The organism is Pantoea sp. PSNIH1 (genome assembly GCF_007680655.1).
In the GTDB taxonomy this organism is placed as follows: Bacteria; Pseudomonadota; Gammaproteobacteria; order Enterobacterales; family Enterobacteriaceae; genus Pantoea; species Pantoea eucrina.
In genome coordinates this window covers 282,174-397,516 of record NZ_VEIP01000004.1, presented here as the reverse complement: position 1 = coordinate 397,516, position 115,343 = coordinate 282,174, and the positions used below count along the sequence as shown (strand labels likewise).

96 protein-coding genes and 2 pseudogenes (1 of these 98 only partly in view) are annotated in these 115,343 nt (G+C 53.6%); 44 read left to right on the top strand and 54 right to left on the bottom strand.

All coding sequences use genetic code 11. From position 1 onward, the window contains the following. Positions 1-34: 34 nt before the first annotated feature. Positions 35-2,158 (top strand): TonB-dependent siderophore receptor, encoded by a 2,124-nt coding sequence (locus FS690_RS13290; protein ID WP_145339762.1) that lies wholly within the window; start codon positions 35-37, stop codon positions 2,156-2,158. Further along, positions 2,148-3,275: an ABC transporter substrate-binding protein gene (locus FS690_RS13285; protein ID WP_040113862.1), complete on the top strand. Its 1,128-nt coding sequence runs from the start codon at positions 2,148-2,150 to the stop codon at positions 3,273-3,275. The genes FS690_RS13290 and FS690_RS13285 overlap by 11 nt, the downstream gene beginning before the upstream one ends. A gap of 64 nt (positions 3,276-3,339) precedes the next feature. Here FS690_RS13285 and FS690_RS13280 read toward each other — a convergent pair whose 3' ends face one another. Further along, on the bottom strand, positions 3,340-3,825 hold the full coding sequence (locus FS690_RS13280) for a DUF1641 domain-containing protein (protein ID WP_145339761.1): 486 nt from the start codon (positions 3,823-3,825) through the stop codon (positions 3,340-3,342). Then, complete coding sequence (gene fdhF, locus FS690_RS13275) at positions 3,825-6,797, bottom strand: formate dehydrogenase subunit alpha (RefSeq protein WP_094110888.1); 2,973 nt, start codon at positions 6,795-6,797, stop codon at positions 3,825-3,827. Before fdhF ends, FS690_RS13280 begins: the two co-directional genes overlap by 1 nt. A gap of 303 nt (positions 6,798-7,100) precedes the next feature. Between fdhF and FS690_RS13270 the strand changes: the two genes are divergently transcribed. Both FS690_RS13270 and FS690_RS13265 read left to right on the top strand, forming a co-directional pair. Continuing rightward, a complete protein-coding gene (locus FS690_RS13270) occupies positions 7,101-7,994 on the top strand; it encodes an SDR family oxidoreductase (protein ID WP_145339760.1) in 894 nt (297 codons plus the stop codon). Between the two features lie 76 nt (positions 7,995-8,070). Then, positions 8,071-9,885 (top strand): glycoside hydrolase family 15 protein, encoded by a 1,815-nt coding sequence (locus FS690_RS13265; protein ID WP_071668298.1) that lies wholly within the window; start codon positions 8,071-8,073, stop codon positions 9,883-9,885. Between the two features lie 55 nt (positions 9,886-9,940). Here the strand turns inward: FS690_RS13265 and FS690_RS13260 are convergent, their stop codons facing one another. Further along, positions 9,941-10,573: a serine-tRNA(Ala) deacylase AlaX gene (locus FS690_RS13260; RefSeq protein WP_040113851.1), complete on the bottom strand. Its 633-nt coding sequence runs from the start codon at positions 10,571-10,573 to the stop codon at positions 9,941-9,943. Positions 10,574-10,686: 113 nt separating this feature from the next. Beyond that, the gene (locus FS690_RS13255) at positions 10,687-11,394 is read right to left on the bottom strand and encodes an OBAP family protein (RefSeq protein WP_108569743.1); all 708 of its coding nucleotides are present in this window, start codon (positions 11,392-11,394) and stop codon (positions 10,687-10,689) included. A 236-nt stretch (positions 11,395-11,630) separates the two neighbouring features. On the opposite strand from FS690_RS13255, the gene FS690_RS13250 reads away from it, so the two are divergent. The 3 genes from FS690_RS13250 to FS690_RS13240 all read left to right on the top strand — a co-directional run bounded on the left by FS690_RS13250 (position 11,631) and on the right by FS690_RS13240 (position 15,747). Beyond that, positions 11,631-12,521: an oxidoreductase gene (locus FS690_RS13250; RefSeq protein ID WP_145339759.1), complete on the top strand. Its 891-nt coding sequence runs from the start codon at positions 11,631-11,633 to the stop codon at positions 12,519-12,521. Positions 12,522-12,895: 374 nt separating this feature from the next. Further along, positions 12,896-14,329 carry a glycine betaine/L-proline transporter ProP gene (gene proP / locus FS690_RS13245; protein WP_071668296.1) on the top strand — a complete coding sequence of 478 codons (1,434 nt, stop codon included), beginning with the start codon at positions 12,896-12,898 and terminating at the stop codon, positions 14,327-14,329. Positions 14,330-14,469: 140 nt separating this feature from the next. Further along, positions 14,470-15,747 (top strand): MFS transporter, encoded by a 1,278-nt coding sequence (locus FS690_RS13240; protein WP_113655245.1) that lies wholly within the window; start codon positions 14,470-14,472, stop codon positions 15,745-15,747. Positions 15,748-15,862: 115 nt separating this feature from the next. Here FS690_RS13240 and FS690_RS13235 read toward each other — a convergent pair whose 3' ends face one another. Beyond that, entirely contained in the window at positions 15,863-16,072 is a 210-nt protein-coding gene (locus tag FS690_RS13235) for a CsbD family protein (protein ID WP_065647325.1), read from the bottom strand. 325 nt (positions 16,073-16,397) lie between these two features. Here FS690_RS13235 and treZ point away from each other — a divergent pair, with 325 nt between their 5' ends. From treZ to FS690_RS13210, 5 genes are all read left to right on the top strand, one after another. Beyond that, on the top strand, positions 16,398-18,182 hold the full coding sequence (treZ, locus tag FS690_RS13230; RefSeq protein ID WP_145339758.1) for a malto-oligosyltrehalose trehalohydrolase: 1,785 nt from the start codon (positions 16,398-16,400) through the stop codon (positions 18,180-18,182). Next, a complete protein-coding gene (gene treY, locus FS690_RS13225; protein WP_145339757.1) occupies positions 18,179-20,674 on the top strand; it encodes a malto-oligosyltrehalose synthase in 2,496 nt (831 codons plus the stop codon). Before treZ ends, treY begins: the two co-directional genes overlap by 4 nt. 60 nt (positions 20,675-20,734) lie before the next feature. Continuing rightward, on the top strand, positions 20,735-22,810 hold the full coding sequence (gene glgX, locus FS690_RS13220) for a glycogen debranching protein GlgX (RefSeq protein WP_104085693.1): 2,076 nt from the start codon (positions 20,735-20,737) through the stop codon (positions 22,808-22,810). Between the two features lie 175 nt (positions 22,811-22,985). After that, entirely contained in the window at positions 22,986-24,593 is a 1,608-nt protein-coding gene (locus FS690_RS13215; protein ID WP_145339756.1) for a methyl-accepting chemotaxis protein, read from the top strand. A 415-nt stretch (positions 24,594-25,008) separates the two neighbouring features. Next, the gene (locus FS690_RS13210; protein ID WP_145339755.1) at positions 25,009-25,353 is read left to right on the top strand and encodes a hypothetical protein; all 345 of its coding nucleotides are present in this window, start codon (positions 25,009-25,011) and stop codon (positions 25,351-25,353) included. 34 nt (positions 25,354-25,387) lie between these two features. Here the strand turns inward: FS690_RS13210 and FS690_RS13205 are convergent, their stop codons facing one another. Next, positions 25,388-25,594 carry a type II toxin-antitoxin system MqsA family antitoxin gene (locus FS690_RS13205; protein WP_071668291.1) on the bottom strand — a complete coding sequence of 69 codons (207 nt, stop codon included), beginning with the start codon at positions 25,592-25,594 and terminating at the stop codon, positions 25,388-25,390. 317 nt (positions 25,595-25,911) lie between these two features. On the opposite strand from FS690_RS13205, the gene FS690_RS13200 reads away from it, so the two are divergent. Then, positions 25,912-26,520, top strand: coding sequence for an NAD(P)-dependent oxidoreductase (locus FS690_RS13200; RefSeq protein ID WP_071668290.1), 609 nt, complete (start codon positions 25,912-25,914; stop codon positions 26,518-26,520). Between the two features lie 23 nt (positions 26,521-26,543). Here FS690_RS13200 and FS690_RS13195 read toward each other — a convergent pair whose 3' ends face one another. Then, positions 26,544-27,425 (bottom strand): LysR family transcriptional regulator, encoded by an 882-nt coding sequence (locus tag FS690_RS13195; protein WP_104085696.1) that lies wholly within the window; start codon positions 27,423-27,425, stop codon positions 26,544-26,546. A 137-nt stretch (positions 27,426-27,562) separates the two neighbouring features. Between FS690_RS13195 and FS690_RS13190 the strand changes: the two genes are divergently transcribed. Next, on the top strand, positions 27,563-28,039 hold the full coding sequence (locus tag FS690_RS13190) for a glutathione peroxidase (protein WP_145339754.1): 477 nt from the start codon (positions 27,563-27,565) through the stop codon (positions 28,037-28,039). A 106-nt stretch (positions 28,040-28,145) separates the two neighbouring features. Here FS690_RS13190 and fhuE (FS690_RS13185) read toward each other — a convergent pair whose 3' ends face one another. Next, entirely contained in the window at positions 28,146-30,302 is a 2,157-nt protein-coding gene (gene fhuE, locus FS690_RS13185; protein WP_145339774.1) for a ferric-rhodotorulic acid/ferric-coprogen receptor FhuE, read from the bottom strand. Between the two features lie 369 nt (positions 30,303-30,671). After that, positions 30,672-31,412, bottom strand: coding sequence for a sulfite exporter TauE/SafE family protein (locus FS690_RS13180; RefSeq protein WP_145339753.1), 741 nt, complete (start codon positions 31,410-31,412; stop codon positions 30,672-30,674). Between the two features lie 112 nt (positions 31,413-31,524). Between FS690_RS13180 and FS690_RS13175 the strand changes: the two genes are divergently transcribed. Further along, the gene (locus FS690_RS13175; RefSeq protein ID WP_108569754.1) at positions 31,525-32,415 is read left to right on the top strand and encodes a LysR family transcriptional regulator; all 891 of its coding nucleotides are present in this window, start codon (positions 31,525-31,527) and stop codon (positions 32,413-32,415) included. 162 nt (positions 32,416-32,577) lie between these two features. On the opposite strand, the gene FS690_RS13170 is transcribed toward FS690_RS13175, so the two are convergent. The 3 genes from FS690_RS13170 to FS690_RS13160 all read right to left on the bottom strand — a co-directional run bounded on the left by FS690_RS13170 (position 32,578) and on the right by FS690_RS13160 (position 34,358). Further along, positions 32,578-33,039, bottom strand: coding sequence for a DUF421 domain-containing protein (locus FS690_RS13170; RefSeq protein WP_145339752.1), 462 nt, complete (start codon positions 33,037-33,039; stop codon positions 32,578-32,580). Between the two features lie 12 nt (positions 33,040-33,051). Further along, entirely contained in the window at positions 33,052-33,561 is a 510-nt protein-coding gene (locus tag FS690_RS13165) for a hypothetical protein (protein WP_145339751.1), read from the bottom strand. Between the two features lie 194 nt (positions 33,562-33,755). Continuing rightward, positions 33,756-34,358, bottom strand: coding sequence for a TetR/AcrR family transcriptional regulator (locus FS690_RS13160; RefSeq protein WP_255471499.1), 603 nt, complete (start codon positions 34,356-34,358; stop codon positions 33,756-33,758). A gap of 148 nt (positions 34,359-34,506) precedes the next feature. Between FS690_RS13160 and FS690_RS13155 the strand changes: the two genes are divergently transcribed. Then, positions 34,507-35,370 (top strand): oxidoreductase, encoded by an 864-nt coding sequence (locus FS690_RS13155; RefSeq protein ID WP_222126075.1) that lies wholly within the window; start codon positions 34,507-34,509, stop codon positions 35,368-35,370. A gap of 57 nt (positions 35,371-35,427) precedes the next feature. Here the strand turns inward: FS690_RS13155 and FS690_RS13150 are convergent, their stop codons facing one another. After that, complete coding sequence (locus FS690_RS13150) at positions 35,428-36,660, bottom strand: MFS transporter (RefSeq protein ID WP_108569885.1); 1,233 nt, start codon at positions 36,658-36,660, stop codon at positions 35,428-35,430. A 133-nt stretch (positions 36,661-36,793) separates the two neighbouring features. Here FS690_RS13150 and FS690_RS13145 point away from each other — a divergent pair, with 133 nt between their 5' ends. Continuing rightward, positions 36,794-37,567 carry a helix-turn-helix domain-containing protein gene (locus FS690_RS13145; protein WP_145339749.1) on the top strand — a complete coding sequence of 258 codons (774 nt, stop codon included), beginning with the start codon at positions 36,794-36,796 and terminating at the stop codon, positions 37,565-37,567. A gap of 37 nt (positions 37,568-37,604) precedes the next feature. Here the strand turns inward: FS690_RS13145 and FS690_RS13140 are convergent, their stop codons facing one another. Beyond that, on the bottom strand, positions 37,605-38,534 hold the full coding sequence (locus tag FS690_RS13140) for a LysR family transcriptional regulator (RefSeq protein WP_104085703.1): 930 nt from the start codon (positions 38,532-38,534) through the stop codon (positions 37,605-37,607). A gap of 66 nt (positions 38,535-38,600) precedes the next feature. On the opposite strand from FS690_RS13140, the gene FS690_RS13135 reads away from it, so the two are divergent. Next, complete coding sequence (locus FS690_RS13135; RefSeq protein WP_145339748.1) at positions 38,601-39,218, top strand: LysE family translocator; 618 nt, start codon at positions 38,601-38,603, stop codon at positions 39,216-39,218. Positions 39,219-39,371: 153 nt separating this feature from the next. Here the strand turns inward: FS690_RS13135 and FS690_RS13130 are convergent, their stop codons facing one another. The 5 genes and pseudogenes from FS690_RS13130 to FS690_RS13110 all read right to left on the bottom strand — a co-directional run bounded on the left by FS690_RS13130 (position 39,372) and on the right by FS690_RS13110 (position 44,444). Further along, the gene (locus tag FS690_RS13130; RefSeq protein WP_247648264.1) at positions 39,372-39,623 is read right to left on the bottom strand and encodes an NIPSNAP family protein; all 252 of its coding nucleotides are present in this window, start codon (positions 39,621-39,623) and stop codon (positions 39,372-39,374) included. A gap of 305 nt (positions 39,624-39,928) precedes the next feature. Then, positions 39,929-40,267, bottom strand: a pseudogene (locus FS690_RS18540) (cupin domain-containing protein); the annotation flags it as partial. Between the two features lie 763 nt (positions 40,268-41,030). Beyond that, positions 41,031-41,912 carry a permease gene (locus FS690_RS13120; protein WP_108569758.1) on the bottom strand — a complete coding sequence of 294 codons (882 nt, stop codon included), beginning with the start codon at positions 41,910-41,912 and terminating at the stop codon, positions 41,031-41,033. Further along, a complete protein-coding gene (locus FS690_RS13115; RefSeq protein WP_108569759.1) occupies positions 41,909-43,357 on the bottom strand; it encodes an FAD/NAD(P)-binding protein in 1,449 nt (482 codons plus the stop codon). The genes FS690_RS13120 and FS690_RS13115 overlap by 4 nt, the downstream gene beginning before the upstream one ends. A gap of 241 nt (positions 43,358-43,598) precedes the next feature. Then, the gene (locus FS690_RS13110) at positions 43,599-44,444 is read right to left on the bottom strand and encodes an MBL fold metallo-hydrolase (RefSeq protein WP_071668282.1); all 846 of its coding nucleotides are present in this window, start codon (positions 44,442-44,444) and stop codon (positions 43,599-43,601) included. 154 nt (positions 44,445-44,598) lie between these two features. On the opposite strand from FS690_RS13110, the gene FS690_RS13105 reads away from it, so the two are divergent. Next, positions 44,599-45,489, top strand: coding sequence for a LysR substrate-binding domain-containing protein (locus tag FS690_RS13105; protein ID WP_065647631.1), 891 nt, complete (start codon positions 44,599-44,601; stop codon positions 45,487-45,489). 189 nt (positions 45,490-45,678) lie between these two features. On the opposite strand, the gene arsC is transcribed toward FS690_RS13105, so the two are convergent. From arsC to FS690_RS13090, 3 genes are all read right to left on the bottom strand, one after another. Next, positions 45,679-46,107: a glutaredoxin-dependent arsenate reductase gene (gene arsC / locus FS690_RS13100; protein WP_104085709.1), complete on the bottom strand. Its 429-nt coding sequence runs from the start codon at positions 46,105-46,107 to the stop codon at positions 45,679-45,681. Positions 46,108-46,154: 47 nt separating this feature from the next. After that, a complete protein-coding gene (locus FS690_RS13095; RefSeq protein ID WP_145339747.1) occupies positions 46,155-47,438 on the bottom strand; it encodes an arsenic transporter in 1,284 nt (427 codons plus the stop codon). Positions 47,439-47,520: 82 nt separating this feature from the next. Continuing rightward, positions 47,521-47,874: a metalloregulator ArsR/SmtB family transcription factor gene (locus tag FS690_RS13090; protein ID WP_065647628.1), complete on the bottom strand. Its 354-nt coding sequence runs from the start codon at positions 47,872-47,874 to the stop codon at positions 47,521-47,523. A 482-nt stretch (positions 47,875-48,356) separates the two neighbouring features. Between FS690_RS13090 and FS690_RS13085 the strand changes: the two genes are divergently transcribed. The 4 genes from FS690_RS13085 to FS690_RS13065 all read left to right on the top strand — a co-directional run bounded on the left by FS690_RS13085 (position 48,357) and on the right by FS690_RS13065 (position 53,237). Further along, entirely contained in the window at positions 48,357-49,835 is a 1,479-nt protein-coding gene (locus tag FS690_RS13085) for a SulP family inorganic anion transporter (protein WP_186368991.1), read from the top strand. An 18-nt stretch (positions 49,836-49,853) separates the two neighbouring features. Then, entirely contained in the window at positions 49,854-50,681 is an 828-nt protein-coding gene (locus FS690_RS13080) for a universal stress protein (RefSeq protein ID WP_104085711.1), read from the top strand. 109 nt (positions 50,682-50,790) lie between these two features. After that, on the top strand, positions 50,791-52,008 hold the full coding sequence (locus FS690_RS13075) for an MFS transporter (RefSeq protein ID WP_145339746.1): 1,218 nt from the start codon (positions 50,791-50,793) through the stop codon (positions 52,006-52,008). A 326-nt stretch (positions 52,009-52,334) separates the two neighbouring features. Next, complete coding sequence (locus FS690_RS13065) at positions 52,335-53,237, top strand: alpha/beta hydrolase (RefSeq protein ID WP_145339745.1); 903 nt, start codon at positions 52,335-52,337, stop codon at positions 53,235-53,237. 197 nt (positions 53,238-53,434) lie between these two features. Here FS690_RS13065 and FS690_RS13060 read toward each other — a convergent pair whose 3' ends face one another. The 4 genes from FS690_RS13060 to FS690_RS13045 all read right to left on the bottom strand — a co-directional run bounded on the left by FS690_RS13060 (position 53,435) and on the right by FS690_RS13045 (position 56,398). Then, positions 53,435-54,337, bottom strand: coding sequence for a pyridoxal-phosphate dependent enzyme (locus FS690_RS13060; protein WP_145339744.1), 903 nt, complete (start codon positions 54,335-54,337; stop codon positions 53,435-53,437). Between the two features lie 258 nt (positions 54,338-54,595). Next, the gene (locus FS690_RS13055; RefSeq protein ID WP_145339743.1) at positions 54,596-55,210 is read right to left on the bottom strand and encodes a LysE family translocator; all 615 of its coding nucleotides are present in this window, start codon (positions 55,208-55,210) and stop codon (positions 54,596-54,598) included. Positions 55,211-55,305: 95 nt separating this feature from the next. Further along, positions 55,306-56,097, bottom strand: coding sequence for an AraC family transcriptional regulator (locus FS690_RS13050; RefSeq protein ID WP_145339742.1), 792 nt, complete (start codon positions 56,095-56,097; stop codon positions 55,306-55,308). Positions 56,098-56,101: 4 nt separating this feature from the next. Then, positions 56,102-56,398 (bottom strand): chorismate mutase, encoded by a 297-nt coding sequence (locus FS690_RS13045; RefSeq protein WP_145339741.1) that lies wholly within the window; start codon positions 56,396-56,398, stop codon positions 56,102-56,104. A gap of 341 nt (positions 56,399-56,739) precedes the next feature. Between FS690_RS13045 and FS690_RS13040 the strand changes: the two genes are divergently transcribed. Next, positions 56,740-57,030, top strand: coding sequence for a hypothetical protein (locus tag FS690_RS13040; RefSeq protein WP_145339740.1), 291 nt, complete (start codon positions 56,740-56,742; stop codon positions 57,028-57,030). 105 nt (positions 57,031-57,135) lie between these two features. On the opposite strand, the gene FS690_RS13035 is transcribed toward FS690_RS13040, so the two are convergent. Beyond that, positions 57,136-57,573, bottom strand: a complete 438-nt coding sequence (locus FS690_RS13035) for a VOC family protein (protein WP_108569767.1) — start codon at positions 57,571-57,573, stop codon at positions 57,136-57,138. A gap of 570 nt (positions 57,574-58,143) precedes the next feature. Beyond that, positions 58,144-58,701, bottom strand: coding sequence for a histidine phosphatase family protein (locus FS690_RS13030; protein ID WP_255471498.1), 558 nt, complete (start codon positions 58,699-58,701; stop codon positions 58,144-58,146). Between the two features lie 633 nt (positions 58,702-59,334). Here FS690_RS13030 and FS690_RS13025 point away from each other — a divergent pair. The 6 genes from FS690_RS13025 to FS690_RS13000 all read left to right on the top strand — a co-directional run bounded on the left by FS690_RS13025 (position 59,335) and on the right by FS690_RS13000 (position 66,303). Continuing rightward, entirely contained in the window at positions 59,335-60,321 is a 987-nt protein-coding gene (locus FS690_RS13025) for an autoinducer 2 ABC transporter substrate-binding protein (RefSeq protein WP_065647618.1), read from the top strand. A 255-nt stretch (positions 60,322-60,576) separates the two neighbouring features. Then, positions 60,577-62,091 carry a sugar ABC transporter ATP-binding protein gene (locus tag FS690_RS13020; protein ID WP_370512309.1) on the top strand — a complete coding sequence of 505 codons (1,515 nt, stop codon included), beginning with the start codon at positions 60,577-60,579 and terminating at the stop codon, positions 62,089-62,091. After that, the gene (locus FS690_RS13015; RefSeq protein ID WP_071668181.1) at positions 62,084-63,073 is read left to right on the top strand and encodes an ABC transporter permease; all 990 of its coding nucleotides are present in this window, start codon (positions 62,084-62,086) and stop codon (positions 63,071-63,073) included. Before FS690_RS13020 ends, FS690_RS13015 begins: the two co-directional genes overlap by 8 nt. Position 63,074: 1 nt before the next feature. After that, positions 63,075-64,028, top strand: coding sequence for an ABC transporter permease (locus tag FS690_RS13010; protein WP_071668180.1), 954 nt, complete (start codon positions 63,075-63,077; stop codon positions 64,026-64,028). Positions 64,029-64,057: 29 nt separating this feature from the next. Next, positions 64,058-65,698: an FGGY-family carbohydrate kinase gene (locus FS690_RS13005; RefSeq protein ID WP_071668179.1), complete on the top strand. Its 1,641-nt coding sequence runs from the start codon at positions 64,058-64,060 to the stop codon at positions 65,696-65,698. Then, positions 65,695-66,303, top strand: coding sequence for an SIS domain-containing protein (locus tag FS690_RS13000; protein WP_071668178.1), 609 nt, complete (start codon positions 65,695-65,697; stop codon positions 66,301-66,303). Before FS690_RS13005 ends, FS690_RS13000 begins: the two co-directional genes overlap by 4 nt. 202 nt (positions 66,304-66,505) lie before the next feature. On the opposite strand, the gene FS690_RS12995 is transcribed toward FS690_RS13000, so the two are convergent. Further along, positions 66,506-67,084 carry a DUF4142 domain-containing protein gene (locus tag FS690_RS12995; RefSeq protein WP_071668176.1) on the bottom strand — a complete coding sequence of 193 codons (579 nt, stop codon included), beginning with the start codon at positions 67,082-67,084 and terminating at the stop codon, positions 66,506-66,508. 430 nt (positions 67,085-67,514) lie between these two features. Continuing rightward, positions 67,515-68,609, bottom strand: coding sequence for an NADH:flavin oxidoreductase (locus tag FS690_RS12990; RefSeq protein WP_104085724.1), 1,095 nt, complete (start codon positions 68,607-68,609; stop codon positions 67,515-67,517). Between the two features lie 102 nt (positions 68,610-68,711). On the opposite strand from FS690_RS12990, the gene FS690_RS12985 reads away from it, so the two are divergent. Further along, on the top strand, positions 68,712-69,596 hold the full coding sequence (locus tag FS690_RS12985) for a LysR family transcriptional regulator (protein ID WP_145339738.1): 885 nt from the start codon (positions 68,712-68,714) through the stop codon (positions 69,594-69,596). 435 nt (positions 69,597-70,031) lie between these two features. Beyond that, positions 70,032-70,832 (top strand): sugar phosphate isomerase/epimerase, encoded by an 801-nt coding sequence (locus FS690_RS12980; RefSeq protein WP_233207436.1) that lies wholly within the window; start codon positions 70,032-70,034, stop codon positions 70,830-70,832. 6 nt (positions 70,833-70,838) lie between these two features. Here FS690_RS12980 and FS690_RS12975 read toward each other — a convergent pair whose 3' ends face one another. The 5 genes from FS690_RS12975 to zigA form a co-directional block, all read right to left on the bottom strand. Then, on the bottom strand, positions 70,839-71,819 hold the full coding sequence (locus FS690_RS12975) for a LacI family DNA-binding transcriptional regulator (protein ID WP_071668173.1): 981 nt from the start codon (positions 71,817-71,819) through the stop codon (positions 70,839-70,841). A 97-nt stretch (positions 71,820-71,916) separates the two neighbouring features. Continuing rightward, a complete protein-coding gene (locus FS690_RS12970) occupies positions 71,917-73,068 on the bottom strand; it encodes a Gfo/Idh/MocA family protein (protein WP_145339737.1) in 1,152 nt (383 codons plus the stop codon). A 12-nt stretch (positions 73,069-73,080) separates the two neighbouring features. Further along, entirely contained in the window at positions 73,081-74,136 is a 1,056-nt protein-coding gene (locus FS690_RS12965) for a sugar phosphate isomerase/epimerase (RefSeq protein WP_071668171.1), read from the bottom strand. Between the two features lie 16 nt (positions 74,137-74,152). After that, positions 74,153-75,391, bottom strand: a complete 1,239-nt coding sequence (locus FS690_RS12960; protein ID WP_145339736.1) for an MFS transporter — start codon at positions 75,389-75,391, stop codon at positions 74,153-74,155. A gap of 335 nt (positions 75,392-75,726) precedes the next feature. Further along, entirely contained in the window at positions 75,727-76,947 is a 1,221-nt protein-coding gene (zigA, locus tag FS690_RS12955; protein ID WP_145339735.1) for a zinc metallochaperone GTPase ZigA, read from the bottom strand. Positions 76,948-77,266: 319 nt separating this feature from the next. On the opposite strand from zigA, the gene FS690_RS12950 reads away from it, so the two are divergent. From FS690_RS12950 to FS690_RS12935, 4 genes are all read left to right on the top strand, one after another. Continuing rightward, a complete protein-coding gene (locus FS690_RS12950) occupies positions 77,267-78,253 on the top strand; it encodes an ABC transporter substrate-binding protein (protein ID WP_370512308.1) in 987 nt (328 codons plus the stop codon). After that, positions 78,243-79,277, top strand: coding sequence for an iron ABC transporter permease (locus tag FS690_RS12945; RefSeq protein ID WP_083429487.1), 1,035 nt, complete (start codon positions 78,243-78,245; stop codon positions 79,275-79,277). Before FS690_RS12950 ends, FS690_RS12945 begins: the two co-directional genes overlap by 11 nt. After that, entirely contained in the window at positions 79,274-80,029 is a 756-nt protein-coding gene (locus FS690_RS12940) for an ABC transporter ATP-binding protein (protein ID WP_094110827.1), read from the top strand. Before FS690_RS12945 ends, FS690_RS12940 begins: the two co-directional genes overlap by 4 nt. Positions 80,030-80,119: 90 nt before the next feature. Further along, positions 80,120-80,296, top strand: coding sequence for a DUF1289 domain-containing protein (locus FS690_RS12935; RefSeq protein WP_094110826.1), 177 nt, complete (start codon positions 80,120-80,122; stop codon positions 80,294-80,296). A 192-nt stretch (positions 80,297-80,488) separates the two neighbouring features. Here FS690_RS12935 and FS690_RS12930 read toward each other — a convergent pair whose 3' ends face one another. From FS690_RS12930 to FS690_RS12915, 4 genes are read right to left on the bottom strand one after another with little or no spacing between them, the layout of a single operon-like run. Further along, on the bottom strand, positions 80,489-81,430 hold the full coding sequence (locus FS690_RS12930) for a sugar phosphate isomerase/epimerase (RefSeq protein WP_071668165.1): 942 nt from the start codon (positions 81,428-81,430) through the stop codon (positions 80,489-80,491). A 27-nt stretch (positions 81,431-81,457) separates the two neighbouring features. After that, positions 81,458-81,886: a PTS sugar transporter subunit IIA gene (locus FS690_RS12925; protein ID WP_145339733.1), complete on the bottom strand. Its 429-nt coding sequence runs from the start codon at positions 81,884-81,886 to the stop codon at positions 81,458-81,460. A gap of 36 nt (positions 81,887-81,922) precedes the next feature. Next, positions 81,923-82,933 carry a Gfo/Idh/MocA family protein gene (locus FS690_RS12920; protein ID WP_145339732.1) on the bottom strand — a complete coding sequence of 337 codons (1,011 nt, stop codon included), beginning with the start codon at positions 82,931-82,933 and terminating at the stop codon, positions 81,923-81,925. A gap of 25 nt (positions 82,934-82,958) precedes the next feature. Beyond that, on the bottom strand, positions 82,959-84,368 hold the full coding sequence (locus tag FS690_RS12915; RefSeq protein ID WP_145339731.1) for a sugar porter family MFS transporter: 1,410 nt from the start codon (positions 84,366-84,368) through the stop codon (positions 82,959-82,961). Between the two features lie 663 nt (positions 84,369-85,031). Here FS690_RS12915 and FS690_RS12910 point away from each other — a divergent pair. Both FS690_RS12910 and FS690_RS12905 read left to right on the top strand, forming a co-directional pair. Beyond that, the gene (locus FS690_RS12910; RefSeq protein WP_145339730.1) at positions 85,032-85,901 is read left to right on the top strand and encodes a helix-turn-helix domain-containing protein; all 870 of its coding nucleotides are present in this window, start codon (positions 85,032-85,034) and stop codon (positions 85,899-85,901) included. Positions 85,902-86,018: 117 nt separating this feature from the next. Continuing rightward, positions 86,019-86,903, top strand: a complete 885-nt coding sequence (locus FS690_RS12905) for a sugar phosphate isomerase/epimerase (protein ID WP_255471497.1) — start codon at positions 86,019-86,021, stop codon at positions 86,901-86,903. Between the two features lie 95 nt (positions 86,904-86,998). Here FS690_RS12905 and FS690_RS12900 read toward each other — a convergent pair whose 3' ends face one another. From FS690_RS12900 to FS690_RS12855, 10 genes are all read right to left on the bottom strand, one after another. After that, positions 86,999-87,556 (bottom strand): histidine phosphatase family protein, encoded by a 558-nt coding sequence (locus tag FS690_RS12900; protein WP_233207438.1) that lies wholly within the window; start codon positions 87,554-87,556, stop codon positions 86,999-87,001. Between the two features lie 232 nt (positions 87,557-87,788). Beyond that, positions 87,789-88,127 carry a cupin domain-containing protein gene (locus tag FS690_RS12895; protein ID WP_145339729.1) on the bottom strand — a complete coding sequence of 113 codons (339 nt, stop codon included), beginning with the start codon at positions 88,125-88,127 and terminating at the stop codon, positions 87,789-87,791. Between the two features lie 173 nt (positions 88,128-88,300). Further along, positions 88,301-88,576 (bottom strand): putative quinol monooxygenase, encoded by a 276-nt coding sequence (locus FS690_RS12890; RefSeq protein ID WP_071668157.1) that lies wholly within the window; start codon positions 88,574-88,576, stop codon positions 88,301-88,303. Positions 88,577-88,815: 239 nt separating this feature from the next. Beyond that, positions 88,816-91,905 carry an efflux RND transporter permease subunit gene (locus tag FS690_RS12885; protein WP_145339728.1) on the bottom strand — a complete coding sequence of 1,030 codons (3,090 nt, stop codon included), beginning with the start codon at positions 91,903-91,905 and terminating at the stop codon, positions 88,816-88,818. Next, positions 91,898-93,013, bottom strand: coding sequence for an efflux RND transporter periplasmic adaptor subunit (locus FS690_RS12880; protein WP_145339727.1), 1,116 nt, complete (start codon positions 93,011-93,013; stop codon positions 91,898-91,900). Before FS690_RS12880 ends, FS690_RS12885 begins: the two co-directional genes overlap by 8 nt. Before the next feature lie 74 nt (positions 93,014-93,087). Beyond that, positions 93,088-93,702, bottom strand: a complete 615-nt coding sequence (locus FS690_RS12875; RefSeq protein WP_071668154.1) for a TetR/AcrR family transcriptional regulator — start codon at positions 93,700-93,702, stop codon at positions 93,088-93,090. A 337-nt stretch (positions 93,703-94,039) separates the two neighbouring features. Then, a complete protein-coding gene (locus tag FS690_RS12870) occupies positions 94,040-94,957 on the bottom strand; it encodes a substrate-binding domain-containing protein (protein WP_071668153.1) in 918 nt (305 codons plus the stop codon). Positions 94,958-95,038: 81 nt separating this feature from the next. Beyond that, on the bottom strand, positions 95,039-95,818 hold the full coding sequence (locus FS690_RS12865; RefSeq protein WP_145339726.1) for a TIM barrel protein: 780 nt from the start codon (positions 95,816-95,818) through the stop codon (positions 95,039-95,041). After that, positions 95,818-96,831, bottom strand: a complete 1,014-nt coding sequence (locus tag FS690_RS12860) for a Gfo/Idh/MocA family oxidoreductase (protein ID WP_071668152.1) — start codon at positions 96,829-96,831, stop codon at positions 95,818-95,820. The genes FS690_RS12865 and FS690_RS12860 overlap by 1 nt, the downstream gene beginning before the upstream one ends. 12 nt (positions 96,832-96,843) lie before the next feature. Continuing rightward, positions 96,844-98,292: a sugar porter family MFS transporter gene (locus FS690_RS12855; RefSeq protein ID WP_071668151.1), complete on the bottom strand. Its 1,449-nt coding sequence runs from the start codon at positions 98,290-98,292 to the stop codon at positions 96,844-96,846. Positions 98,293-98,473: 181 nt separating this feature from the next. Between FS690_RS12855 and FS690_RS12850 the strand changes: the two genes are divergently transcribed. The 5 genes and pseudogenes from FS690_RS12850 (at position 98,474) to FS690_RS12830 (ending at position 103,000) form a co-directional block, all read left to right on the top strand. Further along, positions 98,474-100,441: a sigma-54-dependent Fis family transcriptional regulator gene (locus FS690_RS12850; protein WP_145339725.1), complete on the top strand. Its 1,968-nt coding sequence runs from the start codon at positions 98,474-98,476 to the stop codon at positions 100,439-100,441. A 48-nt stretch (positions 100,442-100,489) separates the two neighbouring features. Continuing rightward, positions 100,490-100,906: pseudogene (locus FS690_RS12845) on the top strand (LysR family transcriptional regulator); the annotation flags it as partial. 70 nt (positions 100,907-100,976) lie between these two features. Then, positions 100,977-101,720 (top strand): hypothetical protein, encoded by a 744-nt coding sequence (locus FS690_RS12840; protein WP_108569785.1) that lies wholly within the window; start codon positions 100,977-100,979, stop codon positions 101,718-101,720. 164 nt (positions 101,721-101,884) lie between these two features. Beyond that, positions 101,885-102,421, top strand: coding sequence for a GNAT family N-acetyltransferase (locus tag FS690_RS12835; RefSeq protein ID WP_145339723.1), 537 nt, complete (start codon positions 101,885-101,887; stop codon positions 102,419-102,421). Between the two features lie 312 nt (positions 102,422-102,733). Then, positions 102,734-103,000 carry a hypothetical protein gene (locus FS690_RS12830; RefSeq protein WP_145339722.1) on the top strand — a complete coding sequence of 89 codons (267 nt, stop codon included), beginning with the start codon at positions 102,734-102,736 and terminating at the stop codon, positions 102,998-103,000. 200 nt (positions 103,001-103,200) lie between these two features. Here the strand turns inward: FS690_RS12830 and FS690_RS12825 are convergent, their stop codons facing one another. From FS690_RS12825 to FS690_RS12815, 3 genes are all read right to left on the bottom strand, one after another. Further along, on the bottom strand, positions 103,201-103,674 hold the full coding sequence (locus tag FS690_RS12825) for a hypothetical protein (RefSeq protein ID WP_094110818.1): 474 nt from the start codon (positions 103,672-103,674) through the stop codon (positions 103,201-103,203). A gap of 268 nt (positions 103,675-103,942) precedes the next feature. After that, positions 103,943-106,105, bottom strand: a complete 2,163-nt coding sequence (fhuE, locus tag FS690_RS12820; protein ID WP_145339721.1) for a ferric-rhodotorulic acid/ferric-coprogen receptor FhuE — start codon at positions 106,103-106,105, stop codon at positions 103,943-103,945. A 344-nt stretch (positions 106,106-106,449) separates the two neighbouring features. After that, positions 106,450-106,716 carry a YdgH/BhsA/McbA-like domain containing protein gene (locus FS690_RS12815; protein ID WP_071668142.1) on the bottom strand — a complete coding sequence of 89 codons (267 nt, stop codon included), beginning with the start codon at positions 106,714-106,716 and terminating at the stop codon, positions 106,450-106,452. A 621-nt stretch (positions 106,717-107,337) separates the two neighbouring features. Between FS690_RS12815 and FS690_RS12810 the strand changes: the two genes are divergently transcribed. Then, on the top strand, positions 107,338-107,958 hold the full coding sequence (locus tag FS690_RS12810) for a LysE family translocator (RefSeq protein WP_071668141.1): 621 nt from the start codon (positions 107,338-107,340) through the stop codon (positions 107,956-107,958). A gap of 68 nt (positions 107,959-108,026) precedes the next feature. Here FS690_RS12810 and FS690_RS12805 read toward each other — a convergent pair whose 3' ends face one another. Then, the gene (locus FS690_RS12805) at positions 108,027-113,897 is read right to left on the bottom strand and encodes an autotransporter outer membrane beta-barrel domain-containing protein (RefSeq protein ID WP_255471495.1); all 5,871 of its coding nucleotides are present in this window, start codon (positions 113,895-113,897) and stop codon (positions 108,027-108,029) included. A 585-nt stretch (positions 113,898-114,482) separates the two neighbouring features. Further along, positions 114,483-115,343 carry the 3' portion of a sensor domain-containing diguanylate cyclase gene (locus tag FS690_RS12800; protein ID WP_145339719.1) on the bottom strand. It continues 390 nt past the right edge of the window, so the window shows 861 of its 1,251 coding nt (coding positions 391-1,251); its start codon lies beyond the right edge, outside the window; it ends in the stop codon at positions 114,483-114,485.

Here is a 115,343-nt window from a genome sequence, read left to right as displayed (position 1 = left end):
GACGGAACACTCCGTCTTTACCAGGTTTGCTGACATGCTTATTTCCTCTACTTTTGTGCCAAAGGCGTTACGCCCTGCGTTATATGTTGCGCTGCAGGGGCTTATCCCTGTCTCCGTTACGGCCAATGCCGCAGAGCAGGAAACCACGCTCACGGTTCAGGCTGATAGTGAAACCGCGTCCGGTTATAGCGCCGGCAGCAGCACCGTCAGCAGCAAACTGCCCGTTGCGCGGCTTGATGAGATCCAGTCAGTCAGCATTGTAACGCCGCAACAGCTGGAGGATTACCAGGTCAGTCGCCTGACGGAGGCGATGCGCTTTGTCAGCGGCGTAAGCGAAGGTAATACGCTGGCAGGCACGGAAGATGGCTTTGTGCGCCGCGGGTTTGGCGGCAACAGCGACGGTTCGATCTATCGCGATGGCATACGCAGCAGTCAGGGCCTCAATGTCAACGCAGCAACGGAGCGGGTTGAAGTACTGAAAGGATCCGCTTCACTGCTCTACGGCATCCAGAATCCGGGCGGCGTCATCAATATCATCAGCAAAAAACCGCTTTATGAATGGCGTACCGCGCTGAGCGGCCGGACCGCCAGCAGCGGCGGCGGCAGCGGTACGTTCGATATCACCGGACCACTGGATAACGGTTTTGCTTTCCGGCTGGTCGCAGAGCAGCAGAACCAGGATTACTGGCGCAATTTTGGTCGTGATAAACACCGGCTCATCGCACCCTCGCTGCAGTGGTATGGCGAGAAAGCCAGCTTTCTGCTGAGTTACGAAGATTACCAGTATGATATTCCTTACGATCGCGGTACGGCGTTTATCCATAACCGCCCGGTTGATATCGGCTACAAAGATCGGCTGGATGATAAAGCTGGCCACGCCTGGGGCCATAATAAAACGCTGAATACCCACTACGACTGGCAGTTTAGTGACGACTGGAGCACGCGTGTGACGCTGGGCTGGAACCAGCGCCAGTATGATAATAATGAAGTGCGCGTTACCGCCATCGATCCGGACAGCGGGGTTGTGACGCGTCGCGCTGACGCCAATCGCGGTTTTAATCATCAGACAAAATATATCGCCTGGGATCTGACCGGTACGCAGCAGCTTGCCGGCATGACGCACACGCTGGTGGCGGGCACCGATTATGAGATGAATCAGACCTTGCGGGCGCGGCAGTATCAGGGCAAAGCAAATCGCGGGTTTACGCTTGCCGAACCGCATTACGATCTGCTTGCGCCGGTCATGGATGCCACTACCGAGCGCCGCGCAAATGCGCGGCTGCTGAACCGCATTCACAGCCGCTCGCTTTACGCCAAAGATAGCGTAGCGATTAACGATCGCTGGACCCTGGTGGCAGGCGGCCGCTATCAGCATTATGAACAGCGCGCCTCAAAGGGAGCCGACCCAATCGTGCCGACGCTGGAGAGCAGCGGCAACAAATTTTTGCCGCAGGCAGGCGCGATCTACAAACTGACACCGGATATCTCGCTCTACACCAGCGTCAGCAAATCGTTCACCCCCTCAACCGAGGTGGATGATGCGGGACGGGTGGGCAAACCTGAACAGGGCACCAGCTGGGAAGCGGGCAGCAAGTGGCAAATCACGCCGACGCTGTTTGCCAGCCTGGCGCTTTACCGCATTGATGAGCGCGATATGTCACTCAGCATCAATGGCACCACGCGCACTATCAACCGGGCGCGATCCACAGGCGCTGAAGCGGAGCTTAACGGGGAAGTGGCTGCCGGCTGGGAGATCAGCTCCAGTTACAGCTATGATATAGCGGAGATCGCTGACGATGGCGTAAACAGGGCCAATAACGGCAACCGGCTGCAGAACGCTCCCCGTCACGCCGGTTCACTTTGGCTCACCCACACGCTGGCGCTGCCCGGCATTCCGGGTGATTTCCGCATCGGGGGGGGTGCCCGCTATGTCGGTTCACGCGCGGGCGATCCGGAGAACAGCTTTACCCTGCCTGACTATACGGTAGCCGACACCTTTATTGCCTGGAACAGTACCCTTTCCGGGCATAAAACCCGGCTTCAGCTGAACCTGAATAATCTGTTTGATAAACACTACTACACCTCCAGCGGTGGCAACCTGCGCGTACGCGAAGGCGAGACCCGCAATCTGGTGGCGGAGGCGAGCATTGCGTTCTGATTCACTCTTTTTCGCCAGCCTGCTGCTGTTAGCCTGGCTGCTGCTCAGCCCGCTGGCGCAGGCAAAAACGCTCACCGATATTGACGGTCATTTGGTGACAATACCCGATCGCCCGCAGCGCATTGTGCTTGGCGAAAGCCGTATGCTCTATACGCTGGCGCTGCTGGCGCCTGAAAATCCGCTGCAGCACATTGTGGGCTGGCCACGCGATCTGCAGAAATATGATGCGCAGATGTGGCGCAGCTTTGCGCGACGTTTTCCGCAAATAGAGGCGGTTCCGTCACTTGGCAGCGGTGGCCCGGCGGCGATCAACCCGGAACAGGTTATTGCGCTGCGCCCCGACGTCGTCATTTTACCCAGTCTGGCACGCTATGATGATGCTGACGCGCGTCTGCTTGCGGTACTGCAGGCGGCACACATTCCGGTCGTGAAGATCGACCTGCGCGTTCAGCTGCTGAAGAATACCCGGCGCAGCGTGGAGATCCTGGGTGATGTGATTAATCAGCAGGCGCGGGCAGCCGCATTTAACCGGTTTTACGCCGCCCATATGCGGGTCATTGAGGAGCGGCTTGCTGATTTTCACGGTGCGCGCCCTGAAGTGCTGCTGCACCTGCATCTGGGACGCCGCAATGAGTGCTGCGTGACGGCAATCAACGGCAGTCTGGGCGAGCTTCTGCGCCTGGCCGGAGGCGACAACATCGCCGCCCGTACCCGGCAGGGTGTGTTTGCCCGCCTGAGTGAAGAGAGCGTGATTGCCGCGCAGCCTGACTACTACTTTGCTACCGGTTTTAGCGACAATCAGAGCAGTGGCCGGCTGAAGCTCGGACCGGAGATCGCGCCTGATGTTGCACTGCAGAGTTTTCAGCAGCTGACCGGACAGCAGAAAGGGCTGCGCGGGCTGAAGGCGCTGCATAACGGTCAGGCGGGCGCGCTGTGGATGAATTTTTATCTCAGCCCGTGGCACGTCGTTGCAGCAGAATTTATGGCTAAAACGCTCTATCCGCAGCGTTTCGCTGACGTCGATCCTCAGCAGACGCTGGAAACGCTGTTTCGCGATTTTTTACGCATGCCGCTGCAGGGAACCTGGTTTATGCGTATACCCGCTGACCAGCCGTAACTCAGCGGGTATGCCCGCGATCGGCATAGACCGATTGCGGGCAATCAGCAGCACCCACTCCTGACTATTCACGGGTCGGCTTACCGCTGTAGCGGGTAATCGGGGTCTCCTCCTCTTTCTGCATCTCGCGCGAAAAAACTTCCAGCGCCGACAGCAGCGGACGCACACCCTGCCACAGGTCTTCATCATTAAGCAGTTTCATTACCCCTCTGATGCCGGGCGCAGCTTTCTCCTGCTGAACAGACTCGCTCGCTGGCTTCATCGCGACCAGCGCATTGCGCAGCGCCAGCAGTACATGATTAAACCGCTCGGGCGGAATAGTGCTCAGCATCATAAACAGCAGCGAAATGTTCTGGATGGCGTTCTGAGTACCGGGGCGATTCAGCCCGCCGGCAAGAATTTTACCAATGTCGTTGTTCGCTTTAACCACGTCATTGGCGAGACGCAGAAAGCCGTGCTGATGCAGATTCTCCAGCAGCGTATTGAGTGACTCCTGCGCGGTGGGTTCAGTGCGCGCAGGTTCAGGCTGGTAGTCCAGCGGTTCGGCCATTAGCTTTTCTCCGGGTGCGAAACATGTTCAGGGGGCAAACGGTACTCCGGCTGCTGCCATTTCACCTCAACCGGCAGGTGATCCAGCGGCGTGCGCTGACCGTGACGGAAGTTATGCAACGGCAGCGGATGCGGCTGAGGCTGACGCGCCAGTTTACGCAGGCTGACGGCAATCTCTTTGTAAGCCGGCGTGTTCACATCCGGGTCGTGGTGGTTACCGGTCAGACCATTGACGCCGGGTTTGCCATAGTGAATCGGGATAAACAGCACGTTCCCTGCGGCACGATCGGTCACCACCACCGGCACCTCCAGCGCGCCGCGCCGCGAGCGGATTTCAACCCAGTCACCCTCCTGCAGCTGACGCGCTTCCGCCAGCTGCGGCGAGATCTCCACAAACCAGTTGGGTGACAGCGACATGATGCGTCCGCCCTGCCCGGTCTGGTTTGTGGACTGGAAATGCTCCAGCATGCGGCCATTATTCAGCAGCAGATCGTACTCTGCGTCCGGCTGCTCTTCTGGCGGCTGCCACTCAAGCGCATAGAGACGCGCTTTACCATCCGGAAACGCAAATGCGTCGGTATAGAGCAGCGGCGTACTGCTGCCATCTGCTTTCACCGGCCAGAGCTGTGACTGCCAGCCTACCAGCTGTTCATAGCTCACACCGGCAAACAGATCCGCAATGCCCGCCGCCTCCGCCATGATGGCGCCGGGGTTTGGATAGCGCCAGTGATGCCCGAGACGCGCGGCGAGATCGGTCAGAATCTGCCAGTCAGGCCGGCTCTCACCCAGTGGAGCAAACGCCGGGGAGAAGTGCTGTATACGGCGCTCGGTATTGACGAATGTGCCCTCTTTTTCCAGGCTCGGACAGCCGGGCAGCACCACGTCGGCGTAGCGCGCGGTTTTGCTCATGAAAATGTCCTGCACCACCATAAAATCGAGCTGGCTGAACGCTTCATCCACTTTGGTGGAGTTAGCGTCTGAAAAGGCGGTATCTTCGCCGATGATGTACATTGCGCGCAGCTGCTTATCGTGGGCGTGCTCAATCATCAGGAAGTTATCCAGCCCCTCTTCATCAGAGAGCGCTTCCGGCGCAACCTGCCAGGCACGCGCCCACTTCTCGCGAACCGCATCATCCGTTACGCTTTCATAGCCGGGGTAAACATTGCTCAGGCAGCCAAAGTCGCTGGCCCCCTGCACATTGTTATGGCCGCGCATCGGATAGCCACCAGTGCCGGGGCGACCATAGTTGCCGGTCACCAGCAGCAGGTTAGAGAGTGCCGTGCTGGCATCGGCACCGTGGCTGTGCTGCGTGATACCCATCGCCCAGAGAATACAGGCGCTGTTTGCCTGGCCGATCATCTCCGCTGCCTCGGTGAGTGCCTCCACGCTCAGACCGGTTACTTCACTCGCCATCTCAAGCGTAAACGGCGCGAGCGAGGCACGGTAGGCGTCAACATCATTAACGCGCTCAGCCAGAAACGCGTCGTCTGCATAGTGATGATCGAACATATATTTCGCCATCGCAGAGGCCCAGACCATATCGGTACCGGGCCGGATACGCAGATAGCAGTCGGCGCGCTCCGCCATTTCATGCTTACGCGGATCCACGACCAGCAGTTTCTGCCCGTGATGTTTATGGCTCTGTTTGATGTGCGAGGCGAATACCGGATGGTTTTCTGCAAGATTACTGCCCACGGTGATAATCAGATCGGTCTGCTGCAGATCGCGCAGCGTGCCGGCATCGCCGCCATAACCCACGGTGCGGAACAGCCCCTGGGTAGCCGGGTTCTGACAATAGCGTGAAGAGTTATCGACATTGTTGGTACCAAAAATCAGGCGCGCGATCTTTTGCGTCAGATAGGCCTCTTCATTACTGGCTTTACTGGAGCCAATAAATCCAATTGCTGCGCCGCCGTGCTGATGCGCTACGGCACGCAGCCCTTCCGCCACCCGGTTCAGCGCCTCTTCCCAGCTGGCAGGCCGGAATGCTCCGTTTTCCCGGATAAGCGGCGTGGTCAGGCGATTCGGGCTGTTAACAAAATCCCAGCCAAACTTGCCTTTTACGCAGGTGGAGATGCCGTTTACCGGCGCCTCAGCGACCGGCTGCACCTTCAGGATATGGCGATCGCGCGTCCAGACCTCAAAGCTGCAGCCAACGCCGCAGTAGGTGCAGACCGTTTTGGTTTTTTTAATTTCTGTTTTGCGCAAAGCATCATCAATCAGTGAGATGCCGGTTATCGGCTCCATGCCGATGCTCTTCTCCATTTTTTTAATGGCATCAATAAACGGCCGCTTTAAATCCTCATCCATGCGGGTAAACGGACCGGCATCGGGCTGCATGGTTTTTTCTAAAAGCGCGTTACACGGGCAAACCGTGACGCAGTGACCGCAGCTGACGCAGCTCGATCCGGCAATCTCCGTCCCGCCATCCCACAATACGCGCGGATGTTCTGCGCTGTAGTCAATTGAGAGTGTCTCATTGACTTCTATGTTCTGACACGCCTCAACGCAGCGTCCGCAGAGAATGCACTGGTCGGGATCATAGGTATAAAACGGATTGCTGTGATCTTTCGTGTAGGGTTTACGTTCATAGGGATAGAACTGAATCGGCATGTGCATATCGGCTACCGCATTATGCAGCGTACAGTCGCCGGTATTGTGCTCACACACCGTGCAGTAAAGTTCATGGCGATTCAGAATACGGTCCATACCTTCCTGCTGTGCAGCAGCCAGGTCGGCGCCTTCACTGACCACCTGCAAGCCTTCATAAGTCCGCAGGGTACAGCCACGCACCTGCTCTCCGTCAGCCCTGACCCAGCAGACATCGCAGCTTTGCAGCGGCGGCAACGCCGGGTGGTAGCAGACGTGCGGCAGTTTTTTTCCCTGCTGCTGCAGAAAATCGATCAGCGGTTGATCCGCTGCGCCACTCAGCCGTTCCCCGTTATAAATAATGGTACAGAGTGCTTCGCTCATTTTCGCCTCGTTGACGACAGTGCTCATTATGTTTATCCCGGTAAAACGCCGGGAATTTATTAAAGTTATTCAATGAGCTTAGAGCTAATTTTCTGCTCTGCAATGTTGCCGACTCGCTTATTTTCTAAATGTGGACTAAGAGGGGATAAATAATCATTGCGTTAGTGAAATTGTAAGGAAAAATAACTTCCCGCACTGCATGGATATTGCACAAATAAAATTCATTCGTAATTTTTTTACGTGACAAATATCACATCTCTGCCAGGCTTATTTTCTACACGTTCACTGTACAAGGAGCCCGTTATGAATTCGTTCACTAACAAAACGCTAATCGCTAATGAATATTCGCAGCCGCCGTTTAACACGCCGTCGCAGGATTTCCCCGGCTTAGCCAGTAAAATGGATCCGCGTCCCGATCACGGTGAAACAAGCTATCGCGGTTCAGGCCGCCTGACCGGACGTAAAGCGCTAATCACCGGCGGCGATTCAGGTATCGGCCGCGCCGTGGCTATCGCTTACGCTCGTGAAGGCGCAGACGTTGCCATCAACTATCTGCCTGCTGAAGAGTCAGATGCGCAGGAAGTGGTTAAGCTGATTGAAGCTGAAGGACGTAAAGCCGTCGCTATTCCGGGTGATATCCGTTCCGAATCGTTTTGCCAGCAGCTGGTTAAAGAAGCCGCTGAAAAACTCGATGGCCTGGATATTCTGGTTAATAATGCCGGACGTCAGCAGTTTAATGAATCTATTCGCACGCTCTCGACGGAAGATTTTGACGCAACGTTTAAGACCAACGTCTATGCGATGTTCTGGATCACTAAAGCCGCGCTGGAATATCTGCCAGAGGGCGCCTCTATTATAAATACCTCTTCCGTTCAGGCTTATGAGCCAAGCGCTATTCTGCTGGATTATGCGCAGACCAAAGCCTCAATTGCCGCCTTTACTAAAGCGCTGGCTAAACAGCTGGCGGAACAGAAGATCCGCGTTAACGCTGTGGCACCGGGCCCATACTGGACGCCACTTCAGGCGTGCGGTGGTCAGCCGGAAGAGAAACTGCAGCAGTTTGGTTCCGGTGCACCGATGGGCCGTCCGGGCCAGCCGGTGGAAATCGCGCCGCTCTATGTCACCTTTGCTGAAAACCTGAACGGCTTTACTTCCGGCCAGGTATGGTGCTCAGACGGCGGTACCGGCACGCTGTAATAGCACATTCTGCCCGATATCAGCGTGGCTGCCCCTGTGGCAGCCACGCTGTCGTTTCAGCTGACAGGGAAGCATGATGAATAACCAGATTTTGCAGTCGCCGATGCGCGAGAAAGGGTTTGCGCGCCTTGGAGATTACGCTGCCATTGGGGAAGGCCGTTCCGTTGCGCTTATCGCACCGGATGGGGCTATTGACTGGTGGTGTGCACCTAATCTCGACTCCGCCCCGCTGTTTGACCGCCTGCTCGATCCGGAGATTGGCGGGTTTTTCCAGATTGTACCCGCAGCCCCCTTCCGCACCGAACGCGCTTATCGCGCTGACAGTAACGTGCTGGAAACCACCTTTATCACCGCAGAGGGTTCAGTCCTGCTGACTGAATCATTAAACAGCACGCTGGCCGGTCGTCTGCCGTGGAGTGAGCTGGCGCGGCGCGTTGAAGGGATCGAGGGCCACGTTGAGCTGACGCTGACGTTACGCTTTGGTACGCTGGCTGAGACCTGCTCGCCGTGGCGGGACTGCACTGAACAGGGCGATGTTTATCATATTGCCGATCTGATGGCGATGCTGCGCACCAGTGACGCGTGGCATATTACGCAGCGGGACGATGAACGTATCGCTGCCACGCTCAAAACCTCGCCCGGCAGTCACGCGCTGGTTGCTCTGCTGGTCACCGAGCGCGAACCGCTGGCGGTGCCGGATTTAAGCGCTATCGATACCCGTATTGAAACCAGCCACACCGCCTGGTGCGACTGGACGCGCAGCCTGAGTTATCAGGGGCGCTATGAAAAGCACGTGCGGCGTTCAGCGCTGTCGCTGAAATTTCTCTGGTACTCTCCTACCGGCGCGCTGGCGGCGGCGGCCACAACTTCCCTGCCGGAAGGTATCGGCGGCGAAAAAAATTATGACTATCGCTATGCGTGGGTACGCGACGCCTGCCTGATTATTAAATCGTTTGTGTTTCTGGGCGCGCTGGAAGATTGTAAGGCTGCTTTCTCATGGCTGTCGAAAACGATTATTCGTCACGGCACCGCGCTGCGCGCCTGTTATACGCTCGAAGGGGATGAAGTCCCGGCTGAATCTTATCCGCCGCTGCGGGGGTACCACCATTCACAGCCGGTACGCATCGGCAATAATGCGCGCGATCAGCTCCAGCTCAGTATGTATGGCGACATGCTCGCCACCGCCGATTTGTTTATACAGGCTGGTCACATTCTCGATCTCTCTACCTCGCGCATGCTGGGTGAGCTGGCGAATCATTGCGCTGATTCATGGCGTCAGCAGGATTGCGGGATCTGGGAGCTGCCCGATCAGCATCACTATACGCATTCCAAGATGGCCTGCTGGCTGGCGCTGGATCGCGCCGTGGCGCTGGCAGAGGCGAAACATATTGAGCCGACCTGGCTTGAGCGCTGGCAGCGCGAACGCGATCGCATCAGCGAGTGGGTGGAGGCGCACTGCTGGAGCGAGGCCAGACAGGCTTATCTCTTCTACCCGGACAGCGAAGATAAACTGGATGCGGCGCTGGCGCTGATGCACCGTTACGGCAACCAGGTGAATCCTGAGCGCATGCGCGCGACCTATCGCGCTATCCGTCAGGATCTGGGACACAACAGCGCAATGGTTTATCGCTACTCCGGTGTGGAACAGGAGGAGAGTACCTTTATTGCCTGCTCTTTCTGGCTGGTGGAAGCGCTGGCCGCGCTGGGTGATATTCCACAGGCAGAGCAGGCGATGGAAGAGATCCTCGACAAACTTTGTCAGCGTGGCAACGTTGAAACCTTTAATGAGATGTTCGATGTCCGCACCGATGAGTGGCGCGGTAACATGCCGCAGGGGCTGAGCCATCTGGCGCTGATTTGCGCGGCGCAGTCGCTGACGGATCACGGCTGAGAAAAGGCTAACGCCGCAGGCATGAGGGCGGGAACGGAGTCCCCCCTGATGCCGCTTAGTGGCTCAGGCTATACTGTACCGTGAGCTCACCCTTCTTTTCTTTTACTTTGCCAATCACAATGTCACCGATCTCCCCGGTGCTGAGCACATGCGTGCCGCCGCAGGCATAGGGGGTCAGTTCACCCCAGCTCACCATACGTTTTCCCGCCTCTTCACCCAGCACGCGGGGATAGTTGCCCGCCACCAGCGCTGCAGCCCGCTGCATCAGCGCCTCTGCCGTAACCGGCTGAGTCTGATCCAGCGCGGTAAAAACAATGCGACCTTCCCCTGGCCGGTGGTTGGCTTTATATCCACGCCAGCCAAATGACTCTCCGGCATAAGCGATCAAATGACCCGCGGAGTGGTAACGCGAGTGCAGCTCGCGCAGCTCGCCATCCACCACCAGCTCCACCTCGCCTGGTTCAACCGGCCGATCGGTATAGTGTGCGACATCGTCGCCCTCCTGCAGCGCCTGCAGCATCGCCGCGCCGGCAAGGGTTCCGCGATCGGAGGGCTGTCCGCCACCCTGCGGATGAAACAGCGTTTCACTGAGTATGAGACGAAAGCGGCCATCATCCTGCGGTTCACAGCGTAATACCCGGGTGGTAAGCGTCAGCTGGTCGCTGGTGAAATAACGTTTGAGCGTCATAATACGTCTGGTTCCTTACGGCAGAGAAAAACGATCTCTCTTTTTAACCTGGTTCGGGGGCGGCAGGCGAAAAAAATCCGCAGGGCGAACGCTGCGGATAGATTTTGTGGCGATCAGTGCGCCTGATGTACGCGCTGGCAGTTATCAGCGCCTGCGGCCACCGGATGCGCGTCGAGATCGGCACGCGCCGCACGAATTTTCTGCGTGTCGACGCCAAAGCGCTGGTCGCGATCGCGCAGCAGCGCCGGGTTCATCTCTCCGTCGGCGGTAAAGCCCATCATCAGCGCTGGCTCGCCCAGCGGCAGGGTTTTGTCGCGGTCAGTATGCCAGGTGTGCCAGGTTTTTCCGTAGGTATTGACGATTTTGCCCATCAGCGCATGTTCAGCGGCGTCCGGAATGCCCGGCGCAATCAGAGAGCCTGATTTCACTTCATAGCGGTGGCTGTGCCAGTACTTCTTCTCGCCCGCCGGGAGCTGCTTAAACAGCCGCTCGCTGATGATATATTCAACGCCCATCAGCTTGGCATCTTTTTTATTGCCGTCGAAGATCACTGCCTGCATCACATCATCGTTGAGAATGGTGACATAGTGATGCGCTTCCATCTGTCCCTGTTTATCACCACAGTAGTAGTGGAATCCATCCAGATAGGTGTTAATGGCATCAATCGGCGGGCGCGACTGCAGTGCGGCCGCGCCGCTCTCCAGCAGCGCGGTTTTACCCGCCACGGGCGCACCGGGAGCGTTGACCGGTGACGCACTGTTATTCGCGCCGCATCCTGACAGCAACAATACGGTGAATCCACTCAATATAAGATTACGCATAGAGCATCCTTTTATTCTTTGAGTCATAAACATAGTTAATATGAATCAGGATGCCAGCGCAGCGGTGGAAACAATTACGTTACTGATTGTCCGATAAAAAAAGGCGACCGCCATAGAGAATTATTCAAAAACCTGTTTTATTACGCTTCAGGCGGCCAACTACGCGAACGTGAATAATACTTAGCACTTCCCTCTTCTGTTATCAGCAGAATATCAGCCTGAACCGGAGTCTTTATATGTCAGATTACTCCTCTGTCGCACTGCTCGGCCCTGGCGCTATCGGCACCACCGTTGCAGCTGCCCTGTATGAAGCCGGGCGCCCGCCGCTGCTCTGTGGCCGTACGCCCCATGCATGCCTGAGGCTGCGTCATGACGACGGCGAAATCCGGGTGCCGGGTCCGGTGCTGACCGATCCTGTCGCTATCCGTCATGCGGTTACGCTACTGTTTGTTGCGGTCAAAACCACTCAGGTGGCGCAGTGTGCAGGCTGGCTGCGGGCATTATGCAATGAGAATACCGTGGTGTGCGCGCTGCAAAACGGCATTGAACAGCAGACGCAGCTGCAGCCGCTGGTGAATGGCGCGCAAATTATTCCTTCGGTGGTCTGGTTTCCGGCTCAGCGCGAAGCGGACGCCTCTGTCTGGCTGCGCGCCCGGCCGCGGCTGACGCTGCCCGATACGCCAGGCGCAGCACGCATCGTTGCTGCTCTGGCGGGCACGCGCTGCAGCACCGATCTCAGCGCTGATTTTCACTCTGTGGCATGGCGCAAGCTGTTACAGAATGCGGTAGCGGGCCTGATGGTGCTGGCAAATCGCCGGGCAGGCATGTTTAACCGGAGAGATATTGCTGAACTGGCGCTGGCTTATCTCAGTGAAGCACTTAACGTGGCGCGCGCCTGTGGGGCAACTCTAAGTGACAACGTCACAAAAGAAATAGTGGCAGGGTTGCAGAGCGCACCAGCCGATCTGAGCACCTCTATTCTCGCTGACCGGCAGGCGGGTCGACCGCTGGAGTGGCAGTGCCGCAACGGGGTTATACAGCGGTTTGGCCGGGAAAAAGGCGTTCCCACTCCGCTGAGTGACGTAATTGTGCCGCTGCTGGCCGCAGCAAGCGAAGGACCGGGCTGATTTACCTGCGCACTGACAGGAATTGACATTGTGAACCCTGGCGGCGATTTTTTATACTCTGGTATATCACAGAGTGATAATGGTCGTTTACGATATATCTGCCTGAGTATTTTCCGTGTCCAGCATAATATTGCGTTAATGCGCCGAATATTCCGTATCAACATGATAAGCTGTTATCCCGCCGTCGCGCTTTTTGACAGTTATTTACTTCAGCGCTACGCTTATTGCCAGTGATATACATCACAAAGTTGCGTAAAGAAAAATTATCTCCTAAGGTGTTCGCCTTTCGGCCTCTTATAGCTTTCTTTTCCACCCTGCAATAACCGGCTGCGAAAGCTATAAGATCGCTTTTATTTCATTGTCAAAGGAAGCCTATGAGCACTGAAACAGTAAATAAACCCGATCTGACCGTTGATGATATTACCGTCATCGACAATAAACTTTTAAAACGCGCCGTCGGCGCAGCTGCTCTTGGTAATACCATGGAGTGGTTCGATTTTGGCGTATACAGCTATCTGGCCGTGATTATTGGTCAGGTCTTCTTCCCCGATGCCAGTAATACCGCGCAGCTTATCGCTTCATTTGGTACCTTTGCCGCCGCGTTCCTCGTGCGTCCGATTGGCGGTATGGTGTTCGGACCGCTGGGCGATCGCTTTGGCCGTCAGAAAGTCCTCGCTTTTACCATGGTAATGATGTCCATCGGCACCTTCTGTATTGGTCTTATCCCGAGCTATGCCAGTATCGGCATTGCGGCGCCGATTCTGCTGCTGGTAGCCCGTCTGGTTCAGGGCTTCTCAACCGGCGGCGAATATGGCGGTGCAGCAACCTTTATTGCCGAGTATTCAACCGATAAGCGCCGCGGTTTTATGGGCAGCTTCCTGGAATTTGGCACGCTGGCGGGCTATCTGCTGGGTGCCAGCCTGGTAACCGGGATGATTGCGTACCTGCCGCATGATGAGATGATGTCGTGGGGCTGGCGTATTCCGTTCTTTCTCGCGGCACCACTCGGTCTGTTTGGTCTCTATATTCGCCTGAAGCTGGAAGAGACGCCGGCATTTAAAGACCATATGGATCAGCGTGAAGAGATGGAGCATAACAAGCCGCCGCTGACGCTGTGGCAGATGCTGCGTACCCAGAGCAAACCGCTGCTGAAGTGTATCGGGCTGGTGCTGCTGTTCAACGTCTCCAACTATATGCTGACCGCATATATGCCAAGCTACCTTACCGGGATCCTCGGCCTGAGCGAACTCTCCGGTCTGCTGCTGGTGATGGTGGTGATGTTTATCATGATGCCACTGACGCTGATGTGGGGCTACTTTACCGATCGTCTCGGCCGCAAGCCGGTTATCGGCTTTGGCGCGCTGGGCCTGATTGTGCTGGCTATCCCTGCGTTTATGCTGCTGGGTACCGGTAATATGTACTGGGTTTTTGCCGGACTGGCGATTCTTGGTCTGCTGCATACCTGCTTCAGCGGCACCATGCCTGCCACCCTGCCGGCACTGTTTGTCACCGATATCCGTTATAGCGCGCTGGCGATTGGCTTCAACCTTTCGGTCTCACTGTTTGGTGGCACCACGCCGTTAATCACAGCCTGGCTGGTGGATACCACGCACAACAAAATGATGCCTGCTTACTACATGATGGGCGCCGGAGTTATTGGCCTGCTGACGGTGCTGACGCTGAGCGAAACGGCGCGTAAACCACTGAAGGGGTCATCGCCTGCGGTCGCCACCCGTGCGGAAGCGCATCGCCTGATTGATAAACTGCGCCGGCAGCGCAAACACAAAAAGCAGCAAAAACCTGCCTGATACGCTGTCACGCTGGCCACCTTCGGGTGGCCTTTTTTTTGCCTGCAATTGCGTGCGCCTCACAGACACCGCATTGAAATCTATGCCTTAATGCCGCTTTACAGCTCTCTTCTCTACGCTTCTGTCTATAAGGATAGGCTATGCCTGCTCAGATGATGCCAGCGCATCGACGTATTATCGTCGCCGGTTCGGTTGGCAATTTTATCGAATGGTATGAATTTGCCGTTTATGGCTTTATGGCCCCGATTATTGCCAGGCACTTTTTCCAGCTGCCGGATGAGCGTGCCGGCACCAGTATCATCCTGACCTGGGCCGCCTTCGCCGTGGCGTTCTTTTTCCGTCCGCTCGGCGCGATTATTTTTGGCCGGCTGGGCGATCGTCACGGACGTAAACCGGTGCTTATCGGCGTACTGATCATGATGACGCTGGTGACGGCTGCTATCGGGCTGGTGCCGGACTATGCGGCTATCGGTCTTGCCGCGCCGTTAATGCTGACGCTGTTGCGTATTCTGCAGGGCCTGTTTGCCGGTGGCGAGTATGGCGGCGCGGTGTCGCTGATGACGGAAGCCGCCCCGCCAGGCAAACGGGGCCTGTATGGTGCGTGGCAGTCGCTAACGGTGGCGTGCGGCCTGCTGGCCGGTGCGGCGACCGTCGCGCTGATCCCGCTGCTTATCGGTGAAGAGGCGATGTTCGCCTGGGGATGGCGACTGCCGTTTTTGCTGGCGCTGCCGCTGGGAGGCGCTGCACTCTGGCTGCGGGCCGGGCTGGATGAGTCGCCGCAGTTTAACGCTGCGCGGCAGGCTCCGGCGCCGGAACGCGCTTCTTTCACCGCCACATTGCGCGCCATTGCGCTTGCCATCAGCCGCCTGATGGTCTGGTCAGCGGCGGGCTACACCTATCTGGTGATTATGCCAACCTATCTGCAAACCACGCTGCATACCGGCTTTAATCAGGCGCTGCTGATTGCCGTGATCTCAAACCTCGGTTTTGCCGCCACTATTCTGCCCGCCGGCTGGCTGAGCGATCGCATCGGCAGGCGTACCATTATGCTGGTTGCCACCTTTATGCTGCTGATCTTCGCCCTTCCGCTGCTTGGGGTGTTGCAAAATCCCGCTTCCGGGCTGTTAACGAAAGCGCTGGTGGTCTTTGTGGCTGGTGCGCTGGTCGGCATGCTGGCAGGCCCGGGACCCGCCATGCTGGCAGAGATGTTTCCCACGCGGGTGCGGTACACCGGCCTGGGTTTCGCCTATGCCCTCTCAAACGCGTTATTTTCCGGCTGCGCCGGGCTGATTATTTCAGGGCTGATCAAACAGACCGGAAATCCGGATATTCCGGCGTGGTACGTGATGATTACCGCACTGATTAGTTTTGTCGCGCTGCTGAGTTTAAATAAAGACGACCATAAGCGGCCATTATAATAACGGCTAACGAGTGCCGGCGCAGAAATAGCAGCGGAAGAGAAATAAACGTAGCGGGAAAAGGCGATGTGCTGAAACAAAATATCCCGGCACGAACGTGCCGGGAAGCTGAGAATTACCAGTGATACTTGTTGCTATCTTCCCAGTCTTTCAGCTCTTTTTCTGCCTGGTCTTTACCGTAGCCGTAGCGTTCCTGAATGCGGCCCAGCAGCTGATCGCGTTTGCCGTCGGCAACGTCCATATCGTCGTCAGTCAGCTGACCCCATTTCTCTTTCACTTTTCCTTTGAACTGCTTCCAGTTTCCACTGATGCGATCTTCGTTCATAAGTGCTCTCCTGTTTGACGGTGAAAGCCGTCTGGCTTTATTGGCGCATCGCTTACATGCGTAACCATAACCGTAGCCTATGACGGCAAAAAATAAATGTTTTGCCGCACAAATCGGAAAATTTACTTCTGCAACGACTTTACGGCGCGCCCGGACTTATATTTCTAAATATAGGCTATGATTTTCAGGGTACTCAGCACTTTACCTGAGACCTTTCTTCATTACCGGGGTGATTAGTCTTTTATTTCATAGAGTAAATGATTTCGGGAATGCAAATCGCTTGATGTCGTCCATTGCCCCGCGCGGGGCTTAACGAGGCAATAGAATGGAATCCACAACGTTGGAAAAATCCTGGGGTGCTGAAATCCTGGCTGACGGCACCGTGCGTTTTCGTCTCTGGGCACCGGGTCAGCAGCAGGTAGCCCTGCGCCTGAACGGTACCGATTATCCTATGCAGGCGGAAAAAGATGGCTGGTTTACCCTGTCACAGTCAGGGGTGACGCCAGGTGCAGAATATCACTACGTGCTGGCCGATGGCAGCGTGGTGCCTGACCCGGCTTCGCGGGCGCAAAAAGCAGAGGTTAACGGTCCGTCACTGGTCATCGATCCGCAAAGCTACCGCTGGCAGCAGACCGAGTGGCGCGGACGTCCATGGCAGGAGACGGTGGTGTATGAGCTGCATATCGGAACCTTTACGCCTGAAGGGACCTTTCGTGCAGCTATTGAAAAACTGCCGCAGCTGGCTGAGCTGGGTATCACCATGATTGAGGTGCTGCCGGTGTCGCAGTTTGGCGGTAATCGCGGCTGGGGCTATGACGGCGTCCTGCTCTATGCGCCACACACCGCTTACGGCAGCCCGGATGATTTCAAAGCGTTTGTTGACGCGGCGCATGCGCTTAACCTCTCCGTGGTGCTGGACATTGTGCTGAATCACTTCGGTCCTGAAGGCAACTATCTGCCGCTGCTGGCCCCGCAGTTTTTCCATGAAGAGCGCCAGACCCCCTGGGGGGCTGGTATCGCCTACGATGTGGATGCGGCCCGCCGCTACATCTCTGAGGCGCCGCTCTACTGGCTGAAAGAGTATCGCCTCGACGGCCTGCGTTTTGACGCTATCGATCAGATTGAAGACAGCTCAGATAAACATGTGCTGATTGAAATTGCAGAGCGCATTCGTCATGAAATCCCGGACCGTCCGGCACACCTCACCACGGAAGATTCACGTAACGTAATCTTCCTGCATCCGCGCGATGAACAGGGCAATACTCCGCTCTTCAGCGGAGAGTGGAACGACGACTTCCATAACGCTATTCATGTGCTGGCAACCGGTGAAACTCACGCCTACTACCAGGATTTTGCCGATGCGCCGGAGAAAAAAGTGGCGCGCATTCTGACCGAGGGATTTGCCTATCAGGGTGAGGTCTCGGCCCAGAGCGGTGAGACGCGCGGCGTGCCGAGTGCAGGCCAGCCCCCGGTGGCGTTTGTTGATTTTATTCAGAATCACGATCAGGTGGGCAACCGGGCTCAGGGCGATCGCCTGATCACGCTGGCCGGAGAGGCGCGCACCAAAGTGCTCTACTCGGCTCTGCTGCTGTCACCGCATATCCCGCTGCTGTTTATGGGCGAAGAGTACGGTGAAACTAATCCGTTTCTGTTTTTTACCGACTTTCACGGCGATCTGGCGAAGGCGGTGCGTGAAGGACGTGCACGCGAGTTTACCGGCCATGCCGGACATGACGATGAGGTGCCGGATCCCAACGCGGAAGAGACATTCCAACGTTCAAAGCTCGACTGGGCGAAGACGACCAGCAGCGAGGGCAAAGCCTGGCTGGCGCTGACGCGCACGCTGCTGTCGCTGCGTCAGCAGCATCTGGTTCCGCTGCTGGCGACGGCCGGGGGTCACAGCGGTCAGGTACTGGCAACCGGTGATGGCTACGTCGCCGTGCAGTGGCGCTTCCCGCAGGGCACGCTCTCTATGGCTTTTAATCTGGGCAATACCGCTCAGGCACTTCCTGATATGCCAGGCGAAACGCTGTTTGCCTGGCCGCAGGAGCAACATGAACTCGCGCAGAACGCCATTATTGTCCGTCTGGCACCAGGAGCAGCAGCATGACTATCCCGACCTCCACTTATCGCATTCAGTTTCGCAACGGCATGACCTTTGATCGTGCCACGGAACTGGTGCCTTACCTGCAGAAGCTGGGTATCAGCCATCTGTATGCTTCACCCATTTTTACCGCGACGAAAGAGTCAACGCACGGCTACGACGTCACCGATGCCAATGAAATCGATCCGGCTATCGGCGGCAGAGCGGGCTTTGATCGACTGAGCGCAGCGCTGCAGGCCGCCGGCATGGAGCTGATCCTGGATATTGTGCCAAATCATATGGCGGCTTCACTGGAGAATGCCTGGTGGCGTGATGTGATTGAGCATGGACAGGAGAGCCAGTATGCGCGCTATTTTGATATCGACTGGTCGCGCAGGCTGACGCTGCCGTTTCTCGGTGACGATTTCGATCGCGCAGTGGAAAAAGGTGAGATCACGATTAAAGCCGATCCGCAGAGCGGTAAACCGGCGCTGGCGTATTTCGACAGCTACTATCCGCTGACGCCTGCGAGCTGGCAGGGACGTGAAGCAGAACTGCTGGCGCTGACGGACCCCGACGCCATTGTTCAGCTGCACGATGAGCAGCCGTGGCAGCTTATGAACTGGCGTGAAGCGCGTAGCGCACTCTCCTATCGCCGCTTTTTTGAGATCACCGGGCTGGCAGGGGTACGCGTCGAAGATCCGGTGGTCTTTGAGGATTCGCACCGTCTTATCCTGTCGCTGGTGCGCAGCGGCGCGGTCAGCGGCCTGCGTGTCGATCACGTTGATGGACTTGCCGATCCGCAGGGTTATCTGCAGCAGCTCCGCACGGCGGCCGGTGAAGGGTGTTACATCACCGTAGAGAAAATCCTCGCCGATGGTGAACAGCTGCCGGAAGAGTGGCCCGTCTCCGGTACAACCGGCTATGAGTTTATTGCGGCGCTCTCACATGTGCTGATTGACGATACAAAAATCGACACGCTGCGTCTCGCCTATGAGTCAGCCACGCGTGAGCGTAATGATGTGGAAGCGGGCCTGCGCGCGGCGCGTGAGCTGATGGTAGACCGTAATTTTGCCGGCGAATTCAGCCGGCTGCTCTCGCTGGCAACGGATGCTGCCGGACTGGAGCACCGCAATTTTGGTGAGGCGGAGCTGCACGTGGCGCTGCGCGAGCTGCTGATTGCCTTCCCGGTCTATCGCACTTATGGTCAGGCAGCGGGTATGCCGCTGGCGGGCGAGGAGCGTCTGCTCAGCGTGCTTGAGAGCGTAAAACATAGCGCGTCCCCTGCTGCCCTGAGCTTCCTGCAGGCATTGCTGCTGGGTGCAGTCAGTGATGAGGGTGAAGCGCTGGCGGCGGAGTTCCGCGCCCGTTTCCAGCAGCTGACCGGACCGCTGATGGCGAAATCGGTTGAAGATACGCTGTTTTTCCGCAATCACGTGGCGCTTGCGATTAATGAAGTGGGTGCAGAGCCGCTGCCGCACGCGTTCTCACTGGCACATTTCCATCAGGAGATGCAGACCCGTCTTCAGCACCAGCCTGACGCTATCTCCAGCACCTCCACGCACGATACCAAACGCGGAGAGGATGCGCGCGCACGGCTCTATACCCTGAGCGAAGCGCCGGATGAGTGGGCAGAGAACGTGACGCGCTGGCAGCAGCTTAATCAGGAGCGCGTACAGGAGCTGGCAGACGGCCCCGCGCCGGAACCCGCCGTTGAGTGGATGCTCTATCAGGCGCTGGCTGGCGTCTGGCCTGCCACGCTGCAGCCGGACGATCGCACCGGACTGGACGCGCTGTGCGAACGCTTTATTCCGTTTGTGGAAAAGGCGCTGCGCGAAGCGAAGCTGCGCACCGACTGGGCAGAGAGTAACGAAGCCTATGAAAATGCGGTACTGGATTACGTGCGTCATCTGTTCTCTGCGGAGAACGTGGCGTTTCTCACTGATTTTTCCCAGGCGCTGCAGCCGTTTATTCGCGCCGGACTGGTGAACAGCTTTACCCAGACGGTGATCAAACTCACCGCACCCGGCGTGCCTGATATCTATCAGGGCTGTGAAGCGCTCGATTTCAGCCTGGTCGATCCGGACAACCGCCGCGAACCCGATTTTGCAACTCTGGTCAGCCAGCTTGATGCTGACGCCTTCCCTGACTTTACCAGTCAGCAGGGCTGGCTGAGCGGCAGCCTGAAACAGCAGATGGTTATGCGCCTGCTTCATCTGCGCCGCGACCACGCTGCGCTCTTTCGTTTTGGCGACTATCAGGCGCTGGACGCCAGCGGTGAACATGCAGAAAAAGTGGTGGCCTATGCCCGTCAGTCTGAAACAGGTGCACTGATTGTGATTGCTCCGCGCCTGATCTTTGCTGATGCCCAGTGGGCAGACGTCTCGGTTGCGCTGAGTGAAACGCTTGCGCACCGCAAGTGGCTAAACGTTCTGAATGGAGAAACCTACGCTATCACCGACAGCATCGCGCTGGAAAACCTGAACTACAGCGCACCGCTGGTCCTGCTCAGCAGCTAACCCTGACTGATGGAACTGAAGTTATGCCTGCATATCTGTTCACTGAATGGAGAGGATTAAATGTCAAACGGTAAGCCTGTTGAGATTACGGCTGGTACAGGGTATCAGCTCGGCGCTAACTTTGATGGGGAAGGCGTTAACTTCGCCCTTTTCTCCGCACACGCTGAGCGGGTTGAACTCTGCCTGTATGATCCGAGCGGTCAGCATGAGATTGCCCGCTTTGATCTGCCGGAATATACGCATGAAGTATGGCACGGCTATGTGCCCGGCCTGCAGCCGGGTGCGCTGTATGGCTATCGCGTGCACGGACCTTATGATCCGGAAAACGGTCATCGCTTTAACCCGAATAAACTGCTGATCGACCCGTATGCGCGGGAACTGCAGGGCGATATCGACTGGAACGAAGCGCATTTTGCTTACGAACTGTTGCATGAAGATAAAGATCTGACGTTTGACAGCCGCGACAGCGGTCCGTTTACGCCTAAATGCCGGGTGGTAAACCCGAATGAGTTTGACTGGCAGGATCAGAACCGGCCTTCCATTCCCTGGTCTCAGACGCTGATCTATGAAACCCACGTTAAGGGCTTCACACAGCTCAACCCGCTAATCCCGGAAAACATGCGCGGCACCTACGATGGCATGGGTAATAAAGCCACGGTGGATTACATCAAAAGCCTGGGTATCACGTCAGTAGAACTGCTGCCGGTACACTGGTTCCCGGACGATCAGCATCTGCTGGACAGAGGCCTGAAAAACTTCTGGGGCTACAATTCGCTGGCGTTTTTTGCACCCGCTACACGTTATTTTGGTCCGCGCGGCATTCAGGGCTTTCGCGATATGGTGCGCAGCTTCCATGATGCCGGCATCGAAGTGATCCTCGATGTGGTCTACAACCATACCGCTGAAGGTAACGAGCTTGGCCCGACGCTCTCCTTTAAGGGTATCGATAACTTCTCTTACTATCGCACCCTGCCGGACCAGCATCGTTACTATATCAATGACACCGGTACCGGAAACACGGTAAATACCTCGCATCCGCGGGTACTGCAGCTGGTGACTGATTCGCTGCGCTACTGGGCAGAATCGATGCATATTGATGGCTTCCGCTTCGATCTCGGCACCATCCTCGGCCGTGAGCCGGAGGGCTTCGATCAGCGCGGCGGTTTCTTTGACGCAGTGACGCAGGATCCGGTGCTCTCTAAACTCAAGCTGATTGGTGAGCCGTGGGATATCGGCCCTGGCGGCTATCAGGTTGGTGGCTTCCCGCCGGGCTGGGCGGAGTGGAACGATAAATATCGCGATACGGTGCGTGAATACTGGAAAGGTGACAACGTCTCGACGGACTTCGCTGCGCGCCTGCTCGGTTCCGGCGATCTCTACGATCAGCGCGGTCGTCGTCCGTGGGCCAGCGTCAACTTTATTACCGCCCATGACGGGTTCACGCTGAATGACCTGGTTTCCTACAACGAGAAACACAACGACGATAACGGCGAGGATAACAACGACGGTCATAACGATAACCGCTCATATAACTACGGTGCTGAAGGCGCAACCGAAGATGAGGGAATTATCGCCGTGCGCGAACGTCAGAAACGCAACTTCCTCGCCACGCTGCTCTTCTCCCACGGTACGCCGATGCTGCTGGCGGGCGATGAGTTTGGTCGCAGCCAGATGGGCAATAACAATGGCTACTGTCAGGATAGTGATATCTCCTGGCTCCACTGGGAAAACCTGCCGCCGTCGGCTGACGCGCTGCGTGAATTTACCAAACGCGTCATTGCCCTGCGTGCTAAACAGCCGCTGCTGCGCCGCGAAAGCTGGCGCGACGGCATGGACATCAAATGGTTTAACGCCGGCGGTGGTTTCCAGCAGTCGGAGCAGTGGGAAGAAGGCTCCACGCTGGGCGTCTATATTGGCCGTCCCGATCTGCAGCCGGAAGAGGGCATCTGGCACGACGTGCTGATGCTGTTTAACCCGTTTGAAGGCAATGTGCCGTTCCGCATTCCGCAGTTTGGTGAAGGCGGCTGGGTGCTGGAGCTGACCACGTCAGAGACCGCCAATGAAGGCCTGGTCATCACTCAGGAGCAGGATTTCGAACTGGAAGGGCGCAGCCTGGCGCTGTTCCGCCGTCCGTAACCCATCCCCCGCGGAGCCGATCGCCGGCTCCGCATTTTTACCCGCCTGATGCGCTAACTGTTAACGCCGTCACGAAAAAATCCTTAACTATTTTATCCTGCTGCCGATGAACCTCCATCGACCCTGCTTTTTGTGTGCCTTTACGCCGGGGTGTAACGCTATTAAGGATAATAATATGACCATCTCGCAACGCCTGCTGCTCACGTTTTCTATGCTGTTCGGCGCGATTATTCTGCAGGCTCTTCTGGCTATCTCCCTGCTCTCAGGCTTTCAGGAGCGCTTTGAATTCGTGCAGGACAATGCCATTCCTTCGATAAAAGATCTCAGTGAGCTGGTGGATCAGAGCAATCAGCTGGCGCTGCTGCTCTATAAGCATCAGTCTCAGCCTGATGAGCGCGCGCTCCCGGCAGTGGAAAGTGATATTCATCAACAGCTCGGGCTGCTGAAAACGCAAACCGATTATTATCTCGCGCATGAGATATCGAGCGAGGAGGATAAGCGCCTTACTGAAGTCGCCTACGCCAGCCTGCAACGCGTTAACGACCACCTTCCGGCATTTCTCAGCGCCTCCCGTCAGCATCAAAACGCGGTCAGTCTGGCGTTGATTGAGGGCGAACAGGGGATCGGCGCCGCTATCCGGGAGCTTATCCGCGGCTATCAGCAGCAGCTGGAACTGAACATCACTATCAGCAATACGCTGCGCGCTGCCAACCGCGCGACATTCCATAATGTCCTGTGGGCCACCATCGCCGGCGTGGTCGCGACGGTCGTTGTTTTTGGTATCTTCGCGACCCTGACAGTGCTGCGCATTCGTCGCAGCCTGAGCCACGCCGGTCAGGTCATGCTGCGCGCCAGTGATAATCTCGATCTGACTCTGAATGCTGACGCTACGCGCCGCGATGAGGTGGGTAATATGGCTCAGGCATTCAACACGCTGATAGGTAACGTGGCCACCTCGCTCTCGGCGGTGCAGCACGCGTCCCGTTCGGTCAGCGGAGCAGCGGCAGAAATCAGCGCCGGTAATCAGGATCTCTCGGCACGTTCAGAAGAGCAGGCGGCTTCGCTGGAGCAGACCGCTGCCAGCATGACCGAGCTGGGCGAAACCGTACGCCAGACGGCTGATAATACCCGTCAGGCCAGCAGTCTGGCAGAACATGCCAGTACGCTGTCGGAACAGAGTAGCCAGTCACTCACTACCCTGCTCACCACCATGGGTGATATCCGCAGCAGCTCACGCAGCGTCACCGAGATTGTCTCGCTGATAGAAGGGATCGCTTTTCAGACCAATATTCTGGCGCTGAACGCTGCTGTCGAAGCCGCTCGCGCCGGCGAACACGGCAAAGGCTTTGCCGTTGTTGCCGGTGAAGTGCGGAACCTGTCGCAGCGTTCAACGTCTGCGGCACGGGAAATTAAAGTGCTGATTGAAAACGCACATCGCCTGACTGAAGCCGGGGCCGCACAGGCCAGCCACGTCAGCCAGAATATGCAGATAATGAATGATGCCATTCATCAGGTCAGCGCTCTGATGGGCGAGATTGCCGCCGCCGCCGTTGAGCAGAGTCAGGGCATAATGCAGGTTCAGCAGGCCGTCAATCAGATGGATGACGTAACGCAGCAGAACGCCGCGCTGGTGGAGCAGGCTTCTGCCGCCTCGCAGTCCCTGCAGGATCAGGCAGAGATGCTCAGCCAGCTGGCGGCGAAATTTATTCTCACCGCCGAGCCTGAAACCGCCACGGCAGCGACCGGCGACTCAGCCGTAGCACCGGCGTTCGCCTTTTCATAATACGGGAGCAAACCGGCGCAACCGTTTCTGCAGCGATCGGATGCGCGCCCTGTTCATCTCCTCTGGCGCCTGCCCGCGACGACGGGCAAAGAATAATCTTAAAGTTAGCTTAAGACTAAGACTGTAATCTGTTGAGTGCGCACTGCACATGCGATGCACGCGCGTACGAAGATGGTAATTTCTGGAATAATTTGCCCGCCCTGCGCGGGTTTTTTTTAAGTCAAATTTGCACTAATCCCCGATAAAGCCACCACGCTTCGCTTTTTATCAGTACCACTCTAATATGAAGGCGGCGATAACGTTTGTGATCATCACGCCCGCACGCTTTTTTTGCCTGCAAAAACAGTACCTTTACGCACCGGAGAGATAGCCTATGCTGGCTGCACAATAAAATTCCACGTTAGAGGGATCTGTTATGTTTGCTGCGTCCGTACCCTGCACCAAAGAAGTCATGCCGTTGTATCATGAGATCATTGATACCGTTAATCTGAACGGCGTACGCTGCCACATCATCTATAACAGCGTGGCACCCAGCGTCAGCGTAACAGTGGCGGAGGTAAGCGAAATGCAGCATCGGGTGCTGGCTGTGCTAGAGCTGGAGCGCGTGAATGGGATTAATACTCTGCTGCGCATCAAATCATTTAGTACGGCGTCTGAACAGAAGCTGGCTGGCACTATCGTAATTGAACCCTGCGGCCTGGCTGCAGCCCTCTATAAAGCGCTGACAATAAAAAAGCATATTACGCTGACAGGATTGTAAGGCATGAAGCGCCCGCAGCGTGCGGGCTCTTCTGTCACTTTGTATCAGCTGCCGCAGCTTCCAGCGCATTAACCTTTTCCAGATATGAATCAGCCTCAGCCTTATCCATAATCACCTGGGCGCAGGCCATGCAATGGCTGCCTTTAACATCGGGTACGATGTCATCAGGATTACCTGTATTGAGCGGTACATCTCGCGTGTCGTAAACAAAAGCTTCTGAGCCACATGCCGGACATTTCATGCTATTTCTCCCTTTTTAAACCGGTGAAACAATCATAGCTGACAGACCTCAACCCGGCTGGCAACGGCTGACCAAATTATGCGGCGTCAGCATCACTATCCTGAGACATCGTCACCAGATTCGATAATTTCAGATATTTCACACTCTCGTTTAATCGCCCGCAACGCCCTGCCCCGGGTTAAGCGTAAACAGGTGATTCGCTCATGTTATGCAACAGTTTGTCTCCTGGAGTGCTGTTTATCACTTTGCAGCGTACAGATAGAGTGTGTGTTATCAGCAGCGGCCTCAGAGGCCCGATAACACTCAGGAGCAGCAAAATGAAAATTGCATTGATTGGCGCATCCGGACAGGCGGGTTCCCGCATTCTTCACGAACTGACTGCACGCGGCCATACCGTAACGGCTATTGCGCGCAATGCGGATAAGATTTCGCCAGCTGAAGGCGTTATTCCGGCCGCGGGTGATATCAACGATCCGCAGGCGCTGGCAGAGGTGCTGGCCGGGCACGATGCCGTGATCAGCTCAGTACACTTCAGCGCCAGCGATCCTGATAAACTGGTCGACGCGGTAAAAGCGTCAGGTGTAAAACGCTATTACGTTGTTGGCGGCGCAGGCAGCCTGGAAGTTGCGCCAGGCGTAAAAGTGATCGATACCCCCACCTTCCCGGAAATGTACAAAACGGAAGCTGAGGCGGGCGTGCGCTTTCTGGAAAAACTGCGTGCGCAGCATGACCTTACCTGGACCTTTCTTTCGCCATCCGCCCTGTTCACGGCGGGCGAACGCACCGGTAAATTTCGCCTGGGGAAAGATACGCTGCTGACCAATGAGCAGGGTAGCAGCATTTCGTTTGAAGATTACGCCATTGCGATGGCTGATGAGATTGAAACCCCGGCGCACGCTAACCAGCGCTTTACCGTGGGTTATTAATGGTCGAAGCGCAGAGACGCACCTCAGGGCAGCCTGAGGTGCCTGACCAGATAGTCGATCAATACGCGCTGCGCCTGCGGCATCTTTTTCTGCGTGAGATAGACTGCACTGACCGCCAGCCGATCGGGTTCATATTCCGGCAGCAGCCTGACTAACCTGCCCGCTGCGATCTCCTCCTGCACGGCAAACAGCGGGAGCACAGCCATTCCGCCCCCCATTTTTACCGCTTTCAGCAAAATCGCTGCTTCATTGGTGCTGATACTGCCTGTTACGGGCAGGTCGATGACTTCATTTTCATGATGAAACCGCCACGCATGACCAAAACAGCTATAGGTCAGACAGTTATGATCCTGCAGCTCGCGCAGGCTGCCGGGGGTGCCCTGTTTATCCAGATAGGCTTTGCTGGCGCACAGCACTGAGGAGCAGTATCCAAGGTGACGCGCGTAAAGCGCCGGGGCGAGTGTGGCGGCGATGCGGATAGCCAGATCGATCCCCTCTTCTGCCAGATCAAGCGACCTGCCTGTAACCTGCAGATTAACCTCTATTTCCGGGTAGATTTGCAGAAAATCGATCAGCATGCCCGTCAGGCAGCACTCGGCCAGCAGGGCGTCAGCGGTGACTTTCAGTTTACCTCTCGGTACGGCAGTGATCCCCGGCCCCATCGCGGTAAGTCCGTCGACGAGCGTCCTGATCTCCTGACACAGCAGCAGTGCCTGCTCGCCGGCGACGGTCAGGCTGAGTTTGCGTGTCGTGCGGTGCAGCAGACGCGAACCTGTCCACTCCTCCATCAGCGCAATGTAGCGTGATGCCATAGCCCGCGACAGGCCCAGATGCTCTGCCGCCGCCGTTATGCTGCCTCGCTTTGCCGTCTCTGCAAAGACGATAAGCGCTGTGATCCTGTCCATTCACTCACCTCGTGCAACAATGCACCTGAAGTATGCCTGTTTTACTGTTGCGGCGTCTGATTATCATTAACAGCGGTAAACCCTGCAGGATGTTGATGATATCATCGCAGAATCTGTTGAGATCTGAGGCCACCCGCATGACCGTTTTTTACCAATTCTCCGCAACGCGCCTGCAGGGTGAGCCGGTTTCAATGTCTGACTACGCCGGTAAGCTGGTTCTGGTGGTGAATACCGCCAGCCACTGCGGGTTTACGCGCCAGTATGCGGGCCTTGAAGCGCTCTGGCAGAAGTACGCGGCACAGGGGCTGGTGATACTCGGTTTCCCCTGCAACCAGTTTGGCAAGCAGGAGCCCGGCACTGCCAGTGAGATTGCGCAGACGTGCCATATTAACTACGGGGTAAGCTTCCCGATGTTTGAAAAAACCGAGGTTAACGGAGCCGCAGCACATCCGCTGTTTGATTATCTTAAGACGGAATTACCTGGCCTCGCGGGCGGGCGAATCAAGTGGAACTTTACGAAGTTTCTCGTCGGACGCGACGGCCAGCCGTTAAGACGTTTTGCCCCCATCACCTCACCGGAAAAGATGGAGCCGGCGATCGTTGCGGCTTTGTGACATCACGCGGCGGGTACGCAGCATCTCATCAGCAGCAGGCGGAGCGCATGACGCCTGAGACAGGCGTGATGATGCGAAAAGCTGGCCCCGGCAGGGCCAGCCGAAATCAGAAGCTGTAATTAAAGCTGACTGAATAATTTGCTGGCTCGTTGAACGCCACACCGCCCGCCGGGTTGGTGTTGTATTCACGATCGAACAGGTTTTTAACGTTACCCTGCACAGAGAGTTCACGGGTAACCTGATAGCGTGCAAACAGGTTGACCAGCGGATAGCTTCCCTGATAGACACGCTCAGTCTCGCCGGCAGGATTAATCGCTTCCTTATAGGTACGATTCTGCCAGTTAATTCCCCCGCCGACGGTCAGGTCAGACAGCATTGGCAGAGTGTAGCTGGTGAACAGCTTCAGGCTTGTCTGCGGCATATAGGGATTAGTGCGATCGCCGTCCGCATCCTTAGCCACATAGCGTGTGGCACCAAACGTTAACTTCAGGTTGTCTGTGACCGCACCATTGATCTCAAAGTCCACGCCGCGGCTGACCACGCCTTTGGACGATTTATAGGCGTTTTCACTACTATTGTTTACGTATCTGTTGCTCTGTACCTGTCCGAGATTCTCCTGCTCAATACGGAACACCGACAGGCTCGCCGTAATATCGCCGTTATCCCAGTCGCCTTTGATGCCCGCTTCGTAATCCTTACCCGTAACGGGCTTCAGGTAATTTCCCTGCTGGTCACGATACGTCTGCGGCTGGAAAATGGAGGTATAGCTGGCGAAAGCAGAGTAATTTTCATTGATGTCATAAACCAGGCCGCCGTAAGGCGTGATGTTATTCTTTTCCGTATCCGCCAGGGTGCCGTGCGCGCTGTACTGAGTGTAGCGGGCGCCTGCGATCAGCGAGAGCGGATCGGTCAGCGAGAATCGCGCTGCAGCATAGCCCGCCTTCTGCCGGATGGTATCTTCAGAAGAGAGCGCCCATGCTGGCCAGTCGGGCTCAGCCACATCGCCACTCCAGCTGTTCCAGTCACCAATTTCCGCAGGGGAGAGAATGGACGTTGAGTAGAGATAGCGGTTGCGCTGGCGGCTGTAATCCACCCCTGCCACCAGCTGGTGTTGACGACCAAACATTTCAAACGGCCCGGTTGCATAAGCGTCTACCGCCGTCTGGGTACGAAGCCCCTTATACCATCCCGCATAACCGTAACCATTGCTGTTAAATATACCGGTGGTCTGGTCCGGATATCCCGTCATGTAGAGCAGCTTGCTGTCAAAATCGGATTCGGTATGCGTGCCGTTCACCCGCACCTGCCAGCCGTTATCAAAGTTCGTCGTCAGGTTTGCAAAGACCTTACGGGACAGAATGTTGTAGTGGGTCCAGTCGGCAGAAGGGTTATCTGACCGATCGTAGTGAATTTTGCTACCGTTGCTGTACCAGAGAGGCAGGCCGCCCCAGGTCGGGCCATCAGTATTGCGTGACTGATAGTCATACCCCAGTTCCAGAGTGGTGTTGTCGGTGAGATCTGCCGCCACGGTGGCATACAGAAACTTCTTACGCTTATGGTAGCGGTCAACCCAGCTATCCTGATCCTGATACCCTGTCACCACGCGGCCGCGCAGCGTGCCGGTATCATTCAGCGGTCCGGAGAGGTCGGCTACATAGCGCTGATTGTCCCAGCTCCCGTAACTTGCGGAGAGATCGCCGGCAAAGGTTTTGCTGTCAGCTTTCTTGCGGATCATGTTTATCGCAGCCCCCGGATTGCCGGTGCCGGTCATTAATCCGGTGGAGCCGCGTACGATATCGATACGCTCATAGATCGCGGTGTCACTGTCGGTTTCACCAAAGTTCCACGCGCCGGTCTGCGTGGAAGGAATATCGTCGTAGGTGTAGTTGTTGATGTAGAAGCCACGGGAATAAAAATCCACGCGCTCGGAGTCATTCTGTGACGCCGAAATACCGGTCACGTTCGCCAGCGCATCGCCCAGGTTTTGCAGGTTCTGATCTTTAATACGCTGCCGGGTCAGCACGCTGACCGACTGCGGTATATCACGCTGAGTCAGATTCAGTTTGGTTCCGGCGCGCGTGGCCGGAACGGTATAAGCGCGTGCGGGATCAGATGTGCTGTCATCACTGGTATCAGCGGTGACCACCAGCGACTGCTCGTTGCGGAGATCGCTCTCTGCTGCAAACGCGCTTTGAAGAGTCACGGCTTCAATAATACCGAGCGTCAATAGTGAATAACAAAACGTTTTGGTCATGCCTGGCATGGCAATGGCGCGAATAGTAGAAATCTCTTTGAAAGACAATTAAATACCTCATTTATTATAGTTAATGCTTTTGACTTACCAGCCTTATATGCCATTCAGAAAGTGCATATATATGCCAGACACAGGTCATGCACTCGCTATAGTAAATGCAAATGATATTGATTGTCATTTAGTTTATTATCAAAACTCGCCCTCTTCTGCTGCAATGCGCGCATGCTGATGTGCAACTGCAATGACAAACCGGTGACGTTTAAAAATGGATAGCTATCAGAGCCGTTTACCTTAAGTCCCTGCCGGGTGAATGTGACGAGGATGCTGCAAATAGCCGGCGCGTTGTCATCATATTGATGGGGTCTGCTTTGTGGTAAATCAGACCAGGGAACGGGAGATAAGCTCTGCTCCCAACACCATCAGGAGCAGGAGAAAACAGCGTCTGAAAAGCCGCGCGCTGATATGCATCCGCAGTTGCTGTCCCAGCCACATACCCGCCAGCGCAGGTAATACGGACGTCAATGAGAGTGAGAGCTGCTCCGTTGTAAAGGAGTTGTGCAAATAAAGCCCTGCAGAGAGCCCTATCGTCGAAACGGTGAATGAGAGGCCCAGCGCCTGGATAAGCTCATCTTTACTAAAGTGAAGCGACTGAAGAAATGGCACGGCCGGCATAACAAATACGCCTGTTGCGCCGGTAATCACGCCGGTTATGCCTCCAATAATGGGTGACAGCCATTTCTCCGTGGTCAGTGAAACCGCAAAAGCAGGTGAAGCCAGCGCAAAGAGAGCATAGATAATTAACATCCCGCCCAGACCACAGGCTGACCAGATGGGATCAACGCTGACAAGCAGCGAAGAAGCTGCGATTGTGCCCGTTAAACTAAGCAGCATCATCAGCCACAGACGGCGGATAATCGGCAGCGCTGAAGGGCCGGTAAAGAGCTGCAGCACATTGGTGACAAAAGAAGGAATAACCAGCAGAGCCGCAGCGGCTGGCGGAGACATAAGCAGGCCAAGTAATCCCATAGCCACCGTTGGTAAGCCCATTCCGGTTACGCCTTTAACAAAGCCGGAGAGTATAAAAATGATAAAAAAAGTGAGATAAAGTTGTTCGCTCATAAAACCGCCCCGCCTGATGATTGCAATGATTCAACCATCCCGGCGATCGGTGGACAATCTGGTTTAAGCGCATCATGCTTCGGATAATCCGAAGGCTGAAAATGAGGTCACTATGAAGCTGGATTTTTCTGACCTGAAACTTGTCGTCTCCATTGCTGATGCAGGCAGTATTACCCAGGGGGCGCGGCATGCCTGCCTGGCAATCGGCTCAGCCAGTGAAAGACTCAGATCCATAGAAGCCGATATCGGGGCAAAGCTGTTTACCCGCCATCCGAGAGGGATCATTCTTACTGAGGCTGGCGAAATCCTGATCTGTCATGCACGTGAGCTACTCTTCCGCCAGGAGAAGCTGAAAGCTGAGCTGGGCGCTTACATTACTGGCGTAACCGGAAAAATAGGGTTGTATGCCAACACCTCAGCCATGACCGGGTTTCTGCCCGGCAGGCTTGCGCGATGGCTGGCAGAATATCCGGATGTGACTATTGAGCTGGAAGAGCGGAGCAGCGCAGATACCATTAACAGCATACATAATGGCACCGCTGAAGCAGGCCTCGTCTCAGATGCGGTTGATGCGCGCAACCTCACGCTTGAACCCGTAGCAGATGACAATCTTGTTCTGATTGTTCCATCCTCTCATGCGCCTGGTTCGAGAGAGCATGTCTCTCTCGCCGACGTCTATGATGAGCCTTTTATTGGTTTATACCCCGGAAATGCGTTGCAGGATCATATCAGCGGACATGCCAGAGCGTCTGGCCACTCACTGAACTATCGCATCAGAATGAGCGATTTTGAGGGAATGTGCGAAATGGTCAGTAACGGTATCGGCGCAGGGGTTCTTCCTTTATTGACTGCTGAACGTTTCAGTAGCAAATTCCTTTACCGCATAGTACCCCTCACCGACCCGTGGGCGCAGCGGCGGATCTGCATTTGTTATAAAACGCTGCAATCGCTTAGTCCCGGCATGGCCAGACTGCTCGCTTTTCTCAGGATAAGGGAGGTGTAATTCTCTTGTCAGGCCGTTTTACCAGAGCTGCATGCTTAGCGCTTCGCTATGAAATGAAGGTAAATCATGCATGCATTATCTGCAGCGGACAGAAGGATCTCCGAAAAAGCCTCAGCGGTCATCCTGATTCAGGATCCAGCGCCCGAAAAATGCGTGTTAACGCTATGATGATTTTGCGCCTTCGCTTTCGGGAATAATTGAGATATGGCCGTTAACTTCCAGCACGGCATATTTTATCTGCTCCATGCGCATAAGCCCCTGCGACGATCGTGCCGCTTCCAGAATATCTTCACGGCTTATTCCAGCCATTTTCATGCGTTTATGCAGTTCATTGCCATTTTCCACCAGAATAACCGGACCGCCCTCCACCAGCTGCTCAACAAATGGAAATCGCGTTTTCAGCTTACCCAGCAAAATATCGATAACGATAAGTGTGATAATGGTCAGACTCGCTCCGGTTACTGAGAAATCATCACCCAGCAGTGCCTGCTGAGTGGCTTCACTGATTATCAGCAGTAAAATCAGGTCAAAAGAGGTCATTTGCAACAGGGCGCGCCGTCCTGCAATTTTGAATACAATCATCAGGAGCAGATATATGCCTGCTGCACGTAGGACAGTTTCCATTATTTTTTCCTCTCAGGGGTAAATCCAGAGTGAAAACAGGGCCGGCAGCCCATCCTGAACGCTGATACTCATGGGTATGGAACCCATCGCCTGAGGCTGCATTCCAATCCAGATGGTGTGGCCAGCCTGTGCGTCGCGCGTTAAATAAGTCAGCTGTAAATCATTTGCACGCGCCACCGCCTCAATAGGCTGAGGCTGAAGCGTTTGTATCTCAAGTTTATCTGGCGCTCCGTTTCCTATGGTCACGGTAAAACGCTCTCCATGACGGGCAGGAATATGAATACTCATATTCATATTACTCTGCATACGCCCGAACCGTTCGTACCTCACCTCAAGCGAGCCATCCTGCGATTCGACGTGTCCATTACTCAGAAAGCCTTTCGAGAAGAGTCCACACGCTCCCAAAATAACAATAAGGCAGAGTATATATTTTCCTGCATTCTGAATACGGGCTTCCCGTAACTGCCAGACCATATCTTCTTTTACCGGAAACGCCCGGCTTTCTGATTCCTCTTTTTTCATGATTTCAGCTCTTCCTGTCTTTCACCGTCTGGTTAATACCCTGGCCGGGTAAACAGAATTAAACGCAGCGACAGCCAGATATTGTGCTTCACGTCGCCAGCGATAGAGTCACCCTGCTTCCTGATTAGCATTCATTAATAAGTATTGTCACAGTTATTTTAATTGCCAAACGCCCGGCCTGCAGGCCGGGGTTGTCAGGGATGAATGGCAGCAGAGTGCAAAACAGAGATATTACTCTCGAGATATTCCCGGAGAGGCCTGCTGCACCCTTCGTTCAGCCATGCTTCAACTGCAATCCGCATCGCTCCCGTCCCCGCCATCGCCGCAATTTTGAGTGCCTGCGCGCGTTCTTTTTCTGGCCAGAGCACGCAGAGAGCGGCATGCGCGGCCTCCTCCATGCGGAGAAACTTCATCTGATTTCCCAGACGCAGCTGTTCGGTCGACTGCGTGATGCGTGCGATCAGCATCGCAATATCCGGAGACATATTAATTGTCATTGCCATCAGGGCTTCACTGACCAGCCCGAACGGCGTTGCCGTTTTGCCCCGCCTGAGCATTTCAGCATAGAGCGCATCAGGCAGGCCATTCTGCCACGCCAGAATAATCTCCTCTTTGGCGCTGAAATAGTTAAAAAAGGTGCGCCGCGAGATCCCCGCGGCGCGAGCTATATCATCAAGGGTGGTAGCCTCGAACCCTTGTTCTGCAAACAGTTTCAGTCCTGTCTCAGTCAGGTTCTGGTACATCTCCCGGCGCTTTCTTTCACGCAGACCTTCATGCTGGGGTAACGCTTCTGGCACGATAACTTTTCCGTCACTATTGAAATTATGCACTCAGTGCAATATATTTATTTGCACTCGGTGCAATTTTAGCCCGAACGGACAGGTGTTCACAAGTTGTAAAACCTGCACTCCCCTCCCTGCTCAGGATCGCGCAATGAAAATCAACCTGACTAACGACAATTTTACCCCAGCCGGAACTCATCTTAGCCTCCGGCGGATGGGATATGGCACCATGCAATTACCCGGCCCGCACGTCTGGGGGCCGCCACGTGACAGGCAGGCGGCAGTCGCCGTGCTCAGAGAGGCGGTCGCGCATGGGGTCAACCACATCGATACCGCGCAGTTTTACGGACCGGGGGTGGCTAACCAGCTGATACGCGAAGCGCTGTCACCTTATCCGGACGACCTGACGCTGGTGACGAAGGTCGGCTTTGTCCGCGGAGCAGACGCCTCCTGGCGGATTGATCGCACTCCGGCCGGGCTGGAGCGCGCGGTACATGAAAACCTCGATACGCTGGGTCTTGAAACCCTTGATATCGTCAACCTGAGGCTGGGAAAGGCAGGCGCCCCTGATGAAGAGCCAGTGACTGAGCCTCTGGAGACGCTTGTCCGGTTACAGCAGCAGGGACTGATTCGTCATATCGGCCTGAGCAATGTCACGCCTGCACAGTTTGCGGAGGCCAAAACCATCGCGAATATTGTCTGTGTGCAGAATCAGTACAACCTGGTCAACCGGAAGGATGATGCGTTTATTGACGCGCTGGCTGCAGAGGGCATCGCCTGGGTTCCCTTTTTCCCGCTGGGCGGATTTACGCCGCTCCAGTCCTCGCAGCTTAATCAGATTGCAGATGAAGCTGGCGCCACGCCAAAGCAGATAGCGCTGGCCTGGCTGCTTCAGCGCTCGCCCAATATTCTGGTCATAGCAGGCACCTCTTCGGTTACGCATCTGCGCGAAAATCTGGCAGCGGCCAGTTTGTCACTTACCGCAGACCAGGTGCGTCGCCTTAATGCAATAGAGGCGGAAAAATAGGAGAAGCCACCGACAGGTGGTTTTGACTTTATGGTCTGTGTGGCGCTATCACGCTGTTTACCGGCGTTGTTTTGTATCTGGCATAAACAGCGTAGCGAAGCCCAGCAGCGGCAGGAAAGCACACAGGCCATAGACCCACTCAATGCCGTATATATCTGCCATTTTGCCAAGACCGGCAGCGGCGAGCCCGCTGACGCCAAACATGGTACCAAACATGATCCCGGCGACCATCCCTGCACGACCCGGGACAATTTCCTGAGCGTAAACCACCAGCGCAGAGAAAGCTGAAGAGAGGATCAGGCCGATAAAGATGGTGAACACAATTGTCCATACCAGGCCAACGTGTGGCAGTAACAGTGAAAACGGGATAACGCCTAAGAACGAGATCCAGACCACCGCCTTACGACCGATGCGATCGCCTATAGGTCCGCCGGCAAACGTCCCGACCGCCACCGCCGCAAGAAACGCAAACAGGCAGAACTGCGCGTGCTCCAGCGGCATGCTGAAGCGGTGGACGAGATAAAACGTAAAATAGTTACTCAGCGAAGCGATATAAGTAAATTTCGCGAACATCAGAACGCTGACCACGGCCAGCGCCTGAAAGACTTTTGCCCGGGAAAACGTCTGCAGCGGGGCGCTGCCGTGGCGCTTCATGTGCGCCTGACCGTGGCGGGCGGACCACTGGCTAAGCCGGGTCAGAATTACAATCGCGACCAGCGCACACAGCATTAGCCAGGCGACAGAGAGCTGGCCATGAGGAATAATCAGCAGCGCGGCCAGCAGAGGGCCAAACGCCGATCCCGCATTTCCGCCAACCTGAAAAGCGGACTGCGCGGTGCCAAACCGCCCTCCCGACGCCATGCGGGCGATGCGCGAGGCTTCCGGATGAAAGACGGACGATCCAACGCCAATCAGCGCAGCGGCAACTAAAATGACTAAAAAATTGCCGGCAACCGCGAGCAGCCCGATCCCCAGCAAGGTGACGCCCATGCCCGCAGGCAGCAGAAAGGGTCTGGGGTGTTTATCCGTGTAAAGCCCGACCCAGGGCTGAAGCAGGGACGCCGTTATCTGATAGACGAGAGAAATCAGGCCAATCTGCGCGTAGGTAAGCGTAAAGTTCGCCTTAAGCATGGGATAGATTGAAGGCAGTACGGCCTGAATCATATCATTACAGCCGTGCGCGAGCGCGGTAGCGCCTACGATACTGACCAGGAACCCCTGAGCGGGACTGGCTGTTTCCGCGGCAGGGATCGCCGGAGAAGGTTCAGATTCTGTAGAGTGTGAAGCCATATTCATGTCTCTTTGCGGGTGAAGGTAAGTCGGTTTTAATTGTCTGGTTTTTGCTACAGTTTGCCGTAATAGCGGCGTTTAGCCAGTCAGGATGCCCAGACGGATAATCATACATGCAGGGCTTTAATCTGAAATGCCAGACAATATAGATAAAAAGCCAGGAGACGATAAGACAATCGGGTGGTCTGCGCTTGCCAAACGCTACCAGCGTGGAGATACCGATCCGCCTCATTACCACGTTGAGGGACAGCTGCTGTATGCAACTCAGGGAGTGATGCTGGTTGAGACGGGCGATAAACACTGGGTAATTCCCCCGCAGCGGGCGCTCTGGCTCCCGGCGCTTCAGGAGCATAGCTACAGCCTGCTTTCACATACCGAACTCCGCACGCTCTATTTCAGCCGCAGCCTTATTGATGCATGCAGCCGCTTTACCAAAAGTGACGCCGTCCACGTCATCACAGCGACGCCTCTGGTTAAAGAGCTGATAGCCGGACTGTTCAGCACCGGCTACCAGGCTGGCAGCCAGCGGACAATGGCGCTGTTGTTAATGGAGATCCTCAGTGAAGCAGAGCATCAAATGACCGAGCTGCCCATGCCGCAGGACGAGCGCCTGTCCCGGGTCGCCACCGAGCTGCTGGTAAACCAGCGCTGGGCAACGTCAATGAGCGACATGGCGGATCTGGCGACGATGTCAGAGCGTACCTTCTCCCGGCTTTTTATCCGTGATACCGGGTTCAGCTTCAGAAACTGGAAGCAGCGGGCGCGGATCTGTATCTCGCTGGATCTGCTCTCAGCGGGTACGCCTGTTAAACAGGTCGCTTATCAGCTCGGATTCTCCTGCCCGGCTGCGTTTACGGCAGCCTTTCGTTCAGTGCTGGGCGTCACTCCGCACGGTTTTTTGACCTGAATGATGTCCTGGCCTGACGCAGGTCGGGTGCCAGCGCTTAAGGGAGAACCAGAGTGCGCAGCCACGCAAGCAAGTCTGCCTGCAGGCTATCAGGCTCAAACGGTTCAGGTGACAGCAGGTAATAGCGGGAACCATCCTCAATAAACCCCTGCGGAGCCGCGAGGACACCGCTTTCGAGATCGTCACAGACCTGATACCAGGAACCAATCGCTACGCCAAGCCCTGCAACAGCGGCCTGCAGGCTGAAGTAAAAGTGGTCGAACGTTTGTCCTTCCGTCGCTGCGGCGGGCATTTCTTTGGCACGGGCCCATTCCTGCCATGCATCAGGGCGGGTGCGGGTGTGCAACCGCTTTGCGTCCCGGGCAGGCAGAAGACCTGCATCTGTGGCGTTAAACCACCGGCTGATCCTGTCAGGGCGGCATACCGGCCCGACCTTTTCCTCAAACAGTAACTCAGCATGATAATTTTCTGGCCAGGCAAAATCATTACGGCGAATAGCCAGGTCGGGGCCGCCGGTGAAGGAGACAGGTCCGCCACCGGCCGCAAGGTGGATCTCTTTACCAGCGTGCATTGCCTGAAAGGCTGGCCAGCGCGGCAATAACCAGCGCATCAGTAACGTCGGCTCACAGGACAGCACCCATCGCTGCTGCTGACGTGCGTCTGAGCGGAGCGAATCGACAGTCTGCCGTATGATATCGAACCCCTCATTTGCCGCACGGGCCAGCGTGCGTCCGGCATCAGTTAGATAGACGCGCTGGCTACGTCGTTCGAAGAGCAGTACGCCCAGATCCTCTTCCAGCAGACGCACAGCCCGGCTGACCGCGCCGTGCGTAATGTGAAGCTCAACCGCCGCTCTGCTGAAATTTTCCAAACGTGCAGCCGCTTCAAAGCTACGGAGCGCAATGAGCGACGGCAATCTTGGTGTAGATAGTGGTGAATCAAACTCACCATTTTTGTCAGAAAACATCGTTATCTGCCCCGCATAAAGAGACGGTAGAGTCTGATTAATAGACTTATTTAACCGGAGATAATTATGACTGAACTGCTAGCTGTAATCACCATCACTATTCTTGCCGTAATCAGCCCGGGTCCCGATTTTGCCATGGTTTCACGCAATAGTCTGATGCTATCCCGTCGGGCAGGCGTGTTCACGGCAATGGGGATCGGGCTGGGCGTACTCATTCACATCTCCTACACACTGCTCGGTCTGGGCCTGTTGATTCAGCAGTCACTCTTGTTATTCAACGCTATCAAACTGGCAGGTGCGGTTTACCTCATCTGGCTGGGCTTAAAAATGGTCCGCACAAAATCCGGTAGTGCAGTCACTGATAATCGGGTCGCTGCCCTGTCCGATCTGGCCGCACTCCGCATCGGTTTTCTGACGAACGCGCTCAATCCTAAAACGACCATTTTTGTTGTTAGCCTGTTTATGCAGCTGGTTAAGCCGGAAATTCCGCTGGCAGTGCAGATTGGCTATGGCCTTTTTATCGCCATAACGCATATCATCTGGTTCAGCCTTGTAGCACTTTGTTTTTCTATAGGAAAGGTGCGCGAACGCTTAATTAATATGCGTCACTGGATAGACAGAACGTTTGGCGCGCTTCTGATGATGTTTGGTGCCCTGCTGGCTGCAGCCAGCCGTATGCGTTAAATATGCTGCGTGCCGGCAAAGCACACCTTTACCGGCAGCAACGATTGTTGCCTTCCGTGTATAACCTGTATCAGGCTGGTCTCCGTCCGCCTTGTATCAGAAGCGGACGGAGACCAGGTAAAGTGATTTATCTGGCTCTGCGCCAGGGTATTTTCAGTGACTTAAAATAATCAGCTGACGCTGTTTACCAGACAGTAATGGCTTCATGAAACTGCGTTCATAGCTAAGGATGAACGTTTTCTGATTAGCTTCATCGAACAATTCAGCACATCCAGCCTTGCTCAAAATGGCTACTCTGTACTCTTCGTACTGCGCCAGACTCTCAAAGCTAAATAAACAGTCGGCTATGTTGTTTGCACCTTCCGATGGAAGGCAGTATCCATGATGAGTGCCCCATCGATTCAACAATTTCTATCCATTTTGAAGCGTAATTCCCGAAATCGGCCAATTGATAGGGGTCAATAATATATCTGACGTGACAAGTGATCATTCTCTTCCCTTAACTGTGCTAACCTATTTTTTGTATCTTACTCAAAGCGACTACCGCAATAACTTGAGCAAATTCTTATTTACCTGTTCTGAATGTCCGCGCCTCGCGCATAACAGACCAAATCTATATGTCAGCCCGCCCTGTGCCAGGAGCGGACTATTCAGTTTTGTCTCAACCGATCGGCGTCTGTAACTGTAATTCAGGCACAACCTTTTTCTGGCTACTTTATCACCGGGGTCTTTTTCAGAGACAGATTGTTCATAAACTCATCATCCAGGTGCAAATGTTGCCGGACACGTTCAGACGGCGTATTGGCCAGATACTGGTTAAGCGAAATATCGGCGTAATAATCGCTTTTAAGCAGCTCAGGAAAATGCAGCGTCCCTTTACCGGTATTTTCAATGTAGTGCCCCATCGCAAAAAGAATATAGCCAGCATCTCCGGCGCGGTAGTCAAAACTCCTTGCCTGACCCGAAGAGGCAAATACCCCCATCCGCCCTTCGCCTTCGAGGTAGTATTGCCATTCATCATTATTAGGATGCCAGTGCAGCTCGCGTATACGTTCCGCTATCAGCCTCAGGCGGATTTACGATATCCGGATTCTCTGCTTCGCGGATAGGATCGTGTGGGCCAGGATCCCGCCCGCCGCTGCGGGTACCGGCAGGAAACGTCCTGACACTATTGTCATGCACCATCAACTGACCTGCCGCAAGCGCGACCGTACCGCCCGCTGCATAAGCCATAAAATGTCTTCTTATAAATGTTTTTCTCAGTCATCCCCTTTTCAGAAAGACATGTATCAATAGTCGTCTTTTTTTTACGCCATAAAGTTATAAATGCGCTTTGAAAACAGAGAGCAAAATTTTTGTAAAAAAGCAGACAGCAAAACGATACCGCAACCTGCCAGAACCAAAGAATGCACCTGAAAAATAACTTCTGTTTAATTGTCTTACATTTAAAAAGCAGATATCATTTTAATAATCGCACAAATAAACAAACAAAGACCACCCCTTGCCCCTCAATTATGCTGACCACCCGTAACAAAAGAAAATATCCTTACTAATTGTGGTATTCAGCAGCATTTGGTTAATTAAGTTGAGTGGAATCCCCGCTCGCGTTATTTATAGAACCCATACAAAAGAGCGACATGTAGTTCCTGAATGGCTTTAAAGGCCGCTTTCATTGTACATAATAAGTACAAGTGGGAGGTAAAAGAGGGATGAAGCACACTTAGCCAGTAAGATGGCTGGCAGGAAGCAGAAACCGGCTACGATAAGCAGGTATCGATAAGCCTGGCATCCTGTCCTGACAACCCCTCATCGTTAATTTATTGCTGCGCTCCAGGCGTTGAAACCCAGAATAGCCGCCGCGTAGAGACTTATCGCAATAATGCTTACACAAGTCCCGTATGTGATAGGTTTTGCTGAATTGCCAGTTCCCAGGTAGTGCGTTTCCAGCACGATAATATTTGCTGCGGGTGGCAGCAGGCAAAACAGATATAACGTTGCCGGATTATCAGCTATGAGCCTGAAGTTAAGTAATATTGCGAGGATAAACAGTAACGATATCAGCACGGCCATTACGATCGACCTGAGCAGAAACGGCCTGACCTCCTGCAAAACATCGCTGAACGAGAACCTGATTTTTGACAGCCAGAGCCCGAGCACGGCCATACCCAGAAAACTCATCATAAATTTCGCTACGCTATAGAGGTCTGCTCCCCAGCGGTTAACGTCGTGACTTAAGGGAATCAGCGCAGCGCCAATAAATAGCGCCAGCACCGGAGGAGTCTGAGCCAATTGCAGTAGGTTAAACCGGTTCCCTGATAGCATACCGGCCCCCACTGAATTTCCTACGATTGAACTGCCGACGTAGGCTGCAATGATTATGGTCGCTGCGTCATTACCAAACAGTGCGCTGGCAACAGGCAGCCCCAGCCAACCAATATTGAGGTAGCTGAAACAAAGACTTCTTACCGGATCGCGCAAAATTCGCTGGCAAGTAAAGAGCATAAACAGCATAGATACTGCCGCTGCAATGATAATGGTACTCATGCTATCAAATCGGGTAGATATATTAAAAATGATCACAACGGGGATAGCAACACGCGTCAGAATCCACGACGCCGCCGTTTTGAAATCCAGTGCAGTTTGTCCTACAAGCCAGCCGGCTAATAGATAAATCAGGGGAAAGAAAATAGTCACAATGCTTCCTTTGCGTCTGCTGAGCTGAATTCTATAGCCCACTGTTTAGCCCAGGTCTCCGCACAGCGTGCGTTGAACCAAAAGGCATTGGTTGAAAACAAACTTCCTTTATTGAGCGGCCCGATGTTAAACAAGCCAGAGACCTTACGGTTGTTTACCCTGCAATGAAAAGTCAGCGGGTCGATATTAATGCCGCCGCAGGGATGTTCTTCAATTAATGACTGGCTAAGCAGGTCATTCAACAATGGCTGTGTTGTTTGACCAATATCAAGCCTGCCTCCTGTTGCATCCCAAAAATGACGGAATGAAAGCGTTTCTGACCGGGTTTGCAATACATAATGGCTGTCAGTATGTTCCGGAGCAGCAAGCGCCTGATGAAACCTTACCCTCCCATGAGCAGAAGCCTCGATCAGTTCACCAAACACCTCCTGAGGTACCGGATGGCGCCAGGCGGCCCACACCGCACCGTACATTTTCATAAATCGCAGCTTTTGTTCGGATGTGAATGCGTTCCAGAGCTTGTGCATATACGGCCGTGTTGAAACCAGAACATCCTGCCAGGGCAGATCACCATTCTCCGCACGCGTAAGCAGCATGCGGAAATACCCGGTCTGCCGCTCCTCACGTAACAGGTTCATAGCAGGCCGGAATTCCCCTTTTTCTCTTAGAAGGTGAAACTCTTTGCGGAGGAGGCGGGAAAACACGTTCAGCATGTCTTCACTTTCCGCAGTAGCAGACATGATATTACGCCAGGTCAGGTGAACGGGTATGTAGCGAGCACTGCTTGTCAGGCAGGTCGGAACATAGCCGCTGCGTGAAAAGAGATGGATTTTTACCTGACTTTTGCCGAACGCATAGCGAAACGCATCAACAGCCGTGAGACCGCTACCGGCGATGATTAGCGGCGCAGAAGAAGACTGATCAAACTGCGTATAATGCGAAATAAAACCTGGCTTTCCAGCGAACGCCGGAAAGGCGCTTTCAGATAATGCCCCCAGGCACATCACAACGTTACGAGCGAAGAGTGTGTTACCGTTGTCATCGCACAGGGAGAACAATTCTCCCTGCTTCCTGATGCTCACCACGCTGTGGTGGAATTCATCAATTTTCAGTATCCCGGCCTGCTTAACGTCACGGTAAGTCTGGCGGATAAAATCTGAGTATCTGAGGCGCGATGGCCAGCGTTCACGGGAGTTAAAAGTGGTATGTAACCAGTGACCAAACAGTTCCGGTTCAGTTGATGTCACCGACATCAATCCCGGCGGGGTATTGACCTTATGCATGGCATCAGCATCACCAAAGGCTTTTCCTTTTGCAAAGCTGGCTGGGGGATTGAAAACGGCAATTCGCGGTTGAGCCGTTCTGATGTTATAAATTTCATCCTGTAGCTGGCTGAGTAAGCATGTTCCTGTCGCCCCCAACCCTACAATTGCAACGTCATACATGACTAATACGTCCTGTTAATCATTTGAAGTGCTTATATAACAACAAACCCTGGCTAGGGTAAATAAATCTCATTTAATGTAAAGTTACGCAAAAACAATATTTAACTTTATGATTTTAATGATAATAAAATCAGCATAGAAAGTATCGACTGTAATAATCTGCTATTTCGGAGTTTCGCATTGCACCCATTATTGATAACTTCTGCTTCTTTTATGAGCGCCTCCGTACAAACCTATACTTTTATTCCTGATGTAACCTGCAAAGCAGATACCCATCTCCAGACCGCTGGAAACAGCAGAATCCTGTCTGGTTCAGATGCATACCGGCAATAATCAGTTTGTCATCCACGGCCTGTTGCAGCGCTTTTTTCCTTGTCTCTTCAGCCTGTAGAGGATTGACATCAAACATGATTGAAACAGCGGGAACTGCTGACTGAATATAGGGAAAATGAACGACATCTCCCCATATTAACACCGCTTTTTTATCGGAATGAATATGAAATCCGGTGTGTCCTGGGGTATGGCCTGGCAGCCATACAGGGCGAATGCCCTGCACAACTTCATTTTCATCAAGCAGGCGTATCTTCCCGGCATAGGCGGCCAGGACTTTTCGGAACAGTGCAAAATTATGTTTGCCGCGCTCACTGGCTCTCTGTAGTTTTTCATTATCCTGCCAGTGCGCAATTTCAAGGGGATGAATATAGAGATCAGCTTTTTTATATACCGGCTCTCCGTTTTCATGCAGCAGACCGCCGATATGATCGGGATGACCGTGCGTCAGTAATATCCTGTCTACGTCATCAGGCAGAATGCCGAGCATCGTCAGCTTCTCCTTAAGCCTCCCACCCACGTTGTTTTGCCCGCCAGCGCCCGCATCTACCAGAATAGTGTGTCCATATCCACGGATGAGATAACCGTTAATATGGATATCACCCTGTCTCTCAATCCCGGCAGCGCACTGGATACTTGCAGCCTTTGCGACGTCAATACCTGAAAGAAGATCAAGCGTGGCCGCCATAGTGCCATCGCTCAGCGCAATAACCTGATAACCGCCAACCTGACAGGTCGGGAAACTATCACCGTGCATACATACCTCATAATAGTGCTGGCAGGCGCCCGCTTGCCTGATGTGTTTTCATCATGCTAAGCAACTGTTTTCCCGATTTAAATCGAAATTAATTCACTGATTAATGATATTTTGTCACTGTAAAGAATTTTGTATCAATAATCAGGCCGTATTAATGCTAAGAAAAATTCCCAGTAGTCGAGCCATGCTTGCCTTTGAAGCCGCAGCAAGGCATGGAAATTTTGCGCGGGCAGCGCAGGAGTTATCACTTACCGAAGGCGCAATCAGTCGACAAATAGCCCGCCTTGAGTCCATGTTAAACTGCAGATTGTTTGATCGCAGCGGAAGTCGCGTTACGCTCAATTCAGTTGGCGCCCGCTATGCAGATCAAATACGCGAATCGCTTGACCGGCTGGAAAGAGATACGCAATCGGTCATAGGTGTGCCAGAAGGCGGTAAGACTCTGGAGATTGCTGCCCTGCCAACGTTTTCATGCCGCTGGCTAATCCCGCGTCTGAAAAGCTTTTATACCCTGTATCCGGAAATTAGTGTGAACATCGCCGCCAGAACAGATCCTTTTATTCTCGCTGGCAGTGGTTTTGACGCGGTAATACATTTCGATCATCCGGCATGGGCAGGTATGCATATGCAGTTTCTTTTTCAGGAAACGCTGCTGCCTGTATGCCATCCGGCACTTCTGAAGAACAAAAAAGAGAGCGTGCCGCTTAATGAGCTGCCTCGCATTCACCGTCTTCAGAATCCGCAGGCATGGCAGTACTATGCGCAGGAAACCGGAATTGAACTTGATAACCCGGCGCAGGGAGTCCGCTATGATCTGCACGAAATGTCTATCGCCGCAGCGCTGTCAGTACAGGGCGTTGCACTGGTGCCGCGGATATATGTCGAAAAAGAGTTAACTAACGGCGAGCTTATTGCTCCCTGGCCTGAGTCTGCTTCACTCAGCAAAAAGTTTCATTTAATAAAACCGGCTTCAACAGGCATAAATGAAACGGCGCTGCATGCTTTTGAGCAATGGCTGATGACGGAAATTAATCCGAAAGCATAACGTCGCCGTTATTGATAAAACCAACTTCTGATGCTGATAACGCTCCGGACACGTCTCCGACCGTTGCAGAACTGCGCGTGCGGGTGCTCTGGTCGGAAGCAAGATGAAGGCACTGACTGACCCCTTCCCGCCGTCGTTTAAGGCCAGCTGTTTTTGCCTCTCCCGCTCTGTTGGCGGAATGCCAGGGTGTCAGTGGCCGATACGGTTTCCGTGCTCATCGATAATCTGTTCACCATCTTCTTTCATCAATGCCCCTTTCTGTGGATCAGGCAGAATATCCAGAACGGCTTCAGACGGACGACAGAGCGCTGTACCGAGCGGCGTTACCACCACCGGACGGTTAATGAGAATGGGGTGAGCCAGCATAGCATCCAGCAGTTCGTCATCGCTGAACCGATCCTCTGCCAGACCCAGCTGCTCAAACGGATCCGTATTTTTGCGCAGCAGTGCGCGCACGCTGATTCCCATATCTGCAATCAGCGTCTGCAGCTCAGCGCGTGTCGGCGGCGTCTCCAGATATAAAATCACTGCTGGCTCCACGCCACTATTGCGGATAAGCGCCAGGGTGTTACGGGACGTGCCGCAGGCCGGGTTGTGGTAAATAGTAATGTCAGTCATCAGTCATACTCCATACAGGCGCTGCATGCACGCAGCCCGGATCACGTTTAAACAGACAGGCGCAGGGCCAGCGCGGCCAGCGTCACAAAAAGCACCGGCAGGGTCATCACGATGCCAACACGAAAGTAATAGCCCCAGCTAACAGTGATATTTTTTTGCGCCAGAACGTGCAGCCACAGCAGGGTTGCCAGGCTGCCAATCGGGGTAATTTTCGGGCCGAGGTCGCAGCCAATGATGTTCGCGTAAATCATTGCCTCTTTTACCGTGCCCTGAGCGGTACTGCCGTCAATAGAGAGCGCCCCGACCAGCACGGTGGGCATGTTGTTCATGACCGATGACAGAAAGGCCGTCAGAAAGCCCGTACCCAGCGTTGCCCCCCAGACGCCGTGCTCTGCAAAGCGGTTCAGAATGGCTGAGAGATCATCCGTCTGGCCGGCATTACGCAGACCATATACCACCAGATACATGCCCAGCGAGAAGATAACGATTTGCCAGGGTGCACCTTTCAGCGCCTTACGGGTATCGATAACGTGTCCTTTGCGTGCAACCAGCCAGAGAATGAAGGCCGCCGCTGCCGCAACCAGGCTGACCGGTACGCCAAGCGGCTCCAGCGCAAAAAAACCGGCCAGCAGCAGAATCAGCACTAGCCAGCCGGTTTTGAAGGTCCGCCTGTCACGGATAGCGTCACGGGGCATTTTTAGCTTTGTCAGGTCATAACCTGCCGGAATATCTTTGCGGAAAAACAGGTGCAGCATTACCAGCGTAGCCACTACGGAAGCAATATTCACCGGCACCATAACGGACGCATATTCGCTAAAGCCCAGCGTAAAGAAATCCGCCGTTACGATGTTGACCAGGTTCGATACGATGAGCGGCAGGCTGGACGTGTCTGCGATAAACCCAGCCGCCATCACAAATGCCAGCGTGGCACCTGGGCTGAAGCCCAGCGCCAGCAGCATGGCGATGACAATCGGCGTGAGGATAAGCGCCGCGCCGTCATTGGCGAACAGCGCCGCCACCGCCGCGCCCAGCAGAACAATATACGTGAACAGCAGCCTGCCTCTGCCGCCTCCCCAGCGGGAAACATGCAGTGCCGCCCACTCAAAAAAGCCGGATGCATCCAGCAGCAGGCTGATGATGATAACCGCGATAAACGTGGCCGTGGCGTTCCAGACAATCTGCCAGACCGCCGGAATATCCCCGATATGCACCACGCCCGTCAGCAGCGCCAGCGCAGCCCCGATAACAGCACTCCAGCCAATACTGAGTCCTTTCGGCTGCCAGATAACCAGCACCAGCGTCAGAACAAAAATTGCACCTGCCAGAAACATAGTCCCTCCTTCACCTCACAGAATAAGCACAGCGCAACCAGAAACGTTAAATATGGAAAAGCATATATGTATAGGTAAATTTTTAAATGCAGACAGGTTTGCCATTGGTCGTAGCGTTGTCCCGCTCAGCCTGCCGGCTAAGATGCTGGATGTCATCCTGCTGACACAGATAAGCCTGTTCAATCACGGCTGCAGCCCAGGCGGGCATGTGAGGGGACAGCCGGTAATGGATCCATTTGCCGTCACGCCTGTCGATAAGCAGGCCGCTGTCTCTGAGTAGCGCAAGATGCCGGGATACTTTGGGCTGGCTCTCTTTCAGTATCAGCGTCAGCTCGCATACACAGAGTTCACCTTTTTCACGCAGAAGCAGGACAAGCTTTAAACGCGTTTCGTCAGACAGCCCCTTGAAAAGCTGAAGAGGAAAAAGCTGAGGCATGATAACTCCGGGTAGCTGGCGTAAAAGCCAGTGTGACTTTACGCGCAAATGCCGTCAACACATATGCATAAATTCATATATTAAATACCAGGCTGATTCCATGTATGTTTCTGCGGTGACATGCGCAGACATGGTTAATATACACGCTGGTACCGCTGTTCGCAGCCCTGTTCCGCTTGCTGAAACGTTGACCTCTCACCGTTTTTGTTTATAGTTTAGTGCCTGTCCTGAGAGGGGCAGGCTTCGCCGTCAGCGCCCCGCCCCGGGTTTCGCTGGCTTATTGCAGTCCTGAAGGCATCCTTTTGCCGTAAAGGAGAACTCAAAAATTATGCGTCTTACGCCACCCTGAGTCGTCACCCTTCCCTGTCGCACTGAGTAGTTTCAGTCGCGCACTCAAAAACATCCCGTCTGCGGATGTGCTTTTTCGTCCCTGAATTTTTTGCCCTCACGGGCTGACTGTATCTAAAATCTGAGAAATTACTATGCTGCTGTCCTCGACGCGTAAGGACTGGCTGGGCAACGTCCGTGGTGACGTGCTCGCCGGTATTGTCGTCGCGCTCGCGCTCATTCCTGAAGCGATCGCGTTTTCCATCATTGCCGGAGTCGACCCGCAGGTCGGCCTCTACTCGGCCTTCTGTATTCCCGTGGTTATGGCCATCTTTGGCGGACGTCCCGCCATGATTTCATCGGCTACCGGCGCCATGGCGCTGCTGATGATAACGCTGGTGAAAGATCACGGCCTGCAGTATCTGCTGGCGGCATCAGTGCTAACCGGCCTGCTGCAGCTGGTCGCCGGCTACCTGAAGCTTGGCAGCCTGATGCGCTACGTGTCGCGCTCGGTCGTGACGGGCTTCGTCAACGCGCTGGCCATTCTGATTTTTATGGCACAGTTGCCGGAGCTGACCAACGTGACCTGGCACGTGTATGCGCTCACCGCCGCAGGCCTGGCAATCATCTACCTCTTTCCGTACCTCAATAAAACTATTCCCTCCCCGCTGGTCTGCATCGTGGTGCTGACCGCCATCTCCATGTGGCTGCATCTGGACGTGCGCACCGTGGGCGACATGGGCAAGCTGCCCGACAGCCTGCCGGTGTTCCTCATTCCGGACATTCCGCTGAACCTGGATACGCTGCTGATTATCCTGCCTTACTCCGCCGGCCTTGCCGTGGTGGGACTGCTGGAGTCGATGATGACCGCCACTATCGTGGACGACATGACCGACACCCCGAGCGATAAAAACCGCGAGTGCAAGGCGCAGGGCATCGCCAACGTCTGCACGGCGTTTATCGGCGGCATGGCGGGCTGCGCCATGATTGGTCAGTCGGTGATTAACGTAAAATCCGGCGGGCGCGGGCGTCTCTCCACCCTGACGGCCGGGCTGGTGCTGCTCTGTCTGATTATTTTCCTCCGCGATCAGGTGTCGCAGATCCCGATGGCGGCGCTGGTCGCGGTGATGATCATGGTCTCCATCGGCACCTTCTCCTGGCGATCCATCACCGACCTGCGCCGCCATCCGCTCTCGACCAGCGTGGTCATGCTGGCAACCGTGGTCGTGGTCGTGGCCACCGACAACCTGGCCTTCGGCGTGCTGACCGGGGTGCTGATTGCTTCGCTGAACTTTGCCACTAAGGTAGCGCGCTTTATGACGGTCAGATCGTCACGGGAGGGTGAGACACGGATCTATACCGTGACCGGCCAGGTCTTTTTTGCCTCCGCCGATCGCTTTATGAGCCACTTTGACTTCAGGGAAGCGGCAGAGCGCGTGGTCATTGACGTCACGCACGCCCACTTCTGGGACATCACCGCCGTTAGCGCACTGGACAGGGCGGTAATTAAGTTCCGCCGCGAAGGCGCTGAGGTAGAAATACCGGGCATGAACGACGCCACCCGTACCCTCGTTGACCGCTTCGGCGTGCATGACAAGCCGGAAGAAGCGGAAAAACTGATGGGCGGTCACTAACTGACAGGAGTTACAGCTATGAACAATACCGTTGTGGCCTGCGTGGATGGTTCGCCGTCAACCGGGCCAGTCTGTGACTACGCGGCGTGGGCCGCCGCCGGCCTTTCCGCGCCGCTGGCCCTGCTGCACGTGCTGGAAAAAGACGGTCATCCGGCCGTCTCTGACCTGAGCGGCAGCATTGGCATCGACAGCAAAGAGCTGCTGACCGAAGCGCTTGTGCGCGTGGAGGGTGAGCGCAGCCGCCTGCTTATGGCGCAGGGGAAAACTATTCTGGCCGGCTGTGCTGAACGGCTGGCCCGGGCGGGACGCCCGGAGGTACGCCAGCTGCAGATGCACGGCGCACTGGACGAAATCCTTGCCGGGCTGGATGACGTCAGGCTGATGGTGCTCGGACGACGGGGCGCAGAACATACGGTGGGCAGCCAGCTGGAAAGCGTCATCCGCCTGCAGAAAGCGCCCGTGCTGGTTGTGCCGGAAACGTTTATTGCGCCATCCCGGGTACTTTTTGCCTGGGATGGCAGCGAGGCCAGCCGCCGAAACCTGACCCGGCTGACCGTGAGCCCGCTGCTTCGCGGCCTGGCCTGCCATGTTGTGATGGTGAACGGCGACGATGCTTCACTCCATGATGCGCAGCACATCCTGCAGGCAGCCGGCATTGATGCAGAGTCACGGCTGATACAGGATGAATCCGTCTCGCGCGGGCTGTGCCGTTACGCGCAGGAGAACGGAACGGACCTGATCGTGATGGGGGCCTGGGGACACTCCCGGCTGCGCCGCTTCTTTATCGGCAGTCACACCACGGCGATGCTGGCTGAAAGCCGTTATCCGCTGCTGATGCTGCGGTAAACGTTACGGGCCTGCAATCGCAGACCCTTTTCATAACGAGCCTCCGGAACACAAGTCCCGGAGCAGTTCATTTGTGCGGCGCCTTTGTCAGCCGTGCTCAGGGAATACCATGCGTCAGCTGTTTCGCTTTATGTATCAGCACGGCAGTCATCTCGCCTTTGGCGCGATACTGATGGCCATGTCGAGTTTTGGACAGACTTACTTCGTATCGCTTTACGGGCAGGACCTGCGTCAGGCATTCGGGCTCAGCGACGGCGGACTGGGCGGCCTTTATGCCGCGGGCACCGTGATGAGTGCCGTCACCCTGACATGGGCGGGCCGGCTGATTGACTACACCACTACCCGTCGATTCACCCTGGCCGTTACCCTGCTGCTGATAACGGCGTGCCTGCTCGTCTCCGGTGCGCAGGCGGCATGGACGCTCTGTGCAGGCTTTTACCTGCTTCGCCTCGGCGGACAAGGCCTGATGGTGCATACCGCCCTGACGGCGACTGCGCGCCAGTTTCCGCTTGATGCTGGCAAGGCACTGGGTGCTATCGCACTGGGCCTGTCGCTCGCACAGGCGCTGTTTCCGTTGGCTGCCGTGCAGATTAACGCTCTGACGGGATGGCGCACTGCCTGGCTGATAAACGCTGCGGTTCTGGTGGCCGGCGTTGCGCTGGCTGTCAGCTGCCTTCCGCGCGCTGCCGAAAAGCCGCTGCGGACGTTCAGAAAGCGGGGCGCAGAGAAGGTTCGCGAAGCGTCAGTATGGAAGAACCGGAATCTGCTTTTTGCTCTGCCCGCAGTGCTGGCGTCACCTTTCATCACCACAGGGTTCTTTTTCCATCAGGCGCGTCTGGCAGAGGAGAAAGGATGGGCGCTGTCGTGGGTTGCAGGGTGGTTTATTGCTTACGCGATAACGCAGGCGGTTTCCCTGTTATCATTTGGTCCGCTGATAGACCGGCTGACGCCACGCCGTCTGTTGCCGTGGTTTCTGCTGCCGCAGGGCGCTGGCATGCTGGCGCTGTGGCTCAGTAACAGCGTGTGGGTCACGCCGTTTTATCTCACCATGACCGGTATATCGTCAGCCATTGCGTCCACACTGGCGACTGCGCTATGGGTACAGCTGTTTGGCCCCGCGCAACTGGCAAAGGTGCGCTCGGCTGTTGAGGCGGGTACCGTGCTTGCCAGTGGTGCCTCTCCGGTCATCATGGGCGTTCTGATTGATAACCATATTGCCCTTCGGGTGCAGGCGCTGTTATGCCTCGTCTTTATACTCGCGGCCAGTCTGGTGGCAACCCGTGTCAGAGCTGGCGTACCGGAAAATGAAACTGATATTTCTGGCTGATCGGAACACGATACGTGAGGCAGGAAATACTGTCCGCTTTGTGCCAGAAGTGGACGTTTCCGGCATCTGCATGCACTAAGCCGTGGAGAATAGCTTTCACTGCATAACCATACAGATATACAGGAATTATCAGGGGCATTTGTCAGTATTTCGGACAGGAAAAATACCGAAAACAGCCTTCGGGCTGCAGAACCGCGCTGAGGGCTTTTCAGGCGGTGCATCAGGCACTTTTATATAAAAAAGACTCTCATACATACAGTAAATCGTGCATGCTTCATGACACAAATTCACAGGTAGTGAATCCGATTGAATAAGGAATTCAGGACGTGATTGACTTCACCCGTTTTGTCGAACGCTATGAGCAATTTAACGCTTCATTACTCCCTTCTGATAACATCACCGAAAGCCGGATCAATGATTTATATATCCGGGTATACAGGCCAATGGCAGCCCTTGATGAGGTTCTTATTGTCTACCATGGTGGCGGGGTCAACTCTGACGCTGGCTACGACATTCTTGCACGACAGTTGAGTTACGATCTGCCCGTCTGTGTTTGTCTCGTCGATATCCGTGGGCACGGTCGTTCGGTAGGTGTCCGGGGAGAAGCTTCCAGTCCTGTTCAAATCTGGCGTGATGTGGATGTCGTCATTGATTATGTCCGAACCTCTTTTCCTGATGCCATAATTCACTTGCTTGGGCACTCCAGTGGAGGCGGTATGCTGATAAATTACTTTACCCGATACTCTCTATCGAGGGTTGTTGAAAGCCTGATCTTGCTAGCCCCAGCATTAGGTCCTTTTTCACCTCCTGCTCTGAACCGCGAGTTTTCCTCTCCCTTTGCATCGATAAACCGTTTGAGCTTCATAATCAATGCTATGAGTGCAGGTTTTCTATGTGGACGTCGTGCAGGAGTAAGGCTTAATTTCCCCTGTGAGGTTATTAATGCAAGGCCTGACTTTGTTCAGACATACAGCGTTAATATGGCTAACGCCCTTACCCCTCGTAATCCTGAAAGGCAACTTAAAGAAATCTCTATTCCAGTAACAATCATGCTTGCTGAGCATGATGAACTGTTTGATGTAAGCCGTATGGAAGAATTTTTCAGGAACTGCGGCAATCCGAATGTAAGCAGTCGGGTTGTGGCAGATAGTACACATCTCGATTGTATTTTCGAGTTAACGGATATGGTGAGGGAACACTTCACTGGCCTGACTTCAAGAGCGCAATAGGTCAGTTATGTTCAACGTATTAGAACCACTCAGCTGTCATAAGTGAAATGTCCGCTGCTCGCTCATAGCGGACCTGACCCACGCGCCAGTCTGTTTGTGCCAAAGAGGGCATAACTCACTTTAAAACAAGTTAATTAACCGGGCAGTTCGCCCATCCTTTTGCTCATAAACTTTGGCAGGATAAATGCGCTCTTCTGTCAGCTCGCGATCCCTTCCAGCGTGACAGAGGCCCCGCCGCATACGATGACCAGTACATTATCAGCCGGCTTGAATAAGACTTTTTTGTCGTACAAAAGTGAGAGTGATACACCGCATGCAGGCTCAGTGAGCACCCGATGGTCATCGAGAAGGCACCGGCAGGCATTCAGCGCTTCCTGGTCTGAAACCAGCATACTTCTGACGTCCATACGGCTGGCCACATTGAAAACATTTTCGCACACCTGGCTTGCGGCCAGCGTCGTGGCTATGCCGCTGACCTTATCAAGACGTACCAGCCTGCCGGCATTAAGCGAGGCGCGAAGATAGGCCGTACCCTGGGTTTCTGCGGCGTAAACCGGAATATGACCAAGCTGATGTTTCACCAGTCCCTGAGCGATACCGGACAGCATGCTCCCGCCGCCAACAGAAAGAATTACCGCATCAGGCGTTACCCCTTCGCTGATGACCTCATCCACGATTGTGCTGATACCTTCCCACAAAAGTGGATGATCAAAGGGATGTACACAGATAATGTCATCCGTCGCCAGTGACAGGGCGTAGTCGTTCGCCTCACTCCATACTTTTCCGTGCACAACAACTCTTGCACCCTCCTGTTCAATAAGCTGTTTTGCCCTGTCAGACGTGGTTTCCGGCACAACCACAGTGACCGGCAGCCCCAGTTTGCGGCCGCAATGTGCCACCGCTATGCCTGCATTGCCGCCCGATGAACTGATGAAAGCTGTTGCGCCCCTTTCCGCATAATGGCGACAAATGTTCTCTGCACTTCTGAGCTTGAACGATCCCGTCGGCTGGGAAGATTCCATTTTAAGCCAGACAAGGCATCCACAATGCTGGCTTAAGGGCAGTGAATGTATAAGAGGGGTTTGTATACTTATTGCCATGAGGAAGATCCTTATTATCTTTTCCCGTGATAAACGAGAAACATTCCAGGTTTAGAAACAGATTTATCATAATGGGTTAGAGCGTAAAGGGATGGATACAATGGGTAATAAAAGTGCCGGTTACAATTCCGTCCAGACAAGACTAAAGTGCGACCGTTTTTCGCTCAAAGCGGACGTTGCTCCAGTATCGGCCCGCTTTGTGCCAAAAGCGGACGTTCAATACTTCTTCTTTCAGGTGTTATTTAACACGAGTCTTTACTATTGCACCGCCATCGCCAGTCGAACCCCAACTGCACCAAAGGCCAGTGCTACGCCCAAACGAATGCCGATCACCACTCTGTGATTTCCTAATACATAATGACTAACAGACGAAGCAAAAGCGCCATACAGAGCAAATACAGCAAAAGTCATGGCCGCAAAAATAGCTGAGAGAATCAACATGCTCTGTGTGGGATGTGCATCCCCGGTAGCGATAAACTGCGGAAGGAATGCTAAGAAAAATAGCGAAAGTTTGGGATTGAGAATATTGGCAACTACCGCCTGAATTATCAGGGCTCTATGAGATAAATCCGGCCTGGAAGACTCTGCAGATAAAAGTGTCTTATCCCGTAGCGTTTGCCACGCCATAAAGAGCAGGTAAGCCACGCCGGTATACTTCACAATGGAAAATAGTATCGGACTGGCATGTAGCAGGGTAGCAAGGCCTGTAATTGCAGCCAGCATATGAGGCAACACACCGAGAGTACATCCGGCAGCAGCCACCATTGCGCTACGCTTTCCCTGCCTGAGGCCGGCAGAAAGCGTAATGATGGCACCAGTACCGGGTGATATAACAATCAGCAGAGATGTCATTAGAAAATCATTATAAAGCATCAAAATTTTCCCCCTCACCGGCAGCTGAACTAATTGCTGCAGTATTTGATTAAGAGGCTTTTTCTGTCTTGAATAAAATTGCAACGCAGAGGCGGCTAAATTTTCGGATTTTGTTGCGCGTAGAGGCCCGGCGTATAGCCATAACTGCGAACAAACAGACGGGTCATGTGGCTTTGATCCGCAAACCCGCCCGCAATGGCGGCATCAACAAGGTTCATGCCGCCCCTGATAAGCTTTCGAACCAGTGACAGGCGTCGCTGCAAAAGATAGGCATGCGGGGTCATTCCACAGTAACGCGCAAAAGCGCGTAAAAACGTAAACTGCCCGAGTCCGGCAATTGACGCCAGCTCAGTAAGAGATATGGCACTCCCCGGTGCGTCATCCATTTTTTCCTTCGCGTACAGCACGCCTTTTATGGGCATTTTCATCTGAGACCGGGGCATTTGGGCCAATGCGTTAGTCAGAATTAACAATGCCTCATCCGCAGCCAGCTTTTTTATATCACCATTACCACTGATAATTGCCTGATGTAATTGATTAAAAATTTTTGCTATGCCGGCATTCGTTGATACAGGCAGCGCAAATTCGCCGCTGGCAAATTTACCTTCGGAAATATCGATAAAGCATCGATTAATTAGCTCAGTGTCAAAATAAAGCATCCGCCAGGCTCGCGAGCCATCGAGAGGCGCCCCATCATGAACTTCTCCCGGGTTAACAGTGATGACATCTCCCGCATTCGACTCGACATATCCGCGCCCACTGAAGGATTTTTGCCCGCCGCTGTCCATCAAACCAATACCGAACTGGTCGTGAGTATGCCGCCCGAATGAGATATCGCTGTTAGCGTTAACAGTTATGGGTAGAAGCTCAATGGTATGTTGACGCATGATGTCAGCCTTTCTCCTGTCGCAATTGGTCGTGTTGATCGAGTTCATAATTGATGAACGCGCCGATCATAGCCCGGTAGACCTTTTCGATAATTACTGTGGGAAGTCCTGCTTCAGTCGCCTGTTTACTTACCTTATCGATGACCTGCTGAACGCGGTCTGGAGCACGCACGGCTGAATGGTCACTTTTGAAAGCAGCTGCAGCTTTAACACAATGACTGCGTTGCGCAATCATTTTAACCAGTTCGCTGTCAATCTGATCAATACGATTCCTGACTTCCTCAATTGACGAAGAATTCACTTTAAACCACCTGACTAGTACATGAGTACGATAGATTACATAAATATTCGGTTTAAAACAGGTTTAAATTTGTAAAGTCTGCCTGAAAGACAATAAATCAAAGAATTCAATCGAGAATAAGCGGTTATGGAGAGTGCGATAAAAAGGATAGGGCCGAATGTCTGCTTCTCGCTCTTTGCGGACGTTAAGGTACGCAGCGGGCTGAGTTCTCCCGGAGTTGATCGGGACGGGGCTCAGAACAGTAAGCGCATTTGCTTAGGACATATCTCAATTGCCCGTTATTTGTTCAGAAACACCTATAATTTAAGTTATCTTAAATTACACATCTGTCAGGTATCGCTATGGCCAGTTATACAGTCCGGATTGAGCTAAAGGAGCAGACCGAAAAAGCGCACATTGAGCTGATGTTTGCCATGCTTGAGAACGGTTTTTCACGAAGCGTCGTCTGCAGGCGGGGGTTCACATATGCCCTGCCGACGGACGAGTTCGTCTACGTGGGTTCTGAAAAGATTACGGATTTAATGAGCCGGATATGCACCCTGCTGAGCAGCTTCAGTGAGGCGCCCGTCGTGCTGATAACCGGTGCCGGAGAGCGGTGCTGGTCAGGACTGCGTGTGATTGACCTTGAATAGTCCAGCCCTGTTCAGCAGCTCCGGCCGTCGCGCTGCAGAATGATGCCTGACCCGGCGACCGCCTGCATGTGCGTCATACCAGTACGCGGTGACACGATGTGGACTTTATTGACCCTGCTCCATCAACTCTAGTGTCTGTCCATCGGGGCTTTGTAAATAGATTACTCTGGTTCCCTGCATGGGGCCTGATAAGATTGTCTGAGGTTTACCTGGTGTCTTCCAGCCATACTCAGATGCTTTACTCAAGAGCGTATCAATATCCTCAACTATAAATGCAAGGTGAGCATAGCCAGGGATATAAGGTACTGAAGGTTCTTCTGGCTGTTTGATGTTATCGTATTGCAGTAATTCAATTTTGATGCCAGCCAGTTCAAGCAACGCCATTCGCACATCAGCGCCCCTTGCGCCTGTCACTTCATCAATGATAGGCCCAGACATTTTTCCTTCGCGTAATAACTTTGCGCCAAGAATATCAGTCCAGAAAAATAATGACTCTTCAATGCTTCTGACTGAAAATCCGACGTGATCTGCTTTTTTTATCATACAATTACCTGCTGTGCGCGACTGCATCGTAAACCAATATCAATTATAGAAAACCTGAATGTTCGCTGTGAGCAAACATATCTGAATGGCTTAATTGAACATACTACTGTCCGGACCCGGGTACTGCTGTTGCAGTCAGAAAAGATTCTATTCCTGTATGCTTAGACACCCTGGACGACGTGCTCCGGAGAACAGAAAAACCGTTGAGCTGATTTCTATGTCAGAACTACGCGGTCACGGCCCGGCGTTGGGTAGAGCAGCTCTCACCGGTCCGGCCGTAAAAATGACGATGCAGGTTATCTTTGTGGTTGCGGATTCTGAGCGTGCATATGCAGGTATAGCGCGTGCTAAGGCATCAGGAAGGTGATCCTGACGTAGAGAGCATATGTGTTTCTTAACATTCAGAAGGGGCAGAAAGCATACATGTCCCCAGACAAGCAGCACAACGACTGATAGTATAATTTTCAATCAAAACGAACCGTAGCGGTTGTATCTGTTTGTTGTGTGCCGGAAACGAAACGACTCATTTCCAATGTCTGAACAGGCCAGATATGCCCTTTCCATATTTACTTACTGAAGCCTGTAGCTACTTGCGTTCCAGTAACCACTACCCTGACAACGATATTCTTTAAAACCCAATGACCTCAGTTCCCTTGCAATTAGCCGATTCATTACTCCATGTCCCATAAGCAGCACGGGACCGTCAGATCTTTTTGCAAACGCTGCAAGGATACCCGCAGCCTGAATAGCACGTTTCTTTGCTGTTCCGACGCGCTCTACGTCACGGGATATGCCGCATAACCACATGACGCGGAAAAAAACAGCCCATACGGTCGGTGATAGCCTGAAACCGGGCATAGGAAATACCGGCAGATCTGCTTCCCTGAAAACCTCATCAATGACATCCGGTTCAAGGTCTAATGCTTTCAGGGAAGAAAGTGCTCTGGGAAGAGGGCTACTGAGGATTTGCGATGCGCTGAACGCCAATGATTCACTGGACTCAGGCGGTATATCTTCTCCTGTATCAGAACGATCATAATCTGCAATCCAGTTGGACATTTCACGGCTCGTTACTTTCGCAGAGCCTGTAAAAGCGGGCTTTCCATGACGCATTAAAATAATTTCCATACAACGCTTCTTGCTTATGGTCCTTCCAGGCGGTCAGACTAACGCGATAAACATATGACGCACCACTACTTTGTCCAGGATTGATACTGATCGATGAGATGATATGTCAGGTGATAATCACTGTATGAAAAAGTAAATACCTTAATACACACCTCACACCGTCATGATGTCCGCTTCTCGCCCATAGCGGACATCAGCCCGATGTCAGTCCGCTTAGCGCCACAACCGGACGGTTTACGTCGCTTCCCGGTTTGCCGCAAGGCGAAACCGGGGTCTGCCCGCTGCCTTCGTGACCCTGTTCACACTCTGTTCAAATAAAAAGCATAGCCGCTACCAGAATGATGATAAAAACACCGCCGATGGTCCGTTAAGTTAATTTATTGTTAATATATTGATTAATTTATGTTAATAAAATGCAGGTTTTCGGCCCCGTAGAATAGCAACCCGACTCAAAACGGATTTTTATAACTTATTTTTTACATAAAAAACCATTAAATTTAACAAATGTGGGCATTGCTCACATTTCGCTCAAGGGCGAGCGAAAAGCGATACCCCCTTACGTTAATCTCAGAACGTGGATGTGAAAGCTGTCGCCTGTCCCCTTTATCAGAACCTCATAAGAAAGGTACCGAAATGAAATTTAACCTCGCATTAGTCAGTGCATGTGTGGTTTCAGCATGCATGTTATTTACAACACCTTCATTTGCCGCCAAACCTTACGATATCGCCGTCGTTGCCAAAGTTACGGGCATTCCCTGGTTTACCCGTATGGAGGTCGGCGTAAAAGAAGCCGCGCAGAAACTGGATGTCAACGCATACCAGGTCGGTGCGTCTACCCCGGATCCGGCCCAGCAGGTCAAAGTTATTGAAGATTTGATCGCTAAAAAAGTTAACGCAATCATTGTGGTACCCAATGACGCTAAAGTGCTGGAACCGGTGCTGAAAAAAGCCCGCGATCAGGGCATCGTGGTATTAACGCATGAATCGCCGGATCAGCAAATTGGCCAGTGGGATGTCGAAACCATCGACAGCCAGAAATATGCTCAGGCCAACATGGATGAGCTGGCAAAAGATATGGGTGGCAAAGGGGGTTACGCCATTTATGTCGGCTCTCTGACCGTGCCATTGCACAATGCGTGGGCGGATGCTGCGATTAAATATCAGAAAGAGAAGTATCCGGACATGCATGAAGTGACTTCACGTCTGCCGGTGGCCGAAAATATTGATAAGTCATACTCCACCACGCTGGATTTAATGAAAACCTACCCTGACCTGAAGGGGATTATCGGTTTCGGCTCGCTCGGTCCTATCGGTGCCGGTCAGGCTGTTCAGCAGAAACGTGCAAAAAACAAAATTGCAGTTGTCGGTATCGCTATGCCAGGCCAGGCGGCTCCTTACCTGATGCGCGGTGATATTAAGAAAGTTCTGCTGTGGGATCCGAAAGATGCCGGTTACGCCCTGGTGACAGTTGCCGATCAGCTGCTTCAGGGTAAAGAGGTGACTAAAGAGCTGAGTATTGAAAAATTGGGCAAAGCCGATGTAGATATGGACAAAAAAGTGATCCGCTTTAATAAAATTCTTGAAGTCACACCAGAGAATGCGAAATCACTTGGCTTCTGATGGGCCATTTTAATTATTTTATTTTCCGGAGATATATTATCTCCCGCGCTACACCAGGCAAATAGAAACAGATACGGCGTTGTATGCTGTGCTGTATCTGAATTTCTACTGAGAGATTGAAAACCTATATCCTGTATAACCCGGATTGGGTGTGCATGAATTCCTGCGATCACATCCGTCAGTGATCCGCAGGAGTAAGTGCAGCCAAAGCCCCAGCCCGAATATAACCGGTATGCTTAAGGACCTGTGATGGATATGCTCAACGCGCCCCCTGCCCCTGCTGAAGCCTTTATCAGTCTTGAGAAGATCAGTAAAAAATTCCCCGGCGTATTAGCACTGGATAATGTCAGCCTGACGCTTAATAAAGGCGAAGTACATTGTCTGGCCGGTCAGAATGGCTGTGGTAAAAGCACGATAATTAAAGTTATTTCCGGCGTCTATCAGCCGGAAAAAGGTGCGACGATTACGCTGGACGGAAAACTATTTCATACCCTGACGCCGCAGCTCTCTTCCTGGTACGGTATTCAGGTTATTTATCAGGATCTGTCCCTCTTTCCAAATTTATCGGTAGCCGAAAATATTGCTATTAACCGTTATCTCCCGGGCGGTGATTTTTGGGTACATCGTGAGTCAATGCGCAAAAAGGCTGTGGCGGCGATGCAACGGGTCGGCGTTTCTCTGGATCCGGATCGTAAAGTAGAAAAGCTTTCAATCGCCGACCGCCAGTTAGTGGCAATATGCCGCGCCATCGCCGCTGATGCCACGCTGGTGATCATGGATGAACCCACGGCCTCACTGACCCGAACCGAGGTCAATGGCCTGCTGCGGGTAGTAAGTGAGCTGAAAGCCGCCGGTATCTGCGTGGTGTTTGTCAGCCACCGTCTGGATGAAGTAATGGAAGTGGCTGACCGTATCAGCGTGATGCGCGACGGCAAACTGGTCGGCACCTGGCCGGCGAGCGAACTCGACAGCAACGAGCTGGCGTTCCTGATGACCGGTCAGCGCTTTACCTACAGCCACCTGCCGCACCGGGCACCTGCCGAAGTTACGCCGTTACTGGAGATCAGCCATCTGAGCCGCAAGGGTCAGTATCATGATATCTCGCTGTCGCTGCGCCAGGGCGAGATCGCATCGATTGTTGGTCTGCTCGGTTCAGGGCGTACGGAACTCTGCCTGAGTCTGTTTGGCATGAGTCAACCAGACAGCGGCGAGATCCGCATCAACGGTAATACGGTGAAATTCCACTCTAACCGCGATGCTATCCGGCACGGTATTGCCTATGTGTCAGAAGACCGTTTGACGCAGGGGCTGATAATGGAGCAATCCATTTACGATAACACGCTGGTATCCATTTTCGACAAGCTGCATACCCGCGCAGGATTGATGGATCATCACAAAGCCGCCCTGGTAGTAAAAGAGCTGATCCGCGATCTGAACATTAAAGTTTCGGACAGCAGTTTACCCGTGAAGACGCTTTCCGGCGGTAATGCACAGCGTATCGCCATCGCCAAATGGGTGGCGACGCAGCCACGTATCCTGATCCTCGATTCGCCGACGGTCGGTGTGGATATTGCCAACAAAGAGGGAATTTACCGCATCGCACGCGATCTGGCGGAGTCCGGCATGGCGGTGCTGATGATTTGCGATGAGATCCCGGAAGCGTATTACAACAGCCATCGCGTGCTGGTAATGCGCAAAGGTAAACTGGTAGCGGAATTTGCGCCGCATCAGAGCAGCGAAGCGCAGATTGCGGAGGTGATTAATGGGTAATAAATCGCTCTCAAAACTGTTTTCACAGCACGAATTCTGGCTGGGATTACTGGTTCTGCTGTTGGTGATTGGTCTGAGCGTCCGCACCAGCGAATTTATGACGCTGGGTAACCTGACGGACGTCGCCACCAGCTACGCCATTCTCGGCATTCTGGCCTGCGGTCTGTTTGTGGTGCTGATCGCCGGAGGTATCGACATCTCCTTCCCGGCCGTAACATCCATCGGCCAATACGTTATGGCGAGTTACATCATCCATCACGGTGGCAGCTTCCCACTGGCATTTGCTCTGTCGATGGGTACCGGTTTGCTACTTGGGCTGGTCAACGGTTTTCTGGTTTACTGGCTGCGCGTGCCGGCCATCATCATCACCATCGCCACACTGAACCTGTTCTACGGTTTGCTGGTGTATCTCACTAACGGCACCTGGCTGTACGGTTTCCCCGACTGGTTTATGAACGGCATTAACTGGTTCTCCTTCACCGCCGCCGACGGCTACGACTATGGCCTCACTCTGCCGCTTCTCAGCCTGCTGGGGGTGATCATCGCCACCGGGGTACTGATGAACCGGACCCGCGTGGGTCGCCAGATTTACGCTATGGGCAGCAATCGTGATGCTGCTTCGCGTCTTGGTCTGAATATTTTGCGGCTGCATTTCTACGTCTACGGTTTTATGGGTTTGCTGGCGGGAATTGCTGCCGTGGTGCAGGCGCAAATCACTCAGTCAGTCGCGCCTAACTCCCTGCTCGGTTATGAGCTGACGGTCCTTGCCGCTGTAGTTTTAGGCGGTACCAGCATGACCGGCGGGCGTGGTTCGCTGACCGGCACCATTCTGGGCGTGATGCTGCTGGCCTTCCTGCAGAATGGTTTGACCTTACTCAGCATTTCAGCTTACTGGCATCAGGTATTCAGCGGCGTAATCATTCTGGTCAGCATCAGCAGCACCGCGTGGAATGAAAAACGCAAACTGGCAAAGGGAATGTGACATGACAACCATAAACCGACTCTTCCCCGGCGACCGCATCATTCGTTTGCAGTTACTGATTATCGTAGCCGTTGCCGTACTGTTTTCGTTCACGCTGGGCGGCAGCTTCTACAGCGTCGGCAATTTCCAGTCAATCGCTTCACAGTTACCGATTCTGGGCATGCTGGCGCTGGGGATGGGCATTACCATGCTTACCGGCGGTATCAACCTTTCGATCATTGCCGGTGCCAATGCCTGTTCGCTGGTGATGGCGGCCATTCTGGTGGCCCACCCTGACCAGCCGCACTATTTCGCACTGGCGATGCTCGCTGGACTGGCCGTAGCGGTAGTCATTGGCGTGCTCAATGGTGCGCTGATCGCATATATCGGCGTTTCGCCGATTCTGGCGACGCTCGGTACTATGACACTTATCGCCGGGCTGAATATTCTGCTGACCAACGGCACAGTGCTTTCCGGTTTTCCAGCGGCCATTCAGTATCTCAGTAACGGTAGCCTGATGGGCATTCCGGTTGCGCTGCTGTTATTCCTGCTGGTAGCACTGCTGCTGTGGGTCCTGCTGGAACATACCACGCTGGGTCGCAGCCTGTATCTGATGGGCTCCAATGAACAGGCTACGCGCTTTAGCGGTGTTAATACGCACAAAGTCACCATCGCAGTGTACGTGCTTTCGGCGCTGCTCGGATGGGGTGCAGCACTGCTGATGATGTCCAAATTTAACTCGGCGAAAGCGGGTTACGGCGATGCCTATTTACTGGTGACCATTCTGGCCTCTGTGCTCGGCGGAATTAACCCTGACGGCGGTTTTGGCCGGGTCCTCGGGCTGGTGCTGGCGCTAATCGTTCTGCAAATGCTGGAGAGCGGCCTGAATCTGATGGGCGTCAGCAGTTACCTGACCATGGCGCTGTGGGGATGCGTTCTGATCCTGTTTATCGCTCTGCAAAACAGAAAATCATAAGCGAAAGCTTTCTAAAAAAAGGAAAGAACATGGCGAGTTATTTTATCGGCGTAGACGTAGGAACCGGCAGCGCCCGCGCAGGGGTTTTCGATATGAGTGGTCGTATGCTCGGTCAGGCCAGCCGTGAGATCACATTATACCGCCCGAAAGCCGATTTTGTTGAGCAATCTTCCGACGAGATCTGGCAGGCCGTTTGTAACGCGGTAAGAGACGTAGTCAGTCAGGCGGATATTAACCCGATTCAGGTGAAAGGCATCGGTTTTGACGCGACCTGCTCGCTGGTGGTGCTGGATAAAGAGGGCAATCCCCTGACTGTCAGCCCATCAGGACGCAGTGAACAAAATATTATTGTATGGATGGATCATCGCGCCATCACTCAGGCAGAACGCATCAATGCCACCGGCCATCGCGTACTGGAGTTTGTCGGCGGGATTATCTCTCCGGAGATGCAGACACCCAAACTGCTCTGGCTAAAACAGCACATGCCGACCACCTGGAGCAACGTCGGACATCTGTTCGACCTGCCTGATTTTCTTACCTGGCGCGCCACGCAGGACCCCACGCGCTCGTTATGTTCCACCGTCTGCAAATGGACATATATCGGTCACGAAGACCGCTGGGATCCCGGCTATTTTCGTCAGATCGGTCTGGACGATTTGCTGGAAAACAACGCATCAAAAATCGGCAGCGAAGTGAAAGCTATGGGTGAGCCGCTGGGGCATGGGCTGACACAGCGCGCTGCCGCAGAGATGGGACTGATAGCGGGTACCGCAGTCAGCGTCTCGATTATTGATGCTCACGCAGGCAGTCTTGGCATTCTTGGCGCCAGTGGTGTATCCGGCGAATCAGCGGATTTTGACAACCGCATCGCACTCATTGGCGGCACATCTACGGCGCATATGGCGATGTCGCGTAGCGCGCGCTATATCGGCGGCATCTGGGGGCCGTATTATTCGGCAATTCTGCCGGATTACTGGTTGAATGAAGGCGGACAATCCACTACCGGCGCGTTGATTGATCATGTGATTCAGTCGCATCCCTGCTATCAGGATCTGCTTAAACAGGGTAAAGACAGCGGTAAAAACATCTATGAGGTTCTCAACGGCATTCTGCGCAGCATGGCGGGCGAATCAGAGAATATTGCGTTTCTGACTAAAGACATTCATATGCTGCCCTATTTTCACGGCAATCGCTCACCGCGCGCCAACCCGACGCTGACTGGCACGCTGACGGGCCTGAAATTATCACGTACGCCGGAAGACATGGCGCTGCATTACCTCGCCACCATTCAGGCGCTGGCGCTTGGCACTCGCCACATTATTGAAACCATGAACCAGAATGGTTACTGCATTGATACTATGATGGCGTGTGGTGGCGGCATCAAAAACCCAATCTTTGTGCAGGAGCATTCCAATGCGACGGGCTGCGCGATGCTGTTGCCGGAAGAGAGTGAAGCGATGCTGCTTGGCAGCGCAATGATGGGCACCGTCGCGGCGGGCGCTTATGAATCGTTGCCAGAAGCGATGGCTGCCATGAGCCGCATTGGTAAGACCATCACGCCACAGACAAACAAAATCAAAGAGTATTACGATCGTAAGTACCGCGTCTTCCATGAGATGTATCACGACAGTATGAAATACCGGCATCTGATGCAGGGGGAAACGCAATGAATGCGGATGAAGAATTTGCCCTGGCGTGTCAGGGCTGGCAGACCTACAGTCAGGAGTTACTGGCGCTGCAGCTTCATCTCAATGCCGCGACCTGGCAGCAGCTGCTGATGCTGATCACCGGCTGCAAGGGAAAAATTGCCGTGACGGGCGTTGGCACCTCGGGCATCGCCGCCCGAAAAATCGCCCACATGCTGGCATGCGTCGAGCAGCCGGCAGTGTATCTCAGCGCTACCGATGCGGCCCATGGCGATCTGGGCTTCATGCGCAGCAACGACCTGATGATCCTGATATCGCGAGGCGGCAACTCTGAAGAACTGACGCGCCTGCTACCGACGCTTAAAACCAAAGGCGTGACGATTATTAGCGTGACGGAGAACCCGGACTCAGCCATTGCCCGCGCCGCCACGCTGGTGGTTAAAACACATATCCAGCGTGAAATCGACCCGCTTAATATGTTAGCCACTACCTCTATTGTGCTGGTGCTGGCGGTGTTTGATGCGCTGTGCGGCAACATTATGCTGCGTAACGGCTTCGATCAGAAGCGGCTGCTGAACGTTCATCCGGGTGGCAATGTTGGTAAAACGTTGCGCGAACAGGATGTGTGAACAGGACGTTAATTGTTTTATCTCATCTGGTCCGTCAGCCATACCCGCCAGTAGATATGCCGCGTGCGAGCGGTTATACCAACGATAAAACCGGGTAATAGCCCGGTTTGTCCCTTTGTCAGCAATCTCGCTTATAGAGTATTACCGGCTGCGCTTTTTTCCGCAACGCCATCAACGCAGGTTGCGGGAGCGCGCAAGATAGTTATTTACCGGCTTGTGACATCTGTTCGGCAGACTTCAGATGCTCTTCAACAACCGGCGTGTGTGCGTCAGCCAGTGCTTTGACATCGGGATCCTTAATCATTTTGGCGTCACTCTGCAGGGTCGACAGCACCATCTTGTGATCTTTCGTGCCGGCGTTAGTCATATACATCTTGTCAAATGCGGCACCGCTCTGTTTTTCCAGCTGAGCGGCCATCGTTTTGTGCTTCGCATCCGGTTCAGTCGGCAGCGTTACGCCTTTTTGCCCGGCGACCGTCTGAACTTTGGTCAGCGCAGCGCTGTGATCGTCTACCATTTTTTGTGCATAGGCCTTCACTTCGCTGCTTTCCGCTTTCGTCAGCGCAATTTTGCCGGCAGCGACTTCATTGATATTAGCCTGCGCCATATCCTTCAGCGCTTTTTCATCGCTGGCGCTCAGTTTGCCGCCCGCTGCGCTCTGGCCTGCAGCACCATCCTGCACGGTGCTGGCTGGCGTCTGAGCATATACGCCAGCTGTGCTGAACATGGCGACAACTGCTGACAGAACCAGTACTGTTTTCAACGTTTTATTCTTATGCATATTATTCTCCAGAATATCGATGAGGTGGCTGACGTCTGGCTATTAACCATACGCAGCCATGCAGGGAAATCAGAAGTGCATTAATCAGTATAGACAGTGATAAAGAGAGGGGATTTTACCGCGCTAAATTCCGCGCAATCTATTGGAGACAGGTCACGATAAGATCATTTAAAGCGAGCCGCAAAAAAACCAGCTCGTGTTAAAAAATACAATGAAGATATTTTATATTAATTAACTGAACAGGCAGGTTTTATATCAGTCCGGGCCTCCCTGGTAATAAGACCCGGACTTTTCAGACAGAACGTTTACTCATTCAGCAGGGGCAACCTGCTCACGGATGCGTAAAGATGCCATGCATCTCAAAAAAAATAGTTTTCTTTGTTCCGTCATCCACTATTTATCTTCTGATATCACCTGCGCAGATTGAATATCAGATCTGTTCTTTTTCCTTTATGTCCGCAACTGGCGAAAGAATATCCTCAGGCAGACTCTCAAGCGGTAAATTGCTCTCAACTTTGTGAGGCCAGTCAGGATTAGCCAGCGCAGCCTTACCGATAGCAACAAAATCAGCGCCCATACCGAGCAGTTGTTCTGCCAGCTTACCATCATCAAGGCCGCCATTAGCGATAATCACAGTATCCGGAGCCGCTTCCCGCGCAATTTCAACAAGACTTCTCTGACCATCTTCAAACGCAGGCAACCACGATTTGTATTCAGTTATATGAATGTAATCGACGCCGGCTGCGGCAAGCAGAGTAAAAATTGTTCTGGCTCCGCTCTCACCCTCTTTCCATTTATGATGAAAATCATTTACTTTTCCCTGCGAAATTCTGACGCCCAGCACGCTATCCGTACCGATTTCTTTGCGCACCGCGCGGATAACGCTTAGCGTAATAGCCAGACGATTTTCGAGTGTCCCACCCCATTCATCGCTGCGCGCATTGGTATAATCTGTCAGGAACTGGTCAAGCAGATAACCATTAGCCGCATGAATCTCCACTCCATCGAATCCGGCCTTGCTCACGGCCCGCCCGGCGCTATCAGCAAAACTGGTGATAATTGCCTGAATCTGCTGTTCACCCAGTGCCTCAGGTATGCCGTACTCACCAGAACCATGATAGAACTCCAGCTGCTGACCTTTAGGTTTTATGGCTGAAGGCGCCGCGGTACCAGGGCGATAAATATTGTGCTGAGACAGCGCGCCAGCATGGATCAGCTGAGCAATAATGCGCGCACCGGCGTTATGAGAATGCCTGACAATCTGTTTCCAGCCTGATATCTGCTCATCATTAACTATGCCCGGCTGAAACGCATAGGTCTGCGACCATGCCGTATCGATATAGATACCCTCAGTAATCAGGGCGCCAAATCCACCACGCGCAAACCGGGTGTAGTAATTCAGCATCTTTTCTCCCGGCACACCGCTTTCCGAAGCGGAAATACGCGTCATGGGAGCGACCATAATCCGGTTTTTAAATATGACATTTCCAATAGAAGCAGTATCGAACAGTGAAGTATGTGGCATGGAAAATACTCTCAGTTAATTATAATGAATGCCATTATAATAGAGACTGAAGGAGAATATAAACGCGACTTAAAGCATCACTGTATAACGGAATCAGATATAATGAATGTAAAGCATATTGAATTATTCATCGTTCTTGCTGAAACCTGTAACCTGAGCCGGGCTGCGCGAAGACTGGGCATGAGCGCAATGACCGTTTCCCGGCACCTTGCTCAGCTTGAAAAGGATCTGGGCGTACGGCTGTTTCAGCGCACAACCCGTGCTGTGTCGCTAACCAGTGAAGGTGAAGAGTTTCTTCCCTACGCCAGAACTATCACCGAGGCGGAACAAAGCGCCCGGGTCATGTTCAATAATGAAATTGCCGGGGCATCAGGCTTGCTAAAGATGTCGGCTCCGTCAGGTATTGGCCGGCGCAACATTCTGCCCCTGCTTCCGGAATTGATGAAAAAAAATCCAAAATTGAAAATCGATCTCAACCTTAGCGATGACGTGGTTGATATTGTAGGGCAAGGTTATGACGTAGCGATAAGAGTGGCACCACTCAAAGATTCCAATCTGATTGCACATAAACTCAGTAATAACCCGCGTATCCTTTGTGCATCACCAGAATATATTTCGCAATATGGCCAGCCTGTAATTCTGGCAGACCTTTCTGATCACTGGTGTCTCAAAACGGCAATGGTGGCGCAATGGACGTTTATACAGAATACCGCAATCATAAATTATGTTTTTGACCCACGATTCACCTGTAATAGCGTTGAGGGTGTACGATCAATGTGTAAAGCAGGGGCCGGAATTGCTCAGCTGACAAAAGTTGATGTTGAGCAGGAGCTGGCGAAAGGCGAGCTTATCGAAATACCGCTGAAAGATGCAGAGCCACACATGCTGGCAATTTGGGCACTATTGCCAACTAAACGCTATCTTCCCTGCCGCGTAACTCTTTTTCTTGAAGCATTAAAAGTTTCACTGAGCGGGTTATCATCCTGAAGCTAACAGGATTAGCGGCGAAAGAGTGCCTGAAGGTAAAATAGAGCCTGTTATACAGGTGTACAGCGGCACACTATCGAACTATTTCTGAGCAGGCAGACGCAATGCTCTGCCAGATAACCAGGCCCCGAAAGGCCTGTTCAGATTCTGTGGATTCAGGAACATGGATGGAAGGCCTGCCATTCTCCGAAAAATCTGGATAAAAATGATGTGATGACGCGCAATTTTAAATACCGGAAAATCACGCTGCCGCAAATTTCCAGAACCACCCTGCTTTAAGATATGAGTTCAGTCACAAATTTTTGTATCCGTTGAGCATTCCAAAAGTAATCGATTACTTTTTGCGTTACTTTTGTAATCGATTACTTTTTGGAAACGGGAAAAATTATGCTTCGTCACTTAGTCTTTAGCACCTGCCTTCTGGCTTCAACAGCAATGACTTCCACTGCTGCTTTGGCAGTGAATGTGGATGACAGTATCGCTCTGCAGATGTATACCCTGCGCAATGCCGGTCCGGCAGAAAAACAATTTGCCATGGCGCATGATGCCGGGTTTAAGCACGTAGAAATAGTCGGAACGCACGACCTCAGCGCTAAACAGTTAAGCTCCCTGCTGAAAAAGAACGATCTTACCGTTACCTCAGCGCACGTGCAGCTTTCAGCACTGGAAACAAATTACGCCGAAACGGTCGCCTTTAATAAATCAGTTGGCAATAGCACTATCGTTGTCCCATGGATTGAGCCGCAGGATCGTCCTGACAGTTCTCAGGGCTGGATCGACTTTGCCAGACGTCTGGATGCGATGGGAGCAAAACTGCGCCATGATCGCCTGCAACTTGCTTACCACAATCATAACTTTGAAATGAAAAAATATGGGGGTGTAACGGCACTGGAAATTATCCTGAATCACTCTTCACCGGATAATCTCAAACTTGAGATGGACGCAGCCTGGGTATCGCGCGGTGGTCAGGATCCGCTTCGTTTTCTCAACGCCTATCCGGGACGGGTTTATGCCATTCACGCTAAAGACAATGCCTCAATCGGCATCCGGGACGATGAAATGAACTTTGCGCCCTTGGGTGAGGGATTACTGGACTGGTCAGCCATTCTGCCTGCAGCCAAAAACAGCGGCGTAAAGTGGTTTATCATTGAGCATGACAAACCAAAAGACGCGTGGAGCATTATCAGCACGTCACTGCGTAACCTCCGGGCCGCACTGCAAAAACAGCCGCATTAAGATTGTTTATGCGCTGGCTCGCTTAATCAGGTGGCCCTGCAGAATGACGCGTTGCGCCGCGGAGTCAGGCTGGTCTATCTTCTGCTGAATCAGCCTGAAAGCTTCACGGCCAATATCCCTCGAGGGCTGTGCCAGCGTGGTCAGCGGCGGCGAGATCATCTCCGCCAGCTCAGTGCCGTCAAACCCGGCTACCGCTATGTCACCGGGCACGCTATAACCAGAGGCCTGTATTGCCGCCATTGCACCCGCTGCCAGCGTGTCTGATACCGCAAATACCGCATCAGGGATCTCATCAGCGGCAAGCAGAGTCATCATTGCCTGCCTGCCTGCACTGAAACTCAGTTCACTGGCATAGCTGATGCCCTGCCAGTCCAGATTGTGCTCGTCCAGTTGAGACAGATATCCCTGCTGGCGCAGGCGCGCATATTTATAGCTGAGATCGTGATTTATCAGGGCTATACGTCTGCGACCCTGATCCGCCAGATAACCCACCACCTGCTGTGATGCCTCGCTGTCGTTAATGCCGACGCAGGATATGTCACCGGCATCAGCATACTCTGCGCACTGAACCCAGGGCGTATCAGCAATCAGATGGCTCAGCTCCGGCAGCTTGCTAAAAGCGTCCATGGTAATGATACCGTCAACCATTTTCCCCGACAGCAGCTGCAGGCTGGAACGGGAGCGCTCAATGTCCGAACCGGAATTGCACAGAAGAATGCGGTAACCGTTCTTCTCTGCCTCTTCTTCGATGCCTTTGACCACCTCGGCACAAAACGGATTCGAAATGTCGGACACCATAACCAGAATCATTGAGCTGCGCGCGGTGCGCAACTGGCGTGCCAGCAGGTTAGGCTGATAATTACTCGCTTTGATGGCCTGAAGCACTTTTTCGCGGTTGGCGTCTTTAACCGTATCGCTGTTGTTTAATACGCGTGACACCGTTGCAACGGAAACACCCGCCAGACGGGCGATTTTTTGAATGGACATGGAAGGATCCGGACCGAAACATATAGCACACAGGCTACCATAAAACCGCGCGAACAATAAGTTAACCCGGTCTGTGCAGGACGGACCGGGTTGTGTATCAGCAATTAACGCTGACCCAGCGTTGTTCCCTGTGACTCTGCACGATGGCTTCAACGATCGCCATCACCTGAGCACCATCGCGAAAGGTGGCATAGGTGGTATCCTGCGGAGCAGGCGCTCTTCCCTGCTCCACTGCCTGATAAAACTGCTGCATCATGGCGCGGAACGCATCCGGCCAGCCTTCGATGTGTCCCCCGGGAAAACGTGCGCGGCGGGCCACGTCAGGATTCATCAGGGCAGGATCGTCTGACAAAAGCTGGTTAGCCTTATGCCGGTATCCCAGCCACAGCTGCTGGGGCGTTTCCTGATCCCAGGCCAGCGACGCCTGGCTGCCATTCACTTCCAGGCTGAGGCGATTTTTGCGACCGGCTGAAACCTGCGAGACGCTAAAGCTCCCTTTACTGCCGTCATCAAAGCGGAACAGCACAAAGCCCATGTCTTCTGTGGTGACCTCGCGGAACTCATATTGTGCCTCCTCGTTCTGCGTGCCAAAAGTGCCGGCGGCAGCCAGGCTGGCTTTGCGCGTGGGCCAGACTATCGATAAATCGGCCATCACCTCCACGATTTTACGTCCGGTGACAAACTGAATGGTATCGCACCAGTGCGAACCGATATCCGCTACGGCCCGCGAGGCGCCGCCCTTTTCTGCATCCACGCGCCAGTTATAGTCGGTCTCTTCCAGCATCCAGTCCTGCAGGTAGCTACCCTGAGCCGAAAACAAACGCCCCAGCTGCTGGTAGCGCACCATACTGGCTGCCTGCTGTACCATGGCAAACTGGCGATAGACAAAGCTGACCCCGTTTACCACACCCGCCTTTTCAGCCAGCTCAACCAGCTCACGCGCTTCATCCATGGTCATGCACAGAGGCTTTTCAGAGAAAACATGTTTGCCGGCGCTGATGATTTGCCGGTTTATTGCTGCATGGAGATGATTTGGCGTGCAGTTATGCACAGCGTGCAGCCCTTCATGCTGTAAAAACGCCGCGACGTCGCTGTAGGCGTGCGGCACGTTCAGCTCTGCTGCACGCGCCTCGGCCGCGCTCTGGCTGGTATCACAGATGGCCACCACGTTAATGTTGCCGAGACGGCGTAACGCCTCAATATGCGCCGGTCCGATAAAACCGGTGCCGATAATCCCTGTGTTAATCACTTAAATCCCCTCTTATTTCAGACCCAGCTGGGCGCGTACCCCGGCGGTATCCTGTTGTCGTGCGGCGAAGTCGTCAAATGCGCGATCGGCAACCGGAATAATGTGGCGCTGAATAAATTCGGCTCCCTCAAGTGCGCCGGTGTCGCTCTCTTTCAGGCAGCACTCCCACTCGAGCACCGCCCAGCCGTCGTAGTCGTACTGCGCCAGCTTGCTGAAGATCCCTTTGAAATCAACCTGACCGTCGCCCGGTGAGCGGAAACGCCCGGCACGATCGATCCAGCGCTGATAGCCGCCGTACACGCCGCTGCGACCGTTAGGCAGATACTCGGCGTCTTTCACGTGAAACGCTTTGATGCGCTGATGGTAAATATCAATGAACTGCAGATAGTCGATATGCTGCAGCAACAGATGGCTGGGATCGAACAGGATGTTGCAGCGTGGATGATAATTCACCGCCGCCAGAAAACGGTCAAACGTCACGCCATCGTGCAGGTCTTCACCCGGATGAAGCTCGTAACAGAGATCAACGCCGTGACGATCAAACTCTTCCAGAACCGGCAGCCAGCGGCGCGCCAGTTCGGCGAACGCCTCTTCCAGCAGAGCCGGATTGTGCGGCGGCCAGGGATAGACATAGGGCCACGCCAGCGAACCGGAAAAGGTTGCATGCGCGCGCAGCCCCAGCTTTGCCGAAGCCGCCGCAGCCTTTTTTACCGTCTCAATAGCCCAGGCCGTGCGCTTTGCGTTATCTCCGCGTACGTGTTCCGGCGCAAAGCCATCAAATGCCGCATCATGCGCAGGATGAACCGCAATCAGCTGTCCTTCCAGATGCGTTGAAAGCTCGCTGATTTCCAGACCGTATCCTGCCAGTAATGTCGTGACCTCATCGCAATAGGACTGGCTGGCTGCAGCACGCTCAAGGTCAAAAATGGCCGGATGATTACAGGGGATCTGCAATGCCCGATATCCCAGGTCTGCAGCCCATTTCGCCAGCCCCTCCAGCGAATTAAACGGGGCCTGTTGTCCGATAAACTGCGAAAGAAAAATGCCAGGTCCTTTTAACGTTTTCACGTACACCTCCGGTTAATCAAACCGCTTCATCCCGGTATTTAAAGGAGAAGAGGAAAAGAATGGCGATCGCCGCTGCTGCAATAGCCGGGACCCACCAGAACGTTGCCCAGTTTTCTGCCGTGCCCTGGCCGGCAACCAGGTTGTTGTAAAGTGCGCCAGAAATCTGTGAGCCCAGCAGCATGCCAATGCCGTAGGTGAACATCACTACCATGCTCTGCGCCTGCCCCTTGACCTTTTCGCCAGCGATCCTGTCGGTGTAGATGAACCCCACCACGAAAAAGAAGTCGTAGCAGACACCGTGCAGCAGAATGCCCAGGTAGATCAGCGCGCGGCCCTCATCGTTCATACCCATCGCAAACAGCGCATAGCGCACGAACCATGCCAGCATCCCGACCAGCAGCATGTATTTCACGCCGAGGCGGCGGAACAGTAATGGGATCACCAGCATGAAGAAAATTTCAGACATCTGACCGAAGGACATCGCGGTGCTGACATTTGACACGCCGGCGTCTGCCAGCCATGAGGCGGTATAGGCATAGTATGTGCCCAGTGGAATAGAGATCAGGGTGGCGCACAGCGCGAACACAAAAAAGTGCCGGATTTTAAGCAGTGCAAACGCATCCGCGCAGAACAGATCGCGGACCTTTAGCGGTAACCCTTTGGCGGGTGCCGGGGTATGGGGTAGCGTCAGGCTATAGATCGCGAGTGCCACAGAGCAGACCGATGCAACGGTGAAGATCGACGTGCTGGCAGAAATGCCGGCAAACCCAATAAAGATGCCGGCCACAATCCAGCCAATCGTCCCGAACACGCGCACCACCGGAAAACTTTTGTCGCTGCGGGCCAGGCTGTGAAAGGCAATGTTATTGGCAAGCGCCAGGGTGGGCATAAAGCACAGCGTATAACCAAATAACAGGGCGATGAGCAGCGCACCGTTCCCGGCCACCAACGCAGACGGGATAAACCACAGGATCACCGCGCCGGCAAGATTCATTACCGCCATGACTTTTTGCGAAGGAAAGAACCGGTCTACGAGCATGCCCAGCACAAAAGGAGACAGGATCGAGGCTATCGGCCCTGCTGAAAAAGCATCACCAATCAACAACGACATATTATGCTGCGCCATCACCAGCCCGAGCGTAACGGACCAGCTTCCCCAGATAAAAAACTGCATGAACATCATCAATGAGAGGCGAGGGATCAGTAAACGCTGTTGTGCCATTGCCTCCTCCCTGCCTGTTGCTTTAGTAGTCATACTCTCCTCACACTTTAAAGTAATCGATTACATTTTTGAATATGCATAAAGTAATCGATTACAAATTGAGTTTCCGTCTACCTGATCACACATTACATTTAATTACTTCCTGACCCGATTCGTTAAGATGCTGAGTTTCTGACGCAGCGCCTGAGGCAAACACGTTGTTATTCAAAATAGTCAAAACTTGTCTGACAGGCGCAAATTTTCCTGACCATCCTTCGCACTGGATCAAACCAGTAGCACTCAATCGCGATCAAATTACAGACCAAAAACCATATCCCCTTAGGGCAGCAGCAAATCAGAAGAGCTGGCCCTGAGCCAGCTTTCTGTAATCAGTTGAACCAGGGCTGGAAAGGATCGTGAAGCGTTGCCCAGCTGTCAGACCCGGCCTGCATCTCTTCGTCGGTTAACAGCGCGCTGTTCAGTTTCAGCCGAAGCTGAGGTTCATCCATACCGATGCCAATGAAGACCAGCTCCTGTCGCGCATCACCGGTATCCTCAGCCCAGTTTTGTATGATGTAATCACGTGATTCTCTATCTTCCGGCCAGTGCTGTTGCGGCACGTTGGCCCACCACATGCCTGCCAGCCCCTGACGACTCACGCCTCCCGCCTGAGACCAGGAGCCGGCATATCCGGGCCGGCTGGCAAGCCAGAAAAAGCCTTTCGATCGCACAATGCCTTTCATATCGTTTTCAATCACGTTCAGGAAACGGTCCGGATGAAACGGACGACGGGCGCGAAAGACGAAGCTATGAATGCCATACTCTTCTGTTTCAGGCGTGTGTTCGCCCCGTAGCTCCCTGAGCCAGCCCGGCGCCTGAGCCGCCGCGTCAAAATCAAATAATCCGGTATTTAGTACGTTATCCAGTGCGACCCTGCCAAATTCGGCGTTAACGATTTTGGCTCGGGGATTAAGAGAGTGCAGAATCGCCATCAGACGCGTTTTATCTGCTTCGCTGATCAAATCTATCTTGTTCAGGATCAACACATCGCAAAATTCGATCTGGTCGACAAGCAGATCCACGACCGTGCGCTCATCTTCCTCACCCAGCGACTCGCCGCGAGCCTGGATGCTTTCATCAGACTCATAGTCGCGAAGGAAATTGTAGCCATCAACAACCGTTACCATGGTGTCAAGCAAGGCAACTTCGGAGAGGCTCTGGCCGCTGTCATCGGCGAATGTGAAGGTTTCCGCCACCGGCAGCGGTTCAGAAATACCGGTGGATTCAATCACCAGATTATCGAAGCGCCCTTCCTGCGCCAGCCGGTTAACTTCCAGCAGCAGATCTTCGCGCAGCGTGCAGCAGATACAGCCGTTACTCATCTCTACCAGCTTTTCATCTGTGCGCGACAGTTCTGCGCCGCCCTCTCTGAGCAGCGCTGCGTCAATATTGACCTCTGACATGTCATTGACGATAACGGCCACGCGACGGCCTTCGCGATTATTCAGAATGTGATTCAGTAACGTCGTTTTCCCTGCGCCCAGAAATCCGGACAGAACGGTAACAGGTAACTTTTTAAACTGGCCAGCGTGTGGCGTGCAATCAGACATGACATGCTCTCCTGAAATGAACTGCTGAGTTCGTGGTCGCCAGCGAGCTGACAAACAAGCCGGACGACAGATTTATTTATTGTTATGTTATAACATAACATTCGCGCTTGTCATTGACTCAAATGCGTATTGAGTTAACGCCAGGTATTTCAGAGCGTTTTTTACACGTGCTACCTGCCGGGAAAACAGATACTGCAGCAGGCTACAAAGCTCGCCGGTGATTGACAAAAGCCAGATAAAAATCTGATAATGTTATGTTATAACGTTACCTTGGCAGATGATGATGAAATTTCCTTTTAAAATGCTCGCTCCGGCGTTCATGGCTTTCTCGTGCACAACCGCATTCGCCAGCACCTGGCCACTGACCGTTGAGAACTGCGGCGTTTCTGAAACATTCAGGCAGCCGCCCGCTCGCGTCGTTACGATTGGACAACACGAAACTGAACTTCTGCTGGCGCTGGGGCTGGAAAAAACGATTGCCGGCACCTCGGTCTGGTTCGGCAAGCTTCCGCCCGAGCTTGAAAGCAGGGCCGCAGACCTGAAGCGCCTTGCTGATAATTCGCCCGGGTTTGAAACGGTTGTGGCGCAAAAGCCAGAGCTGGTACTGGCGCAGTACAGCTGGCATGTCGGTCCACAGGGTGAAGTGGCCACGCGTGAACAATTTGAGCAACTGGGCATCAGAACATGGATATCCCCTGCTGACTGCACGGGCAAAACCGTCACAGAGATGTCGAACGGCGACGGCGCGCGTACTACGCCTTATACGCTGAACTCCGTCATGAATGAGATCACTCAACTGTCACAAATTTTCGATGTCGCCGATCGCGGAGAGGCGCTCAAAAAGAATCTGGCGGATCGGATCGCTCACGCGCAGCAGCAGGCAGACGCGCAGACAGGACCTCCGCTTAACGTCGTTTTCTGGTTTTCCAGCAGCCGGCTGAAAGGCGATCCGTGGGTGGCGGGTAATGACGGCGCGCCGGGCTGGATAAGCAAGACCCTTGGCCTGCAGAATATCATTCACTCTTCAGAGGAGTGGCCTGCGGTGACGTGGGAGCATATTGCTCACTCTCAGCCCGACGTGATCGTTATCGCCAGCATGGACAGACGGCTTTATCCCGCTGATGACGCCTCGGTAAAAAAGGCCTTTCTCCAGAATGACCCTGTCACGCGCAAAATCAATGCGGTCAGGCAAGGCCACATCATCGTCGTACCGGCAATGTCGCTCAATCCCTCACTGCGCAACGTGGATGCAGTAGAGCTAATTGGCAAACAACTGTCCGCATACAGAAACGAACATGGCAAATAAGATCTCTTCGCCAGCGCAGACAGCGATAGTCATTCTGGCAGGCTTGCTCAGCCTGCCTGTGACGATGGTGTTAGCCGCTTCAACAGGCGACATGCCCGTTTCTTTTACCGTTACCGCTCAGGCGATCGCCAACGGGCTGGGCCTGTCACATTATGACCTCCCGCCGGTTGAGGCGGGCATCGTCTGGCAGTATCGAATGAGCAGAGCGTTAATGGCGGCCAGCAGCGGTGGCGGACTGGCGCTGTGCGGGCTGGTGCTACAGTCCGTTTTGCGTAATCCGCTTGCTGAACCTTATCTGCTGGGGATTTCAGCCGGTGCTTCAACCGGTGCCGTCTGTATTATGCTGTTAGGCGTTGGCGGCGGGATTGTCACTGTCGGCGCCGGCGCGTTTACCGGTGCATGCCTGGCGTTTGGGCTGATTTTGCTGTTATCTGGCGGCATACAGAATCACACCGGAAGAATCATCCTCGCTGGCGTGGCGGGCACTCAGCTGTTTAATGCACTGACCTCTTATATTGTCAGTACCGCCGCGAATGCCGAGCAGTCGCGCGGTGTGATGTTCTGGCTACTGGGTAGCCTCAGCGGCGTGCGCTGGCCTGATGCCATACTCTGTTCTCTTGTTTCACTTGCCGGTTTAATGCTGGTTATTGGCCATGCACGATCGCTGGATACGTTTACTTTTGGCGTTGAGATATCGGCCACACTGGGCACGCGTGTGCTTTTTGTCCGCATAATGCTACTGCTGGTTACCGCTCTGGTCACGGCCGTTATCGTCAGTTCGATTGGCGCTGTCGGATTTATCGGCCTGGTCATTCCTCATATAACGCGGATGCTGGTGGGCCACCGGCATCTGGTTAGCATTCCCGTAACGTTTATTGCTGGCAGTCATTTTATGATCCTCGCCGATCTCCTATCCAGAACGTTGATAACGCATCAGGTCTTACCTGTCGGCGTGGTGACTGCTCTGGTCGGTGCACCTGTTTTTGCCGTTATTCTCTATAGCAACCGGGGGAAGTCGATATGAGTATTGTGGTCACTCATCTTGATGTTGAATTGCAAAACAACACTATCCTGTCAGACATCTGTTTTAGCGCCGGACCTGCGCAGACTGTTGGGCTGCTTGGGCCGAACGGCTCCGGTAAATCAACGCTGATCAGGTCGCTGGCGGGTTTGTTTCCCGCTTCCGGCAATCGTATTCAAATCGCCGGTACGTCGCTCTGCCAGTTTCCACGCCGCCACCTTGCACGGAAGCTGGCCTTTGTGCCACAGCATGCAGAAGCTGATAACGAACTGAGCGTCATTGATATTGTGCGTCTGGGGCGTACGCCACATCGCAGCGCATTCAGTCGATGGCGGGATGCGGATAATCATGCGGTGCAGGAAGCGCTTACACAGATGCAGTTAAACAGTCTGGTCAGCCGGCCGTGGCAGCGCTTATCAGGCGGTGAACGACAGCGCTGTCAGATTGCACGCGCGCTGGCGCAAAAGCCCGATATCCTCCTGCTTGATGAGCCGGTAAATCATCTGGATATTCAGTTTCAGCTCGAATTAATGCGGCTTATTACTGCGTTGCCTGTAACGGTGGTTATTGCGCTGCACGATCTGAATCTGGCCGCCAGGTATTGTCAGCATCTGGTCGTTCTGCAGCAGGGCAAAGTTATTGCAACAGGCTCTCCGGAGAGCGTTCTGACGCCAGCGCTTATTCATTCCACATGGAAAGTTCACGCACTGGTTAACCAACCGGGAAACGGTGCCATAAACATACAATATGTTTAACCACTCTATTTATAAACGACCTGGCTCTCTTTCCACTGCTTACTTATGAAAGTGTACTGAAGACAGGCAAGAAACTTTTGAGGAACCGGTATGGCCATTAAATCTCCCTGCACCGACGTTTGCATCTTTGAACAGTCGAAAGGCTGGTGTAAAGGATGTGGCCGCACGCTAAAAGAGGCAAAAGAATGGCGCAAGCTTTCTCCTTATCATCGTAAACAGATTGAGCGAGCGCTTCCTGTGCGGCTGAACATTCTAATGAAGAGTTAAACGCCACCGGTTTTGTCGAATCCGCGCTGACGCGCCTGACGCGCCCCTGTGAGGTTACCACCCTGGTTAATTTTTGAACTTCCATGAGTCTGCCTGCGCTGAGCGAAACCTTACAGGAGGCTATTCCTTCTGAACAGAATCACTTTGCGGCGTCCGGTGACGTGCCTGCCTTTACTGACAGGCACTGCGCTTCTAGCGACTCAGGGTGGCGAGTAAGGCATCAATAGACGTCTGCAGACCAGCTTCAACACTCATCGTCAGATCTTCCATTTCAAGTGACACATCACCGTTATAACCAGTCATACGCAATACTGAAAAAAACTCTTTCCACCATTTCAGATCCTGCCCGCAACCTACGGCGACATAGTTCCAGGTACGGGTTTTAGTATCGGTAACGGGCTGGTACTCCATCAGTCCATCAATGTCGGCGAGACCCCGCTCGATTCGCGCATCTTTACCATGAACATGAAAAACCGCGCCTTCCAGCTTACGCGCTGCTGCTATGGGGTCAGCGCCCATAGCTATCAGATGAGAGGGATCCAGGTTGATGCCAATCATGTCATCTACGGCGTGACGCAGACGCAGTAAGGTGGATGGGTTATAAACCAGCTGGCTGGGAAACTCTTCGATAGCAATTTGCTCTACGCCATGGTGCTTTGCGTGCTGCACAAACTTTTTCCACCATGGAATGGCGACATCGTTCCATTGATAGTCAATTACACCCGGCATGTAATCCGGCCATGAAACCGTTGATGTTATCCAGTTCGGCACGCGATCTTCTGGCCCGCCGCCTGGCAAACCGCTCATCATCACAATTTTTTTAACACCCAGCTTGCCTGCTAACTCTACTGTCCTGTAGCTGCTTTTAGTATGGGTTTCGCCCAGTTCACCAGGCGCTAACGGGTTGCCAGAACAGTTCAGCGCGACAATACGCATCTCCCGCTCAGCCAGTTCCTGTTTGAATTGCTCAAGCTTTTCAGGCGAATTTAATAACGCTTCAGTTTTAACATGTGGACAGGGTGACCAGCCGCCTGCGGTCATTTCAACCCCACTGATCCCATAACTTTTAACTTTGTCCAGCATTGCCGGAAAAGGTAAATCCGCCAGAACATCAGTACACAATGCAAGTTCCATTCTATTATCCTCAATATTTCGCGTGAGTTACGCTCTTCCGAACTGATCGATAAACCCGGATTTAGTTCTGGCGTTCGCTAATAGGGTGGTTTTGACTTCATCACCCAGTAAATCTGCAATATCCGCCAGAATCTGAATATGTTCATTTTTCGTTGCAGCTACAGCGACAACAATAAAAACAATTTTCCCTTTACCCCAGCTAACGCCATCGGGAAATTGAAATACCTGAAAGCCAGATTGAATGACCAGATCGAGGTTTTCCTTTGCGCAATGGGGAAGCGCAATACCTGCTCCAATGTAGGTTGAAACACTCTTTTCCCGCGAGAGCATTGCCTGTTCAAAGCCGGGTTTGACATAACCCGCTTTTTCCAGAGCACTGGCGGCAATATGTATTGCCTCATTTTTATGCGTTGCCCGGCACTGCAAATGCAGCGCGTCTTCCGTTAAATTCAACATGATTTATTCCTCACTGATGGCGCAAGAGTGCATTAATCAACGGTAGAGCGCGGGCTGCGGTGGAATAATGACATCGTATTTTTCGCCATCTTTCAGCGAGGCTAAACCGGCATCACAAACCAGCGCCACTACGTAACCATCCCATGAGGAGGGGCCGCTCATCTCGCGCCCGTTACGCACGTTATCGACAAAATGCTGCACTTCCCGATCGTATGCCGTGGCGAAACGTTCCATACAGGATTGTGCAATATGCTGTGCGTTGCCGTTCAGCGAACGCGTACTAATCAGCTGCTGTTCAGTCAGCGCGACAATCGCGTTTTCGCCAATCACTTCGCAGCGAATGTCATAGCCGTAATGGCAATTTACAAACAGCTCATCATCGATGCGCACACCCGATTCGGTCTCGAAAATTATGATTAAAGGATCCTGTAAATGCGGCAGCGCACGCCGGGTTTTCTTACGGGGTTTGTCCACGCGCACCGAAATAATATTCTCATTAAGCAAATAGCGGATGATATCGATTTCGTGCGTGGCGGAATCATTCACCGCCATTTCCAGCGTATAGCTTTCCGGCACAGAGGGATTTCTGTGCGCGCAATGGATCAGCAGGATATCGCCGGGTTTCCCGTCATCGATTGTCTTTTTCAGCGCCTGATAACCTGGATCGAAACGGCGCATAAAGCCAAGCTGAAGCAGACGCTTACCGGTTCTGACTTCAGCATCAATAATTTCTGCTGATTCATCAGCAGTTGGTGTTAATGGCTTTTCACAAAATACCGGTTTGCCGGCATTAAATGCCGCAAGGATTTGCGTTTTATGAACCGGACCTATTGAGCAAATAAACACTGCATCGACCAGCTCCGAATTAATCATCTCTTCAGCATCATAAAACGCCGTAGCGTTAAATTCTCTGGCCGCCACATCGGCTGTCGTATGGTTTATATCGCAAACAGCAGTAACCTGCGCGCCAGTAATTGTATTTTGAAAACGTTTCAGGTGATCCTGGCCAATCATGCCCAGACCAATCAGGCCAATTTTGACAGTCATTTATTTACCCTCAGTTACTAAAGCGTTAGAAACGAAATTTCTTTTCGATTTGTTCTAATGTCAGACCGCGTGTTTCCGGCAGATATTTCACCAGCAGAATCAACATAATGATGTTAGTTGCCCCGAAGAAGCCAAAGGTCAGGCCGCCTCCGTAATGGTTCAGCAGGAAAGGGAAAATAGACTGGATTATGAAATCGAATATCCACAAACCGAATACCGCAAAGCCCATACCGATACCGCGCATTCTGAGAGGATAGATTTCTGCCAGCATCAGCCAGAACACCGGTGCTATCCAGCCCTGCATGAACACCAGAAAAACCAGCATCAAGCCAAGGATCACATAGGGTGCGCTGGCAAAATTCGCATGCAGAATTTCTGCACCATCCACAACTTCAGTGTGAAACAGGAACTTAAACGCTAAACCAATCAGTAGCAGGCTCAGCGTGACGCCGGCCTGTCCGGTAAAAAACATTTTCCGGCGTGAGTGTTTGCCAATTAACGCCATGCCAAGGAGGGTAGCCAGTACAGAGATAATGCCATTGGCTACTGCGCCAGTGACAGCTGCCGCATCGCCCAGGCCCGTGGCTTTCAATACCGTTGGCGCGTAGTACATGATGGTATTGACCCCGGTAACGCGCGTTGCGAGTACGATCATTAAGCCCGTTAACACCAGTTGAATCACCCAGCGTTTTTTTAGTTCGTCAAACAGGTTTAATTTCATCTGATCGGCTTTGACGATTTGCTGGATATCTTTCACTTCGCGGTCAACTTCTTCCGGCAGGCGAAGCGTTTTCAATACGCTTATGGCCTTTTCAGTTTCACCGCGACGAATAAAGAAACGCGGTGATTCCGGCATCATAAGCATACCGATCCACAATAGCGCGCCAGGCAGTGCCGGAATAGCCAGCATAATGCGCCAGTTGTGCTGCAACTCGGGATAGACATTCACAAGCGTTGCATTAACGGAATACGCGAGGAACTGGCCGGTAACAATCATTAGCTCATTGACGGTGACTAACCGCTCGCGCTGATCGGCTTGTGCCAGTTCGGAAATATAAATGGGTACGGTTACAGAAGCGCAGCCCACCGCTAAGCCCAGGATAAAACGCGCAACAATCATTGATGGCACATCCCACGCAAACGCCGTGCCTAACGCGCCGAACATAAAAACAGCTGCCACCCAAAGCAAATTTTTACGACGTCCTTGCTTATCTGATAAATATCCACCAAATAGCGAGCCCAGCGCGGCACCAAACAGCAGAAATGAAGTGATCAATCCTTCCTGAGCCGGTGTCAGATTCATATCATATTTCATGAATATTAATGCGCCGGAGATAACGCCGGTGTCATAACCGAAACATAAGCCGCCAATGGTTGATACAAGCGTAATCAAACGCATGCGCTTAGGATTTTGCAGGTGAGTTTTGTTATACATAGTTTTTCCATCTGGTTGTAAGGTAATACCGTTGCAAGCCGTTTATAGTCAGAATAAAGCTATGTTGTTTTAAAACGTTAAAAAGAGCAGTTAACTTACTGGCTGTGTAAGTATGATTTTAATTTCAGCGTGAAGAGGCTGCTGTGACCCTCAAACGTTACGACAACGTTATATCAAAGTGAAAATCAAAAGCCAGACACGTCTCTCCGTACTATTTACCAGCGTGCTGGCGATCAAATATTTTTAATTACATTCGTGAAAAGCAGTGATAATCATCACGCCGTCAAATATGAACGTTGACATAGCAAGATTGAAGAGAGTTTGAAAAGTCAATTTTTACCACCACAGTGGTGGCTTACTTGTAAGAAATAAAATAGCAATTTTGATGATTATTGACCGTTTAATGAAAATACCCCTCTTAACAGAGTTAGCTTGTTACTGTCTTTATCTGAATGAGTGCATCAGGCTGCTTTTTAAAGAACGTGATGACAATCATGTCTCCTTGCGTGACCAGAGCGGTCATAACAATTAAAGAGAGTTAAGGATAAAGGAATTTCATTCTGGCATTATATATCAGTGGGTTAGTCAGGAAGAAAAAGCAAAGTTGATGATTACCAGCGCGTAAAGTCGTGTCAGAATAGCGCCATCACGACAGGAGACATTATGATCACCTTCAGTCTTAACGAGCATCCTTCCGCACGCGGCTTCGACAGTGGCCTGCGACCGCGCCTGAGCTTCATCTGCAAAGCTGAAGGCAAAGAGGAAGCGATTCCTCGCGTAATGCACAAACATGATGAACGCTTTGAATTGATGTTTATCCGCTCAGGCAAGGGTATTTATAATATCGACGGCCGTAGCTATGTCGTTAAATCTGGCGATATATTACTGTTCAATGCCAGCGTGCTTCATGATGAATGCCCGGAAGCCTCAGATGACCTGCTGATATTCAGCTGTGGCGTTGAGCAACTGAAGGTCGATGGTTTGCCACTGAACGTCCTTACGCCTCGCTCGCAAACCGCGGTCATGCCAGCCGGCAATTATTATCATGAAATTTGCCAGTTGTTTGAACAGATGTGGTCGCATGTCAGTAATAAGCGTCTGTACAGCACAGAAATTGGCGATAGCTTACTCAGCGTGCTGTTATTATTGTGCCGGAATATCTGGATAGAAAGCAAACCGCAACAGGAAAACGCCAGCGTATTATTAGGGCAGCGCGTGAAGGACTATATCGACAACCATTATAAAGAAGATATCTCCCTGAGTTCGATTACTGCAGCGATGAATATGAATCAGTTCTATCTGGCGCATGTCTTCAAAGCCTATTCGGGTTATTCCCCAAAACAGTATCAGACCCGCCGCCGTATCGGCGAGGCACAAAACTTATTATTAAGCACTGACCTGGGAGTCATAGATGTAGCAAGTGCTGTAGGCTACGATAACGTAAACAATTTCCACCGAATCTTTCATAATCTTGTCGGCATTCCGCCTGCCCGTTATAAAAAATTCTGGATAACCGGGCAGATAAAAAGATAAGTTACATGGATACTTTGTGTGCGGCACGATCACCCTGCCCCTGATCTGTTCTGAGATGCTTCCGGTTTTCTTTTTCTCATACAGTTTAAGACGCATCCGGTAATATTGCGTGACCGTATGCAGGCTTTCTATCTCCTGTTGATTCCCGCTATATTAAATTCTGATGCAGAGGAAATTATGCTCAAAGCTCTTCACGGTATTTCAACCCATTACTGCAATGTGGTTACTGAAGCACGTATAGCTGCGGAAGCGGGCTATGATGGTCTGGAGTTTTTGCATGATAAATTGCTGCGTTATCTCGATCACGGCGGCAGTACTGCACAACTTAACACGCTGGTGCGGGGTCATGGATTACAGACCTTGTGCCTTAATGCCCTGATAAATATTGAACGCTATCAGGGCGCAGAAAAGCAGCAAATGCTGGCTGAAGCCAGGCGACTGACGCAGATTGCGGCGGATTTGGCCTGCCCGACCATTCAGATTCTGGCGCAGCACGGCATTGATCATCTGCCAGAGAGGCAAATTCTCGATATTATTACCGAAAATATTGCTGAGATTGCCACTATTGGCCAGCAATATGGGGTGCGCTATCAGATTGAGGTTATCGCGCATACGCGATTCAACACGCTCAATCAGGCACTGGAGGTGATTCAGCGTATAAATGCACCTAATATCGGTTTAGTCATCGACTTCTGGCACCTCTTTGCGACCGGGCATACTACGCCGGAAGATATTCAACAGCTCGATCCTGCCCTTATCTACGGCGTGCACTTTTGTGATGGCCGTAAGCCCCGCCCTGGTGAAGAATGGAACGAAACGGTGCTGCGCGCTTATATGCCCGGCGAGGGGGATATTGATATTCAGGCATGGAGCAATGCGGTAAAAGCCACCGGTTTTGATGGCGTGTGGTCAGCAGAATTATTCAGCCCGGCACGCTGGGAAATGGACCACGCTATCCTGGCAAAACAGATCATTGATAATATGAAATTCTATTTAGGTTAGGTTAAGGCTTTGGCTGTCCGCTTTGTGCCGAAAGCGAAACTACTAATTTTCAATGTCTGGAGACTCCGGACGTGCCCCCAACCCGATATCTTTAATTACTGAAGTCTGTAGATGCTCGCGTTCCAGTAACCATTACCCTGACTACAATATTCTTTAAAACCCAAAGACCTCAGTTCCCCTGCAATTAGCCGATTCATCACCCCATGTCCCATAAGAAGCACAGGCCCGTCGGATGCTTTTGCCAACCCGACGAGGCTATTCGCAGCCTGAGCAGCACGTTGCTTAGCTTTTCCCACACGCTCCACATTACGGGACAGGCCGCTTAGCCACATAACGCGAAAAAAAGCAGCCCACACGGCTGGAGATAACCTGAAACCGGGCAGGTGAAATACCGGCAAATCTGCTTCCCTGAACACCTCATCAATAACCTCCGGTTCAAGCCCTAATGCTTTCAGGGAAGAAAGTGCTCTGGGAAGAGGGCTACTTATGATTCGCGATGCGCTGACCGCTAATGATTTGCTGGAATCGGGCGGTGTATCTTCTCCTGTATCAGAACGGTCATATTCTGCAATCCAGTTGCACATTTCACGGCTCGTTACTTTCGCAGAAGCTGTAAAAGCAGGCTTTCCATGACGCATTAAAATAATTTCCATACAGAACTTCTTATTTATTGTCCTAATGTCCGCTTCTCACTCAAAGCGGAGATGACTAAACCTGAATGCACTCATCAATGGCGAGCCGTTGACAGTGCATAGCCATGTACTCCATCGGAATCTTCAGGCTGTTTTTCATCGGATGGCAAAGGTGCCGGAAATGCCCTTTACGCCTTTAAAAGGCTCCGGGGCGTTTTGAGTAGCGCAACCAGAAACGTTTTTTAAGACACAGTCAGGTAAGGTCTGTTCGATCTCCGCGCGGTGTTGGATGTGAAATGACGATAAATTCGATTACGGAATCCGTGTCATTTCTGGCCTGATGCTTTGACCCAGGGGGGATCTCGATGCCCTGCTGAGCGACAATTCGATGCGCTTTTCCTTCCAGCTCCATGGTCAACACACCATCCAGAACGAAAAAAAACTGTCTGGATACCGAATGGTAGTGTCGCTTTTCACATGTTTCCGGCGGCATCTTTTCGTGAATAATCAGCATGTCTTGCCGGTTTACCAGATACCAGCCATCGCACTTATCACCCCATACATAATGCTCAGCATTAGCCTTAGAAATCATTGGTTTTTACCTGTTGACCGCGTAAGAATTCTGAACCTGATGCGTTGTTATACTTTGAGAGCTCTTTGATTCGCAACAGCGATGTTATGTTTGATGCGGCTCTATCTGCAGATGTAAGAAAGCCGCTGGGTAGCGGCCTTTTATAAACGTATCGTGATTCGGTTTCGGTAAAGTTACTCACTCTCTGAGATTTCATACTCTCTGGCGATCGCGCTGGTTTCTCTTCCCCAGACCGAAGCCCTGGTTCTTTTCTGATGGGCGTCAAAAGTAGCCTGGTTTGTAAAAAGCTCTTCGACGGTCCAGACCAGGGGGTCTGCTGTTTCAGTAACCTCAAATGATACGCATCCGGTTTCTTTCCTGGTTAGTTGCTTGTGTTCAGGAAGGTACTGGCGAACAAGATCCGCTTCTTCTGCACTTTTACACACCAAACGACCCGTCAGCTTAATCATTATCATCCTGCTATTTTCATGCGGTTTTATCGAGTATCCCAGCGACGAAGTTACACCAAACCGTTGAGGAAAAGAAACCGATCAGAAGCGGGCCTGACCGCCTCCTGTGCTGGCAGAAGTCCCGACCGATTCAGCGCCGGGACCTTGCTGCAACGGGCCCGTTCCCCCGGGCACCGTCTTTTTAGCACCTGTAATGTCAGACTTGAGCCAATGCGCGGGGGTCCCCCTGCGGATAACCGTTATTCTGCGGCTTTTACTTCCGCGTATTTTTTATTTTCCGGATGTATCCTGAACCAGATGGCATACATAGCAGGCAGGAAAACCAGCGTAATAATGGTTCCGGCAAAGGTTCCGCCAATCAGCGTGTAGGCGAGCGTTCCCCAGAAAACCGAGTGCGTGAGCGGTATAAAGGCCAGGATAGCGGCCATCGCCGTTAGTACAACGGGACGGGCACGCTGAATAGTGGCTTCGACAACGGACTCAAAAGGCGTCAGCCCTTCATGCTCATTGTGATGGATCTGCCCTATCAGGATTAATGTGTTGCGCATCAGAATCCCCGACAGGGCGATCAGCCCGACCAGCGCATTTATCCCGAACGGCTGATTGAACAGCAGCAGCGTCGGTACCACACCAATCAGCCCCAGCGGCGCCGTCAGAAACACCATCACCATCGCTGACATTGACCGCACCTGCAGAATGATAATCAGAAGCGTAATGGCAATCATGATCGGGAACAGCGGCGCCATCGCCTTAGTCGCTTTACCCGACTCCTCAATTGGCCCCCCCTGCTCAATGCGGTATCCGGCCGGAAGCTTAGCGATAACAGGCTGTAATTTTTTCAGGATTGTCGTGGAAACATCGGGTGGCTGCATGCTGTCTGAAATATCGCCCCGTACGGTAATCGTCGGGGTTCGATCGCGACGCCGCAGTACGGGATCTTCCATTCTTATCTCAACGTCGCCTGTCTGAGACAGCGGAATGCGCTGGCCTGATGATCCCATCAGGGTAAATCCAGCTATCCTTGCAGGATCGAGCCTGATATCGCCGGCTGCACGCCCCATCACCTCTACAGAACGGATATCTTCGCGAACGGATGTCACAGGTACGCCAGAGAGCAGAAACCGGAGCTGCTGCGCAACGGCATTAGACGTCAGTCCTACAGCCTGGAGACGATCCTGATTCAGCGAGAAGTGCAGCGTCGGCACGCGTTGCCCCCAGTCGGTATTGACGGTCCTCATATCAGGACTGGCCAGCATAACCGCCTCTACTTCGCCCGCTATTTCACGCAGTTTATCCGGATCAGGTCCCATGACCCGCCAGGCAACCGGATAAGGTGAATAGGGGCCAAAAACCAGCTGTGTTACGCGGACGCGTGCTTCAGGAGCGAGTCCGCTGGCTGCAGCCTCACGCAGCCGGTGCTTAAGAACATCCCGGGCATCCTGACTCTCTGTCAGAACAACAATCTTTGCAAAAGAGGGATCGGGAAGCTCAGGCGCCATTGCCAGATAGAAACGGGGTGAGCCCTGTCCAATGTAAGAGGTGACGATTTTTGCCTCTTTCTGCTTTTTCAGCCACTCCTCGATTTTCGCCGTGGTTTTGCTGGTCTGCTCAATTGAGGTGCCGTAAGGCATCTGAACCTCAATCAAAACCTCCGGACGATCTGATGTCGGAAAGAACTGTTTCTTTACCAGCCCCATGCCGAGAATAGCCACGGTGAAGATGATGATGACCGTCGCGGCGACTAACCATTTTCGTGCAATAACGTGCGCAATTAACCGGCGAAAACGATTGTAGCGCGGGGTATCGTAAATTGTGGTGTGGCCACCTGATACGGTTTTGATTTCTGGCAGAATTTTTACGCCAAGATAGGGCGTGAACACTACGGCTACTACCCACGACGCTATCAGGGCGATACCGACAATCCAGAACATGTTACTGGTATACTCACCGGCGGTAGACTGTGCAAAGCCGTTAGGCATAAACCCCACCACCGTCACCAGTGTTCCAGCCAGCATCGGGGCGGCAGTATGACTCCATGCATAGGCGGAAGCTTTGATGCGATCGTAGCCCTCCTCCATTTTTACCACCATCATCTCAATCGCAATGATGGCATCATCCACCAGAAGCCCCAGAGCCAGGATCAGTGACCCCAGAGTGATACGGTCAAAGTTTTTACCTGATGCCTCCATGACCATGAAAACCACCGCCAGCGTCAGCGGCACCGCAGCAGCCACCACCACGCCCACCCGCCAGCCCATGCTGATAAAGCAGACCACCATGACCACAAGCAGCGCAACGAAGAACTTAAGCATAAATTCATCGACGGCTGAGCTGATGTTAACCGACTGGTCGGTGACTTTCGTCAGCGTCATACCCAGCGGCATGGATGCGTTGATACTGGCCGCTTCAGCATCCAGCGATTTCCCCAGCTCAAGGCCGTTCCATCCCTCACGCATGATAATTCCCAGTAGCAGAGCGGGTTCACCCTGATTACGGATGAGAAACGTAGCGGGATCCTCATAGCCTCGTTCAACGGTGGCAATGTCCGACAGCAGCAGCGTTCTGCCACCGATCACAATCGGCGTTTTACGAATCTGCTCAAGTTTGCTGAACGCCCCGTCAAGGCGAATAAATACCTGTGGGCCCTGGGTGTCAATGGAGCCTGCCGGCGTCAGGGCATTCTGGTTATTGAGCGCTGCGAATATCTCCTGGGGAGAAACGCCCAGCGTGGCCAGCCGGTCATGAGAGAAGGAAACAAAGATGCGTTCGGTCTGCTCACCAATGATATTGACCTTTTTCACACCCGGCACATGAAGAAGCCGCTGGCGCAGTGATTCTGCATCGCGTACCAGTAAACGCTGAGGCTCTCCTTTCGCTTTTAAAGCGAAGAGGGAAAAAGTGACGTCCGAAAACTCGTCATTGATCATCGGTCCGATGACGCCTGCAGGCAGATTTTTTGCCTCATCACCCAGCTTTTTACGGGCCTGATAGAACGCTTCCTGCACCTGTGAGGGTGGCGTGCTGTCCTGCAGCGATAGCAGGGTGAATGCCATTCCCGGACGGGTATACGTTTCAGTACGGTCGTACCACTTAAGCTCCTGCAATCGCTTTTCCAGCGGTTCAGCAACCTGATCCTGCATTTCCTGTGCCGTCGCACCCGGCCATGCGGTAATAATCGTCATCTGTTTGACGGTAAAAGGCGGATCTTCTGCCCGCCCCAGCGCAAAAAAAGAGAGGATGCCTGTGACCGTAATCAGAATGATCAGAAACAGCGTAATTGAGCGCTCACGGACGGCAAGCGCAGAGAGATTGAAACGGGAATTACTCATGCGGCTGGCCTCCGGCAATGCTGCCATCACCCTGACGTGCCACGCGGACGGTTTCACCGTCATGCAGCAGGTGAGCGCCAAGCGCAACCACTTCTTCGCCAGCACTGAGCCCACTGGTCACTCTGGCGTTATCGTCACTGATACCTTCTACCTGCACAGCCCGCCGGGTTACACGTGCAGATCGCTCTTCAATTACCCAAACGCTCGCGCCTTTACCCTGATCAAACAGTGCAGTTATGGGTACCTGCATGACCTTACCTGAAGCTTTTGCATCGGCAATACGCAGCGTGACCGTGGCGCCCAGCGGTGCGTCAGCCAGCGCCCCTTCCAGCACATATCGCGCTTCAAAAGTACGGCTTAATGGATCGGCGGCATCGGAGAGTACGCGAAGCCGGGCGCTGACAGACTGATTTCCATCACCGTACAAGGTCGCTTCAGCCTGACTTCCGGATGCTGGCCTGAGCGTTTCGGGCAAATGAACAAGCGCTTCACGTTGTCCCGCCCGGGCAAGCCTGACCACCGGCTGACCTGCGCTGACAACCTGACCCGGCTCAGCGAGCGTTTCCACAACGACGCCATCCGAATCTGCCAGCAGAATAGCATAGCTTTTAGCATTTTGCGCCACGTCAGCCTGTGCCTTTGCCGCGCTGAGGTCGGCTTTAGCGGAGTCCGCCGCGGCCTTGATCTGATCGTAAGCTGACGCTGAAACAGCACCCGTCGCCACCAGCCCCCGGTAACGCGCTTCATCCAGAGAAGTTTGTCTGGCGCGGGCGCGGGCAGCGTTAACGGCCTGCTGCTGAGCCTGTGCCAGGAGGCTGAGATCGGCAGGATCAAGGCGCATCAGCGGCTGCCCGCGTTTTACCGTCTGACCCGTATCTACCAGACGCTCAAGGATTTTTCCCTGTACCCGAAAGCCAGAGTCGCTCTGAGTGCGCGCAACAACCACGCCGGTGAATGAACGGAGAGTATTATCAGCATCAGCCACGTTTACAGCCCTTACAAGAGGCGGCTGCGTACGTGGATCGTTTGTGCCAGCGTTGTCACCGCAAGCCGCCAGGGCCAGCGGTAACAGGCAGACAACAAGACCAGCGGGTGTGATCCTGAACATGCGTTACCTGGTTACATTGAAAAGAAAGTAACCGCATTCTTATTCTTGTGACCGTAAATGTCAATGGTCACTAATCAGGGTGAAAGGCTTCTCAGGATAAGCGATGAGAGCAGCACCGCAGCAGACTCCGCGGTATCAAGGTTGTACTGCAGCTGAACCGGGCTGATATAGGGCCTCATCACCATAAACACCGCCAGCGTAGCTTCGTCCAGAGGGGTTTTCCGTTCAAACTCTCCGGCAGCACGCCCTTCAAGAATGATATTTTCTATGAGTTGCCGGAGGCGTTCTTCATGCAGCGCCGCCGATGGCCATCTGTCGCGGGCGGCCACAGCGGCGATGTCATACAGCTTTCGATCGTGAAAGAACAGATCGCTGCCGGACCGGGTCAGCGCTTTGAGCATCTGCCTCATTTTTTCAGATGCCGTTGCGGCATCGGCAATGGCTGCATTAACGATATCCATGATCATACTCAGGCGATTGGAGCAGATTTGCTCGCCAATAGCCTGTTTAGAATCGAAAAATTTGTAGATATAGGCTTTAGAAAATCCTATCGCTTTGGCCAGATCGGATACGGTTGTTTTCTCATAACCATAATGGCCGAAGTGCTCTGTCGCGGCTGCGACCACCTGATCGCGGATAGCATGCTCTGAAGGTCCCCTGCCGGGGTGATTGATCATTTGTTTATTCATTTTTCCAGCTTAACTTAACCATCGCTGATTGACAACGAGTGACCAATTTGTAATAAAGTCACGAATTAGGAGTGCTCCAGGGAATAGCAACAGCCCTCTCACATTTCACTGCACGGGTGTTTAGCACCGGTTATCCCGCTTGCAGAACAGTATATTACTGAGCCTGCCGTGCTGAAGATAAATCTGACTTTGCCAGTCTGACCGCTATTACCCGGCCTGAGCAGAGGATATGAAAAAATGCCGGAAAAGATCGTGTCAGGTGGTTGCAGCTGCTGTCTTAACAGGCGTGAAGGATTTTGCCAGGCCGTGCTGTGCACGTACCTGACAAATCAGAATTTCAGTTAGCAGCAGAAAATGCGGGGTAATTTTCAGGTGTAATAAGCTGGTAAGGCACCCAGTTAAGCGTTTCTGCTTTCTGCTTATTCAGTAATGCTTTTACCACCTGAACTGAGCCGGTGGCCTGCCCTCTGGCATCCTGAAATATAGTCAGCGCCATTTTGCCGTTTTTGATGAACTGCTGACCATCAGGTGTTCCGTCAATGCCGGCAACAAGAATTTTTTCGTTCTTTGCCTGACTCAGAGCCATGATGGCGCCTATGGCCATTTCATCATTATTGGCGGCGATAGCGTCAATTGGACGCTGGTTCAGCAGCCAGCCTGAAACAACGTCTACGGCTTCATTGCGCTGCCATTTTGCCGTCTGCTTTTCAATGACTTTCATATCCTTATATTTGGCTATGACTGCTTCTGCGGCACGGGTCCGTTCGCGCGCTTCTTCATTTGACAGCGCCCCCATCAGAATAGCTACGTTACCTTTGTAATTCATTTTTTTAGCCAGGGCCTCCATCTGCATTTCGCCGCCCAGCGCCGAATCTGAACCAACATAGGCCATACCGGCAGGCAGTTTCACTTCAGGCTTGCGGTTAACGAAGACCAGCGGAATACCGGCGCTTTTTGCCGCGTTTATCATCGGCAATACACCCTGGGTATCGACCGGATTCAGGATGATAGCGTCCACACCCTGATTGATAAAATCATCCACCTGCTGAACCTGCAGCGCCACATCCCCTTTTGCATCAACAAACTGTCCGTTGAGCTGGTTTGCTTTAAGCTCCTGCTGCATCCGGGTACGCAGGATAGAGACAAAATTAAGGTCAAAGTTAGCCAGCGCCACACCCACGGTGAAAGTTTTGGCGTTCACGCTCACGCTGAGCGCCAGCGAAAACAGGCAAAGCAGAAAGTTTCTGATATTCATAATCTATTCCTGTAGGGGTTAAGGTCGTTTTTTTGGAAATAGTTACCGTCGGGTAACAGGCAAATACCCGACGGACAACGCTTACAACATAAAGTGGTCCCGGAACTGCTGAAGCGCCGTTGTGCTGTCACCGCTTGCCCAGCCCTCCAGCGCAACGGTTCCGTGATAGTTCATCTCCTGCAGCGTGCGAGCGATGGCGCGATAGTTGATTTCACCTGTACCGGGCTGCTGACGACCCGGTACATCAGCCACCTGAATCTCGCCGATTGCCGGACCACAGCGCCGCAGCAGCGCGATCAGATTGCCTTCACCGATTTGTGCATGGTAGAGATCCAGATTCATTTTCAGCGCCGGGCTGCTGACCGCCTCCACCAGCGCCAGCGTATCGGCCGCAAGGGCAAACGGCGTGCCCGGATGGTCAACCGGTAAATTGAGGTTTTCGAGCGTAAATACCCGTCCGGCGCGCTCGCCGAGCTGCGCCACGCGCCGCAGCGTATCTGCGGCCTGCAGCCACATTGCGCCGGTCACTGTGGTTACAGGTTTAACCGGCAGACCTCGCTCATCAAGGCCGGTACCGTGCAGATTGAGTACCGGGCATTTGAGCCGTTCAGCCACTGCCAGCGAGAGTTCAGCGCTCTGAAGCAGCTGCTGGATCTCTGCCTCATCAGTTAAATTACCGCTCAGATAGCCGGTCATTGAGGTAAAGCGCGCGCCGGTCGCTGCCAGCGCCTCAATGTCCTTATTCGCCCATCCCCAGATTTCGACACCAAAACCGAGCTCGTGAATACGTTTTACGCGCTCAATAAATGGCAGCTCAGGAAATACCATTTCAGCGCAGACGGAAAGCTGATAACCGGCCATCAGCAATCTCCCAGCCTGACGGGCTGATTACGCTGAACCGACTCAATACAGGCCAGCGCGATCTCCAGCGCATTGCGTGCATCTTCACCAGTGGCGCGGGGCGTCTCACCGCTGCGGATGCAGCGGGCAAACTCGCTCATTTCCGCAACGTATGCTTCCCGCAGCAGGTCTGAGTCCAGACGCGATGTATCAACTTCAATGCCGCTGGCGGTGTAGCGTACGCAGTGATTGGCATTAATATGACCCGCCTGCAGCATGCCTTTACTGCCAAACACCTCACCGCGTACGTCATAGCCATACACCGCCTGAAAGTTAGCCTCAGCGATGGCAATAGCGCCATTATCGAAGCGAATCGTCACCACCGAGGTATCCAGCAGCCCTTTATCTTTGAAATCCGGACGCACCAGCGCATCAGCCAGCGCGTACACTTCAACCGGCTTCGCGCCGTGATTGAAATGCAGCAGCGTGTCGAAGTCGTGAATAAGCGTTTCAAGGAAAATGGTCCATTGCGGGATCGGTGCCGGATCGTGCAGACCAGGGTCACGTGTGACCGAGCGGCTGAGTTGAGTGGTGCCGTTCTCACCGTTTTTTACGGCTGCAATTGCCGCCGCAAATCCGGAGTCAAAGCGACGGTTGAAGCCCACCTGTAACACCACGCCTGCCTGCTTCACCGCGGCAATCGCGCGGTCTGCCTCTTCCAGCGTAACGGCCATGGGTTTTTCACAAAAAACATGCTTACCGGCATTCGCCGCAGCAATCACCCATTCGGCATGAGTGCGTGCCGGCGCGGCGATAGCGATGGCATCAATCTCTGTATCCTGCAGAAGCGCATGCAAATCGCTGTACGCTTTGCTGACGCCCAGACGACTTGCCAGTTTTTCTGCGGCGCCCGGAAAGGGATCGGCAACGGCCGCAAGAGTGGCGCCGGGTACACGATACGCCAGGTTTTCAGCATGGAAGCTGCCCATGCGCCCTGCGCCAATTAACCCTACACGGACTGTTTGCTGGTTCATAAAGACTCCTTGTTATTTCGCTTTTGCCCACGCGGGCGAAGAGGGTTTTTGATCGTGTCGCTGCGCCTGTCCGGCGAAACGACGGGATTTGGAAAGCATCAGCGGCTCGATATGCTCAAGAGAAACGCCCCGGGTTTCCGGTAAAAACCGGCGAACAAACCAGAACGCCACCAGGCATCCCACCGCGCACAACATCAGCGGGAAAGCGCCGTGGAAGTTATCCATCAGCACCCGGCTGCGGTTCATCATGGGGAAGCTCTGGGTAACGATAAAATTTGCGAGGTACATGGAGGCAAACGCAAAGCCCATCGCCACTGCACGGATACGGTTTGGAAAGATTTCAGAGATAAGCAGCCAGGCGCCGAGGCTCCATGACATGCCAAAAATAAGGATGAAAGCGACAAGACCCGCTATCGGCAGGAGCCCGCCCGCCTCAGTGATAAATGCCCAGGCTGTAAACATCAGACAGAATGCACATCCGAGCGCTCCCCAGCGCAGCAGCGGCGTCCGTCCTGTGCGGTCAATGGTGCTCAGGCAAATCGCCACGCCTGCCAGAAGCGCCAGGCCAAGGAAAATACTCTGAAACAGGGAGGCCTGCGTACTGGCAGTAATATTTTGCAGCAGCGACGGTGCGTAATAGAGAAGGATGTTGATACCGGATATCTGTTGCAACACGGCAATGGCGCAGCCAATCAGCAGAATGTAGCGGACGCGTGCATCACGCAGGATGCTGCGCTGGCCGGGGGAGGCATTGTCGTGCTGGCTGGCCGCCAGGATCTCCTGCAGCAGTCGTTCAGCATGCTGCGCATTTGACAGGCGGGTCAGCACCTCACGGGCGTGCTCTGTTTTGCCATTAAGCGCCAGCCAGCGCGGCGACTCCGGCATAAAGGGCACCAGCAGCAGGAACAGGGCGCAGGGTATCACGCCAGAGGCCAGCATCCAGCGCCAGCCTTCACTGACAATCCACTGATGCGGCATACCGCGCGCAATCAGGTAGTTAACGATATAGACCGCTACCTGTCCGCCGACCATCAGCATCTGCTGCAGGCCGAGCATGCGCCCGCGTAAATCTTTGGGTGATACCTCTGCAATGTATAAGGGCGTAATGGCCGACGCCATTCCTACCGCCAGACCGCCCAGCAGCCGCCAGACAACAAACCCGGTCAGAGAACTGGCCAGCGCTGAACCTATTGCTGAGAGCACAAAGAGGATGGCGGTCACGATCAGCGTGCGTTTGCGCCCGATACGATCGGACATAAAACCCACACCCCACGCACCAGCGATACACCCGATAATGACATTTGACACCGCCCAGCCGCTTTCCCACGGCGTTAATGCCAGATGCTCGGTCAGCGGATCGATCACGCCGGAGATTACCGAAGCGTCATAACCCAGAATCACACCGCTGAGCGAGGCAATGGAACAGATATACAAAATCAGGCGTAAATTATGTTTGCGCATAGCGGCTTAATTTCCTTCTGCAGTCAGGATCATGAAGTTGAATCTCCTGTTGCAAAGCCAATGCCAACAAAAACCCGCCTGATTTTGTGAGGATCCGCACAGCTATAGCTCACAAAGTGGAAACAAAATTTACATGTCAACTTAACATGTCAATAAAATGGACATTTCATAGAGCGGGGGAATGTTCGTGAAACAGCAGCGGTTATTAAGAGATGAGAGCGATGCGATTTTCAGCCTGCCAGACAGAGCAGACGCTGACAGTTGGGACGCATTGTTATGGCAGAGCTGGCAGCGTTTTATTCAGGGTGAACAACCGCCAGCGGTACGGCGTAGCATTCTGCAGTCATGGCAGCGTTCGCAACAGCGGGCTATCGATCCCTGCAGCTTTATCTATACTGCTCCGCCAGCGAGTGAGCTGAACGCCATTCTTGAACATAATGCCGAACTGATTCTGGTCGCGCGCAGTATTATGGAAAATCTGCTGGCTTATAATCCGGACGGCCATATCAACCTCACTGATGCGCATGGCGTCACGCTGCATTATTGCGGCGCCGATCTGACCCCGGTCGGCAGTATTCTGCGCGAAGAGGTATTGGGGACTAACTGCACTGCGCGATGCCTGATCGAACAACGACTGGTCTACGTGCTGAGCGGAGAGAACTGGAAACTCGATCTGCGCAGACGCAGCCGACAATGTGCGGCAGCACCCGTCCGCGATGCCGGCGGGCAACTGATCGGTGTGCTTACTCTCACCGCCACGCCAGATAACTTCAACGCGCATACGCTTGGCACGGTGCAGGCGGCAGCGGACGCTGTCGGGCAACAGCTGACGCTGCGCCGTCTGCTGGCAGAACAGCAGTCCATCCTGGAAACGCTGAATGAGGGGGTGATTGTCTGCGATAAACAGGGCCGTATTAAGACACTCAACCGTTATGCACGCCAGATTTTCAGCGATCCTGACCCGCAGGATACACCAATTGATGCTCTGCTAAAGCCGCAGGGTGGATCGCTGCTGACCATGCCTTTCTGTAATGACCGTGAACTGCAGTTTATGCCGGAAGGCGTTCCCCCCTTCTCCTGCCTGATTTCCCTGATGCCGGCACCGGATGGCGGACGCGTGTTATCTCTGCGTGAAAATCAGCGCATCCGTGCTATCACCCGCCGGATGATGGGCGTAAGTGCCAGTTACACCTTTGAGATGATCCGCGGGCACGCCCCTCGCCTGCAGCAGGCAATTCAGAAAGCGCGTACCAGCAGCCGCACTGACAGTACGGTGCTGCTCAGCGGTGAAAGCGGGACCGGCAAAGAGCTGTTTGCTCAGGCCATTCATAACGCCAGCCCGCGGCGGCAGGAGGCATTTATTGCTATCAACTGCGGCGCCCTGCCGCGCGATCTGGTACAGAGTGAACTGTTTGGTTACGCAGATGGCGCCTTCACAGGTTCACGTCGTGGTGGTTCCGCAGGCAAGTTTGAACTGGCGGACGGTGGCACTCTGTTTCTGGATGAGATCGGCGAGATGCCGCTTGAGGCACAAACCAGTCTGCTGCGCGTGCTGCAGGAGAACGAAGTTCAGCGTATCGGGGCGGCGCAGCCAGTAAAAGTCAACGTGCGGATTATTGCGGCAACACATTGCAATCTGCTCGAAGCCGCAGAGAAAGGCGCTTTTCGGCGCGATCTTTATTATCGCCTGAATGTGATCTCATTAAATATTCCACCGCTGCGTGAGCGCCGCGAAGACATTCCGGAGCTCGTTAACGCATTCATTCGGGCACTGTGCGCGCGTCTGAAACGCACGCCTCCTGTGGTCATGCCTGACGCGATGACGGACCTGCAGTCCCGGGAGTGGCCAGGCAATGTGCGTGAGCTGGAAAATGTCGTCGAACGCCTGGTTAACTTATGTGAAGGCTTAGAGATTACCTGTGCAGATCTACCCGACTCGCTGCAGGAGATGACCGCCGCTTATGTGAGCGGGGAGGCGCTTTCCTCGCTGCAGAATCTGGAACGCGCGCACATTATTCAGGTGTTAGAAGAACAGAGGGGAAACCTGCGTCAGTCTGCACAACAGCTGGGGATCTCCCGGACAGCGCTTTATAACAAGCTTAATGCGTGGCAGGTTGATTATCGCGCATTCAGAAAACGTCCTCACTGAGCGCAGCGGACGAGAGAAGTTTCGTTCCCGACAGGCCTGCAGGATGCATTGCAGGCTCTGAATTCATCTTTAACGGTTTTTGTGGCTGCTGCTGAGTCAGCAAGTTTTTCTCAGGCCGCCGAAAACTTGCACCTCACGCGTTCGGCCGTAGCAAAAACCATCGGCCGGCTGGAAGGCAGGCTGGGCGTTACGCTTTTCAGCCGCACAACCCGTCGTCAGACCCTGACGGATGAAGGCGCGCTCTATTATGAATTCTGCCGTCGGGCGCTGGATGAAATCAGAATGGCAGAGGAGATGCTGGAAGGCGGCAAGCTGCAGGCAAGCGGTAAACTAAGAGTCTCTGTGCCGGTTTTGTTCGGACATTTTTGTGTGGCACCGCTATTAGCCGCGCTGGCAAAAGAGCATCCCGGGCTGGCACTGGAAATTTCTTTCAGCGATCGCCAGGTTGACCTGCCAGCAGAGGGTTCTGCTTTTAAGTTTTGAAATAAAGTGCCGATAGTAAAGTTAAGGATTTTTGTCATAAGGAAGCAAGACTGTGAAAGATTTTTCAAACTATTCGAAAGCATTAGGGATGGCTAAATTCTATGTTTACGCATTTTATGACACTGAAGATGCCTCTAAGAGGCCGTTTTATATAGGTAAAGGCAAGTCAGAACGCTGTTTTGATCATATGAAGTCGAGTGACGGCTCTCCGAAATCAGAACGAATTCATCATCTGTTAAAAACAGGAAACCTGGGTATCGACATACTTCGCCATGGCATGGACGAGGCAACCGCGAAGCTTGTTGAAGCAACCTGTATTGATCTCTTGGGTGTAGGGGAGCTGACTAACAAAGTAAGAGGAAGCAGCTCCCTTATGGGGCGAATCACGCTGGATGAGCTCAACTATCTCCTTCTTAAACAAGAGACGGAAGTCGCACCTGAACATGCAGGGCTCGCTTTTTTGCTAAACAGTACTTACAAATCTGGCATGAGTGCACTTGCATTATATGAAGCTACACGTGGCATCTGGGCAAAAGTACCAAAAGATGAGAACCTGAAATTTGCTTACGCCACTTATGGTGGTTTGGTGATGGAAGTTTACGAGATCCATGGCTGGATCAAGGCTGGCTCTCAGCAATACTTTACCCGAGAACTGATCATCCCTCCTGAAACCAACCGTTCAGAGTTTGTTGGACGAATTGCATCACCAGAAGTCAGAGAATTATATCTGGGCAAGTTAATCAAAAAACCGCGCAGTCATGGTAACCCTTTCGTAAAAGTAGGGCTGACACAATAAACAGACCTGTTTTCCGTTGATTAATACACCTCCGTGCTGGTTGTTATGTCGTTGTACCCGTCAACGTCCGCTTTGTGCCAGTAGCTGACATTGCTCACAGCATGATAGATTGAGTAGTAAAGAGAGCATCATGCAATCCCCTTAACGTAGAAAAGGAACGTCAGATGGATTTAGAAACTGCACGTTTGATGCTAGAACCCTTTAATGACTCACACTACGAGGGTTTAAGGATGATGGATAACGATCCCAGCGTGATGCGTTATATCAACAAAGGGATTGTTAAAACACCCGAAGAGACCTGGGAAAGTATAAGGCGTGTTCAGTCGCGTTGGGAGAGTTACGGGTATTCGTGGTGGGCTATTAAAGAAAAGGCTTCTGAGATTATCGTTGGCGCAGCATGCCTTCAGCATCTGGCAAACGTTGAGTGTGCGCCTTTAGAGATCGGCTGGCGACTCGTGCCGCAACACAATGGAAAAGGCTATGCAACAGAAGCGGCTAAAGCAATTGTTGAATTTGCAGCAGTGCAGACAGGCGCAACGTATTTAGTGGCTGTTGCCGATCCTGAAAATATTCCCTCTCAGAAAATGATGCAGCGGCTAGGTATGGCTTATAAAGCTATAGAACGACATTACGACACACCCTGCGTGGTTTATGAACTTAGCATCGGCCCAATGATCAATCGCAATGAGACGCGGACATAATGTCCGCTCTTCGCTCATAGCGGACGCTGTAAGCCTCTCACTGTGATTCAGACCTACCGCAGAGTAAATGACGCTTAAGCAATGTGGCTTTTAAGCGACGTGAAAGGTACTTATCAGGCCTGCGGCCTTAAGCAGTCGCGTGTTCAGACTTTTTGACTGTTACCGAAAAAGGATTGTTACCGCTAAAAAATGAGCGCGGCTGCTAACTCCTGTTCTCAAAACCGTATGCGTTCTTCGGGCAGGCATCGTATTCATTTTGGGACTACAGTTACCGGTGAGGTTGTCATTGACTCGTATCAGGAGGTGTATTCAGTGTTTGATCACGACGACGATCAGGAGAAACCTGTCATCGGAGAGGCAGCACTCAACCTTGCAATGGCGGGACAGGACATTAACCAGCGAACCCTGACGGCGGAGCTGGATTTAATGGCTGATAACGCCACTAACGCGGTCAGGGCGGAGAAAATCAGAAAAGCCAGACACTGGCTCAATGGTTTCTCTCAAACTGATATGCGCGACAAGGCTGGGCTGCACTTAAAGATGAAAGCAGACCCGGACGACGACGGAAAACATCACTAACCGTTGCCCGGCCCCGGCCGGAAGACGACGAAGATAAGCCAACCTCATAACGGGCGCGTCCGACGCGTACCGGCCGGAGAAACTGTCAGGGATGACACCCGGTTGTTAACTCAGGCAACACCAATCAGAACGGGCAAAAGATAAATAACCTGCCTCACCCCCATCACAAACTTCCTGTTCTGTCAGGCTGGGGAAGGCGTTTAGTGACGGTCAGAACGCGTGGCAAAGAAGACCACGGCGGCTCCAAGAGCGACAACCAGCGTATCTTCAATCAGGCCGCTTCGGGTCTGTCCGATTTTTGTTATCGCCTTTTTGCGGGCTGCAAGCGTGGCATAAGCCAGTGGCACCGCGGCAGAAATAGCCACCGCGGCCCCGGTCTTCTCTTCGCCACGAGGTGCCAGCGCGGCACCGGCAATCCCGGCACTGGCCACGCGCGCCGAGAGGCCAGGAAACACAGTGCGGTCCGGTGCTGATTTCATTTTGTCGCCATACAGCTCCCCTGCTCCCATCGCTAACGCCCCATATTTAAAGAGCGGCCGATCCAGCAGCAGCAGAGCGCCTGACGTATTGCGCTTCGCAAGACGTGCCGCAGCAAGAGCCGCCATCGGCGTCATTGAACGGCAACTGGCAACCACGCCAATCAGGGCAGAATAAACAAAACGCGTTATTTTCATTATTGGTTTTCCCGATAGTGAGAGATCTATTTGCTTTTACGCTCCGCCGGGATATAAGGCAGGAACGCGCTATTTAACAAGCACATTTACATGGTCACATTATCTGAGTGTTGGGATCTATACTGCCAGCAGCATGCCTGCTGGAATAATCAGTATAGATGAGCGGTTTGAGCGTGCAGAAAGAAGAGAAGCGGGCGGGTAATAGTGGAAGCATTCAGGCATGTCAGCGTGTTGCATGCCTGAATGTGAATATCGACTATTCGATCTGTCAGAACTGCCAGGAAACGCTGACGTTCATATTTCGTGGCTCACCATAGACGTAACTGTTCATATAGCTGTAGTAGTGGCGATCAAAGAGATTATCGAGGTTGGCCTGTACCGCAACCTGTTTATTCACCTGATAGCGCGCAAACAGCGATGCCAGCGGATAGCTGCCCTGATATACCCGTACGCTCTCACCGCTGGCGTTGGTCACATCCTTAAATACCCGATTCTGCCAGTTAACGCCGCCGCCAATAGTCAGGTCAGGAATAGCGGCCAGCTGATAGCGGGTGAATAGCTTAAAGGAGGTCTGCGGCTGGTAACTGTTAAAGCGGCCACTTTTGTCACGCGCAACATAGCGGGTGGCACCAAATGTCAGTTGCAGATTATCAGTCAGTGCACCATTCAGTTCAAACTCGGCGCCTTTACTCACGGCACCTTTAGCGGCGACATAAGCCTGCTCGCTGCCATTCAGGTAGACACCATCAAGTGCCTGACCGACATCATCCTCTTCGATACGGAATATCGCCACGGTGGCGGTGAGCAGGCCATCGTTCCAGGCAGATTTCAGCCCGGTTTCGTAGCTTTTTCCGGTTACGGGTGACAGGTAGCCGCCTCGGGTATCGCGATAAGTCTGCGGCAGGAAAATAGCAGTGTAACTGCCATAGGCGGACCAGGTATCGTTGATGTCATACACCAGCCCTGCATAAGGCGTGGTGTTATTTTTAGTCGCCTCTCCGCTGCTGCCGGTGGTGCTCCACTGGGTATAGCGCGCGCCAACAATCAGTGACAGCGGATCGGCCAGCGACAGACGTGCTGCGCTGTAAACGGATTTCTGCCGCACCGTGTCATTGGCGTTGCGATACCAGCCCTGCCACGCCGGCTCCGCTACATTACCGCTCCAGTGGTTATCAAAAATACCCATATCGGCTGCCGTGATCTCACGCGCTTCTGCATCGCTGAAACCATCCTGGCTATACGTTGCATTGTGCTGCCGGCTGTAACTGGCACCCGCCATTAACAGATGCTGACGACCAGCCAGCTCAAACGGGCCGCTGGCGAAGCCATCGACAGAGTCCAGTTTACGTTTGCCGCGATCCATACTGCCATAGCCGGTCGTACCCTCACCGCTCTCCCGATCGGGATTGCCCATCACATAGAGCAGCTTATCGCTGAATGTGTTTTCAGCGTGCGTGCCGTTAACATGAACATTCCAGCCGTTATCAAAGTTATGTTCAATATCGGCAAAGACTTTACGGGAGTTGGTATTATACCGCGCCCAGTTGGCTGCTGAATTCAGGCTGCGATCGTAATGGGTGGTGGCATTGTTACTGTAAAACATCGGCAAACCGCCCCAGGTTGGATTGCCGGTGTTGTTATCTTCGTAGTCATATCCCAGTGACACGGTGGTGCTTTCAGAGAGATCGGCATCAATGACGCCGTAGATAAACTTTTTGGTCTTCTGATAGCGATCCAGCCAGCTCTGCTGGTCAGTGTAGCCACTTACAATGCGGCCACGCAGGCTGCCATCCCCGTTCAGCGGAGAAGAGAGATCGGCCACATAACGCTGCTTATTCCAGCTGCCATAGCTGGCACTCAGCGTTCCGGTGGCGGTTTTGCTGTCGGCATGTTTGCGCACCATGTTGATTGAAGCCGCCGGGCTACCTGCGCCGGTCATCAGGCCGGTTGCACCGCGCACGATTTCAATGCGGTCATAAATAGCGGAGTCGGAAGCCGCATCGCCATAATTCCATGCGTCGTTGACTAAAGCCGGAATACCATCAAACGTAAAATTGCTGACTTTGAAGCCGCGCGAATAGTACTCAGAGCGTTCACTGTCGACAAGATTAGTGGATATGCCGGTAACGTTGGTTAATACATCATTAACCGACTGCAAATCCTGATCCTGCATGCGCTGCTGTGTCACGACGCTAAGAGACTGCGGTACATCGCGCGGTGTCAGCATCAGCTTAGTGCCCGCACGGGTGGTCTGCACCGCATAGTTCTGGTTACTGAGCGCACTGTTATCGGCCGAATCAGTGCTGACGATCATCTCCTGCGCATCCTCCTCTGCCGCCCGGGCGGGAGTGAGAAGGGAATGCACGGTCAGTGCCAGTAATGAGATGCTGAAGAGGTTATTGAACCCTGATTCCCTGCTACAAAAAGCCATAAACTCTCTCTTAAACATTGGTATTAGGTTAAGCAGTGATGCGCTGTTTTTATATTTATCCGTTCAGCGCAGGCAGGCAGAGGCCCGCAACATATGAGAAAGACAATGATAATCATTTGCTTTAGCAATTCTCTAAAAGATTCCATTGCAAATGTAACTTTATGTAAACATCATAATATTCAGTGACATAGGGAGTTAAAACCCGGAAATAGCGGTGGTTTAGGTTATACCGATTCAGAGAAAGGCAGAGTGCAGGAGGTGATCAGCGATGATTACGGGAGAGATCGCGGTGCCATTCAGGCAGGCCATCCATAGCCTGCCGTTTGCATACACCAGACCCGCTGTTATTTATAGACGGTAGCGGTAGCTGACATCTTTGAACCCTCTTTTGCAGAGGTGATGACGTAGTATTTACCGCCCAGTTCATCTGCCTTTTTGGAGAGATCGGCTTTGGCATCTGAAGGCGCAGTCTGCTCTTTCATCGAGCTTATCTTGCCCACTTCCTGATACTGGCTGGCCTGTTCTTTAGTGATCTCCTGCGCAGCTAAAACAGAGCCAGAGGCAAGTGTTCCCAGAAACAGAGCAGCAGCGACCATTATTTTACGTTTCATACATTAGTCCTCGTGAAATAAAAAATAACCGGATATCCCTATAAACAGATAGTTCAGAATAAAAATAAAGCAACGTTCTTTCAGAAGATTTTTTAATTATGCGGGCAGACAGCTTTTACCCGCAGCCGGCTGTCCGGTCCGGTGATACGTGCGTGATGTCGAAACGGCCACTTTCTTCCTGAATACAACGGCCTGCCGGGCGATTCACGGTAGCGCGCGCGCTTCCTGCGAAGCGGCCGCACGTTATAGCCAGCGGCAGGCGTCGCCGCGCGTAAATATATATATACTGCCTTCAAACCACCCGCCGGTTTTATTATCACAGGCAGCATTTATACTTTTTCACAGCAGATCGCTGCATCTGATATTTATTTCTTTATGACGGCCGTTGCCAGGATGATATTTATTTTTCCGGGTCGGGTAACGCAGCAGGTGCGTGTTGCTCTTTGGCGATAATTGAGCGTTTATCGTAAACGCTATAAGCTGTATAAGCCGTTCGCCCGTCGGCCGAAAAGCTGCTGCTGCACTCGTCCGTTGCTCAGCAGCCCGGATTAGCCTGAGTAAAGGTTTGCCTCAGATGGATGCCTGCGACCAGAACAACCTGTTGCCTGAAGGAGAGATATGATGACCATAATGGATGCGCTGCTGGCATTCAGCTTTGCCGCGCTGTTACTGACTCTGACGCCGGGCCTGGATACCGCGCTGGTATTGAGAACGGCAACGGTTGAGGGACGAAAACAGGCGGTTCACGCGGCGCTGGGTATCAGCACCGGCTGTCTGGTCTGGGGAGCCGCCGTGGCGTTCGGGCTGGGAGCGCTCATCGCAGTGTCAGAACTGGCTTACGACATCCTGAAGTATTGTGGCGCGCTCTACCTGAGCTGGCTGGGCATTAACATGCTGCTGCGTCCGAGAAAGCAGCTGACGCTGGCGGATAATACCGCTAAAAAAGGCTCAAACTGGTTTTTGAAAGGCGTGCTCGGCAATGCACTCAACCCTAAGATTGGCATTTTCTATGTCTCCTTTTTACCGCAGTTTATTCCGCAGGGTCACTCACCGGTACTCTGGACCTTTATTCTGGTCGGTATCCATATTGTGATCGGGACGAGCTGGTCGATGGCACTGATAAGCGCCACGCGCCCGCTGGCAACGATACTGCGAAAAGAGAAGGTCATTCGCTGGATGGATCGTACCACCGGCGCCATTTTTCTGGCCTTTGCTGCCCGTCTGGCCCTGAGCCGTCGCTGAACAGCGCGGCTGCGGTAAACCTGCCGCAGCTGGCCTGAAACGCTGCTCAGGCCGGCAATGGCCGCCGCTTAAAACGACCAGCGAACACCGGCATTGTAGTGCCAGCCGTGCGCGCCGTTCCCGTTAACCTCTTTGCGATAATCGGTTTCGGCATAAAGTGACACATTCCGGGTGAGCGTCGCGGTGCCGCCAAGGCCGACATCCCACATCTGACCAAACTTACCGCTGTCAAAACGCTGACTCTCCGTGCCGTCAGCAGAGCCGGCCCGGGTTTTCGCCGTTCCGCCCCAGCCGCGATAGTAGTTTGCGCGCAGATAAGGCGTGTACTGCCGCAGGCTCTCATCCTGCCACGTGCGGTCCAGCCGCGCCCCGAGCCGGCCAACGGTCTGCTCATAACGATCCCAGGAAACCCGCGTCTGATCCCGATCGGTCAGGCTGTCCATATCGAGACGCTGCCAGGTCAGCTGCGCCTGGGGTTCGATACGCCATCCCTGCGTCAGCTCAATGGCGTAGCCTGACTCCAGTGAAGCCGCCCAGCCGCTGCCTTCCGGCGAAGCCACCGCTTTTTGCCGCATGATGTCAGTTTCGCCACGATAGCGGTTCCATGACAGCGAGCTGTCAACATAGAGGCCGCTGCTATGCTGCCAGGTGCCATACAGCGCCACGCTGTCGCTGTCGAAAGCGGTTGAGCTGTAGCCATCCACCGCGTGCGGACGAATACGCGTGTTGCCGCGCGTCCAGGCGATACCGCCGCGCAGGCTATCGTCTGCGCCATCCAGTCGGATGACGTTACCGCCGAGCTGCGCCGCGCTGTAGTCAAGGTCAGCGTCATAGCCGTAGTGACTCAGGCCGCGGTTGCTCTGATAGTGCAGGTTGGCTCCCAGGTAGCGAACAAACATCTCACCGCCCGCTGCATCGGGATCGTGCTGCTGGCGCAGCTCGCCCAGCCGCTTGTGCAGATCGTCCGTGATCGCCAGCGTATACAGTGCCAGGCCAACCGGCGCTGAGATATATGACGGGAGCTGCGGCGTTACCGCCCTGCGCAGGCCGGTTTTGCCATTGCCTGGCTGCGGCTGACAAAGCTCGCCGTCTGCGCAGACAAACGTGTTAGCCAGACGGTAGTCGCGGAAATCATTACCGCTGCCGCTAAGCTGACGTTCACTGGCGGCGCTGCTGCCTGGGGCAAAACTATACAGGCTGTATTGCCACGGGCCTGAAGCAACATACCCCTGCTTCAGAACAAAACTCTGCGGAGCGGCTCTGCCCGACACCTGCGCAAGCGAAACCCCCTCCGCCGGCCCGATGATTCCGTCACCGTTGCGATCCAGCTGCGGCGCGCCGCGCAGAACATCATCAATCAGCGTCGTGCCGCTGACGTTACCGTTAACGCGCAATATATCGCTGCGGGTGGCCGCCGAGTTAAGCCGCAGCGTGCCGTTTGCCGAAGCCAGATCGCCGTTAAGCGTCAGCGAGTTACCGGCCTGGCTGCTGCCATTGGTCAAATCCAGCGTACCAGCGTTATTCACCTGCAGCGAGGTGGCGCTACCGCCCTGCAGCAGCGGCTGAACACCATCTCCCGCCAGCAGGGTCGAATCCGCGTCAATATTGATGGTACTGTGCGCCAGCCGAAGGTTGTCCGTCAGCGTCCAGCGGGTGCCGGAAAAATTCAGCGTGCTCCAGCCGGCGCCGATATTGGTGCCTTTTACCGGATCGTCACTGGTAAAAGATCCGCCACGCGCCGTAATGTCATGGAGGTTGAGAGTACTGCCTGCGCCACCAGCCGTGGTGATGTGCCGGGTATTTTCCAGGCTGATGTTCTGTACGGTGGCGCGGTTATTTACGCCGCTGCCCATTGTCAGACTGCCCTTCAGCGTGCCGCCGGTGACAATCAGCGTATCCTCTCCGTTACCGGTATGCACATCGCCGGTTACCCTGCCGTCCAGCAGGGCAACAACATCCCGGGCCGCTCCACCCGCCACCACCACAGTCTGCGGATTGGGTGCCGTCACGGTGCCTTCATTGATAAAGACCGACGCACCGCCGCGCAAATCGATGATGGGTGCCACCAGGCTTTGTGACGTGATACTGCCCTGGTTAATCACCCGCCTGGCGGTGCGCGTCACTACGGCGGATCCGCCGTTAGCGGACTCAATGGCAATCGTTCCTGCGGTGACAACATCTCCGGTTGTATTGGCACGTATGGCGGTGCCCTTACCGGGCACCGTGATGGAATAGCCCTGCCCGATAAACAGATCGTTACGCGTTGCTGAACCATCTTCATTCGCAAACAGATAGCCGGTTCCGCCTTCGCCTGTGACAATCTGCGCACTCCCTTCGCCGTCAAAAGAGACGGCTGAACGGATACCGGCTCCGCGCCCGGTTTCCAGCCGCACATTTTGCAGGGAAATAGCGGTAATTCCGGCACGGTTATTGATGACGCTGCCACGACCATAAGCGCCCAGCGTGATATCGCTGGCCTGGAAAAACTGCGCCCCGTTATCCAGCAGCACGCCATCGGCGCGTCCGCTGGCGGTAATGGTACTGTAGCCCTGACCATCACCCTGAACCGCCAGACCGCCACTGTTGCCGACCCGCAGCGCGGCGATCCCGTCATCTACCTGCAGACGACTGCTCTCGCGCGGATAGTAGTAACCATAACCACTGCTGGCATCGATGCCGGTGCCCGAGGCGATACGCACGCTGCCAAAGTTAAGAAATGACGCGTTGTCGTGCACGCGCGCGCCCGTACTCTCAGGGCCGGTTAAATTCACCACGCCCTGATACTGATTGAAGATCGCTGAATAGTAACCCGCGTCGAAAGCGGTGATCTGCCGGCCGCGTCCGGTAATGTCAGAAGCGGCATAGACGGTTGCCCGATCGCCCGACGCTATTACGCCGCTGGTATTGTTGCCGTTAAGTGCAATGGGACTGGTGACAATCCCCTCGCCCAGTTCATAGACGCGCAGCGCCGCAGCCCCTCTGCCGTTCACGTTATACCGGTCAGTGCGGTAGGCGTAGGACGTACTGCCGGAGACCGAGACGCCGGTCGTATCAGCTCCGCTCAGCGTTACCGTACCGGGCTCACGCGCATAGACATCGCCTCCGTTGCTGGCCTGGTAAAGCGTTGAGCCGGCTGTACTGACGTCTGTGCTGCCTCCGCTGCTGAAAATAATACTGTCCGTGTCCGTCGCCTGATAGCCGACCTGGTTAGCATGATGAAACACCACGCGACTTGTTGCCCCGCTGTTGATAATGGCGTTCTTTTCGGCGCGGGCACCAACCACATTAGCCCCGTACAGATTGATAATGCCGTTCTGGTTCAGCACCGCCTGCTCGCCGCTGGCGATCGCGCCCAGCGTTGTCTGCTGGCTGCCCGATCCGCCATACACATTTAACACGCCGCGGGTGGTTATTTCTGTGGTCGGGAGGTTCTCCCCGGGAGTGGCGAATCCCCCGGCGTATAAGCCGGTTCCTCCGCGCGTCACGCTGATATCGCCCTGGTTGATGACTTTCGCCCCCAGGCGCGCGAGGATCCCCACCGATCCTTCTCCTCCTGAAGTGATGCGACCGGTATTCACCAGCTGCGCCTGGTTTACTGCCGCCAGTCCCACCTGCGCATCCGCCAGCCCGCTGATAGCGGCATGGCTGGTCAGCAGCGTGCGGCTATCCGGCAGGTAATCAGCGCTGATATTGCGGCCGCTCAGATCATATTTATACCCGTCAACCGTTGCGGCACTGGCGCCTTTGCCCGTCAGGCGCAGCCGGGTGGCAGCACTGAGTGTACCCTGCGCACCGCCTTCTATCCGCATGGCGCTGGCGCCAGCACCTACATTGAATGTTGCATCACGCGTCACAATATCGCTGCCCCTGCCGCTGCCCACGATACCGGTGGCGCCCGGTGCGTTGAGCGAGAGCGTAGTACCGCTGGCGCTGAAGTCTGCGCCATCCGCGAAGCGAAATAGCGTACCGTCGGGGCTGGAGGTGGCGTAGCGGCCGCTGGCGGGCAGCCGGAGACGTGCGTCCGGACCACTGATGAAGAAGCTGACCTGATTACGGCCCTCTTCGGCGCGCGGCACCGCGCTGGCGGCCACCTCCACCCGGGCGTTTCCATCTGCACGCACACCGATAGCCGCATCGCCCTGTAAATTGATCCGTCCGCCCAGCGCGGCGTGCGCCTGAGCGCCCTGTTCGCCGGTTACCCAGACGGCGGTATTCTGCGTGCCGCCAGGGAGGTCAGCACGACCCCTGACATTGATGGTGCCGGTAGACCAGGCGCTGGCGCGATGGTTCTGCATGGCAAGGATGCGCAGGCCGGTACTGTTATCACCGTTAAGATTGATTGTTCCTGCGTTGCCCACCCGCTCGTACTGCCCGGCATTCAGCACCAGCATGCCGATGTTTTCCAGCGGCTGAGGCTGTGCCCGTCCGTTGATATCGATAACGCCGTTATTCAGCGTCAGCGCAGAGGGTGCATTTTCCACGCGCATACCCACGGCGTTCTGCACGCGGGAGCCGATGACAATACGGCCATTATTGATCGCGCTGCTGTTGTGGCGTTGCTCAATAGCACTGACGCCGCCGCTCAGCGTAACCGCGACATCCTGCGTTCTGTCCGTTTTGCGGTTTTGCGGCGAGCGCCCGATGGCGATGGTGCCTTGTGCCGTGTTAATAAAGTGCCCTGCAGCGCCTAACGTAACCCCTGCCGCTGAACTGTTATTGACCACATCCGTGACGCCGACGTTGATGCTGCCGCGGTTAATCGCACTGCCCTGATTAATCCAGATGGCGCTGCTTTCCTGGCCTTCAGGCGCATCGCCGGGGGCAAGATTAATCACGCCATTATTGGTAAAACGGCTGCCGTTTTTTACCGCAACGGCCTTACCGATATAGCCCAGCGTGCTTCTGTCGACACCCGTGCCGCTGGCGTTATTCAGGAAGCCGGCGTTCAGCGTGCCATTGTTGATTCCGGTGCTGCCCGAGAGAAGTGCCAGCGCCCTGCTCTCAGCAATCCCGGTGGCGGTCACGGCGAGCTTGCCATCAATGATTGCGGTCGCGCCGTTGCTGGCCTGCATCGCCGTGCTGGCGTTGATGACCTCAAGCGTACGCCCTGCAGAAATTTTCACGCTGGCGTCACGACCATTCGCACTTAGCACTATCCGGTCGCCCGCCGGCAGCCTGACTTCATCGCGGCGGTTGCCGGCACCGGTGCGATAAACCACGCGGCCTTCATTAAGCGAAAACGCTTTATTAAACGCGTTGCCATACTCTTCCTGCGTAATATTGTCATTCAGCAGCTGATTGATTAACCAGTCATTATAATTTCTTAATTCCGCAAGGGAGGCTACCGTGAACGTGGTGACTTCGCCATCCCGCGTATTTACGCTGAAAGTCCCGGTATATCTCACCACGCTATCTCTGCTCAGCGTCAGCTGATTATTTGCGGGAGGTGCCTCAACGGCGGTGAAAGTAACACGATTATTACTGTTCCAGTTCAGATGGCCGCGCTGTGCCGTGGTAAAAAGCTGGCTTTGCCTGGCCGCCATTGACCAGCGGTTTGTGTCCGAACCTGCGATTTTGTCAGGTCGCCCGATATTAATATTAAGCGTGCCGCGCGTAACTGAGGCGATGCGGGCATCTATATATTGACGATCATTTACAGCATAAAAGTCCTCTGCCTGTGTCTCTGTATTAATTTCTGGTAAATCTGTAAAGGCTAAGCTGTCATAAACATGAAAGGATTTATAGCTGTTGTTTTCGGGATCGGGAATAACGATATTCAGATTTTGCTGCCCGACGTTAATACGGGGTTGCCCCGTGAGCGTATCGGTAACGATCCGGCCCGCGCGCTGCAGCTCACCCAGCGTTGTGCGGGTTACGCCAATCACCCCCGGCGTGAACTGCGGCAGCCCGGTCAGCGTCCGCACTGAACCATCACGCAAATACAATGCACCCGCTTTATAATCATTATTTTCAGGCGTATAGGGATTTATTATCTCCGCCGATGCATTTAAAACCGGAAACATCATACCTTGTGCTGCAATAAGGGCCAGAAGTACAGGATTTAATTTAAACACGATATTTTCCTCAGCTGAGAAAAAAGCAAAACCTGAAAACAGAACACGGCTTTCAGGCATCGGCAGAGCGTATTTATTTTGGAAATGTCAGATAAAAGTAATCAATGCGCAGACAATAACATCACGTTACTAATGCATTGTCCAGCCTGGCTTACGCTTCGTTAGCGCATAAATCATAAATTAAGATAAAAGCCTTTCACATAGATTTATTTCGGCGGAGCTAAAAAATTCATTAACCAATTAGTTATTAAAAAGAATGAAAAGAATAAAAGTACCGTTTATTAACATACATTATTAATCCGACACTCAGAAAAATCACAGCCACACCGATTAGCCAAATGCGTAAACCAGTAAAAGCTGCGATCTGCTTTATCGTGCGCGTAACCCTTTCAGCCACCAGATCGGGGGAGAGAAATCGCGATGTAATTCTGTTAGCCAGCCCTATGCCCATCACAGATGCGAGGGCAGGCAGAAAAACTGGTATGCGACGTCACGGCGGGCTTTTGCCTGGTACATGGCGGTGTCAGCCTGCTGAATCAGTAATTTAGCGGATAATGTCGCAGGTCGCGCCTGGCTTATGCCGATGGCGGCCCCGATGCTTATCGTCCTGCTGTTGATGCTGAAAGGGGCATTGAAGCTGGCAATCAGACGTTCAGCAAGCGCAGAGGCCTCCCGGCGATCGCGGCATCGGGCTGCTACCACAAACTCATCGCCGCCGAGTCGGGCAACCGACTCATCCGGCGCCAGGCAGCTCTGCAGCCGCTCGCTTATCTGTAACAGCAGCGTGTCACCTGCCGCATGGCCCATTGAATCGTTAACGGCTTTAAATCCGTTCAGATCGAGAAACAGCACCGTGACAAGGCGCTGCTCCTGCTGCTGTGCGAGCAGGGCGTCAACCTGCTTATAAAACCAGGAGCGGTTTGGCAGGCCGGTCAGCGCGTCACGCATCGCCTGCTGCTCCAGCTGCAGCATTTTCTCTTTGTCGCGGGTGATATCGCGCGATACCAGTACCGCACCGATGTTCTTTCCCGTGGAGGGATCGGTCACGCCGCAGGCTTTTGTGCCAAGCGTAATATAGTGGCCATTGCGATGACGTTTGTGCACCTCCACCACGTCCGGCTGCTCCCCCCCGGCGAAAATAGCACTCAGCACCGCGGCTGCAGGTGCGCGATCGTCAGGGTGCAGAAAGTCCGTCACCCGCTGGCCCAGCATCTCTTCGGCTGACCAGCCAATCATTTCGCTGTAGGAGGGAGAAATTGAGACATACCGCCCTTCGGCATCGCAGTGAGCGATAAGATCCGTGCTGTTTTC

Coding starts and splice junctions, on each gene's coding strand:
- FS690_RS12860 (WP_071668152.1), bottom strand. CDS start 96,831: ATGAACCAGCAAACAGTCCGTGTAGGGTTAATTGGCGCAGGGCGCATG.
- FS690_RS13145 (WP_145339749.1), top strand. CDS start 36,794: ATGCCAGACAATATAGATAAAAAGCCAGGAGACGATAAGACAATCGGG.
- FS690_RS12945 (WP_083429487.1), top strand. CDS start 78,243: ATGGCAAATAAGATCTCTTCGCCAGCGCAGACAGCGATAGTCATTCTG.
- zigA (WP_145339735.1), bottom strand. CDS start 76,947: ATGTCTGATTGCACGCCACACGCTGGCCAGTTTAAAAAGTTACCTGTT.
- FS690_RS13175 (WP_108569754.1), top strand. CDS start 31,525: ATGAAGCTGGATTTTTCTGACCTGAAACTTGTCGTCTCCATTGCTGAT.
- FS690_RS13170 (WP_145339752.1), bottom strand. CDS start 33,039: ATGGAAACTGTCCTACGTGCAGCAGGCATATATCTGCTCCTGATGATT.
- FS690_RS12865 (WP_145339726.1), bottom strand. CDS start 95,818: ATGGCCGGTTATCAGCTTTCCGTCTGCGCTGAAATGGTATTTCCTGAG.
- FS690_RS12975 (WP_071668173.1), bottom strand. CDS start 71,819: ATGTCCATTCAAAAAATCGCCCGTCTGGCGGGTGTTTCCGTTGCAACG.
- FS690_RS13265 (WP_071668298.1), top strand. CDS start 8,071: ATGAATAACCAGATTTTGCAGTCGCCGATGCGCGAGAAAGGGTTTGCG.
- FS690_RS12940 (WP_094110827.1), top strand. CDS start 79,274: ATGAGTATTGTGGTCACTCATCTTGATGTTGAATTGCAAAACAACACT.
- FS690_RS12995 (WP_071668176.1), bottom strand. CDS start 67,084: ATGCATAAGAATAAAACGTTGAAAACAGTACTGGTTCTGTCAGCAGTT.
- FS690_RS13005 (WP_071668179.1), top strand. CDS start 64,058: ATGGCGAGTTATTTTATCGGCGTAGACGTAGGAACCGGCAGCGCCCGC.
- FS690_RS13050 (WP_145339742.1), bottom strand. CDS start 56,097: ATGCGTCAACATACCATTGAGCTTCTACCCATAACTGTTAACGCTAAC.
- proP (WP_071668296.1), top strand. CDS start 12,896: ATGAGCACTGAAACAGTAAATAAACCCGATCTGACCGTTGATGATATT.
- FS690_RS13190 (WP_145339754.1), top strand. CDS start 27,563: ATGACCGTTTTTTACCAATTCTCCGCAACGCGCCTGCAGGGTGAGCCG.
- FS690_RS12870 (WP_071668153.1), bottom strand. CDS start 94,957: ATGAATATCAGAAACTTTCTGCTTTGCCTGTTTTCGCTGGCGCTCAGC.
- FS690_RS13235 (WP_065647325.1), bottom strand. CDS start 16,072: ATGAACGAAGATCGCATCAGTGGAAACTGGAAGCAGTTCAAAGGAAAA.
- FS690_RS13150 (WP_108569885.1), bottom strand. CDS start 36,660: ATGGCTTCACACTCTACAGAATCTGAACCTTCTCCGGCGATCCCTGCC.
- FS690_RS13090 (WP_065647628.1), bottom strand. CDS start 47,874: ATGCCTCAGCTTTTTCCTCTTCAGCTTTTCAAGGGGCTGTCTGACGAA.
- glgX (WP_104085693.1), top strand. CDS start 20,735: ATGTCAAACGGTAAGCCTGTTGAGATTACGGCTGGTACAGGGTATCAG.
- FS690_RS13015 (WP_071668181.1), top strand. CDS start 62,084: ATGGGTAATAAATCGCTCTCAAAACTGTTTTCACAGCACGAATTCTGG.
- FS690_RS12890 (WP_071668157.1), bottom strand. CDS start 88,576: ATGATTAAGCTGACGGGTCGTTTGGTGTGTAAAAGTGCAGAAGAAGCG.
- fhuE (WP_145339721.1), bottom strand. CDS start 106,105: ATGGCTTTTTGTAGCAGGGAATCAGGGTTCAATAACCTCTTCAGCATC.
- FS690_RS12875 (WP_071668154.1), bottom strand. CDS start 93,702: ATGAATAAACAAATGATCAATCACCCCGGCAGGGGACCTTCAGAGCAT.
- FS690_RS12915 (WP_145339731.1), bottom strand. CDS start 84,368: ATGTATAACAAAACTCACCTGCAAAATCCTAAGCGCATGCGTTTGATT.
- FS690_RS12810 (WP_071668141.1), top strand. CDS start 107,338: ATGACCATAATGGATGCGCTGCTGGCATTCAGCTTTGCCGCGCTGTTA.
- FS690_RS13020 (WP_370512309.1), top strand. CDS start 60,577: ATGCTCAACGCGCCCCCTGCCCCTGCTGAAGCCTTTATCAGTCTTGAG.
- FS690_RS13260 (WP_040113851.1), bottom strand. CDS start 10,573: ATGACGCTCAAACGTTATTTCACCAGCGACCAGCTGACGCTTACCACC.
- FS690_RS12895 (WP_145339729.1), bottom strand. CDS start 88,127: ATGATTTCTAAGGCTAATGCTGAGCATTATGTATGGGGTGATAAGTGC.
- FS690_RS12985 (WP_145339738.1), top strand. CDS start 68,712: ATGAATGTAAAGCATATTGAATTATTCATCGTTCTTGCTGAAACCTGT.
- FS690_RS13055 (WP_145339743.1), bottom strand. CDS start 55,210: ATGCTTTATAATGATTTTCTAATGACATCTCTGCTGATTGTTATATCA.
- FS690_RS12880 (WP_145339727.1), bottom strand. CDS start 93,013: ATGTTCAGGATCACACCCGCTGGTCTTGTTGTCTGCCTGTTACCGCTG.
- FS690_RS13165 (WP_145339751.1), bottom strand. CDS start 33,561: ATGAAAAAAGAGGAATCAGAAAGCCGGGCGTTTCCGGTAAAAGAAGAT.
- FS690_RS13255 (WP_108569743.1), bottom strand. CDS start 11,394: ATGCGTAATCTTATATTGAGTGGATTCACCGTATTGTTGCTGTCAGGA.
- FS690_RS12950 (WP_370512308.1), top strand. CDS start 77,267: ATGGCTTTCTCGTGCACAACCGCATTCGCCAGCACCTGGCCACTGACC.
- FS690_RS12905 (WP_255471497.1), top strand. CDS start 86,019: ATGCAGGCTTTCTATCTCCTGTTGATTCCCGCTATATTAAATTCTGAT.
- FS690_RS13080 (WP_104085711.1), top strand. CDS start 49,854: ATGAACAATACCGTTGTGGCCTGCGTGGATGGTTCGCCGTCAACCGGG.
- FS690_RS12920 (WP_145339732.1), bottom strand. CDS start 82,933: ATGACTGTCAAAATTGGCCTGATTGGTCTGGGCATGATTGGCCAGGAT.
- FS690_RS12925 (WP_145339733.1), bottom strand. CDS start 81,886: ATGTTGAATTTAACGGAAGACGCGCTGCATTTGCAGTGCCGGGCAACG.
- FS690_RS12885 (WP_145339728.1), bottom strand. CDS start 91,905: ATGAGTAATTCCCGTTTCAATCTCTCTGCGCTTGCCGTCCGTGAGCGC.
- treY (WP_145339757.1), top strand. CDS start 18,179: ATGACTATCCCGACCTCCACTTATCGCATTCAGTTTCGCAACGGCATG.
- FS690_RS12815 (WP_071668142.1), bottom strand. CDS start 106,716: ATGAAACGTAAAATAATGGTCGCTGCTGCTCTGTTTCTGGGAACACTT.
- FS690_RS12990 (WP_104085724.1), bottom strand. CDS start 68,609: ATGCCACATACTTCACTGTTCGATACTGCTTCTATTGGAAATGTCATA.
- FS690_RS12835 (WP_145339723.1), top strand. CDS start 101,885: ATGGATTTAGAAACTGCACGTTTGATGCTAGAACCCTTTAATGACTCA.
- FS690_RS12900 (WP_233207438.1), bottom strand. CDS start 87,556: ATGGAAATTATTTTAATGCGTCATGGAAAGCCTGCTTTTACAGCTTCT.
- fhuE (WP_145339774.1), bottom strand. CDS start 30,302: ATGCCAGGCATGACCAAAACGTTTTGTTATTCACTATTGACGCTCGGT.
- FS690_RS13215 (WP_145339756.1), top strand. CDS start 22,986: ATGACCATCTCGCAACGCCTGCTGCTCACGTTTTCTATGCTGTTCGGC.
- FS690_RS13195 (WP_104085696.1), bottom strand. CDS start 27,425: ATGGACAGGATCACAGCGCTTATCGTCTTTGCAGAGACGGCAAAGCGA.
- FS690_RS13095 (WP_145339747.1), bottom strand. CDS start 47,438: ATGTTTCTGGCAGGTGCAATTTTTGTTCTGACGCTGGTGCTGGTTATC.
- FS690_RS12960 (WP_145339736.1), bottom strand. CDS start 75,391: ATGACTACTAAAGCAACAGGCAGGGAGGAGGCAATGGCACAACAGCGT.
- FS690_RS13000 (WP_071668178.1), top strand. CDS start 65,695: ATGAATGCGGATGAAGAATTTGCCCTGGCGTGTCAGGGCTGGCAGACC.
- FS690_RS12930 (WP_071668165.1), bottom strand. CDS start 81,430: ATGGAACTTGCATTGTGTACTGATGTTCTGGCGGATTTACCTTTTCCG.
- FS690_RS13030 (WP_255471498.1), bottom strand. CDS start 58,701: ATGGAAATTATTTTAATGCGTCATGGAAAGCCCGCTTTTACAGGCTCT.
- FS690_RS13210 (WP_145339755.1), top strand. CDS start 25,009: ATGTTTGCTGCGTCCGTACCCTGCACCAAAGAAGTCATGCCGTTGTAT.
- FS690_RS13075 (WP_145339746.1), top strand. CDS start 50,791: ATGCGTCAGCTGTTTCGCTTTATGTATCAGCACGGCAGTCATCTCGCC.
- FS690_RS13010 (WP_071668180.1), top strand. CDS start 63,075: ATGACAACCATAAACCGACTCTTCCCCGGCGACCGCATCATTCGTTTG.
- FS690_RS12855 (WP_071668151.1), bottom strand. CDS start 98,292: ATGCGCAAACATAATTTACGCCTGATTTTGTATATCTGTTCCATTGCC.
- FS690_RS12980 (WP_233207436.1), top strand. CDS start 70,032: ATGACTTCCACTGCTGCTTTGGCAGTGAATGTGGATGACAGTATCGCT.
- FS690_RS13040 (WP_145339740.1), top strand. CDS start 56,740: ATGGCCAGTTATACAGTCCGGATTGAGCTAAAGGAGCAGACCGAAAAA.
- fdhF (WP_094110888.1), bottom strand. CDS start 6,797: ATGAGCGAAGCACTCTGTACCATTATTTATAACGGGGAACGGCTGAGT.
- FS690_RS12825 (WP_094110818.1), bottom strand. CDS start 103,674: ATGAAAATAACGCGTTTTGTTTATTCTGCCCTGATTGGCGTGGTTGCC.
- FS690_RS13290 (WP_145339762.1), top strand. CDS start 35: ATGCTTATTTCCTCTACTTTTGTGCCAAAGGCGTTACGCCCTGCGTTA.
- FS690_RS13200 (WP_071668290.1), top strand. CDS start 25,912: ATGAAAATTGCATTGATTGGCGCATCCGGACAGGCGGGTTCCCGCATT.
- FS690_RS13035 (WP_108569767.1), bottom strand. CDS start 57,573: ATGATAAAAAAAGCAGATCACGTCGGATTTTCAGTCAGAAGCATTGAA.
- FS690_RS13115 (WP_108569759.1), bottom strand. CDS start 43,357: ATGTATGACGTTGCAATTGTAGGGTTGGGGGCGACAGGAACATGCTTA.
- FS690_RS13205 (WP_071668291.1), bottom strand. CDS start 25,594: ATGAAATGTCCGGCATGTGGCTCAGAAGCTTTTGTTTACGACACGCGA.
- FS690_RS13025 (WP_065647618.1), top strand. CDS start 59,335: ATGAAATTTAACCTCGCATTAGTCAGTGCATGTGTGGTTTCAGCATGC.
- FS690_RS13135 (WP_145339748.1), top strand. CDS start 38,601: ATGACTGAACTGCTAGCTGTAATCACCATCACTATTCTTGCCGTAATC.
- FS690_RS13140 (WP_104085703.1), bottom strand. CDS start 38,534: ATGTTTTCTGACAAAAATGGTGAGTTTGATTCACCACTATCTACACCA.
- FS690_RS13240 (WP_113655245.1), top strand. CDS start 14,470: ATGCCTGCTCAGATGATGCCAGCGCATCGACGTATTATCGTCGCCGGT.
- FS690_RS12935 (WP_094110826.1), top strand. CDS start 80,120: ATGGCCATTAAATCTCCCTGCACCGACGTTTGCATCTTTGAACAGTCG.
- FS690_RS13105 (WP_065647631.1), top strand. CDS start 44,599: ATGCTAAGAAAAATTCCCAGTAGTCGAGCCATGCTTGCCTTTGAAGCC.
- FS690_RS13280 (WP_145339761.1), bottom strand. CDS start 3,825: ATGGCCGAACCGCTGGACTACCAGCCTGAACCTGCGCGCACTGAACCC.
- FS690_RS12850 (WP_145339725.1), top strand. CDS start 98,474: ATGTTCGTGAAACAGCAGCGGTTATTAAGAGATGAGAGCGATGCGATT.
- FS690_RS13110 (WP_071668282.1), bottom strand. CDS start 44,444: ATGCACGGTGATAGTTTCCCGACCTGTCAGGTTGGCGGTTATCAGGTT.
- FS690_RS13270 (WP_145339760.1), top strand. CDS start 7,101: ATGAATTCGTTCACTAACAAAACGCTAATCGCTAATGAATATTCGCAG.
- FS690_RS13250 (WP_145339759.1), top strand. CDS start 11,631: ATGTCAGATTACTCCTCTGTCGCACTGCTCGGCCCTGGCGCTATCGGC.
- FS690_RS13060 (WP_145339744.1), bottom strand. CDS start 54,337: ATGGCAATAAGTATACAAACCCCTCTTATACATTCACTGCCCTTAAGC.
- arsC (WP_104085709.1), bottom strand. CDS start 46,107: ATGACTGACATTACTATTTACCACAACCCGGCCTGCGGCACGTCCCGT.
- treZ (WP_145339758.1), top strand. CDS start 16,398: ATGGAATCCACAACGTTGGAAAAATCCTGGGGTGCTGAAATCCTGGCT.
- FS690_RS12910 (WP_145339730.1), top strand. CDS start 85,032: ATGATCACCTTCAGTCTTAACGAGCATCCTTCCGCACGCGGCTTCGAC.
- FS690_RS13180 (WP_145339753.1), bottom strand. CDS start 31,412: ATGAGCGAACAACTTTATCTCACTTTTTTTATCATTTTTATACTCTCC.
- FS690_RS13085 (WP_186368991.1), top strand. CDS start 48,357: ATGCTGCTGTCCTCGACGCGTAAGGACTGGCTGGGCAACGTCCGTGGT.